We start from the raw sequence: 110036 nt of genomic DNA, 5'->3' as shown, positions 1-110036 counted from the left end.
CAAAGGAAGCGCTGAAAGGCGTTGATATTCTGGTCAAGCGCGGCTCGATTTTCGGACTGCTGGGTCCGAATGGCGCCGGCAAGTCGACATTCATCAATATTCTGGCCGGGCTGGTGCGCAAAAGCGCCGGTGAGATTTCTGTATGGGGTTTCGATATTGACCGCAATCCGCGTCAGGCGCGCGCGGCGCTCGGCATCGTGCCGCAGGAAGTCAATATGGAAGTCTTCTTCACGCCGCTTGAAGGCATGGAGATTCAGGCCGGTCTGTATGGCGTGCCGAAATCGCAGCGCCGGTCCATGGAGATTTTGAAAGCGCTGGGTCTTGAGGACAAGGCAAGCGCCTATGTGCGCATGTTGTCCGGCGGCATGAAACGGCGCCTGCTGGTGGCGAAAGCGATGGTGCATTCCCCGCCGGTCCTTATCCTCGATGAGCCGACGGCGGGCGTTGATATCGAATTGCGCAAACAGCTTTGGGAATATGTCGTAAAGCTGAACGAGCAGGGTGTAACGATTGTTCTGACTACGCATTATCTCGAAGAAGCGCAGGAATTATGCGAAGAGATCGCCATCATCAATCATGGCGAAGTGGTCGCCTGCGAGCCGACGGAAAAGCTGATTTCCTCGCTCGACCGCAAGATGCTGATGGTGACGCCGAATGAGGATGTGGCCGTCGCGCCGGATCTTGGCGGTTTCGATGTGGACCTCAAAGCCGATGGCAGTCTCGCCATTTCCTACCAGCCGAGCGAATGCCAGGTGGCGGAGATTCTCGAACGGTTGAACAGCGCGGGCGTCACGGTCAAGGACATCTCCACCGTGGAAGCCGATCTTGAAGATGTCTTCCTTGAGCTGACCTATCACAGCAAAGCGTAATCTTCTTCCCGGCCCTTAAGCTGGCATGCAAGCTTCCGTTCAGCAGCGGCGACCGCTAGAGTGCGCGCGACGACGCCATTGAAAGGGGAGTTCCATGGGTCTGCGCGCGCTTTCTGTATTTATTTCTGCGATATTTTTGGGTCTTGCGACACCGGCGACCGCCGCCGATGGCGACTCGGTTCTTGTGCTCGATGGGTCCGGCTCCATGTGGGGGCAGATCGAAGGCGAGGCGAAAATCACCATCGCCAAGCAGGTGCTGGGGGATTTGCTGAAAGACCTGCCGGCTGAGCGCCGCCTCGGCCTTGTCGCTTATGGTCACCGCCGCACCGGCGATTGCGCAGACATTGAAGAACTCGCCGCCATCGGCGCTGACCGCGCGGCGATTGCGGGCGCGGTGCAAAAGCTCAATCCCAAGGGCAAGACGCCCATGGCGGATCTCGATCAAGCTCGCAGCGGAAAAACTAAAGTATACAGAGCAAAAAGCGACGGTCATTCTCGTCAGCGACGGGATTGAAACCTGTGTGCCGGACCCGTGCGGTGTTGCTTCCGCGCTCGAAGCCGCTGGCGCTGATTTCACCGTGCATGTGGTCGGCTTCGACGTGTCGGAAGAAAACGCCCAGGCGCAATTGCGCTGCATCGCTGAAAACACTGGCGGCATGTATGTGTCGGCGGAAGATGCGTCGACGCTTGGCGCGGCGCTTAACGAGACCGTGATCAAGGCCGCAGAGGCGCCGCCGCCTGCGTCCAATCTCTATTTGCGCGCCACCGAACTTGAAGGCGGCTTGCTGATTGAAGAAGGGTTGAACTGGCGCGTGGTTCCCGCCGGCGGCGGCGACGCGGCGTTTGCCGAAGACGGCGCTGGCGATGTGGAAGCGACGCTGGCGGCGGGCGCCTATGATGTGTTTGTGACGCGCCCTTCCGATGGTTTGAAGGGCGAAGCGAAAAATGTCGCTGTGCGTGAGGGGACGCAGAAAACCGTGACGGTTGCGCTGACCTTCCCGGTGGAGGCGACGGTGCGCATCGAGCCCGCAGACGCCGCCATGGCGGGGACCAACATCAAGGTTTTCTGGACCGGACCCGAACGTCAGGGCGACTACATTCAAATCGCTGAACAAGGCGAAGATGGCTGGAAAACCTATGCTTATGTGCGTTTGGGCAATCCGGCGGAACTGCGCATGCCGGTGGAGCCGGGCGAGTATGAAGTGAGCTATATGCTGGGCCGTCCCTTGCGCAAGCTCGCAACCGCCTCAGTGACGGCGACACCGGCGACCGCCACGCTTGACGCGCCGGCGGAGGCGTTGGCGGGGTCGACGGTTTCGGTCGCGTTCACCGGTCCGCCGGCGGGCGCAGGCGATTGGGTCACGGTCATCGCGCCGGATGCGCCGGATAATAAGTATACGTCCTATGCATATTCACGAAATGGAAGCCCGGCGGAAATCCGCATGCCGCTAGAAGCCGGCGACTATGAGCTGCGTTTCGTGCAGAACAACACCAAGGTTCTGGCTCGCCGCCCCATCAAAGTGACTGCCGCATTGGCGACCGTGTCGGGGCCGGCGACGGCGATGACTGGAGAAACGGTCAAAATAGACTTCACCGGGCCGCCAGCGGGCGCCGGCGATTGGATCACGGTGATTGCGCCGGACGCGCCTGAAAACAAATATCTGGACTACGCCTATACGCGCAATGGCAGTCCGGCAGAGGTTCGCATGCCCTTGGAGCCCGGCGATTATGAAATCCGTTATGTTCAGGGCAACCAAAAGATCATTGCGCGACAGCCTATCCGCGTGGACCAGGCGACCGCGAGCCTGACAGCGCCGGATACGGCGATTGCCGGCGAGTCGGTCGAGGTTGCGTTTGAAGGGCCAACGCCGGGAAGCGGCGACTGGATTACGGTGATTGCGCCGGATGAGCCGGAGCACAAATACACGGACTATAAATATACGCGCAACGGCAGCCCGGCGGAAATTCGCATGCCGCTGGAAGCTGGCGAATACGAGTTGCGGTTCGTGCAAGCCAATAAAAAAGTCCTCGCGCGGCGGAAGATCATTGTAACCGAAGCCGCGGCGACTTTGGCGGCGAAGGATACGGCGATCGCCGGCGAGACTGTGAATGTCGAATTCACCGGCCCGGCGCCGGGCAGTGGCGACTGGATCACCGTGACGACGCCTGACGCGCCGGAAAACAAATTCACCGATTACAAATACACCAGGAATGGAAGCCCGGCGGCAGTGCGAATGCCGCTTGATGCAGGCCAGTATGAAATCCGGTTTGTGCAAGCCAACAAGAAAGTGTTGGCGCGCAAGCCCATCACCGTGACAGCGGCGAGCGCAACATTGAACGGGCCCTCATCGGCGAAAGTCGGCGAGCTTGTGGAGGTCGAATTTACCGGCCCGCCGCCGGGATCGGGAGATTATGTGGTGGTCGCGAAAATGGGATCGGAAGACCTGAAATATGAAAGCTACGGCTACACAAAGGGCGGCAGCCCTGTGCGCGTGCGCATGCCGAAGGAGCCCGGCGACTATGAGCTGCGGTTTGTTCACGGCAACAAGAAGGTGCTTGCGCGCGCGCCGATAACGTTGACGCCGTAACCATCAACCGATTGGCCGCCAGTCCTGCGGGGCGTCGCGCAGCGCCATGGCGTGCGTGCGCAATGCCGCGGCGACCGCTTTCGGGTCGCCCTTAAGGTCGCCGGGGCCGATCGCCGATCCGAATTTGATGCGATAGGTTTTCTTCTTCTTGTTCAACAGCTCATGGAACAAGGTGATGTCGCGCAATTCCGTGTTCAGTTTCCAGAACCAGTAATAGAGCCATGAATTGCGCATTTCGATATGCGCAGGGATAACCGGGCAGTCATATTTGCGGGCGAAACTCGCGACCGAAGCGAGCCATTCCTGTTCGTTGAGGCGTTTGCCGTCATCCATGAAGGCGAGCCGGCCGGAGGGGAACAAAACCACGCATTTTTCGGCCTGAAAGGCTTGCTTGGCGCTGGAAAGCGTTTCGCGCGAGCGCGCGGCGGTGCGCTTCTCGGCGACCCATTCGACCGGGATGATCATGTCATCGAGGCCCGGCGCCGCGCGCAGCGCATCGCGATTGGCGAAAAAGGTCATGTCCGGGCGGTGGTGCTTGATTGCGTCAAACATGGCGACGCCGTCCGGTATGCCTGTCGGGTGCGTCGAGGCGATCAGTACGCGTCCCTTTTTCGGCAGATGCTCAAGCCCCGTGACGTCGAGATCAAGCGACAGCAAATTGCTGATATGATCGAAGACGCCGCGCGCCGGCAATGTCGCAACCGCGTCCGCCATTTTGACGGCGGGCTTATAGAGCAGCAGCGGATAGAGCGCGGCCTTGTAAAGCGGCCACAATGACGAAGCGCGCAAATGGCTGGCGCGCTCCTCGATCAATCTGTCGACAATATGCAAATCACCTTCGTCTGCGCCGGGGCCAGCGACGGAAGATGGATGGGCGGGGTTTTCTGCGTCCATGGCGAAGTCGCGGCGTCAGCTTGCGGCGCCGGTGCGGCGCGCGCGGGAGCGCATCCTTACCGGGATTTGAGATGTCGCGAAATGGGGCGGGCAGGCAGCGCGGGGTTAGTGATTTTCTTCCGGATCTTCCCGGTAAGGCTGGCTGGCGAGATGGAGGGTCAGAAAGGCCGCCGCGACAAGCAGCGCGACCGCTGCGGCGCCGCCGCCATGATTGCCGAGCCAGTTGCCGACTGCGCAGACCAGGGCGATCACCAAATAGGGCGCGAGCGGCGGGTCCTCGTGACGCACGCGCACCATGAACAGTCCTGCCGTTGCGATGAAGAGCATCACCGATAAAAGATCGAATGTAGACGCCACTCAATATTCTCCCTTCGGTGAATCTCCCGCAACTGCGTTAACAAGCCTGTAAGCAGCGTGGTTAACGGAAGCGGTTCTGCCCCGGGGGGAATCTATCAAGGAATCCAGCCCCCAGATTGTGGCCAGACGGGTTTTTTGGGGCTAAGAGCGAGATTGTGTCCGGCACGACAGCTGCATGACGGGTCTGGCGCGCCTCATAGCGTGAGGTTCCTTGGGAGGACTAAATGAGCTTATCCGTAACGGCGGCGCATGGCGCGCGCTGCTTTGAAGACTGTGCGCCGACATCATTAGAGAATTTGACAGCCGCTGCGCTGTATCAGCTGGCGGTGAGCCGCGGCGAGGGTGAAATCGCCAAAGACGGCCCGCTGGTCGTGAAAACCGGCGAACATACGGGCCGTTCGGCGCAGGACAAATTTATTGTCCGCCATCCGGAAACCGAAAAGACGATCTGGTGGGACGCGAACAAGGCGATGAGCGCCGAGCAGTTCGACCGCCTCCATGCGGACATGCTCGATTATGCGAGCAAGCGCGAGCTGATCAAGCAGGATCTCGCCGGCGGCGCAGACAAGACCTACGGCATCAAGGTTCGTGTGTTCACCGAATATGCCTGGCACGGCCTGTTCATCCAGCATTTGCTGGTGCGCCCGCCGCTTGATGAGCGCGGCGCCGATCCCGATTTCACGATTGTTGATCTTCCCGGTTTCTCCGCTGACCCGGCTGTGCATGGCTGCGGATCGAAGACCGTGATCGCCGTCGACTTTGTTCGCCGTCTCGTGCTGATTGGCGGCACGTCCTATGCGGGCGAGATGAAGAAATCCGTCTTCACCATCCTCAACTATTTGCTGCCCGAACAAAACGTCATGCCGATGCATTGCTCGGTCAATGTGGGCGAAGGCGACGATCCGGCGATTTTCTTTGGCTTGTCCGGCACCGGTAAAACCACGCTCTCCGCTGATCCGAACCGCACGCTGATTGGCGATGACGAACATGGCTGGGGCCCGAATGGCCTGTTCAATTTCGAAGGCGGCTGCTACGCGAAAATGATCCGTCTGTCGCCGACGGCGGAACCGGAAATCTTCGCCACGACAAAGCGCTTCGGCACCGTGCTTGAAAATGTGGTGATGGACCCGAAGACCCGCGAGCTTGATCTCGATGATGCGAGCCTTGCGGAAAACTCCCGCGGCGCCTATCCGATTGACTTCATCCCGAACGCCAGCCTTGAAGGCGTCACCACCCATCCCAAAAACATCATCATGCTCACCTGCGACGCGTTTGGCGTCATGCCGCCGATCGCGCGGCTGTCCCCGGCGCAGGCGATGTATATGTTCCTGTCGGGCTACACGGCGAAAGTCGCCGGCACTGAAAAGGGCCTTGGCAAAGACCCGGAAGCGACATTCTCCACCTGTTTCGGCGCGCCTTTCATGCCCCGCCATCCGTCTGAATATGGCGCGCTGCTGGGCAAGCTGATCGACCAGCACGGGGTTTCCTGCTGGCTCGTCTCCACCGGCTGGACCGGCGGCCCGCATGGGCAAGGCAAACGCATGCCGATCAAGGAAACCCGCGCTCTGCTGACGGCGGCGCTTAACGGATCTTTGAACGCAGCCCCGATGCGCAAGGACGAGATCTTCGGTTTTGACGTGCCGACCGATGTGGCCGGCGTCGACAAGGCGATCCTCAATCCGCGCGACACCTGGGAAGACGCCGGCGCCTATGACGCGCAGGCGCAGAAGCTGGCGAAAATGTTCGTCGAGAATTTCAAGATTTTCGAAGCCTATGTCAGCGATGACGTGAAGGCGGCGAGCCCGAAAGCCTAGGCGGCGCACTGATCCCCCTGTCATCCGAGGCTTCGCCTCGCATGACACTCCCCTTTTCAAGGGGGAGATAAGCTCTGCAATTCTGTGAACTGGTTCCTCCCCTTAAAAAGGGGAGGTGGCCGGACCGTAAGGTCCGGACGGAGGGGATCAGACTCTCAGACTTTCGTATCGAGGCGCTCACCCGGTTCGCCGCCCTCGTCATTTGGCGGCGGCGTGGCGCCGGGGCCTGAAGAGACCGTCACCATGGCGGCGCGCAGGACGCGGTCGCCGATCGTGAAGCCCTGCTGGGCGACATCGACAACATGGTTGGGGGGAATGTCCGCATGCGGAACTTGTGCGACCGCCTGATGCAGATTCGGATCGAATTTTTCGCGCTCGGCGGCGACCCGGCGAATGCCATGGCGGTCGAGCACGGAGAGCAATTCCTTCTCCGTCATTTTGAGGCCGTCAATCAGCGCGGTTGCGGAGGCGGCGTCATCAGAGCCGGTTTCGGCGACGCGGAATGCGCGCTCGAAATTGTCGGCCACGCCGATCAGGTCGCGCGCAAAATTGGCGATCGCATAGCGGCCGGCGTCAGTCTTCTCGCGCTCGCCCCGGCGGCGGGTATTCTCAACCTCTGCGGCGAGCCGCAGCACTTTTTCATTCAGCGCGGCGATTTCCGCCTGGGCCGCTTCCAGCGCCTCGGATGGAGTGTCCTCCGCAAGGTCATCTTCACCCAGCATTTCAGGGTCTTCCGGGTCGTCTAGGAAAGGGTCGTTGTGATCACTCATGAGACTGCTTTGGTTTTGGGGAAACGATGGAGCGGATTTACGTGTCCGTGAGGATTATTTCAACATCCGCGAGAGCACTTCGGCAGTATAGTCCACGATCGGCACAACCCGGGCGTAATTTAGCCGGGTCGGGCCAATTACCCCCAATACCCCAACGATTTTACGGTTTTCATCTCGATAGGGGGCGGTGATGACCGAGGAGCCGGATAGCGAGAACAGCCGATTTTCCGAACCGATGAAGACTTTCACGCCCTCGCCGTCACGGGCGGCGGTCAGGAGATCGACCACATCGCGCTTCTTTTCGAGGTCGTCGAGCAGCATTCTGACGCGCTCAATATCCTGCGCTGCTTCGTCCAGCAGGTGGCCGCGTCCGCGCACGATGAGCTGCCAATTATCTTCGCCGGCGATATCGGCGACGCCGTCCCGAACCAGCCGGGCGGTAAGCTCATCCAGTTCAGCGCGGTTCGATTCGACCTCGGCGAGAATGCTGGCGCGGGTCTCGTTGAGATTGCGCCCGCGCAGCCGCGCATTGAGATAATTCCCGGCGGAGATCAGCGCCGAAGCGGGCAGGTCGCTCGGAGCGTTGATGACGCGGTTTTCAACCCTGCCGTCTTCGAACACCATAACGACCAGCGCCTTGCCGGGGCCGGTTCGCACAAATTCAATCTGGCGCAAGGGCGCATCGGATTTTTGCGCAATGATCAGGCTTGCCGTCTGGGTCAGGCCAGACAGCCGGGCGGCGGCGACTTCGAGCAGGCTGTCGGCGCTGTCGGCTTGCGCCTCGGATTCGATGGCCCGGCGTTCATCCTCGGTCAGATTGCCGACCTGCATCAGCCCGTCGACAAACAGGCGCAATCCGAGATCGGTCGGCAGGCGCCCGGCGGAAATATGCGGCGCATGGAGCAGGCCCATATCGGTGAGATCGGCCATGACATTGCGCACGGTCGCCGCCGAGACGGCGATTTTCGAATCATGGCTAAGGGTCCGCGAGCCGACCGGCTCGCCGGAAGCGAGATAGGTTTCCACCAGCCGGCGGAAAATCTCCCGCGAGCGCTCGTCAATATCGTTTAGCCCGGTCATTCTTTTACAATGGCGCTATTCGTTTCATTCAAAAGGAAAAATAAGCGCTATGCCGGCAAGAGCAAGGGTTCTTGCGACGGTCCGGCGGGTCGACAGGGCCCCGCCCTTAGGTCTAGGAAGGCCAGCCCTTAAATTCACGGAGACATTCATGAGACCTTCCGGTCGCGCTTTTAACGAGCTTCGCGCTGTATCTTTCGAACTCGGCGTCGCCAAACATGCGGAAGGCTCGTGTCTCGTGAAATTCGGCGACACCCATGTCCTGTGCACCGCGAGCTGGGATGAAACCACGCCGCCCTGGCTTCGCGGCGGCGGCCGCGGCTGGGTGACGGCGGAATATGGCATGCTGCCGCGCTCCACCGGCGAGCGCATGCGCCGGGAGGCCAAAAACGGCCAATCGGGACGGACTCAGGAAATCCAGCGCCTGATCGGGCGCAGCCTGCGCGCCGTGGTCGATCTCAAGGCCCTGGGCGAGCGCCAGATCCTGATCGACTGCGATGTCATTCAGGCCGATGGCGGCACCCGCACCGCGTCGATCACCGGCGCCTGGATCGCCATGAACCAGGCCTGCAAATGGGCGACCAGCCAGGGCATCATCAAGGCCAATCCGGTGCGCGACCGCGTCGCCGCGATCTCTTGCGGCCTGGTCGGCGGCGCGCCGGCGCTTGATCTCGATTATGATGAAGATTCCACGGCGCAGGCGGATGCGAATTTCGTCATCACCGGTTCCGGCGGTCTGGTTGAATTGCAGGCGACCGCCGAAGGCGATCCGTTCACGGATGAGCAGTTTCAGGCGTTGCTCGCACTCGCAAAATCAGGCTGCACGGAACTGTCGGCGCGGCAGGCGGAACTCGCCTGACCGATAGGGCTTTCGCGAACGCCAACAGCATTGCGCCCGGCGTCGCCCGCCGGGGCGCTGCTTGCGCGGAAATCCGAAACTGATAGAAGCTGTCAGCCTTCGCGTTTTGCTGAAAGTTCGCATGCAGGATTCTCAATCGCCACAAGACACGCCGCAACCGGAACAAGCCGCGCCTGCGCAGGATCCTTCGCCCGGCGATATTGCGCCCGCTGAATCGGTGATTGAAGACAGCGTCGAAACCTTGCGCGATCAACTGGCGACGATCTGGGACGGTCTGCAAAGCCAGATGTTGACGCTCGGCGTCGCCATTGAAGGCGTCATCTTGTTCGCGGCGATCCTGCCGGCGGCGTTTTTCGGACCGCGGCTCAGGAAAGTCATTCAAAGCCAGGTCGCGCCGCGCGCGCCTTACGGCATGTTGCGCCGCGCCGCCAACGCTTTTGCCCATCTTGCAACGCCGATTGCGCTCTATCTCGTGTTGCAGGCGGCGGTGGTTGCATTGCAGGCCGCCGGCAGTTCAACGGGGCTGATCTCGGCGGCGGTGAGCCTGCTCGCGGCGTGGATCGTCATCCGGCTTGTGACGCTGGTCATCCGTTCGCCCTTCTGGTCGCGGGTGGCGTTTTACGTGATCTGGCCGCTTGCGGCGCTCGATGCATTCGGCGTGCTTGACGATGTCATCAGGCAGCTCGAGGCGTTTTCATTTCCCCTTGGCACGGATGAAAACGGCGTCTTGCAAACCTTCTCCGCGCTTGACCTTTTCCGCACGCTCGCCGTGTTCGGCGTGTTGTTCTGGGGCGCGCGGGTGCTCAGCCATCTGATCACCGGCCGCATCAACGCCATCGACGAACTCACGATTTCCTTCAAGGCGCTGCTGTCGAAAATTCTCAACGTGTTGTTGCCGATCGTCGCGCTGATCGCGGCGTTGCAGATTGTCGGATTTCCGTTTGGCACGCTGGCGATTTTCGGCGGCGCCATCGGTCTCGGCATCGGTCTTGGCATGCAACGCACCGTGTCGAATTTCTTCGCCGGCTTCACCTTGATCGCCGACAAATCCATCAAGCCCGGCGACGTCATTGAAGTGGCCGGAACCTATGGCTGGGTGACGGCGATGAACTCGCGCTATGTGACATTGCGAACCCGCGACGGGATGGCGCATTTGGTGCCGAACGATAAATTTATCGAAGACGGCGTCGTCAACTGGTCCCATGACGACCGGGTGGTGCGTTTGCATGCGCCTTTCGGGGTGTCTTACGGCACGCAGGATCTGCGCGCGCTTGCAAGGCGCTGCGAAGAGACGGCGCTGACCGTCAACCGCGTGCTGAAAAGCCCGGCGCCGCGCTGCAACCTGATGGAATTCGGCGACAATTCGATCAATTTCGATTTGCGCTTCTGGATCAACGATCCGGCCAACGGTTCCGCCAATGTGCGCTCGGACGTGTTTATGGCGATCTGGGATTTGCTCAATGAAATGAATATCGAAGTGCCGTTCCCGCAGCGCGATCTGCATATCAAATCCGCGCCTGAGGGTTTCAAAATGGTCTCCGAAACCAGGGCTGAGGCCCTGTCAAACTCTCGTGAGGACTGATTTCGCCGGGTCCGCGCCGTTGCGGCGGGCCGGTCCGAGCGGCTATATTCCGCATGGGGGCGAGAGTTTCGCCAAGGGGCATAATGTCAGGGAGTTACGCTATGTTACGTTTGATCACGCTTGGGGGAGCAGCCCTCCTTCTCGCCGCCTGCGCCACCTCGACGCCCTACGGCCCGGCTGAGAATGGCAGAGGCTATGGGTTTTCCGATCAGCGGATTGAATCCAACCGCTATCGCGTCACCTTTCGCGGCAATTCCTCAACCTCGCGCGAAACCGTGGAGAACGCGCTGCTCTATCGTTCGGCTGAGCTGACGGTGCAGCTCGGGTTCGACTATTTCGTCGCGCTTGAGAACGAAACTGAGGCGAACCGGACTTATTCCACGACCTCTACCGAGCCCGCCTTTTACGGCCGTTACGGTTATGGCCGCTCGTTCTACCGGCCCTATTACGGCTTCCCCTATTACGCTTATGGCTTTGGCTGGGGATATCCATATTCCGACACCTATACGCGAGAGATCACCCGCTATTCCGCAGTTGCCTTTATCTCCATGTATAAAGGCCAAAAGCCCGCGGATAATCCGCAGGCTTTCGATGCGCGTGAGGTGATGGCCAATCTTCGTCCTTACGTGCTCGGCGACGCCGCCGGCCAATAGGACGCTTTCTAGCTAGTTGACGGCGCGAAGCACCGGCGTGGTCGGTGCTTCCGCTGTTTCCTGTCCTGCATCGGCCTGTGTGGTTTCATACACCACGACAAAGCCGCGCGGCGTATGGCGCACAATCACGCCGCGGCGCCGGCCCACATGGATGGATGATCCGATCGACGGGCGTCTGCGCGCATCCACAGAGACCCCGTTCACCGACGTGTCGACAATCGTCACCATCAGCGAAGACCCGTCCGCCAGGCGGCAGATCGTGCGCGATCCGCCATCGCGGTGACGCAAGGTCGTGCGCCGGTCGGCGAGCCCGTCGGCGAAGTCCGGATTGGCGCGCAGCATGAGCTGTTCCGTCAACAGATTGCGGCGGCGCTTGGAAAGCAGGAAGGATACGGCAAAGCCGTCGGGGAACGTGCGCGCGATCGTGCTTTCGATCACGTCCAGATCTTCGATGTGAACAACCGCCGCATCTCCGACCATGACCTTGGCGTCTGTAATCAGCGCCATGTCGCCCGGTGAGATATTGAGAAGGCGGCCTTCATATTCATCGACGGCGTTAATCACGATGCGCACAGGAAGATTGAGGCTGATCCTCCGGTAGCGCCGTCCGTCACTCTTAAACATCGTATGGTTGTCCCGATTTGCCTATTTGCGCCGCCGCGTTGCAGTTAGCGGCCAGCCGCAAAACCTTTTCTAACAGGTAAGGTTCAATTTTATTGAACGGCATGAAAGCGTTGGCGCTGGCGCCAGTGCTTTGCAGCGCGCGCAAGGGCTTGTATGGTTAAAAAAATGATTTTCCCCATTAACGCACTGCAAAATCGGAGGCTTTTTCTGATGATGAAGCAGGTAGTTTTCGCCATCGCCGCATTGTTTGTTTCGTTTTCCGCCGCTCGCGCCGGCGATGACCCCTTTCAATGGCTGGAAGAGGTTGAGGACGAGAAGGCGCTCGACTGGGTGCGCGCTCAGAACGCCCGGTCGCAGGCGGAACTCGAAGCGGACCCCCGTTTTGAGGCGATGCGCGAAGAGGCGTTATCCGTGCTGACGTCTAAGGCGCGGCTGCCGCTTGGATCTATCCATAATGGTCACGTCTACAATTTCTGGCAGGACGATGCGCATGTTCGCGGGCTTTGGCGCCGGGCAAGCGTTGCAAGTTATCGCGCGGGAACCCCCGAATGGGAAACGCTGCTTGATATGGATGCGCTGGCCGCAACGGAGGGGCGCAACTGGGTGCATGGGGATATTGTTTGTCTGTCCCCTGATTATGTGCGCTGCATGATCGAGCTGTCTGACGGCGGCAAGGACGCGGCTTACTGGCGCGAGTTCGACACCGAGGCGAAAGCCTTTGTTGAAGACGGCTTTTATTTGCCTGAAGCGAAGTCCAATATTGACTGGTTTGATGCGGACACGCTGCTGGTCGGCACGGATCTGGGAGAGGGCTCGCTGACCAGTTCGGGCTATCCGCGCAAGCTGCTGGCGCTGAAGCGCGGCGTGGCGCTAAAGGATGCGCCGGTCCTGTTTGAAGGCGAGGAGGATGATGTCTGGGTTGCGCCCTCGGTTTTCCATGAGGCCGGTGTTGATCGCATCATCATCCAGCGCGCCCGGTCGTTTTTTGAGTATGACTATTTTTATGCGCGCAACCCCTTTGGAAAGACGGTCAAGCTCGACATGCCGAGTCGTGCGAATATTCACGGGGTTCTGAACGGGCGGCTTATCGTGTCCCTGCAAGAAGAATGGGATGATCATGGCCATGTGTCGCCGCAAGGCGCCGTGGTCGCCTATGACCTTGCGCAAGCCGACATGAAACTCGAGATCGCCGAACGCGAGGGGCGCTACAAGGGCGCGTCAGGCGATGTTGCGATGTCGGAGATTGTTTTCGCGCCGGCGGAAAACCAGTCGGTAGAGCAGATTGAAGTCGGTCAATCCAATCTCGTCGTGCAGTATCTTGACGATGTGTCGGGCAAGGCTGCGCGCTTCACCCGGCGGAAAAAAGGCGGCTGGAAATCCGCCGCGATCGACTTGCCGGAAAATGGCGTGATTGAAATCATTTCGGCGGGCGGCGGCACAGACGACGCGATGCTGTCTTTCGAAAGCATGACGCATCCCGAAGCGCTGTATTATGTGAGCGCGCGCGGCAAGGTCAAAAAGATCCTTGAAACCCCCGCATATTTTGACGCGGCAGGAGTTGTCGTAAAGCAGCGTTTTGCAACATCCGCAGACGGAACAAAAATTCCTTACTACATCATGGGGCTCGATTCCGTTCTGAAACAGGGCGACGCGCCGACCGTGCAATATGGCTATGGCGGCTTCCTCGTCCCGATCCTGCCGTTTTATTATGATGACCCGTCGCGCCCGCAACATGGCGCGCTTGCCGGATTGATGTGGGTGAAGCGCGGCGGCGTGCTTGTGCTGTCCAACATTCGCGGCGGTTCGGAATATGGCCCGCGCTGGCATCAGGCGGCGTTGAAAGAAAACCGCCAGCGCGCCTTTGACGACTTTATCGCCATTTCAGAAGACCTGATCGCGACCGGCGTCACCAGTCCTGAAAAGCTCGGCGCTATCGGCCGCTCCAATGGCGGGCTGTTGATGGGCGCCATGCTGACCCAGCGCCCGGACCTTTATGCGGCGATCGATATCGGCGTGCCGCTGTTTGACATGAAGCGTTACAACAAGCTGCTGGCCGGCGCGTCATGGATGGGCGAATACGGAAACCCCGATATTCCCGAGGAATGGGCCTATATCTCCGAATATTCTCCCTATCAAAAGCTTGAACGCGGCCAGCCCTATCCCAAAGTATTGTTTTATACGTCGACCAAGGATGATCGCGTTCATCCCGGGCATGCGCGCAAGGCGGCGGCGAAAATGGCTGATCTCGGATATGACTTCTTTTACTATGAAAATATCGAGGGCGGGCATGGCGGCACGGCGAACCAGGATCAGCTCGCTTACCGCACGGCGCTCGAATATGTGTATTTCGCAAAAATGCTGATGGGAGAGGCCGAGTGAACGAGATCTCCGCATCGGTGCTTCAGCGGGCATGGCGCAAGGTCGATATCAAGCTGTCGATCGGCGGCCAGATGCATATTTTGCGGTGGCGTCGCGGCTGGTTTGTGGACGAGGTGCTGTTTGACGATCGCCGGGTCGCGACTTCGCGAGGCTTGTTCGGGCGCGAGAGCGTTTACGGCCTCAACATCAAAGGCGAAGACGAGCGCGAAACCCGTCTTGTGCTGATGGTCGATACGGAGTCAGGCTGGGACGATTGGAGCGGCGAGATGAAGCCTCGCGGCGTGCGCCTTGAAACGGCGGATACCGCGCTGGTTGCGTTTGGCTCGCTCGGGCCCGACCGCATTGAGCCTTTTCGGCAACTCTATGACCGGGCCATCAAAGCGCTGGGTCTGTATTAGTCGGGAAGCGGCTGTCACTTCCGGCGCCCCGTTCCCTTTTTGCGTGAAACTGGCTTACACTTACCTCTTTTGTGATGAAGGGGGCCCGGCATGTCCTGGTGGTTTGGCGTCAAGCTTTGGAAGCGGGTTTTTCTGGGGCTCCTGCTCGGCGTGATTTTCGGTCTCGCCGTGTCGCAGACCATGTCGCCCGAAGCCGGTGAAAGCCTTTTGTCTCAGATAAAGATTGTCGGCGACATTTTCATCGCCGCCATCCGGCTCGTCATTATACCGCTGATTTTTTTCACGCTTATCGCCGGCGTGCTGGCGCTTGGCGATCCGAAAAAGCTCGGCACCATCGGCCTGAAAACCCTTGTGCTGTATTTGCTGACGACATTCTTCGCCAATATTATCGGCCTGCTGATGGGAACGATTTTCCGCCCCGGCGCGGGCGTCGAGCTTGGCTCCGCCCAGCCTCAGGTGATCAGCGCCGATGCTGGCGGGTTTCTCGAACGCGTCGTCGGCATGGCGACAAAGAACCCGTTTGAAAAAATTATGGCGGGCGAGCCGATGACGCTCATCATCGCCGCCGTGCTCATTCTTGCGGCGATCCTGCTGACCCGCCGGGTCGCAGATGGCGGCGTCAAGCGTCCGGTTGTGGCGATGATTTTCATCGGGCTGTTTGCGCTCGGGATCGCCATGGCGTCGATGGATATTCTTTTCCTGATCTTCGTGTCGCTGGTGATCGGCATCGCCTTCCTGTTCGAGCCCGGCGATGACGGCCCGGCGATGCGGTTTTTCACCTATGCCTCCGACAAGGTTTTGGGGGTGACACATCTCATCATGGAGATCGCGCCCTTTGGGGTTTTCGCGCTGATCGCCTGGGTTGCGGGCACGCGCGGACTTGAAACTTTCACCGCGATCTTCTGGCTCGTGATCGCCGTATATCTTGGCTGCTTCCTTCACATGGCGGTGGTCTATGGCGGCATCATCAAGTTCGGGCTCAAACTTCCTTTCATCAATTTCTTCCGCGGCATTCTTGATGCGCAGATGGTGGCCTATTCGACATCATCGTCCTCCGCGACGCTGCCGGTGACGATTTCCAACGTCACCGAAAATCTCGGCGTCAAGAAGTCCATTGCGGGTTCGGTGCTGCCGCTCGGCGCGACGATCAATATGGACGGGACCGCGCTTTATCTCGGCATTGTGGCGCTCTTCACGGCTCAGGCGTTCGGCTATAGTCTGGAGCTGCATCATTACGGGCTGATCGCCTTGACGGCCGCGCTGGTTTCCATCGGCACCGCCGGAATCCCTTCCGCGTCGCTGTTTCTGCTGGCGACGGTGCTGCAAGTGTTTGACGTGACGCCCGAACATACGGCGATAATCGTCGGGTTCATATTTCCCTTCGACCGGCTGTTGGACATGATGCGTACGGTCGTGAATGTGACCGGCGACGCAACCGTCTCGGTCACGGTCGCGAAATGGGAGGGCGAGCTTGATGAGGACGTGTTTCGTGCGAAACCGCTAAGTTGATGGGAGGCCCTATTGGCGTATTCCGTGGCATGACGGCGAACAATATAAAAGAACTGAGATTGTCATTCCTCTTAACCCCTGGCGATTTTGCCTGTCGCCTCGGCATATACCCGGAATATATTGTCAGGCTGGAAAGCGGCGTCCGCCCGCTCAGCGATTTGTGGGCAGACGCGGTTGCGCGCGCGCTTGGCGTTCCGCGCGAGATGGTGACAGAGCCGGGCGCCGCCGCCGGATTTCGCGGGGGAAAACTGCCGGACGCCGTGGCGCCGGTCTTGTGCCCATTGGGCGCGCGCTACGCCATTCTTGCGCTAATCGCAAAACTCGCCGGGCTAAAAACCGCAACCAGCCTCGATGAAGACGATCTGGCGGACGCCGTGCAAAGTCTGGTTTCCTATGTGGGCAGAGATGCGGCGAATGAAGGCGCTGCTAATCGTCTTTCGCAAGGTCTTCAAATAACCGTCTTAACAATCCTTCAATCCCGCTCGCCCGACCTTCCCGAAGAGTTTCAGGAAAATCTTGGCTCCGCCCTTCCAGGGGCGCTAAAGCTGCTTGAGGTGTTTTCGGATTTTGACGCGCCCGGGCAGGGAACATGACGACATTGTCGGAACGGCTTTTCGGGAATACCCCCAAAAGCCGGTGATACAGCGCTTCAGCGCGCTTGCGCTCCTCAACACTCAATGTGGCCTCCCCGCCTGATAGCCGGTCCGAAGATCAGCTTCAGCATTGTTAACCTATTATCGCAGTCTTTTGAAGCAGGTTTTCGTCCATAATTATGGGGAAAACAAGCATTTAGATCAGGTTTCGCCAACTGGACTTCGTTTCGGGGGCGTACCAAGTCGCGCCGCCGGGGCTTGGCCGCCTTGCCCGCGCGAATGGCTGCGATGTGGTCTTCCTCGCCGCGGCGATGACGGGGCGTCCCGGTGAATTAGTTAATATACTGACTATTTATCGGTTCAGTTAACCATCGCCGATTTCCGTTTAACCGGCAATTAAAAGCTTGAGCGTTTGATAGCGTGTTCTGGACGGCAAAAGGCTGTCCTTGCGTGCCGGAGGACGCCCATGACATCGCCCGTCAATCAGAAAGATCTTCGTGCGGAACAAATCAAGCTGCTGCGTTTTGAAAAATCGCTGGCAGCCGCATGCCGCGACGTCGTCGCGGGCAAGCCGCTCGACAAAGCGCCGGTGCTCGCCAGCCTGTCCGTCCTCGCCGCATCTGCGGGCGCGGCGTCTGCAAAGCTCGGCACTGACGCCCCATTGCAGTTTGTTGCAGCAGCGAAGGCCGTTGCAGCTCAACCCGGCGAGGGGGCGTCCTGGCTCGTCAATCTTGCCGAAGCGGCGTCAACGAGTCATGCTCTCCTCGAAAACCTTGCGCAGGAAGGGGCCTTTTGCATCCTTCAGGCCGGCGGCGGCACGCCGAAGCGCAGTTCGACGGAGACGATCCTATCTCTGCTTACGAGTGGACCCTTCTAACCCGCTACGGAACATTCCTCGCCATCGGAATAGTCCTCGCGGTTCTGTCCGGCTCCAAGAATATGCGCCTCGCCGCGGCGGTTATCGCCGTGGACTGGCTGCTCAGCAATCTGTTGTTCCAACAAATGGGCGCGGCGTCGGTGAATATTATTGCGCCGATGAACATCATTGTGCTCGGCCTGTTTGCAACCTTCTGGCGCATGAAAAGCTTGAACGGCGCCTTCATTCACAAGATTTTCTTTTTCTATTACGGGCTCTATTTGCTGGTGAATGGCTGGCATTTGCTTGGCCGGTTTTTCTTTCCGGAGACATTGAGCGCGACCTATTATTTCTCGCTCGCCGCCTCGAATGTCGTCTTTATCCTGATCGTCATTACGCTGTGGTTGTTTTCCAGCCTTAAATTCGTCGACCGTTATGCCGAGGGCGGCCTGATGGGCGTTTTTGAACGCAATATCGAAAAATGGCGGAAATGGATGGGCGGCGGTCACTAGGCCGCGTCGCCGGAAGGCAGTCGCCTCAACTGCGACCGTTTTGTTTTGTGCCGGTTGGCGAACAGCTCATCGTCTTGCGCCTCGCCGATGACCGGCGTCACGCAGCATCCCCTCAGGCCGAGGCCGATGAGATTGCGGATCGCTGCAGAGCGTGATTCCATGCGATGTTCGAAACGCCAGGCGTCGATCGCCTCGACTTCCAGATCGTTCAAACACAATTGGAACTTTTGAGTGCGTTTTTGCATTTGGCGTTCCAGCCCCCGCGGTTGTCGATGCAGGCGCTGGGTTACCACATAGCGTGTCCAGTTACGCAATCATATGATGGTTTGGAGCAGGTTGCATTGACATATGATGGTTTGGCTAGCGCGGCTAAACAGGGAATATATTGTCATGGCGAAACCATCATCGGCTTGCGCCAACTGCCGGTTGCGCAAGATGGAATGTTTTGAGCCAGTCAGCCGCGATGCGCTGAATTATATAAACGACTTTCGCCTTGGGGAGTTACGCGTCGATGCGGGCTCCGACATTTTGCGGCAATCCGCCAGCTCGGCGCATTTCTACACGCTTTATGAAGGCTGGGCTGCGCGGCGACTCACGCTTGAGGATGGTCAGTCGCAAATCACGAATTTCGCCCTGCCGGGCGCCATTCTGGGCATTCAGGCCGGACTTGAGCAAGAAATGGATCACTCGGTTGAGGCGCTGACATCTGTCGTTCTTTGTGTCTTTCCACGCAGCGAATTCCGCACGCTGCTGGCTGAGCAGGCTGAGCTGACCTATCGCGTGGTCTGGCAGGCGGCGCGGGAGGAGCATTTCCTCGGCGCCAATATTACGGCCGTCGGCCGCAAACAGGGCCCGGCGCGGGTCGCCTATCTTTTTGCGTCGTTGCATGCGCGAGCGGTGGAGAGCGCCATCGCGCAGCATGGGCGGCCGCTGGACATCCCGATCACCCAGCAGCATGTGGCGGACGCCATGGGCTTGTCGATCGCCCACACCCATCGCATCTTGCGCGACCTCGCCAGGCAAGGGCTGATCGCGCCGAACAGGAAGAAAATCAGGGTCCTGGCCCCGGATGCGCTGGCGGAGATGGGCGGCTTTGACCGTGATGCGATGGTCCCCATGGCCTTGCTATAGGGCGCGGCGGCCCGCGCCTTGCCATCCCCCGCTTGATCCCCTATATCCCCCGCAATCTCGGGAAAATAAGCCTTTCCCGCGTCCGCCGGCACGACCCCCAGCATTTAAATGGGACGAGGCCGGGGATGTACCGCCGCCGGAGTAACGCTCCCGCGGTGGTGATTTTGCGTTGCGCGCTTGGGTTTGCATGCTTGCGGGTGCGTTTGGAAATTGAGGATTTTGCGGTTTGGATTATCGCGTCGTCTTTGCGGATCAGGAATGGGAGCCGGCCTTTGGCGGCACGGCCCGGCTGAAACGCGTGGCGCGAGGCGGCAAGATCTTCCGGCTGGTCGAAATGACCCCGGCGTCGAGCCATCCGGGCTGGTGCGAGGTTGGCCATCTCGGCCTTGTGGTCGAAGGCGAGATTGAAATCGAATTTGCAGCGGAGACGCTTCGTTTCGCCGCCGGCGACGCGCTGGTGATTCCGACGGGCGAGGCCGACCGCCACCGGCCGCGCGCGCTCACCGAGCGGGCGAGCCTGTTCCTCATCGAAGACGACGTGAACTGAAGAAAGCGAATAAATGTTTGACTCACTTAGCGATCGGTTAGGCGCAATCTTTGAGGGCCTTCGCGGCCCGAGCGCAAATGCGCTCAGAACTAAGATTTACCGCGAAGGCGCTAGTTTCGCGGTGTTGGGATAATTCATGTTTGAATCACTGAGCGACCGTTTAAGTACAATCTTTGAAGGCCTTCGCGGTAGGGGCGCCCTTGAGGAAAAAGACGTCAATGAAGCCTTGCGGGAAGTGCGCGTTGCACTGCTCGAGGCTGACGTTGCATTGCCCGTCGCCAAGGATTTCATCGCGAAGGTGCGCGACCGCGCCGTCGGTGCGGAAGTGCTGCGCTCGGTGACGCCGGGCCAGCAGGTCGTGAAGATCGTTCATGACGCGCTGATCGACATGCTGGGCGGTGAAGAATCCGAAAGCGCGCTGTCTTTCGCGACGACGCCCCCCGCCGTGATTATGATGGTCGGCCTGCAGGGCTCGGGCAAAACCACCTCGACCGCGAAGATCGCGCTGCGTTTGCAAAAGCGCGACAAGAAAAAAGTCCTGATGGCTTCGCTCGATACGCGCCGCCCGGCGGCGCAGGAGCAGTTGGCGATTCTCGGCGAGCAGGCGGATGTGAAAACGCTCCCGATCATCGCCGGACAAAGCCCGCGCGACATCGCCAAACGCGCCATCGAAGCGGGCCGGCTCGGCGGTTTTGATGCGGTGATGCTCGACACGGCGGGACGCCTTTCCATCGACGAACAGTTGATGAGCGAGATCGCCGACATTCACGCCGACGCCAAGCCGATTGAAACGCTGCTGGTGGTCGATGCGCTGACCGGTCAGGACGCGGTTTCAACGGCGGAGAAGTTCAAGGCCCGCGTTGACGTCACCGGCGTTGTCATGACCCGCATTGACGGCGATGCGCGCGGCGGTGCGGCGCTTTCCATGCGCGCGGTCACCGGCGCGCCGATCAAATTTGTCGGCATTGGCGAAAAGCTCGATGCGCTCGACGCGTTTGAGCCCAAGCGCATGGCCGGCCGCATTCTCGGCATGGGCGACATTGTTTCGCTGGTCGAGAAAGCCTCCGAGGAAATGGACGCGGCCAAGGCGGAAAAAGCCGCCAAGAAAATGGCCAAGGGCGAGTTCGACATGGACGATCTCGCCGATCAGTTCAAACAGATGCGCAAGATGGGCGGCATGGGCGCGATCCTCGGCATGATGCCGGGCATGGGCAAGATGAAGAAGATGGTCGATCAGGCCGGCGGCCTCGACGACAAGGAAATCATTCATCAGGAAGCGATCATCTCGTCGATGACGAAGCAAGAGCGCAAAAAACCTGCGCTGATGAACGCCAAACGCAAGAAACGCGTCGCCGCCGGCTCCGGCACCTCGGTGCAGGAAGTGAACAAGCTGTTGAAAGCCCACCGCCAGATGGCGGACATGATGAAGAAGATGGGCAAGGGCGGCATGAAAGGCATGGCCAAACAGCTCGCCGGCATGGGCGGCGGAGGCGGTTTAGGCGGCATGCTTGGCGGCGGTGGCGGCCCCGATGCGGCGGCGCTTCTGGAACAGGCCAAGGGCGCAAAAGGCGCTCCGGGTGCTGACGATCTTGACTTCGACGCCATCGAACAGGCGCTGTCCGGCAAAGGCGCGATGCCGCCGGGCATGGGCGGCCTGCCGGGGAAGAAGAAATGAGCAAGTTTGTACGACCTCTCTCCCCGCTCTTTCCGGCGAATGCCGGAATCCAGTCAACAAAGAATGACGGGCTTCGCCCGGCTTTATTCTTTTGCTGGGTCCCGGCTTGCGCCGGGATGGGCGGAATTTGAATTCACCACTCAACTGAAACCAAGACTGAAGGACCAAAACAATGTCACTAAAAATCAGACTGGCCCGCGGCGGCGCGAAAAAGCGTCCGTTCTACTCAATCGTCGTCACCGATCTCGCGCAACCCGCGCGACGGCCGCTTCATTGAAAAGATCGGCACTTACAATCCGCTGCTCGCCAGAACCGATGAAAAACGCGTTCAGTATAATGACGAACGCGCAAAATACTGGCTCTCCAAAGGCGCCAAGCCGACGGATCGCGTCGCCCGTTTCTTCGCGGTGAACGACCTCGTCAAATGGGAGCACGGCACAAACCCGAACAAGGGCAAGCCGGGCCAGAAGGCGCAGGAACGCGCTGCTGAAAAGGCTGAAAAAGAAGCCGCCGCCAATGCGCCGGCTGAAGCCCCTGCGGAAGAAGCCGCTGCAGAAGAAGCTGCTGAATAAGCAGGCTTTTCGGCGGCCTTCATCGCCGCTCTTTTTGCGCGGGAACCATATCGCCCTTCGCCTGTTGGCGGGGCGTGGTTCTTGATCGCCGGCGCGCGCCCGTAAGCGTTTGCGCGCGCTGGCACAGCAAAGGAGTTCGATGATGAATAGCTCTGTAAAAATGTTCGCGACTATGTTGGCGTTGCTCGGCATGAGCATGTCCTTGTCCGGCTGCCTCCTCGGCGCGGCGGCTGGCGCCGGCTATATCGCCCATGATGAGGCGACCGAAGGCGACGGCGAATTCGACCCGCTTGAAGAAGCCTATGACGGCGACCCGGAAACGGCGGGCCCGCTCGACAGGGAAGATGACTAGTCTCCGGGCGGTGACGCTTCGCGACAGAACAAAAGGCGCGCCTTCGGGCGCGCTTTTTTTGTGCGCGCCGCAAATTCGCCACGGGGTTTCCTATGGTAAGCTGCCTTGAAGCTGTTCAGAGGCGAAATCATGACCCTGCGATTGCCGGCGAAATTTTCAAAATCCTTGATGGCCGGCGCGGCGTCGCTGGCGCTTGCGGCCTGTGATGGCGGCGGCGGGTCTCGCGACGCCTATGCGCCGTCCCCGGCTCCGACCCAGGGCATGGTGTCCATGGACCGCGCCGAAAGCGCGGCGGCGGGCGATATGGCGCCCAGCGAGCCGTCGCCCAATCCGGCGCCGGGGGAAACCGCCGGGCTGATGCTCGCCTATTCCTATTCCATGGGCGTCGAGGCGCCGAAGGCCGCCGTCTCCGTCTTGAAATCCGCTCATGAGAAAGCCTGTATGGAGGCGGGGCCGAAACTTTGTCAGGTGCTTGGCTCTTCGGTGAATTCATGGGGCGAGGACAATATCAACGCCTATCTCAATCTGCGCGCGGCGCCGGACTGGCTGGCATCGTTCCGCGCGGAAATCGTGGCGGATGCGGGCAAGGCGGGCGGCCGGATCACCTCCGATAATGTGAATACGGAGGATTTGACGACCTACCTTGTCGATATCGAGGCGCGGCTGGCGGCGAAGCTCGCTCTGCGCGACCGCATAAAGCAATTGCTCGAAACCCGCGACGGAACCTTGTCCGACATTCTTGCGGCTGAACGCGCGCTCGCCGATGTGCAGGGCGAGATCGATTCCATGACGGCGCAGCGCGCTGCGGCGCGGGCGCGGGTCGACATGTCGGCGCTGTCTATTTCCTATCAAAGCGATCCGAAGACTTCGACCGGCGTATTCAAGCCGTTGGCGGAAGCCTTTAAGGGATTCTTCCGCACCTCGATTGCGTCGCTGGCGGCGGCGGTTGATTTCATTGCGCGCGCCTGGCCGTTCTTCCTGATCGGATTGGGCGTGTTGTTCATCTTGCGCGCCTGGTGGCGGGGCCGCCGCTCTAAAGCCTAGCCGCCATTCGCCCAAAAAGATCGGCCCCGAAGGCGGCGCGTGTTACGCAGCGCAAACCTTCAGGGCCGTGTTGTGCAGTTCGGGACCGGTTGCTTGGGGCGATCCATCCCGTCCTGCTCCCCCAGTTGGCTCCCCAGCCATTTGCCAGAGGTCTCCCCCGAAATCTCTGGCGTAACTTGCCGTGCTTTTCAGCCTCGGCTCTCTCCCCCTGGGCATGCGCTTAGCCCGTACTTTCGCCAAGCCGCCGCCTGGCGCATCGCCGGGAGGAGAGAGACCCGGCTTAAAATTCCCCGCCGTCGAAAGCGACGATGGCCGGCGGCATCGGCAGGCGCGGATTGAAGGGGCTTGCGATATTCGCGGCGTCTTTGCCGATTTCAAATTCGGCGCTGGCGGTGACGATGCTGTCGAGCTTGGCGCCAGTGTCGATCGCCGTCGTTTTGATGGTTTCGGCGGTGGCTTCCGGCGACGCGGCGACCAGCGGTCCGAAGACATTGTCGATTTTCGCCATGCGGGCGTTGATTTTGCGGCCGGTCTGTTCCGTGAGCGCCAGAGTGAACTCGGCTTGCTTGGCGTCCAGATCTTCGTGGATCAGTTCCATCAAGGTCGCGTGGCCGGCGGTCTCGGCTTTTGCTGAAGTGTTGGCGCTGACAGCGGCGACTGCGGCGAAGGCCATCATGCTGATGTAAAAAGTGCGGTTGGTCATTTTCTCTCTCCCGTTTGGTGAAGCGCCTCATCAGCGCCTCGATGAATTAACCATAATCGGGGTCCGTCAAATTGAATGTGATGGGCGTCACAGCTTTGTTTCGGTTCATAAAATCGCCTCAATGGCGGCCATTTCCGCCATATTCTCACCGGTCGCGACATCGATGCGGAGAATGCGGGGGCGCCGGCGGCGCAATGGTAGTGCCGGACTTATGTCCTTGGCGCGCTGGCGGTTTTGGAGCTTTCCCTTGCCCGAAAGGGGCGGCCCCGCCTAATGTCCCGCCTTTATATCTGATCAGCAGCAGAGGGGCGTTTCGTGATTTCAGATCTCATCGGTTCAGTGAATGGGGTTGTGTGGGGTCCGCCCATGCTCCTGCTGCTGCTTGGCACCGGCCTTTACCTGACCATCGGGCTCGGTTTCATGCCGATCCTGCGCATTCCCTACGCCTTCGGACAGTTGTTCCGCGGCGGCCGGCGCCATGCCGGCGAGGATGGCGACGTCTCCCCGTTCGGCGCCTTGATGACGGCGCTGTCTTCTACCGTCGGCACCGGCAATATCGCGGGCGTCGCGGTGGCGATTGCGATTGGCGGTCCGGGCGCCTTGTTCTGGATGTGGATGACGGCGCTGGTCGGCATGGCGACGAAATACGCCGAAGGCGTGCTCGCCGTTAAATTCAGAGAGATTGACCATGACGGACGCCATGTGGGCGGGCCGATGTATTACATCAAAAACGGTCTCGGAAAAAACTGGATATGGCTTGGCGGGCTGTTCGCGATCTTCGGCATGTTCGCCGCTTTCGGCACCGGCAATTACATTCAGGCGGTGTCGGTCGCCGATGCGCTGAACTCAAGCTATGACGTGCCGATCTGGCTTACCGGCGTCGTGATGATGACGCTTGCGGGCGCCGTTATCCTTGGCGGCATCAAACGCATCGCCAGCGTCGCCGAAAAGCTTGTGCCGACCATGGCGGCGTTTTATTTCATCGGCGGCGTGGTGGTTATCGGCCTCAATATTGGCGGCGTGCCGGATGCGTTCATGCTGGTGATCAAGCGCGCCTTTGGTTTTGATGCGGCGCTGGGCGGCTTTTCCGGCGCTTTGTTGATGCTGGCGATGCAACGCGGCGTTGCGCGCGGCATTTTCTCAAACGAAGCGGGGCAGGGTTCTGCGCCGATCGCCCATGCGGCGGCGAAAAACAAGGACCCGGTCAATCAGGGCGTCATCGCCATGTTGGGCACCTTTATCGACACGATCGTGATCTGTTCGATCACCGGCATCGCGATTTTGGTGACCGGCGTCATTCCGCCGGAATGCAATGCCGTGTCGATCCTGACCAATGATGTGATGCCGGCGATCTGCGATACGGGTCCGCCCATCACCATTTCCGCCTTCGAGTCGGCGCTGCCGGGCATTGGCGGTCACATCGTCACGATTTCGCTCGCGCTGTTCGCCTTCACCACCATTCTCGGCTGGAGCTATTACGGCGAACGCTGCGCGGAATATCTGTTCAGCGAAAAGGCGGTCCTGCCTTACCGTATCGTTTATGTCCTGATCGTGTTCGCCGCGACCATGGTGCTGTATGCGGGCGATGATGTGGATGCGGTGATCAACACGGTCTGGCTCGCCACCGATACGCTCACCGGCATGATGGCGGCGCCGAACCTCGTTGCGCTGCTGATTTTGTCACCGCTTGTGTTCCGCATGACAAACGAATATTTCGCGCGGGAAAAAGCGGAAAAAGCCAAAGGCTGACCTTGCGACGGGACGGGCCCTCAAGACAGTGTGAGGCCCGTCCCGCTTGCGGTTTCCCGCCGGGCGCGGCTATTCTGGCGACGAAACCTCAAGGAGTTCTGGCGGTGAAATTCTGTATTGCGTTTGCAGCGGCGGGACTGACGGCGTTTGCATCAGGCGCCGCTTGCGCCCAGGACGACGTCGCCCAGGGCAGCGTCTATGCGCGCGTCGGCGCCGGCGTCAGTTTCGTCAGCAACTGGGATCAGGATTTCAACTACAACCCGGATGCGGTCTTCATCTCAGCGCCGCCCACCGGTCAGTCCGTTGACACCGGCACGGGCTATACGGGCGTGTTCGCTCTCGGCTTCGACTATGCCGACGGCATCCGCACGGAGCTTGAATATAAATACGCGTCTGCGGATATCGATGCGGTCCTCGTCAACGACACCCTAACGGGGCCGACCCCGGCGGCGACGGTCAATGACAAAATCGTCGGCCATCTGCTGATGGCGAATTTCTATTTCGACTTCGCCAATTCCAGCGCGCTGACGCCTTATATTGGCGGCGGCGTGGGCGGCGCCTTTATCGAAAATGAAAACGCCCAGCGCGACGCCGCGCTCGCCCTGCAGGGCCGGGCGGGGGTGTCGCTGGCCATGGGCGGCGGTTTTTCGACCGACCTTGAATATGTTTATCTGCGCACCAACGAACTAGGCTTTGGTCCGTCGATTGACGATTTCGAACCGGAAGGCCCTTTCGACACCGCGATCACCGGCGAGCGCTATCAGGCGTCTTCGGTGATGGTCTCGGTGCGCAAGTCCTTTTAACGGGTCATGACTCCCGAACTTTATCTCGCCTTTGTCGCCGCGACCGTGTTGTTGATCATCACGCCGGGGCCGGTGGTGGCGCTTGTTGTGGCGACCAGCCTGCGCTGGGGCGCGAAGAACGCGTTCTGGATCATCGCGGGAACGGCGTCATCTTGCGTCCTGCATATGGTGCTGGTGTGTTTCGGCTTGTCGGCGCTGCTGGCGCAGATGGGCGCGGCGCTGTTCTGGATCAAATGGCTTGGCGCGGCCTATCTGTTTTATCTCGGCGTGAAGGCCTTGCGCGAGCGCGCGACGCTGTCGCCTGACGATCTGACGGAAGTGTCCGCGAAATCGCCGCGCCGGCTTTTCGCCGAAGGGTTTTTCGTCGCCTTGTTCAATCCGAAGCCGCTGATTTTTTACGCGGCGTTTTTCCCATTATTTGTTTCCGCCGATGCGCCGGCGCTGCCCCAGCTTGCCTTGCTGGCCGCGACGTTTTTTGTCGTCAGCGTCTTGATCGATTCCGGCTGGGCGCTCACGGCGGCCCGCGCCCGCCCGCTCTTCGCCCGCATCGGGCGCTGGGGCAATCGCGTCACCGGCGGGGTGTTGATCCTGGCGGCGGCCGGCCTCGCCCTGTCGCGGAAGTAGTTTTCCCCCAATCCGACGGCGAAAAGAAAAGCGCTGATGAGCGCATCCGCCGCCTTCAAAACCGGCCCGCCTTGCGCTAGACCACGCGCCGACGATCTCATTCCGCGCGGCACTCGCGCCTGTTCCCAAGGAGATAACCCATGGCCCGCAAGAAAATCGCCCTCATTGGCGCTGGCATGATCGGCGGCACGCTCGCCCATATCGCCGCCCAGAAAGAACTCGGCGATGTTGTTCTGTTCGACATCGCAGAAGGCATCCCCGAAGGCAAAGGCCTCGACATCGCCGAAAGCGCGCCGATTGACGGCTATGACTGCCGCCTCAAAGGCACGCAGGACTATAAAGACATCGCCGGCGCGGATGTGTGCATCGTCACCGCCGGTGTCGCGCGCAAGCCCGGTATGAGCCGCGACGACCTGCTCGGCATCAACCTCAAAGTCATGAAGTCCGTCGGCGAAGGCATCAAGGCGCACGCCCCGAACGCGCTGGTTATCTGCATCACCAACCCGCTCGACGCCATGGTCTGGGCGCTGCAGAAATTTTCCGGCTTGCCCGCGAACAAGGTTGTCGGCATGGCCGGCATTCTCGATTCGGCGCGCTTCCGTTTCTTCCTCGCCGAAGAGTTCAACGTTTCAGTGGAAAGCGTCACCGCCTTCGTGCTCGGCGGCCATGGCGATACTATGGTGCCGCTGGTGCGCTATTCGACCGTCGCCGGCATTCCCTTGCCGGACCTGATTGAGATGGGCTGGACCACGCAAGCCAAGATCGACGCCATTGTCGATCGCACCCGCAAGGGCGGCGGCGAGATTGTCGCGCTCTTGAAGACCGGCTCTGCTTACTACGCCCCGGCGGCGTCGGCGATCCAGATGGCGGAATGCTACATCAAGGACAAGAAACTGGTTGTTCCGTGTGCGGCGCAGTTGAACGGCCAATATGGCCTGAAAGACCTTTATGTGGGCGTGCCGATCGTGCTGGGCGAAGGCGGATGCGAGCGCATCGTCGAGGTCAAGCTGAATGCTGAAGAAAAAGCGATGTTCGACAGCTCCGTCGCGGCCGTCCATGAATTGATGGAAGCCTGCGTCAAGCTCGATCCGAGCCTCGGCTGATATAGCGGCAATACCCCCATATGGGGGTAGTCGGTCGGTGGTGTCGTTACCCCCATATGGGGGGTGTCTTCGGACGCCCCCTTTTCTTTTGCCTGTATTTGCTTGGTTTTTTGCCGCAGAATCATTTTTGCGTTGCGACATTTGTTTTCGGCGGAAACGATTCAAAAACAGTCCGTGCACGGGCGAAATGCGATTCATGCTTAACGCTTTGGTGATTGGCGCGCGCTAATATCAAAATCGTCGCCGAAGCTTTTCCTGGAAAAATTTCAGCCGACATGAGTCATCCGCGAGGGCGTGCAGAAGCAGTCCGTTGAGCGGCGCAAGAATTTTCCGCGAGAAGTCCCCAGAAATCCATCGAAGCATGAGGGTGTGCGTTGATGCCGTTACGACGAAGTCTATTGTCTTTTGGTTTTGCGTCAGCAGCCCTGTGCGCCGCGAATAGCGCGATTGCGCAAACCAGCGGCGACGTGATCTTCAACGGAAGCCTGCTCGATATCTGTATTGTTGCAGTCTCGACGCCGGGAACCATCACGCCAAATGCGAGCTACACGTCGATGTCGAGTGAAAACCCTGGCGGCGGCCGTGGTCTTGCGCTTGTCACCACCACGAGCCTCAATTTCGATCTCGCCATAGATGCGCCAACCACTTTCACATCAATGCCTGTCGGGGGCGATAGCGGTGTTTCCTATGACGCGCTGGTCAGCGCCACCGGCGTCACATCGCTGACGGATGTGGTCGCGGGCGCGCTGTCTTCGCTCGGTCTTGGCGTGACGAACCTGCAAGTCGGCGTGACGGCGACAAAAGGGGCGGGGGTTTTTCCCGCCGGCGCTTATCAAATTCCGGTGACGATCAGATGCGAAGCTTCATAGTCGGTTTCATCGCCCTGTTCGCGGCGGCGCCGGCATGCGCCCAGGCGCTGTCGCCGATGACCGGCGAAGTGAAGACGCACACCAACCGTTTCGCCATGCAGCTCAAGGCGTTCAATCCATATGAAACGGCGCAGCGGTTTCGCCTCGCCATCTATGATGAGCACGGTGAGGTGGCGGGCGATGTGCGCAGCGGCGCGCCGGTGATTTATGTGCCGCCGGGAGAAACGGTTGCGTTTTATGTGTGGGGCGCCGCGCCGGCGCGGCGCCGTCTCAATATCTGTGTGACATCGCCTTATTTTCTGAACGGTGTCGGCGCGCAAATGCGAGGAGAAGTATGCGGAAGATACGACATCGTCCGGGTCGGGCGCTGACGGCGGCGATATTGTGTGTCGCTTCGCCTGCCTTCGGGCAGGAGGCGCCCTATTATTATCCCCCTTATGCGCCGCCTTCGCAAAGCTCGGTGTACAACCAGAACAGCGTCTATCTTCCGACCGCGCCATCGGTCAGCGGCCAGGACATGGTGCGCGGCGCCGGCGGGGTGACCTGTCAGAGCGCGGTGGCGAGCGGCGGCGCTTATGTGGATGTCGGCCTGATCGGCGCGCAGGATGTGTTCAACCGCGACACCGCAGCTCTTTACGGGCGGGTTGTTGTCCCTCTTGGCAAGCGGCCTGACCGGCCCGATTGCACTAAGCTTTACGAGATGGAGCTGGCGCGGATGCAGATGGAGCTCGATCTGATGCGGATGGGCCTGCCGGATTTTGGCGGGCCGCCGTCGCCGCCGTCGCCGGTGAGCGCTGAAGAAGACAAGCCGCTGGGAACACCGACGATCATCGGCCCTGCCGGCGCCGGCATAGATGCAAAGGGGGCGGAGGAAGCGGCGTCCCCGGCTGAGCCGCAATCAATGCCTGCCTCGCCTGCGCCGCGGATAAAACCGGAACGCGAAGGCGCGAACATATCTTATCTCAGCATGCTCCGCCCGTAAGCGCGTTAGCGGCGCCCGCTGTAAAAGCCTTGGGTATAGCGCCGCGACGGATAGGGAACGCCGGAATAAAAGCCCTGGGTGCGCAGATGGCGAATTCGCCGCCAGGGGCGCTGCTTGATGATCACCACCACATCCTGACTGACCGCAGCCGGTTCGCCGCCCAGCAACGCGCTGTCGTCAAAGGCGGGCGCTTTTTGCGCCGGGCCCTTGAACAGATGTACGCCGTTGATCTCTTCAAAGCTGACGCCCGGGCCCATCGCCCCCTGTTCTGACTTGCTGTCCAGCGTCAGCAGACGTGCGCCGGGATGCGCCATGGCGCCGGTGCTGACGGCGAGGGCCGCCAGGCCTGCAACAATTGCTGAAACCCGCATCGCATACTCCACCTAAACTACATGAGTCATGCTGCGCTTCAGGCTGCGCCGGTGCAAGCGGCTGCTCGGGTTGAAGCGAGCATTTGATCGCCGGGCGGCGCCTTCTGCGTGTGTCATGCGGCGGGCCTTCGCCTCAAAAGCGAACGGCAGGCGTGGCGAAGCCGCCCCGCATCAGGCTAGAAGGCTGGCGATGAAGTTTCTCTACTCACACCGCACCCGCGCCGCCGACGGCCAATGGGTTCATATTTCGGCGCTGACGGCGGCGCTCGGCGCACGCGGCCATGATGTGGTTTTGTGCGGGCCGGGTGATCTGCGCGAGAAAAAACTCGATGCCGAAGACCGGCGCGGGCTGAAGGCGCTGCTGCCTGCGGCGCTCTATGAATGTGCGGAGTTTGGTTATTCCATTCCCGCCTATCGGCGCCTGATGGTCGCCGCGCGCGCGAGCGCGCCGGAGATACTCTATGAGCGCTACAATCTTTTTTCACGCCGGGGTCTGGGCCAAGCGCAAGCTTGGCTTGCCGATGCTGCTTGAGGTGAATGCGCCGCTGGCGCGCGAGCGCGCCGCGCACGGAAAGCTCGCGCTCAAAAAACTGGCGCGCGACGATGAAGCGGCGATCTGGCGCGCCGCCGACATGGTGCTGCCCGTCAGCGAGGCGCTGGCGGAGCAGGTCCGGGCGGCGGGCGTGGCGCCGGAACGGATCGAAGTCATTCACAATGGCGTCGATGAGGCGTTTCTGGCGCCGGCAGACCCGGAAACAGTGCGGGCGCGCCATGGGCTTGAAGGAAAGCTGGTGCTTGGTTTCACCGGCTTTGTCCGCGAGTGGCACGGGCTCGACCGGGCTGTACGATTTTTGGCGAGCGAACCGGGCGACCACCTGCATTTGCTGATCGTCGGCGACGGGCCGGCGCGCGCCGGGCTGGAAGCGCTGGCGAGCGAGTTGGGCGTCCGCGATCGCATGCACCTCACCGGCGTCGTGCAGCGCGCCGCCATGCCCGCTTATGTGGCGGCCTTCGACATCGCCCTGCAGCCTGCTGTGGTCGACTACGCCTCGCCATTGAAGCTGTTTGAATATATGGCGCAGGGCAAAGCCGTCATTGCGCCGGATCAGGGCAATATCAGGGAAGTGCTGACGGATGGCGCCGATGCGCTGCTGTTTGCGGCGGACGGATTTGAAAAAGCGTTGCGCGCCCTTGCGGCGGATGCGGCCTTGCGCGACAGGTTGGGCGCCGCTGCGCGAGAAACGCTTGTCGCCCGCGACTTCACCTGGGCCGGCAATGCAAGGCGCGTGGAAGCGATCGCCGAGAAGTTGAAAGGAGCGCGCCCATGAGCATCCGCATCGAAACCGAACGACTTGTCTTGCGGCCGCTCGCGCCGGGCGACTGCGACGCGCATATCGCCATGATGCAGGAGCCTCTGGTTGCGGCGAGCCTGGCGCCGGAAGGCAAGCCGCAGCCGCGCCCGGATCTGTGGCGTCAGTTCGCCTCTTATCTGGGGCACTGGGAGATTCTGCGGCTTCGGCTGGTTCTCGGTCGAGGAAAAGGCGAGCGGCGACTGGATCGGCCGCGTCGGTCCCTGGATGCCCGAAGGCTGGCCCGGTCTTGAATGCGGCTGGACCATCCACCCCGCCTATTGGGGGCAGGGCTACGCGCCCGAAGCCGCGATCGGCGCGATCAACTGGACCTTTCATCAGTTCCCGGAGCTTCCGCGCATCATTTCCAGCATCGACCCCTCCAACGCCAACAGCCAGGCGGTCGCCGCCAAAATCGGCGAGACGAAAACAGGCGAGGTCTTCGAGTTCGCGGGCTACAAGCTCGACATCTGGGCGGCGGAGCGCCAGGCCTGGTTGTCCCGGTTCGGATGAATTTTCCGGCAGCGCGAAATTTTCACTTGAAATCCCCCGCATTTTGACGATTTGATTTCCTCGCCGTCGAGCCGTTCGAACGCGCCGGTCGCAATCGCGGCCGATCTGGAGATTGCGTGCTGTCGCACGCGGGGCTGCCGTCCCATTTGTCCGGCTTGGAGACCATCTTGAGATGATGCTTGTTCCGACATACGTCGCCCCGAGCGACGTCGAAGGCGTTGGCGTTTTTACGAGCGAACCGATCAAAAAAGGCGCCTTGATCTGGCGGTACGAACCAGACTTCGACCGTCTTGTCCCGGCGTCGTGGCTTAGCGAGCAGACGCCCATGATGCAGGAGTTCCTGTGCAAATACGCCTATCCGGCGCATGACCAGCCGGACATGCTGGTCATCGAAATCGACAATGGCCGGTTCATGAACCACACCCTTGAGCCCAACACGAATTTCACAAAAGTGATCGAGGGCTACGCCACCCGCGACATCGCTGCGGGCGAGGAGCTGTTGTGCAACTATAACGAATTCGATCCGGAATTCGCGCTGTTGCCGTCAATGGTCGCAGCCTTCGCGCAGGCGAAAACAAACTCTCTGGCAAACGGTCACGCCGACCACTAGGGAAGTTACCGGTTGACCTTCGCGCGCTAACGCCGATCATGATCGGTGAACGCCAGCGAGGGGACTACCCATGACAAACAAAAACGTCGCCATCCTGGCGACGGCGGGAATTCTTTTTTCACGGCCGCGGCGGCGCAGGATGCGCCGCCGCCGGCTCCTTCCCTAACCGCGACACAGGCCCGCACTGTCGATCAGTTGATCGATGCAGGCCTGAAAGACGATCTCGCATGGGAGATCGTTGAAAGCGTGACGACGGAGGTCGGGCCGCGCCTTGCGGGTTCGGCGCAGGAGGCGCGGGCGCGCCAATGGGCGCCGCCAAGCTGAAAAGCCTCGGCTTTAAAAATGTCCGCATCGAAACCTACCAGATGCCCTATTGGGCGCGGGTGTCGGAGGCGGCGGAGATTGTCTCGCCTTTCGCGCAACCGCTGGCGGTGACGGCGCTGGGCGGCTCCAGCGCAACGCCGGAAGGCGGCGTGACAGCGGAAATCGTGCGCTTCGGCACGCTGCCGGAGTTGCAGGCGGCGCCGGAAACCGGATTTGAAGGCAAGATCATTTTTGTCGACGAGCCGATGGCGCGCACCCAGGACGGGTCGGGCTATGGAACGGCGGTCCGCAAGCGCGGGGCGGCGGCGGGCGAAGCGGAAAAGCGCGGCGCCGTGGCGGTGCTGATCCGTTCGGTCGGCACGGATAGTCACCGCAACCCTCATACGGGCGGCGCGATGCGCGCCCCGGCGCTGACTCCGGTTCCGATCGCTGCGCTCTCCAACCCGGATGCGGATCAGTTGGCGCGGGCGATGGAGCGCGCTGACGTTCCGGTCACCGTCCGCCTTGATGTGCAGGTGGAGACGGCTGCAAGCGTTGAGTCCGGCAATGTGATTGGCGAGATCCCCGGCAAGACCGATGAATTGATCGTGATTGGCGGCCATCTCGACAGTTGGGATCTTGGCACCGGCGCGATTGACGACGGCGCCGGGATCGCCATCACCATGGCGGCGGCGAAGCTTGTCGATGAGCTTAAGGGCAAGCCGACGCGCACCATTCGCGTCGTCATGTGGGGCGCGGAAGAGGTCGGCATTTTTGGCGGCGCGGCCTACGCCAAAGCCCATGCGGACGAGATCGACAAACACATCATCGCGGCGGAGTCCGATTTCGGCGCCGGTCCGGTCTATCGCTTCGACACTGCTTTTGCGGACGAAGCCTTGCCCAAGGCGGATGCGTTTGAACGCGCGCTGCGGCGGCTGGCGATTATCCCCGGCGACAACAACGCCTTTGGCGGCGCCGACATCACCCCGATCCGGCGCATGGGCGTGCCCGTGGTTTCGCTGCGCCAGGACGGGACCGACTATTTCGATCTCCATCACACGCCGGACGATACGCTCGACAAAATTGATCCGGAGGCGCTTCGCCAGAATGTTGCCGCCTGGGCGGCTTTCATCTATATGGCGTCGGAGATGGAAGGCGATTTCGGCCGCCTGCCGGTCGCCGGGCAATGATTATTTAACCGGCGTGGCTGGCTGCTTCGGCGACGCGTTTCAATTCGGCGAGGCTTTGCTCGGATGCGGGGCCAAGCGCCGGCTCGGCGAAATAGCTCGCATAGGTCCAGAACGGCTTTAGGAGAAACGGCGCCTCGTCGCGCAGGTTGGAATCGAAAGACCAGACCACCCGCACCGCGCCATCGGGTTCAGGCAGCAAGGTGAACGCGCTGTCGGCTTCACCGAGATCCGCGAGATTGGTGCGCGTCACCAGTCGCGCCGGCTCGGCGATGGCGACAATCTCCTGCGTCATGCGGGCGGGCGGGAGATACGCGGCTTTCACTTCCAGCATTTGCCCGACGCCTTCGCCGCTGGTGTGGTAATCCGCCTGCGGACCAATTTGCGCAAGCGGCGTCCAGTCTTTCCAGCTTTTGAAATCGCTGAGCAGGGCGAAGATTGTTTCGGCCGGGGCGTCGATGATGATTTCGCGCTCAACATAGGCGCGGTCGGGCAAAACATAGCCAAGGGCGAACAGGGCGGCGAATGTCGCGCCTGCGCCTTGTAGAATGCGCTTGAGAATGCGTCCCGCCATCGCCTCACCTCCCCATGTGTGAGCCCCAACTGAGCGATGAAAAGGTTAACAGGGCGGGCCGGGCGAGTCACCGGTTTCCGCATCGCAGGCCGGCTCGTCGGATTCTCACAAGGAGAAGAAGGGCTTGCGGGGCGCAGGGCGCGCCAATAAAAAACGGGACCCGACGGGTCCCGTTCTGAATTTCGCAATTAGGCGGCGCTTAGGCTTTTTTGGCTTTCGCGCCTTTGCCTTTGCCCTTGGCGCGGTGATCGACCTTTTCGGTGATCCGGGCCGACTTGCCGCGACGGTCGCGCAAATAATACAGCTTGGCGCGGCGCACTTTACCGCGGCGCACGACGTCGATGGAATCGACCAGCGGCGAATAGACCGGAAAGACGCGCTCGACGCCTTCGCCGAAGGAAATCTTGCGGACGGTGAAGCTCTCATTGAGGCCGCCGCCGGTGCGCGCAATGCAGACGCCTTCAAAGGCCTGAATGCGTTCGCGTTCGCCTTCCTTGACCTTGACGTTCACTTTGACAGTGTCGCCCGGCGCAAATTCGGGAATGGTTTTGCCGAGTTCGGCGATATGCTCTTGCTCGAGCTGCTCGATGATGTTCATCGCTTCGGTTCCTTGTTGTTGTCGCGCCGGATAGGACCGTTAGATGAAAACCTCTCCCAGAGGTCCGGTCGTCGCGTCCGCGTTATTGCTTCGGCCTGCTTGCGCCGCCAGTCAGCGATTTTCTGATGATCGCCTGACAACAGCACATCCGGGATGGCCCGGCCCTCGAATTCTCTCGGGCGGGTATATTGGGGGTATTCCAATAGGCCGCCTTCAAAGCTTTCCTCCCCGAGGGAGGAAGCCGAGCCCAATACCCCCGGAATGAGCCGGACGCAAGCCTCAGTCAGGGCCATGGCGGCGATTTCGCCCCCGGCGAGCACGAAATCCCCGATTGAGACCTCTTCGACGTCTCTGGCCTCGAAAATCCGCTCATCCAGGCCCTCAAACCGGCCGCACAGCGCGATCAGGCCGGGCCCCTCGGACAGGGCCTGCGCCCGGGCCTGGGTCAGCGGGGCGCCTCTGGGCGAAAGGCAGAGAATTGGCCGGTCGTTTCGGGGCACGCTGTCGATCGCGGCGGCCAGCAAATCCGCCCGCATGACGAGCCCGGGCCCGCCGCCGGCCGGGGTGTCGTCCACCGAGCCGTATTTATTGTCGGAAAAATCCCGGATATTGACCGTATCCAGCGCCCACATGCCCTCCGCCGCCGCCCGTCCGAGGATCGAGGCGTCGAGCGGGCCCGGAAACAGCTCCGGATAAAGGGTGAGGATGGTCGCCTGCCACATAATGGGCGTCAGATGGCATGCGGGCGGGAGCGAGGCAAGCGCGGCCGCGCCGTTCGGCGCGCAAGCTAGGAGGCGAGCGCCGGTTCTGCGCGGGCACGCTCAGATACGCGCGAGGAGAGTTCCGCAACCAGCGCCGGGATCGCCGCGAACGCGGCTTCCTTCGACGCGCGGTGGCGCTCGTCGCGGAACTCCTGATATTCGATGCCGATATGGCGGATGTGATCGACGCCAAGATATTTCGCGCAAGTCCGGATATGCGGCACAAGGTGCCCGGCGCTTTCGTTAAGCCCGCCCGGCGCGAAGCCGAATTCTCCGCTCGACGTCAGCACCGCAAGCATTTTGCCGTTTAAAATGGGTTCGAGCGGCCGGTCGCCGCGCGCGAGGTCGAATGTGAATGTCTTGTTGATGCGGATCACCTGATCGAACCACGCCTTCAGGGCGGCGGGCATGCCGTAATTATACATCGGCGTTGCGATGATAATGATGTCGGCGGCTTCAAGCTCACTGATCAACTCGTCCGATAGTTTCAGCGCGGCTTTTTGGTCCTCGCTGCGCTCGCCCTTTTCGAACGCGGCGGCGAGGAAGGTTTCCGACAGCGCCGGCGGAGGTGCGACGCCGACATCGCGGACGATCAGCCGGTCTTGAGGTCGCTGGGCGCTCCATTCATCGACAAAGCGGTCGGCGAGGGCGCGGGTCAGGGAGGATGATGTGTTGGCGCTGGCGTCCAGTCTCAAAAGCGTGGGCATGTAGCGGCTCCTGTCTTCAGCCGGGGCGGCGCCCGGTTCTGTATGATGGTTCGAAAATCTCTTTTCATCTGGTGAAACCAATAATTGTTATTAAAATCAGCGCACTACAAAGGAAAAATAATCATCGATAGATGAATAAAAATCATCTATAAATTGGCCATGTTCGGGAAAATGCCATCGCCGTCGGCGCTGCGCACATTTGAGGCGGCGGCGCGCCTTGGCAGCTTCAAAGTCGCCGCTGAGGAATTGGGGGTGACGCCGACAGCGGTGTCGCATCAGGTGCGCGGGCTTGAAGAGGCGCTGGGGATTGCGCTGTTTGCGCGCCGCCCGCGCGCGGTCGCTCTGACCCAGTCCGGCGAGGTTTTGGCGGCCGCCGTCGGCAGCGGCCTGTTGCAGATCAGGCAGGCGCTGGAGCGCATCGCGGCGGCGCAGACCACGCTTACGGTGACAACGACGCCGGCCTTCGCCGCGTTGCGGCTCGCGCCGCATCTGCCGGCGTTTTATGCGCGCCATCCGGAGATCAGCGTGCAATTGCTCACCGGCGCCGAGCCGGTGGATTTGCGCCGGGAGCGGCAGGTCGACATTGCGATCCGCTACGGAGGCGGTCCGTATCCGGATCTTCATGCGGCTGCGTTGCTGGGCGAGACGTTCGGCGTTTACGGCGCGCCCGGATTGATTGAAACGATTCGTTCTTTCCAGGACGCGCTGCTGCTGGCTACGCGCTGGCGGCGGCCGGTTTTGAAACATGTCTCCTGGGAGCATTGGCTTGCCGCCGCTGGCGAAGTGGCGCCGACGCCGGACTTGAACGTCATGATGTTTGACGAGGAATATTACGCGCTTCAGGCCGCCATCGCCGGACAGGGGCTGGTGCTGGCGAGCTCCGCGCTGGCCGGCGACATGGTGGCGCGAAGGCTGCTTGCGCCATATCGCTCGGAAATCCGCCTTCAAGGCGCGGAATATGTCGCTCTATGCCTGCCGGAGCGTTTTGAGGTGAAACGCGTTCGCGATTTTATGCGCTGGCTGCAGGCGCATTTGAATAAGGCTGAATAGCGCGTCGGCGGGCTCTTGTCGTTTCCCGAAAGGTCGACGGCCGGAATGTCGCCGCGCCAGTGGGTTGGCTTAGCTGTCTTCCTGGCGCATGGCGTCGAGATCCACATCGATATCGTCGCTGACGATCTGGCCGGTCTCATCGCTGATCGACGGCGTCTCGCTGGCTTCGAGATAATCGCGCGCGACGGCGACCGTGCCCGTTTCCAGATCAACCGCCGGAACAGCCGCCTTGGTGAAGGGGATCAGCCGCACGCCTTTGACGCCCGGAATATTCGCCACCTCGAGCAAGTCGCCGGCGCCGAAATTATAGACCGCCTTCACCTTGCCCATGGCCGCGCCGGCTTCATCGAAAACTGCAAGTCCCACAAGATCGTCGAGATAAAACTCGTCTTCTTCCGGTTCGGGCAGGGCGGCGCGGTCAACATAGAGCCGCACGCCTTTAAGGCTTTCGGCGTCTTCGCGGCTTTTGATCTCCGGCGCGCTGGCGATGATGAAATCGCCTTTCAGCGCCCGCACGAATTTCAGCGTAAAGCGCCGCGCGCCGTCTTCGGTTTCAAGCACGCCGTAATCGGCGATGTTTTCCGGCGCCTCGGTGAAGGTTTTGACCTTGGTCTCGCCCTTCACCCCATGGGCTCCGGCGAAGGCGCCGAGACAAGCGCGCGCCTTGGCGCGCTGCTTTGGTGGTGTCGCCGCCGCGCTCATTCCGCCGGCTCCGGCGCATGTTCGCCGACGCCGAACAATTTGCCCTTTTCCGTCCACAGAACGACGATGAGCGACAACACGCCAAGCGCGATAAAGCCGATCACCATGGGCGTTGTGGTGCCGTCATAGCGGCCGCCGATCACGCCGCCGAAAAATCCGGCAATGGTGGTGCCGGCGAAACCGTTCAGCGCGGCGCCCGCGCCGGCATTGTGGCCCATGGGCTCCATGGCGAGGGCGGTGGCGTTCGGTCCGATCAGGCCGAGCGCCAGAAACGACGCCATCATGCAAATGACAAAGACCGTCAGGTTTTCGCCGACCGTCGCGATCGCCAGCAGGTGGAGACAGTTCGCCGCGATCAGCACAAACAGCGCAGTATGGGAAAGCCGCCGCATGCCGAAGCGCGACACCATGCGCGAATTCATCAGCGATGAAACTGCAAATGCGCTGGCGATGCAGGCGAAGACCAATGCAAACGCGTCGCCCAATTCGAATATCTCCAAGAATATCTGTTCGGCGGAACTGATATAGCTGAAAACCGCGCCGAACACGCATGACGAGGCCAGCGTATAGCCGAGGGAGATGCGGTTGCGCACAAACACCATATAGGACGCGGCGATGGTCTGGACCTGAAGCGGCTTTCTGTCTTCCGGCGCCATGGTCTCCGGCATTCTGAAGGCAGCCCAGATGGCGAAGATCGCGCCATAGGCGAGCAGGCCGAGAAAGATCCAGCGCCATGGCGCGAAGAAGAGGAAGATCTGGCCAATGCCCGGCGCTAGGATCGGCGCCGCCATAAAGATCGTGATGGCGAGGGACATGACTTCCGCCATTCGCCGGCCCGAACATTGATCGCGCACGACCGCGACGGCGGAGACGCGCGTTGCGGCTGTCGCAATACCCTGAAAGGCGCGCGCCGCCAGCAGCAGCATGAAGGACGGCGCGACAACGCAAAGCAGCGAGCCGACCGTATAACCCGCCAGCGACCACATCAAAACGCGCTTGCGTCCAAAGCGGTCGACAATCGGGCCGAAGAATAATTGCGCGATCCCGTTAGCGAGAACATAGACGATGATGATCAACTGACGGTCATTCGGATGCGCCGCGCCCAGCTCGTCGCCGATGATGCCTAATGCGGGCAGCATCATGTCGACGGCGAGCGCGTTCAACGCCATCGCCGCCGCGACGATGGCGACGAGTTCGACGAAAGGCAGGTGGGGCTGGGGGCGGCTGGCTTGTGTCATAGGGCGGACCTACGCGCGCGAGGGAGATTTGGCAATAAGAGGGGGATAGGACTTCACCGGAAACGCCGTTAGGGTTCCGATCCTGAAAAAGGGCGCGAAACAGCGCCCGAAAAAGTCCCGCATGGGAGGGAGCAACATGAACAAAGATGAACCGGCGACGTCCGGCGACCGCGCTGCGCTTTATTGGCGCGAAAATGTAAGACTGCTCTGCACGCTGCTTGCGATCTGGTTCGCCGTCTCCTTCGGCGCCGGCGTGCTGTTTGTCGATGCGCTCAACACGATCCGCATTGGCGGCTTCAAGCTCGGTTTCTGGTTCGCCCAGCAAGGCTCGATCATCATCTTTGTAATCTTGATCTTTGTGTACGCCGCACGAATGAGCGCGCTCGAAAAGCGCCTTGGCGTCAGCGACGAATAGGCGGCATGGCATGAACGCGCAGACCCTCACCTTCATCTTTGTCGGACTTTCCTTCGCGCTTTATATCGGCATCGCGATCTGGTCGCGGGCGCGCTCGACCTCCGAGTTTTATGTTGCGGGCGGGCATATTCACCCGGTCGCGAATGGCATGGCGACAGCCGCGGACTGGATGAGCGCGGCGTCCTTCATCTCCATGGCGGGGATCATCGCTTTCGCCGGTTATGATGCGAGCGTCTATTTGATGGGCTGGACCGGCGGCTATGTGTTGCTGGCGCTGTTGCTCGCGCCATATCTGCGCAAATTCGGACAGTTCACTGTGCCGGACTTCATTGGCGAGCGTTATTATTCAAAAGCGGCGCGGGTTGTCGCAGTCATCTGCCTGATCGTTGTTTCCTTCACCTATATCGCCGGACAGATGCGCGGCGTCGGCGTTGTCTTCTCCCGGTTCCTAGAAATGCCGATTGAATGGGGCGTCGTCACCGGCATGTGCGTCGTCTTCTTTTACGCCGTGCTCGGCGGGATGAAGGGCATCACCTATACGCAGGTGGCGCAATATTGCGTGTTGATGTTCGCCTATCTGGTCCCGGCGATTTTTATCTCGATGCTGATGACCGGCAATCCCGTCCCGCAGCTTGGGCTCGGCTCGAATGTGGCGGGTGAAACGATTTCGGTGCTCGACAAGCTCGATGCGTCTTTGGTCGATCTCGGCTTTGCGGCCTTTACCGAAGGGACCAAATCAAAGATCGATATATTCGCCATCACGCTGGCGCTAATGGTCGGCACGGCCGGCCTGCCCCATGTGATTGTGCGGTTTTTCACCGTGCCGAAAATGTCTGACGCGCGCAAATCCGCCGGTTATGCGCTGGTTTTCATCGCGCTGCTTTATCTGACGGCGCCGGCGGTGGGCGCTTTTGCGCGCCTCAATTTCATCGATAGCGTCAACGAGAAATCCTATGCGGAAGCGCCGCAATGGGTGAAAAGCTGGGAGGGCATCGGCCTGATCGCCTGGCTCGATAAAAACGGCGATGGCGTCATTCAATATGGCCCCGGCGAGCCTTTTGAGGGCCGCACAGAATTCACCGGCGAGACCGGCAAGCATGGCGAACGGCTGGTCGCCAATGCGCCAAGCGCGAACAGCAATGAAATTCTGGTGGATCGCGACATCATGGTGCTCGCCAATCCGGAGATCGCGGGATTGCCCGGCTGGGTGATTGCGCTGGTCGCGGCTGGCGGCGTGGCGGCGGCGCTGTCGACGGCGGCGGGGTTGTTGCTGGTCATCTCCACCTCGATCAGTCACGACCTGCTGAAGAAAACATTCCGCCCACAGATTACCGATAAAACCGAATTGCTGGCGGCGCGCGGGGCGGCGGCTGCGGCGATCCTGGTGGCTGGCTATCTGGGCATCAATCCGCCCGGTTTCGTGGCGCAGGTGGTGGCGCTTGCGTTCGGGCTGGCGGCGTCTTCGCTCTTCCCGGCGATTCTGATGGGCATCTTCTTCAAAGGCGTCAATCGCGAAGGGGCGATTGCGGGGATGGTCGCGGGGCTGGTCTTCACGCTCTCTTACATCATCTATTTCAAGTCGCCCTGGTTCGGCGCGGTGAATGAGGCGCAGCACTGGCTGTTCGGCATATCGCCGGAAGGGATCGGCGCGGTGGGCATGCTGGTGAATTTCGCCATCGCCATCGCCGTCTCCAGCTTTACGAAGCCGACGCCGCAATCGGTGCGCGCCATGGTGGACGGCATCAGGATGCCGGCGTCAGCGAAAAGCTAATGCGTTAGTCTTCAAGACCGGCGGCTTTAAGCGCGCGCTCGCGGTCAGCGCTTGATGAAATGTCGCGCGCGGCGCGCTCATAAGCGGCAAGCAGCGCCGGCGCCGTCTTGGCGCGGTCTGCAAGGCCTTCCAGCGCAAGGCGGCGATCATTGTCCGAGCTGATTTGCTGTGTCGCATCGATCAGTGCGAGCGCGATGGCGTCGGGGACGCCGTCCTTGTCCGCCGCGTCGGAAATCACCAGACGAAGATCGTGATCTGAGTCGATGGAAGACAAGGCTTCGATCCAGGCGGTCGCCGCCGGGCTTTCATCTGTCAGGAACGGCGATGTTTCATTCAGCAGAAGACGCAAATCGTGATCGCTGTCGATGCGCGTGGCCGCGAGGGTGATCAATTGCGCCGCGGTTTGCGCCGTCATGGTCTTTTGATCGAGCAAGGCTTCCGCCGCCCGGCGCAAATCATGGTCGCTTTCAATGCGATCCATCAGGCCAATCGCCAGGCTGATCGATGCGGCGTTCATGGGTTTTTCGGCGACATTCTCAATCAGGCGCCGCAAATCATAGGCGCTCTCGATCCGGCCCGCCGCTTCCAGGATCATCGGCGCGTCTTGCGGCGTGATGGTTTCATTGTCGAGAATGGCGCTGAGCGCCTGGCGCAAATCATCATCGCTTTCGATGGATTTGAGGGCGTCCAGCAGCGCGCGCAATTCATCGGAATTCAAATCGGTCTGGGCGGTCAGTTCCGCGGCGTAGCGCTCGCGCGCATGGTCGCCATAAACGGCGCTGATTTTTTCAATGACGGCGAGGGGGCCTCCCTGACGCAGCAAAATCTCCACGCGCGCCGGCGCTTTTACACCGCTGGCGCCGAGAAAGGCGTCCAGCAGCGCCTTGGCGGCGGCGTCGGTTTCCGCGTTGTTGTCCTGCTTTTGGCCGTCGCGAAAATAGGTTCGCTTAACGCCGTCATTTTCGCGCTCAAACAGGATGCGCTCGGTGTGTTCATGTTGCGTGCGGGTGATCTCCAGCTTGCGGTCAAGACTGGCGATGTCGTCGCCCTCTTCGCTCAGCGCATAATCGCCGCGCCAGCTTGCCTTGATTTTCAGGCCATCCTGATTGAGCGAGAACTCGCCGCGATCGCCGCTGACCACATGGCGCACGCCTTCGCTGTCGTCGGTTGCAATCCCGACGGGCGTTTGCTGATCGCCAATCGCAGCGCTGTAAAAAGCCGCCAGCAAGATGGCGCCGACTACCAGGGCGCCCAATGTTCTCAGGCTGTTCATGCGCCATTCCTTCACTGAAAATCGCAGCCCATGCTAGTGCGGCCGGGCGCGAAAATCCATCGCCTCACCGCTTATTCCGGGCGATCCTCCGGCGCGGCGGCGCCGGCGGCGAGATAGTCCGCCGTACGCATTTCCATCAGCCGCGACGCGGTGCGTTCGAATTCGAAGGCGCCATGCCCTTGCGGGTATAGGTCGTCAGGTTCGCCCGCCGCGGAGCAGACCAGCTTCACCCGGGCATCGTAAAGCGCATCGATGAGCGTTGAAAAACGTTGCGCTTCGTTACGCTGCTCCGGCCCCATGACCGGAATATGATCGAGAAACAGCGCTCCATAGCGCCGCGTGAGCGCCAGATAATCCGATGCGCCCAGTGGGGTTTCGCATAGCTCGGCAAAGGTGAATCGCGCCGCGCCGCGCGCCGCGCGCGGGACGGTCAGTATGCGTCCCTTTACCTGTAGCTTCTCGGGATGCGCCCGCCCGCCGCTCAACATGCGCGCCCAAGCGGCGTCCATGGCGCGGTCGGCAGGCTCGCCGAGCGGGGTGTAATAAACCGGCGCGGCTGTCAGTTTGGCCAGCCGGTAATCCTGCGCCGATTGTAACTCCAGAATATCGAGCGTTGACTTTAGCGTCTCGATGAAGGGCGTAAAAAGCTGCCGGTTCAGCCCGTCGCGATAGAGGTCGTCCGGCGCGCGGTTCGAGGTGGCGACGACCACGGCGCCGCGCGCAAACAGCGCCGAAAACAAGCGGCCGAGGATCATTGCATCGGCGATGTCGGTGACGTGAAACTCATCGAAGCACAACAGCAGGGCGTCCTGCGCCAGATCATAGGCGACCGGCGGCATGGGATCATCGGGGGAGGCGCGGTTATGAGCTTTGTGCCGGCGCTTTTCGCTCTCGGGGAGGGCGCGCCAGGCGGCGATGCGGTCATGGGTTTCGGCCATGAATTCATGGAAATGCACGCGGCGCTTGCGGGCGAAATGCGTGTTGTTGAAGAACAGGTCCATGAGCAGCGTTTTGCCGCGCCCGACGCCGCCCCACAGATAGACGCCCTTTGGCGGGTCTTTTCGCGCGCTGAGCCAACCAAGCAGGCTCCCGCTCGCGGGGCCTTTGTAATGTTTGAGATCGTCATGCAGCACTTGCAGCCGGTCCGCCGCAGCTTCCTGCGCCGGATCGTTCGCCAGTTCGCCCGCTTCGACGAGCGCGTCATATCGCGGGCGCGGCCCCTTCATCATGCTTGCGCTATAAGCTGCTTGGGCGCCGCCGTCACGCCTTATGACATCAGTCCTGCGGCGTCGGAGAGTCTCCGGCGGGGAAATGCCGCTGCGTGGCGTTGGCGAAAGCCACCAGCGAGAGCATGACCGGGACTTCGACCAGCACCCCGACTACGGTCGCAAGGGCGGCGCCGGAGTCGAGTCCGAACAGGGAGATTGCGACCGCAACCGCCAGTTCAAAAAAGTTCGACGTGCCGATCAGCGCGCAGGGGGCGGCGATATTGAACGGGATGCGCCAGATCCAGGCGGCGCCATAGGCGACGGCGAACACTCCATAGGACTGAATCAGCAGCGGGACGGCGATCAAGGCGATGACCAGCGGCCGGTCGAGAATGACCTGACCCTGAAAACCGAACAACAGCACGACCGTGGCGAGCAGGCCGACAATGGAATAGGGCTTGAGGCGCGCGGTAAAGGCGGTGATCGCCGCTTCGCCGCCATGCCGGTCAAGCATGCTGCGCGCGCCCGCGCCTGCAATCAGCGGGATCACCACGTAAAGCGCGACGGAAAGGATCAGCGTTTGCCAGGGCACGGAGATTTCCACCACGCCCAGCAGGAAGGCGACAATCGGCGCGAAGGCGAAGACCATGATCGCGTCATTCACGCTGACTTGCGCAAGCGTATAGGTCGGGTCGCCGCGTGTCAGTTGCGACCAGACAAACACCATCGCGGTGCAGGGCGCGGCGCCGAGCAGGATCAAGCCGGCGATATAGCCTTCCGCATCCTCCGGCGGGATCAGCCCGGCGAAGACATGCTTGAAAAAGACGACCCCAAGCGCCGCCATGGTGAAGGGCTTGATCAGCCAGTTCACGATGAGGGTCACGACCAGCCCCTTGGGCCGCTCGCCAATCCGTTTCAGGCTGGCGAAGTCGACGCCGATCATCATCGGAAAGACCATCGCCCAGATCAGGATGGCGACCGCGAAATTGACATTGGCCGCCTGCCATGACGCCAGCAATTGGAACAGGCCGGGCGTCAGCTTGCCCAGCGCAATCCCGGCGGCGATGCACAGCGCGACCCATAGGGATAAATATCGTTCGAATACGGACAAAGCAGGCGCTCCCCGGTCTATGCGTTGTCGTGCTGCAAAAAGGCGTCAATCTGTGCGCGAATATCGGCGAAGACGCTTGCAAAGGCGGCGCGTTTGTCTTCGTCGCTTCCCTCCACGGCGGCGGGGTCGGGGAACGACCAGTGTAGCTTGCGCGGAGGCGCGCCATTTTGCATCGGCCAGATCGGGCAGACCTCTCCGGCGGCGTTGTCGCAAACGGTGACGACCACATTCATGACCGGCGCGTCGGGTCTGGCGAAGTCATTCCAGCTTTTGGATCGCGCGTCATCGTCTGCGATGGCGATGTCGTTTGCGCGCAATGTTTCTAGCGCGAACGGGTTGACCTTGCCGGTCGGCGTCGAGCCGGCGGAGAAGGCGCGCCAGCGCCCGCTCCCCGCGTGATTCATATAGGCTTCCGCCATGATCGAGCGCGCGGAATTGCCGGTGCATAAAAAGAGGATGTTGCGCATGGCGCGTCACGCGCCGCAGCAGGCGCCGGAACTCGCCGCTGTGGGGTCGGGGCGGGCTTCCTCGCCAAAGGTCTCGCTGTCGCCATGGGTGTGGAACAGTTCCCAGACGGCGCCTTGCGGATCGTGGCTCCAATATTTGTCGCTCTTCGCGTAGCAGCAGGTCGCGTTATCTTCGGCCGCGACCGGGGCCGCCGCCTCGCGCAGGCGTGCGGCGATGGCTTCCAGCCCTTCATTGTCGTCGAGGCTGACGCCGAGATGGTCGACCCCGCTTTTGGCGCCGGGCGCGCCGCGGCTCGACACGGCGAGATTGACCGCCGGATCGTCGACGAGCCAGCGCGCATAGTCGTCTTTGCGCTTTTCCGGCTCTGCGCCGAAGAGCGCGGAGTAATAGCGGATCGACTGTTCGAGGTCGTCGGTGCTGACATGGATATGCAGGCGTTTCATCAGGCGCTCTCCTTGATTACCACATAGGGGCCGCAGAGGCGGCGGTCGCCGCCGCAGCAATCGGCCAGCAGGAAGTCGATCAATTCGCGGATGCCGCCATAATCGGCGGCGTAGATCACCCGGCGTCCATCCTTGCGGGCATGGACGAGGCCGGACCTTTCGAGTTCTTTCAAATGAAAAGACATGGTCGGTGGCGGCACGCCGAGGGTTTCGGCGATTTCGCCCGCCGCCGCCCCGCTCGGGCCGGCTTTGACGAGCATCCTCAGTGTTTCCAGGCGCGCGGATTGGGAAATAGCCGAAAAGGCCTGGACTGCATGTTCAATTTCCATATTTCTATAATTATAGAATAATCAAATTTATGCAACAGAAAAATTGCATGGGGGCGGAATATTCGCTCTTAGCGTTCGGGAAAGGCGCGGCTGCTAGAAGGATGACGAGAAAGCAGAGCCGCGCCGGGGGAGCTCATCCTTGCCATATCGCACACTCGATCCTCAATGCGTGATCGATACGATCGGCGCCTTGCGTCGGCGGATCGGCGAGCGGTTTCCCGATTCCGGGCTGGAGCGGGTGGCGCAGGAGCTGTCCGAAGTGGCGATGCGCTGCGCGCAGGAATCGGAGCGCCTGCGTGATCCGGTGATCCCGATCCGCCTGTCGGTCTATTCGATCTGGGCGCTTGGCGCGGCGGCGGTCGCCTGGATTGCGCTGACGCTGCATTACGACGCCATGGAGTTTGAGGCGGCGAGCCTGGTCCAGGTGCTTGAGCCGGCGATGAACATCGCGGTGCTGGGCGGGCTCGGCGTGCTGACGCTGGGCCGGTTTGAAGAGCGCTGGAAGCGATCAAAGGCGCTCGACTATTTGCATGAGCTGCGCTCGATCGCGCATGTGGTCGACATGCATCAGCTCACCAAGGATCCGTATCGGCGCGCTTTGCCGGCGACGTCCTCGTCGCCTGATGTCAGCATTCAGGGTCCGTTGCTCGAGCGCTATCTCGATTATTGCTCCGAGATGCTGTCGCTGACGGGCAAGCTTGCGGCGTTGTTTGCGCAAAGCTGCCGCGATCCGGAAGTTGTCGCCGGCGCCGGCGACATTGAGCAACTGACCACGGCCTTGTCGCGCAAGATCTGGCAGAAAATCATGGCCTTCTCGCGCTATGACGATGCCGCTGCAAATATCGCCGCAGCCACGCGCGCAGCGCCCGCCCATACTGACTGACGCGCACTCAGGAGTGCGGGCGACAAAAAACCCGGCGACTGTCATCGCCGGGTTTCGTGGGGCTTGCAGGCCCGTTTTGCGAACGACGCTTACTCCGCAGGCTGCAAGGGTCTTGGGTTTTCGCCAGAGAAGTCTGGCCATGCCGGCGATCCGATTTCCGAATCGTCGAGACCTTTGTCTTCTTCGTCAGCGCTGGCTCGAATGCCCACGATCACTTTCAGAAGGATCCAGAGCGCCATGCTGGTGAAGAACACGAAGACAGCGTTTGCACCGATGCCGACCGCCTGGCCGATAAAGCTCGCATCGCTATTGGTGAACGGCACCGCAATCGTGCCCCACATGCCGCAGAAGAGGTGTGCGGGGATGGCGCCGACCACATCGTCGATGCGCGCATATTCAAGCATCGGCGTCACGACGAAGATGATGCCGCCGCCAACCGCGCCGATCATCGCCGCCTGCCAGACAGCAGGCATCAACGGTTCGGCGGTGATAGAGACGAGGCCGCCAATCGCGCCGTTCAGCGCCATGGACAGATCGATCTTCTTTTTCAGGAAGGTGCACAAGATCACCACGGTGAGGACGCCGGTGGCGGCCGCCATATTGGTGTTGACGAAGATGTTCGAGATCGCAATCGAATCGTCAAGCGAGCCGAGCGCAAGCTGCGAACCGCCGTTAAAGCCGAACCAGCCGAGCCAGAGAATGAAGACGCCAAGCGTCGCCAGCGGCAAAGAAGAGCCGCGAATGGTGTTGATCTGACCGTTCGGGCCGTATTTGCCGCGCCGCGGGCCAAGCGCGATCGCGCCGGCCAAAGCCGCCCAGCCGCCAGTGGCGTGCACCAGTGTCGAGCCGGCGAAATCGGAGAAGCCGTAGCGGGCGTCGAGCCAGCCGCCGCCCCATTCCCATGAAGCCTGGATCGGATAGATCAGGCCGGTCAGGACTGCGGTGAACAGGAAGAACGGCCACAGGCGCACGCGTTCAGCGACCGTGCCGGAAACGATGGACGCCGCCGTGGCGACGAACACCATCTGGAAGAACCAGTCCGATGACGCCGAATAGCCGGTGTCGAGCGCTGCGGAATCATCCGCCGACCAGATCGACAGCGTGCCGATATAGCCGCCCGGTTCTCCGCCATAAATGACATTATACCCGATCAGCCAGACCATGACGGTGGCAATGGCGTAGAGCGTGATGTTTTTCAGGCAGATGGTTGCGGCGTTTTTCGACCGCACGAGCCCCGCCTCGAGCATGCAGAAACCGGCCGCCATGAACATGACGACCATGCCCATGATCAGGAAAGAAAGCGTGTTGAAGATAAAGGTTGTGTCCGGCGCCGCCGCTGTAGAGGCCGCAGCCTCCGTTGCGGCTTCAACGGCCTCGACAACTTCGGCTGTCGCCGCCTCGGCGACGGCGGGTTCTTGCGCAAATGCTACGCTCGCAAGTGCGACCGCCGCGAACCCCGCGCTTATTACTAGTTTTATTTTTGACATATGAGCCCCTCACTAAGGAAATTCGGGCGCAAAAAATCATCTGTACAGAGACAATTCCCCACGACCTGAAAGTCATCCGTGCCGTGATGATGCTGAATATACTTTCGCAACGCAACATAAGCGGAGGGGAATATGCGCGATTGTCGCGAAAATAGCCAAATTATGCGAAACATGCGCGATAAACATCCAACTTATTGGTGGTTAATTCCTTTTCGCCTTGGCGCAATGTTGTGCTGCAACAAAGCGGTTGCGGAGCGGGAGTTGCGGCGTATAGACTTTGGCTTGTGCAATGAGTTCGTCCGGCTGGTTTGGGGACCAAGCGGGCGCGCGCATTGCCGTGGGGTTTGCTGTCGGTTTGCCGTGACGAGGGGCGTATGGAAAATCAGGAAGTGGCGACGCTTTTGATGCAGGACATCGAAGCGAACATGACCTATCTGCAAATTGGGGTTCTTGCGGCGGCGTTTATGCTTGCGCTGGTCGGTCTTGTGCTCGCCATGCGCGCTTATGCGGTGCTTAGCGAAGCGCGCCAGCTTTACTGGCAGGCGAGCGCTGCGGGGGCGCTCATTGCAACCGGCGGCGGCGCCCGAACGGCGCGCGCGGAAGCGATCAAGGCGGCAAGTACGAAAAAGAAACTCAAGTCAAACCGCATTCGCGGCACGATCTGACGATCCGTAGACTGATGGTCTGCGCGCTGGCGCTGCAAGAGCGACCGCGAAAGCAGTAAGAATGACATTCCAAAGCACGGTGAGCGTAAGTGCGCTCAGGTGATAATTGGCTACATTCAGCCATGGCTGCCGCGACGGCGCGGCGCGATCTTCAAAAAAGAAAAGCCACTGCAAAACCTGCGTGAGCAGGACAAAGCCCGCAATCGCTCGGATGGTTGAGGCGGCGATTCTTCCGTTAAGGCGCGGGTTGAAAAGTCTTGCGCCAAGGAGGGAGAAAAGGCAGCCATAGATCAGCGCGCTGCCAATGATGGCGAGCATTGGGGTGTCTTCGAACGCTGATGCGCCAAATACGATATTGTAAGGAGTCACGGCGCCGGTAAAAGCCTCACATCCGAAGATGCAGAGGAAAAGTCCAGCGACACGGCGGAAGGGGCGAAATTTGGCGGCTTCTTGATAGCTCGCTCCAGCGGCCGCTTGAAAAGCCAGCCAGCAAAACAATGCATACCCAAAAATGCGCAACACTCCCAATGCTGTTGAAGCCGAGAAGATCATGGCGCGCAGTTGCCCCCACGTATCGTAGTGATAGTTGGGGTGAAGATTGTAAGTCTCGACTATGAAGTTCGAGTGCCAGGTGGTGAAGTAGTCGAATGCCGTCAGAGCGAGAACGATCAGAATAAGATCCCTCCGCTCTCGAAAGAGCATGTGGAAGGCGCTGCTCCAGCTTTGGTAAAAGCCGCTCCGGCGCTCAAGCGTGCGATGGCCGCCGGCGCAAAGCGATGCGAAGGCGCGCCCGCGCGCGGCGGCGAAACGTCTGACGTCCGGATGCATCAATAAAAGAACAGTCAGGCCGATCAGCCCGATCAGGAATTCGCCGGACCTTCCGAAATGCTCCGAAAGGTCCGCTTCCATACCGGCTTACTCCGCTGCTGGCGCGGGCTCGCGCGCGGGGGCCGGTTGACCATCAGCTTCTTGATCTCGGCGATGGCTTTCGCCGGATTCAAATGCTTCGGGCAAACCTGCGCGCAGTTCATGATCGTGTGGCAGCGATACAGCTTGAACTCGTCTTCCAGCTTGTCGAGGCGCTCATTGTCGAGCTGGTCGCGGCTGTCGGCGAGCCAGCGATAGGCCTGCAGCAACGCCGCCGGGCCGAGATATTCATTCTTGTGATCGTCGGTCTCGCCGTTCCACCAGTAAGACGGGCAGGAAGTCGAGCAGCAGGCGCAGAGGATGCACTCATAAAGCCCGTCAAGCTTGGTGCGGTCTTCCGGCGACTGGCGCCATTCCGTATCGGGCTCGGCCGTCTTCGCCTGCAAATAGGGCTCGATATAAGCGTGCTGCTTGTAAAAATTCGACAGGTCGGTGACCAGATCGCGCACCACCGGCTGATGCGGCAGCGGATAGACATGCACATCGCCGTCGCCGCATTCGTCCATGCCCTTGGTGCAGGCGAGCGTGTTGGCGCCGTTGATGTTCATGGCGCAGGACCCGCACACCCCCTCGCGGCAGGAGCGGCGGAAGGACAAGGTCGCGTCGGTTTCGTTCTTAATCTTGATCAGCGCGTCGAGCACCATGGAGACATTCGCGACATCGACTTCATAGCGGTCGACGCTGGGATTGTCCGGCGTTGAAGGGTCGTAGCGATAGACATGGAAGGTGCGGGTCTTCGCCGCCCCGTCCTTGGCTTTCCAGGTCTTGCCTTTTTTGTTGATCTTGGAATTTTTTGGCAGCGTCAGTTCAACCATTGACCTTCAAACCTTGTTCGGGTGGCGTTTCTTATGCCTTATCGCGTCCGCCACACCAATCAAGCTCTTGTGTGAAGCGGATAGACGGCGCATGCGCGCCAGTAGCCGTCACGGGCTCGATCAGATCGGCGTAATCTACTGATTTCACGGGCAGATATAGCACCCCGTCGGCTGATGAAAAGGCCGCGGGCTGTGAAACACCGTCGCAGCGGAAACGAGGCGGGACATTCGGGCGGCGCCATGAAAAAGACCGGAAGAATTCCCGCGCGCGCCGCCTTGGCGCGCCGGTCTCGCCCCAATGATCACGAAAATGAGAGCCTCACCCCAGTTGTGTCAGGGAGAGACCCTCATGTTGCCCCCATATTCCCCCACTATGCCTGCCCCAAGATCGATTTCCGCGATTGCCGTCATCCGCAGTCTTGAGCGGCTTTTCATCGGCCTCGTCATCATCGCCTTGCTGTCGCTGACCGCGGCGCCCTTTGCAAACGCCCAAACTCAGATCCAGACTCAGATCCAGCCCCAGACTCAGGCCCAGGAGCCGCGCCTTGTCCGCCCTGGCGAGGCGACCAGCGGCGTCCTGTTGTTTCCGTCAAATTCCGACGGGCTTTATGTCGAGGCGCCGCTGCTGGCGAGCGATGTCGAGATCACCGTCTCCGGACCGATCGCGCGCACCCGCGTCACCCAGCGTTTCGAGAATGTCAGCGATGGCTGGATCGAAGGCGTCTATGTCTTCCCGATGCCCGATGAAGCGGCGGTCGATACGCTGAAAATGCAGATCGGCGAGCGCTTCATCGAAGGCAAGATTGAAGAAAAACAGAAAGCCAGGGAGATCTACGAAACCGCCAAGCGCGAAGGCAAAAAGGCGAGCCTGCTTGAGCAGGAGCGGCCCAACATCTTCACCAATTCCGTCGCCAATATCGGCCCCGGCGAAACGGTGATCGTGCAAATCGAATATCAGGAAACAGTGAAATATGAGGACGGCCGATTCTCGCTGCGCTTCCCCATGGTTGTCGCGCCGCGTTTCAATCCGCCGGCGCTGATGCATAGTGTGAGCTTTGACGGCGACGCCGGTTGGGGCGCGGTGGACCCGGTTCCTGATCGCGACCGGATCACCCCGCCTGTGCTGCATCCCGATGCGGGTCCGGTTAATCCGGTATCGCTGCGCGTTGACTTGAATGCCGGTTTCCCGCTGGGCGCTGTGACGTCGAGCCATCATCAAATGTCAGAGCATCGCCCGGATGAGAAGAGCGCCATGCTCGTTCTGTCGGAGGAAACCACGCCGGCGGACCGGGATTTCGAACTGGTCTGGTCGCCCAAGCCGGGCGCCGGTCCGAGCGCCGCCCTGTTCACCGAGGAGATTGGCGGCGAGCCTTATTATCTTTTGATGCTGACGCCGCCAAGCGGTGAGGGAAGCGCTGTGCGCAAAGCCCGGGAAGTGACTTTTGTCATCGACATTTCCGGCTCCATGGCGGGCGAGTCGATCCGTCAGGCGCGCGAAAGTCTGCTGCTCGCTTTGCGGCGGCTCCAGCCCGGCGATGCGTTTAATGTCATCGCCTTTAATGACCGTTTCAGCCGCCTGTTCGCAAACCCGCAACCGGTGAATTCGGAAACCATCGGACAGGCGCTGAACTATGTGTCGGCCCTCGACGCCAATGGCGGCACGATGATGCTGCCGGCGCTGGAAGCGGCGCTCACCCAGAACAGCCTTGATGAAAGCCTGTTGCGTCAGGTGGTGTTCCTCACCGATGGCTCAATCGGCAATGAACAGCAATTGTTTGAAGCCATCGGCCGCTTGCGCGGCAAGGCGCGGATTTTCACCGTCGGCATCGGCTCGGCGCCGAACTCCTTTTTCATGTCGCGCGCGGCGGAAATCGGTCAGGGCGCGTTCACCCATATCGGATCAACCTCGCAGGTCGCCGAGCGCATGGGGTCGTTGTTCCAGAAGCTTGAATCCCCGGCGGTCACCAATATCAGGGCGGAATGGCCCGAAGGCGTCGCCGAAATCTGGCCGTCGCCGATCCCCGATCTCTATAAGGGCGAAACCTTGGTCCTCGCTGCGCGCGGATCAGGCGATTTGGGCGTGCTGAAAATCTCCGCTGAAACCGGCGATGCGCCCTGGAGCGTGGAAACGCCCCTGCATGGCGCGAGCACCCGCAAGGGCGTGTCGAAATTATGGGCGCGCAAAAAGATCGCCTCGCTCGAGCTTGACCGGTCCCGGCCCGGCGCGGATAGCGCGGCGCTGGACAAGGCTGTGCTTGAAACGGCGCTGGCGCATCATTTGATCAGCAGGCTGACGAGCCTTGTGGCGGTGGATGTGACGCCGTCGCGTCCGTCGGGCGAAGGCATGGCCAGCGTCGATGTCCCGCTCAACCTGCCCAAAGGCTGGGAGTTCGAAAAAGTGTTCGGCGAGAGCGCGGCGCCGATACAGCGCGAGGCTTTCGCGCCCGGCGTCGTCAGGATGCGGCAAGCGTCGATAGATAATGTCGCAGATGTCGCCTCGCAAACCGGCGCCGAGGCGCCGCTGCCGCAAGGGGCGACGCTCGCCGATGTGAAAATGCTTCGCGGCTTCGTGCTGCTTGTGCTCGCGCTGTTGCTGGCGGCGCTTGCAACAGGCTGGCGGCCGGGGAGCTTGATCGCACGGGGCCGCGCATGAGCGCTTCGCGCCTTGCCGCCCCGACAAATCTGCGGCCGCGAGGCCGCAGATTTCTCCTTTGCATGGCGGCCTTGTTTTTCGCCGGCCTCGGGTCTTCAAGCCTTGCCGACGGGGTGATGATCAAGGGCAAGGCGGTGGTCGCGCAGCTGCTGCTCGACCGCGCCTGGGGCAAAACCCTCTCCGGCGAGGCTGCCGTCAAACCATGGGGATGGGCCGATGTCTGGCCGGTCCTGAAAATCGAGGCGCCTCGGCTGCATAAAAGCGCCATTGTATTGTCCGGCGTCAGCGGCGAGGCGATGGCCTTCGGGCCGGGATTGATGTCCGGCCCGGCGCCCGGCGATCCGGGGCTGGCCATCATCGCCGCCCATCGCGAAACCCATTTCCGTTTTCTCCGCGACATAAGGATCGGCGATGAGGTCGCGGTGACGGATGCGTCAGGCGTGACGCGCATTTTCGCCATCACCGAAACCCGCGTCGTGAAAGCAAATCATTCGGGCCTTGAGGTTGAGGGCGGTCCGGCAAGGATCGCCCTTGTCACCTGCTGGCCGTTTGACGCGCAAAAGCGCGGCGATGACCGGTTTGTCGCAATCGGCGCGTTGCGCGCCGCAAAGCCTTCGAGCTGACCGGCGCGCGCCGCGCATGAGCGCGGGAACCGATGCCCGCCGCCAGTGTTCTTACGCCCATGTTATGGTGGCCAGTGTTCTTTTTGGAATACGGGAGTGTGCATTGGCGGGTTGGAGCGCGTAGGGTGGCGATATGAATAAAAATCAGAAATCTCCGCCTGAGAGTGGGCGGGCGCGCGGCCGGGTGATTGTCACCTATGGTCGCTCGCTCATGTCGCTCGCCATCGCCCGCTCTTTGCATGAGCGCGGGATCGAGGTCATCGGCTGTGACGATGTGGGCCTGACCGCGCTCTCCTTTTCCAAGAATATCAGCGACTATTTCACCCATCCGGTTCGCGCGGAAGATCCCGAAGGCTTTATCGAAACGATGCTGGAAAAGGCGAAGGAATATCGCCCCGATGACGGCAGGCCATATATTTTGATGCCGGCTTTCGAAGGCATGCGGTTCTTCTCGGAACATCGCAGCCGTTTCGAAGGGATCATCGACATCGCCGCCCCTGACTTCGCCGCCATCGACCGCGTCGATCCGAAGGACCATCTGATGAAATGGGCGGCGGAGCAGGACTTGCTCATTCCCCAGACCATCAAGGTGACGTCGCAAGAGGAACTGCGCGCCGCCGCCGGAGAGGTCCGGTTTCCGGTCATGCTGAAAGCGCCGGACAAGGTTGGCGGACGCGGTGTCACCAAGGCGGCGAATGCGGATGAATTGCTGGCGCAATATAAAAAGCTCGTCGCTGACCGGGCGCTGGTGCAGGAATTTGTTTCCGGCGTCGATTATTGCCACACGGTGATTTTCGAACAGGGCGTCCTCAGAAGCTCCATGGCCTATAAAAATCTGCGGCAATGGCCGCGCACCTCCGGCGCCGGGGTGTTGCGCGAGACGGTTGACGACGCGCCTTTCATCGAAACGTCGAAGCGCCTGCTCGGACCGCTCGGTTGGAACGGGATTGCTGAAATCGATTATCGCTGGTCCGAGGAGGAGGGCGATCCGGCCTATCTGATTGAGGTCAATCCGCGTTTCTGGGCGGGACTGTTTCACTCCATTCAGTCGGGCGTGGACTTTCCGTGGTTGCTTTACGAACTCACGGCGACGGGCCGCATCCAGTCGGGCGCCGACATTCATGTGGGCGAGCGCACGCGCATACCGGGCGTCGCCATGTTGTCGGCGGTCAATGATATCGCCCATTCGGAAACCGATTTCAGCCGCCTGCGCGACGCCTGGCGCGAAGCCGGCGCCAGCCTGAAAGAAGGTCATGTGGGCGAAGCGATGAAACGCTTTGCGGGGAATGTGAAAGAAATTGTCGATCGCGATGAAATCGCCTTCGCCCTGCTGGAGGCGGTCCATGAAGTGCGCGGCGCCAAGGGCGAAGTCACCTTCAATGAAGACCGAATGGCCAATCTCGGTTTTCTTTATGTCGTCAGCTCCCTGATGCGTCATGGCGAGCTGCCGCCGGAAATGAAACATTGACGCGTTCGCTATGACGGAAAAGCCGGTTATCGGAATCACCAAGCCCACGCGCGGCGACAATCTCGCTTATGCGGCGATCTGGCTGGCCGTGCGCCGCGCCGGCGGCGAGCCGCTCAGGCTGACCGCGATCCGTCCGCATACCGATAAATGGATCAGCGGACTGGTGCTGGGCGGCGGCAGCGATGTCTTTCCCGAACTCTATGACGGCCAGCCGCACCCTTCCGCGCAATATGACCGTGAACGCGACCGGATGGAGAAATTCTGGGCCCAGCGCGCGCGCGATGAGCGGCTGCCGGTGCTCGGGATATGCCGCGGCGCGCAGCTTTTGAATGTGGTCAATGGCGGCACGCTGCATGCGAATATCGCAGAGGTCTATAAGGATGTGGTCTATCCCAGCACCCTGCCGGGGCACATGTTTTACCGCAAGATGATCGAGATCGCTTCTGGCTCCTTGCTGGGGCGGATCATCGGCGAGCCGACGCGGAAGGTGAATTCAATTCACAAACAGGCGGTGGACCAGGTCGGCGAGGGGCTGGTCGTCACCGCTCGCGAAAAGAATGGTCTCATTCAGGCGATTGAGGACCCGGACTGCGATTATTATCTGGGCGTGCAGTTTCACCCGGAGTTTCTGCTCTATCGCAAAGGCGATCAGGCCATATTTGATGCGCTCGTCGAAGCAGCGTTCGCGCGCGACAAAGTGCGCCGCGACGCTATCGGCGATGCGCGGCCGCCGCATTATACGCCCCCAAGCTTCATTGACGGCAGCGAGGATTTCCGCTCCGATTGACGGACAAGTCCGGAGTCAAATTCAATGAAACGCCTTTCCTCGATTTCGCGCCGGGATTTCCTCGGCGGGGTCTCTCTTCCGATTGTGGCGGGGCTGGCGCCATCGGCGCTGTTCGGCTGCGCAAAGGACGCCGCCCCCGCGGGCTTTTACCCGCCGGGACTGACCGGCATGCGCGGCTCTCATGCGGGATCTTTCGAGACCGCCCATGCGCTCGCCTGGGAAGGCAAAAGCTGGGCGCGCCCGGAAACCCAGACCGATGCAGAGTATGATCTGGTGGTGGTCGGCGGCGGCATTTCAGGGCTTGCCGCCGCGCATTTCTGGCGCCAGCGCAAAGGCGCGGACCAGCGCATTCTCATTCTCGACAATCACGATGATTTCGGCGGCCACGCCAAGCGCAATGAATTCGATGTGGATGGTCAAAAGCTGATCGGCTATGGCGGCAGCCAGTCGCTTGACGGGCCGAGCAGCTGGTCAAAGGTCGCGCAGGACATGGTGCGCGAGATCGGCGTCGATCTGTCGAAGTTCTATAATTATTTCGACCGGGATTTTTATGCGCGCCGCAAGATGGGCTCCGGCATTTATCTCGACAAAACCCATTACGGCGCCGACCAGCTGATCGACGTGCCTTACGCCTTGTGGTCGGACGAGCCGGATCATGATCGCGCGCAGGCGGCGATCGCGGCATTGCCATGGCCGGAAGCGGCCCGTGCGAAATTTGCTGAACTGACGCTGGCGCCGCGCGATTATCTCGATGGCATGAGCGTGCCGGAAAAGATCGACCATTTGCGGAGCGTCAGCTTTGAGCGCTTCCTGATCGATCATGCGGGCGCGGGCGAAGAGATTGCGGTGCTGTTGCGCCGCTCGATCACCGGATTATGGGGCGTTGGCTGGGATGCCTTGTCCGCGCTGGAAGGCGCGCGGATCGGCATGCCAGGTACGGCGGGGCTGGGGATCGAAGGCGCGATCCCCGATCCGTATGAGCATGACGATCCTTACATTTTCCATTTCCCCGACGGCAATGCGAGCATTGCGCGGTTGCTGGTGCGGGCGTTGCGGCCCGATGTGTTGCCCGGCTCCACAATGGAGGACGCGGTTAAAGCGCAAGCGCGATACGACCTTCTGGACGCGCCGGATGCGGATGTGCGGATACGGTTGAGCGCGACGGCGGTGAATGCGCGCAATGGTGATGGCGGCGCTGAGATCACCTATGTGAAAGACGGCGAGGTTTTCCGGGTGCGCGGCAAGAACGCCGTGCTCGCCGGTTACATTCACATGCTGCCTTTCCTCTGCCCGGAGATGGGAACCGTGCAGCGCGAGGCGGTGGAGGTGCTTGAAAAGATTCCGCTGGTTTACGCCAATGTCGCCTTGCGCAACTGGCGCGCCTTCGACAGAGCGGGCTATCACCGGCTTTATTCGCCCCAGGGCTTGTTTGAATCGATTGCGCTTGATTTTCCGGTCAGTATGGGCGGCGTCAATTTCTCCCGCTCGCCCGGCAAGCCCGTTGTCGCGCATCTTCAATATGTGCCGACCGAGCCGGGACTTACCGAGCGCGAGCAGCACAAGGCCGGCCGCGCGAAACTCTACCAGATGACATTTGAGGATTTTGAAACGGCGATCGTCGAACAGATGACCGGCATGCTCGGCCCCTATGGTTTTGACGCCGAGCGCGACATCGCCGCGATCACCGTCAATCGCTGGCCCCATGGTTACGCCTATGAATATAACGAGCTTTATGACCCGACGACTTGGAGCCAGCGTTACGGGCCCCATGTGACGGCGCGCGCGCCGATCGGGCGCATGGCCATCGCCAATTCCGATTCTAGCGCGCTTGCCTATGTGCATGGCGCCATCGACGCCGCTGACCGCGCGGTGAATGAATTGATCGCCCTATAGGGCTTTCTTCAACGGCGTCAGATCGCTGAAACTGGCGTCGCGCTTTTCCGACTTGGCGATGTAGCTTTCCTTGATATCGTCGGCGCGCAACATGGCCGCGTTCCACAAGGCGATATAATCGAGCGTGTCTTCGGTCGTATGATCGCGGGCGTAATTGATCATCTGTTTGCACCCCGTAACCGCGAGCGGCGAATGTGCGGCGATCTTGCCGGCGATCTCCATCACTCCCGCCAGCAGCGCGTCATGGGTTTCGAAGACTTCATTGATGAGGCCGATCTCTTTGGCCTTGGCGGCGGGCACGCGTTCTGCGGTGTAGGTCATTTGCCGCGCCCAGCCTTCGGGGATAATTTTCGCCAGCCGCGGAAACGTGCCCACATCGGCGGTCATGCCGATGGCGGTTTCCTGCACGCAGAAAAACGCGTCGGCGCTGGCGTAACGGCAATCGCAGGCGCTTGCGAGATCGACGCCGGCGCCGACCGCGCCGCCCTGGATCGCGGCGAGCACGGGCTGGCGCGCTTTTTCAAGCGCAGAGAATGTTCCCTGCAATTCCTTCACTTTGAACCGGAAGGCCTCAGCCGCGACTTCGCGGTTTTCCGGCGGCGCATCCAGCGCGCCCGCCATGAACACGGAAATGTCCATGCCCGCGGTGAAATGTTTGCCTTCCGCAGACAAGACGATGACACGCGCTCGGGCATTGTCGGAGATCTCATTCACCGCATCGGGCAGCTCCCGCCAGAATTCCGGGGTGAAGGAATTGAATTTGTCAGGGCGTGAAAAGCGCAAATGGGCGATGCCGTCGGCGATATCGAGCGTGAAACAGCTATAGCTCATGAGTGGGGCCTTTTGATGCGGATTCTGGAATTCGCAGTTTCCATGATAAACTGGTTAACGCCAAGCAGCGACAGCAGCGCCGCAGCCGCATTATGGCTGTGTGTTTGCGGGCGGCATGCCGGTGGCGCCGATTATGCTTCATCGGTTTGGAATGCGTCTTTCGGGGCGTGAAGTCAGGGCGGGACGTTCCTATTGGGACTTTCCTGTCGGTGCGGCCTCCTCAGCGCCGCTCGCCAGTCCTGACATGATGAAGTTGAAGTGGACGCCGGGGCGACATGGCTCAGGATAAAGTAGCGGAGATCATCAAATTCACCGGCGCGGCGGGCGCGCCGGCGGAGCCCGTGGCGCCGGTTGAAGAAGCGGGCGAGCTAAGCGAAGCAAAACATGCGGGCGCTTATCTCGCCGCCGCGCGCGAGGCAGCCGGGCATTCTCTTGAGAGCGTCAGCGAAGCGATCAAGGTGAAAGCTGAACATCTTGAGGCGATCGAATGGATGCGCATCGACCGCCTTCCCGCGCTCCCTTATGCGGCCGGTTTTGTAAAAAGTTATGCGCGCTATCTGGGGCTGGATGCGGATGCGGTCGCCGCGCGCTTCCGCGCCGAGGCGGTCGGGGCGGCTTCCGCCGCCGGCGCGCAGGAGGCGAAACCCGCATCCTATGACGCGCCGCAAGAGGATGAGGGCGCGCGCATCATCTCTGTATTTGCGATCCTGGCGATTGTGCTTTTCGTGATGTGGGTCGGCTTTCAGGTGCTGTCCGGCGAAGAGGCGCCCCCGGCGGCGCAGCCGAAAATTGTCGTGACGAACCCCGCATCGCCGCGCCCCTTGCGCGCGCCCGCGCCGAGCAGCACGCCAGCAGAGGAGCCGCCGGCGGCAATCGATCAGAATGCGGAAGAAGTCTCCATAGACGCCGGTGCGCTGGAGCGTCAGCCAAGCGGCGAAGAAACGCCCCTGACCGCGCAGCCGCTGGAAAGCGAACCGGCGGCGGCGCCGCCCGCGAATGAGGCAACTATACAATCCGCGCCGCCGGAGCAAGCCGCGCCGGAACAGGCTGCGCCGCGCGAACGTCCCTTGCCGCGCCGTGCGCGCCCGGCGCCGGCGCCTGAGCCGGTGATTGAGCATGCGGAACTGGTGCGGTCGGTCGCGCCCGATTATCCGGAACGCTGCGCCCGCGCCGCCGGGGATGTGGAGGCGGTGACGGTGAATTTCGACATCAGCCAGGCGGGCCGCGCCACCAATATTCGCGTGTCCTCTTCAACCAGCGACTGTTTCGAAGAAGAGGCCTTGCGCGCGGTGGCGCGCTGGCGCTTCACGCCGAGCACGGTCAATGGCGCTGCGGCGGTCGAGACCGGCAAAAGCGCGACGCTGAATTTCCGCAAGTAATCGCTCAGGCGCGGCGTGAAAGCACCGGCGCGATGACCGAGCGCACAAAGCTCCACGAAAATTTATAGGCGAGGAATTTCACCACGCCGGGTCTTTGCTCGTCCCAGACAGGCGTGATCTCGTATTCGCCCGCATCGGGAAAATTCAGCGGCTGCAGGTTTTTCGCCCTGAGGAACGGGCAGACTCGCTGCGCATGGTCGGCGCAATCGCCATGCACCGGGCTTTCCGTCATCAGCCATGATGTGGCGCGCCCGCCCTTGTCATCCGTAAGCCGGAACGGAAAGAACACGCGGTCATCAGGCGGCGCGTGTTCGCCGCAGACCGAACATAAGAGCAGGCGGACGCACATGCGCTGGCGGATATGGTGCTGGGTTTTGAAAACCGGCTTGCCTTGGCCTTGCGCCGATGGTTGCCACGTCGCCAAGGCGCCGCCCGCAAACGCGCACGGCCTGACGCTGATCGCGCGCTCGGCGCTCCACAGCGTGTTCCACGGGACCGTGTCGCCGATGACGTAAGGCGAAGTCGCAAGGGGCGCCCCCGCAGCTTTGCGATGCAAGTGTTCCACGCCTGTCATCTCCCCCGTGATCTGCCCGGCGGGGCGTAGAGACTACGATAACCGGCTATTGACGGTGCTTACAATGGTACGGGAGTCGACCGTCATGCATCCGTAGGGCGGGTTGAGCCCGGCGAATGAATGCCGGGAGATACCCGCCAGCTTGCTTTACGACATCAGTGGAAGAAAGCCGTCGGAAGGCCGGTTTGCGTTCCTCCAGAGGAATGGAAGCCGGCTCACTCGGGAGGGCGATGATGGCGGGTATCGCTGACGCTCAACCCGCCCTACTTTGTTACTGTGGCGATCTTCAAATACTTCACCAAGGAAGCACATGCGTTGGCGCTCATCAAAAAGGGCGAGCTAATGCTGCAACCTCTCTCCCATTTCCGGGGGCGGGAGGCTGATGGCGTTCGGGGTGACCCGCGCGACGGCATTCTGACCTATGCGCCCCAGGGCGGGCTAATCATGAATATGGAGGACGGACGGGTTATCACGCTAGAGGGCGGCAGCTTCAACTCGTCGATCAATCAGAATGACATATTCGTCTATTGCGCCAGCATTCGGCTATCAGCGGAGCTAGCCGAAAAGTTTGGTGAGTTCTGCGTCGAGATACCTGATCCGGACGTGCTTGTGCGACGGCTGAAGCAGCGTGCCCATCCCACCTCTCAATTCGACTATGAGCAGCTTGTCTATGGCAAAGTTGATTATCGAGAGCATAGCAGAGAGCCGGGGATCGATTGGGCGCTTCCCGAAAGGCTCGTCCGCATCAAGTCCGAAGCCTTTGCTTGGCAGGACGAGTTTCGGATTGCTGTCGGTAAAAGGGATACCATGAACGTCGAAAACGTCGGCCTGACCATTCAGACCGGGCCTGCGGCTACCGTTTTCGAGCCGGTGCCTGGTCCAATCTTCCTGAGAGTTGGGAAGCTGACCGACTTTGTAACGCTGCATCGCTTCGAGTAGCAAAGCCTCTGGCGTAGGGTGGCCCCGGCTCTCAATAAACCCGCTTTTTCGGTTCGATATAGCTGATCTCGTCAGTCATGGTGAAGTCATGCACCGGGCGATAGTCGATGGTCGCTTTGCCATTGGCGAACCAGGCGGCGGTGTGCTTCATCCAGTTGGCGTCGTCGCGCTCGGGGAAGTCTTCGCGGGCGTGCGCGCCGCGGCTTTCCTTGCGGTTGGCGGCGCCTTCCATGGTGACGATGGCCTGTCCGATCATATTGTCGAATTCCAGCGTCTCCACGAGATCGGTGTTCCAGACCAGGCTGCGGTCGGTGACGCCGATATTCGGCGACGCGTCATAGACCTCTTTGATCTTTTCGCGGCCTTCCTCCAGCACTTCACCAGTGCGGAAGACGGCGCAATTATTCTGCATCACCGACTGCATGCGCGCGCGCAATACGGCGGTCGGCGTGTCGCCCTTGGCGTGACGGAATTTGTCGAGGCGCGCGAGGGCTTCGTCGGTCGCCCGTTGCGGCAGATCGGGGTTCGCGCCCTGGGCGTTCACCACTTCGCCGCAGCGCAGGCCCGCCGCGCGGCCGAACACCACCAGGTCGATCAGCGAGTTGGAGCCGAGACGGTTGGCGCCATGGACGGAGACGCAGGCCGCTTCGCCAATCGCCATCAGCCCCGGCACGACCGCGTCGGAATCCTCGCCGCGCTTGGTCACCATCTCGCCGTGATAATTGGTCGGGATGCCGCCCATATTGTAATGCACGGTCGGCAGCACCGGGATCGGTTCTTTGGTCACATCGACGCCGGCGAAAATTTTCGCGCTTTCGGAAATCCCCGGCAGGCGGCTCGCCAGAACCTTCGGATCGAGATGGTTGAGATTGAGATGGATATGATCCTTGTTCGGACCAACGCCGCGCCCTTCGCGGATCTCAATCGTCATGGAGCGCGAGACAACATCGCGGCTGGCGAGGTCTTTCGCGCTCGGCGCGTAACGCTCCATGAAGCGCTCGCCTTCTGAGTTGGTCAGGTAGCCGCCTTCGCCGCGCGAGCCCTCGGTGATGAGGACGCCGGCGCCGTAAATGCCGGTCGGGTGGAACTGCACGAACTCCATGTCCTGCAGGGGCAGCCCGGCGCGCAGGACCATGGCGTTGCCGTCGCCGGTGCAGGTATGGGCGGAGGTGCAGGAGAAATAGGTGCGGCCATAGCCGCCTGTGGCGAGGATCACCATCTTCGCGGAGAAGCGGTGAATGATGCCGGTGTCGAGCTCCCAGGAAATCACGCCGCGGCATTCGCCTTCGTCGGACATAATCAGGTCGAGGGCGAAATGCTCGATGAAGAATTTTGCGTTCTGCTTCACCGACTGGCCGTAAAGCGTGTGCAGGATCGCGTGACCCGTGCGGTCGGCGGCGGCGCAAGTGCGCTGGACCTGGCCTTCGCCGTAATTCTTGGTCATGCCGCCAAAAGCGCGCTGATAGATCTTGCCTTCTTCGGTTCGCGAAAACGGCACGCCCCAATGTTCAAGCTCATAAACGGCGGCGGGCGCGTGCTTGCAGAGATATTCAATCGCGTCCTGATCGCCGAGCCAGTCCGACCCTTTGACGGTGTCGTACATGTGCCAGCGCCAGTCGTCTTCCGACATGTTGCCCAGCGCCGCGGAGATGCCGCCTTGCGCCGCGACCGTGTGCGAGCGGGTCGGAAAGACCTTGGTCACGCATGCGGTTTTAAGGCCTGCCTGCGCCGCGCCCAGCGTCGCGCGAAGCCCCGCGCCGCCGGCGCCGACGACAACAACGTCATATTCGTGATCGACAATCTCGTAACTCGAAGTCATTGGAAAATCCCGGCGGCGTCAGCCTGCAAATGAAAGATTGTAGACGGCCCAGACAACGCCCGCGATGACGCTGAGCGATACGAGCCAGTTGAGAAGAGACAGGACGCCCTTGAGGCTCCCGTGAATATAGTCGGCGATGATCTCCGCCATGCCGATGCGCATATGCAATGCGCCAATCGAGATGAAGGCGGCGAGGGCGACCGCGTTGACGGGCTGCGCCGCCCATGCCCGCGCGGCCGCATGGTCAGCGCCGAGATGGGAAACGACGCTGATCAGGAACCAGATCGCGAAGGGGATGATCAGCGCGGCGGTGGCGCGCTGGACGATGAAAGTCGAGGTGCCTTTATGCGCCATTATTACGCTCCCATGCCGGCATAGCCGGTCCACAAGATGATGGCGGCGAGGATGACCGAACCGATATAGATCGCCCAGGCGGTCTTGCTCGCCGTCTTGGGGGCCAGGCCGCGGCCGGAATCCCAATAGAGATGGCGCAGTCCGTTCATCAGATGGAAGCACAGGGCCCAGACATAGCCCGCGACGATGATGAAGCCGATGGGCGAGGTCGCAAAACCCGCGACGCCGGCGAAAAGCGACGGGCTGAAGGCCAGGGCGTAGATCCACACCGCAAGCAGCAGCGAGCCGCCATACAGCACCACGCCGGTCCCACGATGGGTGATCGAAGCGGCCATGGTGACGGTGAACCGCCAAATCTGGAGATGCGGCGATAAAGGCCGCGTGGGTTGGGCGTCAGTGCTCATGAAAACCCCGGAAAGTCAGGTATTGAGAAGTTGCGGGCGAACATAGGCCGCCCCTTTTCCAAGTCAACGGAAACGGGGAGCGACAGATGCGCTTTGCGGCCCCGCCGGATTGCGCCAAGCCATTGCCAAGCCTGCGGTCTTTCGGCCATGCTGGGGCTCAGCGGGTAACAAGAGCGTGGGGTATTGGGGCATGCGAAACTTTCTGATGGCGGCGGCGGTCGCGATGGCGGTGGCGTTGTTGATGGCGCCGGTTGGGGCGGGGGCGCAAACCCTCGGTTCGGTCACTGGCGATCAGCTTGAAAATGCGCTGACCGAGGCGGGGCTCAGCCCTTCCATGATGGAAGATGCGGCGAATGGCGCGCCGGTGGCGCAGGGCAAGGCCGGGGATTTCGGCTTCTATGTTCGCGCGCTGTCCTGTTCAGGCTCGCCGGCGGCCTGCGAGACGCTCGTCTTTTTTGCAAATTTTGAATTGGGCCGCGCGCCGACGCCGGGTGACTATCGCATCGTCAACGGCTTCAACGACAGTCAGGTTTTCGGCCGCGCCTATGTGCTGGAGAACACCAGCGAGGTTGGCGTCGATTACGTCATCGAGTTGAATGGCGGCGTCAGCGAAGAGCACCTGTCGCAGAACATTTCGCGCTGGGCCGATGTGATCTCCGCCTTCGTGTCGAAATTCCAGGAAGGCGAGCCGACAAGTTAGGCGTGGCGCAGCAATGGCGGTCGCAAAAAAAACGGCGCATGAAGCGCCGTTTTTTTGTCGTGTGACGCGGGTCAGGCGTTTTTCTTGCGCCGTATGGCGGCACCGAGGCCAGCCATGCCGAACATCATAAGCGGCAAGGCGGCGGGCAACGGCACTTCGTTGGGATTGCCCGGGTCGATGATCGAACCGCCATCGGCGAAGATGTCGTATTTGTCGATTTTTCCGCCGAAATAGTCCGCCGCATAGACATAGCGGCCGTCAAAAGCGAGGCCTTCATAGCGGGAGTTCGAGAAGGCCTGGCAGCCGATAAGGGTGCCGCCAAGCGTGTGCACGCAAAGTTCGCGCGGGCTCTTTGCGTCGTTGACGACGACGATGTAGTCGATCCCATTCGTCGCCTGAATGCGCTCAACGCCTGAATAACCGCCGCCGCCGCCCAGGAATGGCGACACGCCGATAAAGGTCGAAAGATCACCCGACATGCGATAGACATTGCCGATATCCGGTGAAATCCAGAGCTCTCCATTGTCCCAGTCGAGACCGTCATTGAGGTTCAAAATCCCGGTATAGGGCGAGGCCGTAATTGTTTGCGTCGTCAGGTTGGTCCCGTCGCGGTCAAAGAAATAGACGTCGTTGTTCCGGGTCATGATCAGCTGCGAGCCGTTCCAGGCAAGCTCGGACCATGCCGGGCCGGTAAATGTCACGCCGGTATCGACACCGCCGGTCGTCATCTGGTGCACGATGTGGCTGGGGTCGGACCACCAGATATGCGTGCCGTCAAAGGCCAGGCCGAACGGGTTTGCCCGATTGTAACTGTCGATAAGCTGCAGCGTAATCTCCGCCGCCGACGCAGCGGCGCCAACGCCAAAAACTGCGCACAGGCTCGCGAGTGCCGCGAGCGCGTTTTTCCGTATCATGATTTTCTCCACCCAAAAAAGCCCGCAAGAATGCGGGCGGACACTGATTTAAATGTCGGAACTAGAGGGGAGGGATAGGGTCACGCCTGCCCCGGAAATTGCCGATAGTTGATCAGCATGGGAATAATATCATATTGCAACAGGCCGTCAAAGCAAATAATTGCAATGCTTTAAGTCTTTTTATTGACGTTTGCTTTTGTAAAAGGCTCGCGAAAACGCCAAGGTGGCTTGGTGGGGTTTTGCATTGTTTCCCGGCAGGCCGAGTTTGCGGCGGCGGTAAACATCTCGCGCCGGGCCGACGGCTAATGCGGCGTTTGCTTGCCTTGCGAAGCTGCGGCGCGCGCTTCCAGCCTGCGCTCGCCGGCATAACGAAGCTCACCCCAATAACGCGAAACGGGTCTTTCAAAATACATCCTATGTGATGAATTCTTCGGCCTTATGCATCAAGCGCAGGAAGATAGAGCGGGACTAAATCGCCGCGTTTTCTATGCTGCGTCATGGCTGAATCTCACGTTATTACAGGGTTGAAAGCTAGGCGGGCTTCTATAGCCGCAGAGCTTGATGAAATCGAACGCCAGAGGCGCGCTCTGTTGTCGAGCCTTCGACATGTAGATGCGACGCTCAGGCTTGTAGGCTTTGAAGGCGATCCAGAGGCCCTAGAGATCCGCAGGAAACGCCGCTTTATGTTCAGGCGTGGCCAGCTTCGCCGCTTTGTTTACACCGCAGAGCGTAAGCACGGTCCCGATATATCCAACCGCGCAATTGCCTCCATTATCCTCAAGGAAATGGGGTGGACGGAAGAGCCTGAATTAGTTGCGAAAATCGCCGATAAGGTGCGACATGCACGCAGCGCGATCAAAAGAAGGCCAAATCTACTCCCATAGGGGAGCAACGGACTCCACAATTCAGACGAACCGTGCCTTTAATAAGGCTTGGCGGTTCGAGGGTGTCGCCATTTTTTGAAGCCGCCGCAGGCGGCTACCTTGAACCCTCTTCCCTAACAAAGATTCCGGGTTCTTGGCTGCCGCCTGCGGTCAGACACGAAAGAACTGTAGACATGACTAACATAGAAGTTCCCGTAAAATTCGAGTGCTCAAGCTGCGGACCGACCAAACTCAAAATTGACGATGAGCTTGGCGACGCGAGTCCCGTCCACTGCGTAACGTGTGGGGCCGATTTCCAAACTACTTGGGGTGAGGTTCAAAAGAGCGCTGTTGATAAGCTCGCGGGAGACATTTTCAAAGGCCCGGGCTGGAAGATTTCTTAGTCCGCACTGAAACATGTCGTCAGCGGTGACCATCATTTCGCTGATCTGCATAATAAAAGCCCGGCGCTTGTCGCCGGGCCTCCCTTCTTTGCTTTGCAGTGAAGCGCTGCGCGTCAAAATGCAGTGCTGTGCTTTGATCCGTTAGGCCGCTTGATGGCGCTGCCAGTAGCCTTTCCACTGGCGGCTGACCGGCGCCGTCATGGCGTTGCGGACAATGCGCGACGCCAGAGCGCCATTGCTTTCGCGGCAATGATCAGCGAGCCATGCAGCGTGCGCGGCGTACTGGTGAAGATACTGCGCCGAAACGTGGTGATGCTGACCGCCAACCATGCGGCGAAGGCGTGAGAAGTAGCTTTCCGCCTGATTGGTGCAGGCTCCGTTGAGCGAATAGGCTTCCGAGTGGTTGATGCGCTTCAGCGGGAAGATCGCTTCCAATTCATCCCAATGCGCGGCCTCGTCTGCATTCAGGCGAGCCGTGCGATCAAGGCGCTCCATGGCGAACTCAACGCCTTCCGCTTCACGGCGGGCGACTTTCGTCAGGGTGCGGCCATTACGCTCGCGAAGCGCGATAACAACGCGGCGCTTGCTAGAACGGTTTTCTTTCAGGCGGCGGTCAACGCGCTTGGCTTCGACATTGTGCGGGCGGACGTGACCGCCAAAGTAGGCGCCGTCAATCTCGCATTCGTTAGCAAGCGTTGCGTCTTGTGTTTCCAGCGCCAGCGCTTCGCGGATTTTGTGAGAGAGAACAAAAGCCGTGCGATATTGAACGCCAATGTCACGGCTCAACTGAATCGAAGAAACGCCCTTCGCCGCATTCGCGAGAATGCAGATAGCCGCCAGAATATCCATGAAGGATAGCTTGCGGCTGGCGAAGATCGTTCCGGACGTAACCGAGAACTGATACTTGCAAGCCCGGCATTCGTATTTGCGGCGCGACTTGATCGAATAGGCGTCGCAGCAACCACAGCGCGGGCAAACCGCTTCGCCGTCATTTTCTGGCCAGCGAAGGGCGCAGAACTTGGCGTAGGCCGCATCTTCCCCGCCCTGATAAATATCCTTTAGTTTCAGGGTCTTGGAGGCGGCGGAGAGGAGAAAATGTTGGCTCATTGCATCATGTCCGTTGCTTATGCAACGTATATGATGCTTGTAATTGCTGCGTTCAAGGGTTATTTGCAACATATATGATGTAATAACCGCAGGAATGTTACATGGCCGAGCTAACCCCTTGGGAACAAAAGGCAAAAACCCTTCTCAGAGTAGAGATGACTAAACAGGGCCTTTCCTACAAAGACTTACAAAGTAAACTCGCCGACATTGGGGTGGTCGAGGAAGAACCGGCCATTAGAAACAAGGTCGGGAGGGGCAAATTCTCCGCCGCATTTCTTCTGCAGTGTTTAGCCGCGATGGGTTGCACTACGTTGGTGCTGGAGTAGTTGCCGCACTGCTTATCGCTACGGCGATATATACCCAGCCGCGTGACCTACGCGCTTACAGTGACACTGAGAGCGAACAAAGCTGTCCCTATAAGACATATCACGTATCCAACGATCCTGACGGCGGAATCGAGTTTAGAATCGAACGCGACGCGGAAGCCTGCAAAGAGCATGGCAAGGCCGCCAGGAATGCCGAGGAAGGCCCACACAAACCTAGAACAATCGCCGAAGCAGACCTTCTCGCGCAAAAACAGATGGCGCACTGGACGCTCTGGATCGGCGTATTCACCGCAGTTGGTTTGGCGGTGCTTTATACTACTTTCTACGAAACCCGGCGCGCTGTTGTGGAAACCCGCGAAATTGGGGAGGCGCAAACTAGAGCCTACCTTGCTGCCGTTTCGGCGGAGCACATCGAAGCGCCGCCCCAACGGATCGCCATCAAGTTGGTCGTTAAGAACTTCGGCAATTCCCCGTCGATGGGCGGCGTCCTGAGCCCCACCTATGAGCTTGGGGTTAGACAACCTGCCGCGCCGCACTCCAACTTCGCAGTTATCGAGCACGAGGGTAGCATACACACGCTGCCCGTAATATCTGCCGGGGCAGAAGAAACCTTTGTGGTTTCTCTTGTCAGCAACGGATTCCCAACCACTCCTGACCTGACTCCATTCGCCGATGATATATTTGACGTTCGCGTGGCTGTGGACCTCTGGTGGTTTGATGTGTTTCGAGCGGTCACTCGCGCGACTATTCACATTGACGAGGAGTCGGTACGCGCCACCGGTTTGGACCGAAGCTTGGTTCCGCTGAAAGTCACTACCAGAATGAGCCGCCGCAACCGACCCCAAAAAGAAAAGCGCAGCCCCCGCAAGAAGGCTGACACGTCGCAGCCCGCTCCATAGCCTGCCGTCCCGCTTGGTCGCTACCGCATTAATCACATATCCCGTTCCCCGACCCTAGGCGCAAGGCAGGGAAACCGGATTCCGGCTCCTGCGCTTGATGCATAAGGCCGGAATTCTTTCACCAAACCCGCATTTGGTGCGTAGTTATCCTCATGTTTTCCAGCGGGCTTATACTCACGCTCACTGGTCATCCCTTGTCTGTGCGGCGGCGTTTGAACATGCCTGCGCCTTCGCGGTGATGATCGTTGTGAGTATGGATATTGCTGCGGAGATGCGTTCGCAGCGCGCGCCCGGAGTCCGTCTTGAGTATAACAACGTATACAGATCAATTGTTCCACGTGGAACAGCGCGGCCTGAAAAGGCAAGAAAGGCCCGGCAGGCTTTCGCGATCGGCGGCGAGGTTACGCCGCGCGGTCGAGCAGGGCTTTCAGGCCGTCGGGCAGGTCGTCTTTAAGGTCGCGCAGGCGTTCGATCAGGCGGCGCTCATTGACGTCGAATTCGCCATCCTGGCCGATGCGGCTGGCGAGCCAGTCGGCTTCGGTCTTGGTGAGTTTTTCCGCTTCGCCGATCTCCGCCGCGCGCTTTTCATTATGCTCGCCATATACGGTTTTGTTATCGGCATAGGCGTCTTTGACCGCGCCGAAGCCGCCGGAGACCATGCGTTTGAAAAATCCGCCTACATTGACGGAGGTGTCTTTCGCCCAGGCGTTGCGGCGGAAGGCTTCTTCGCGGCTCGGCGCCTTATAGCCAAGATGCGCCATCAGATGGTTGACGATGCCTTGCACGAAAAGCTCCGTCCACGCCGGATTATTGTGCGCATGTTCAACGGCGTCGTTGATGTCGAACAAAAGCTCCGCCTCGCGGCGGGTCACGGCGACATGGCCGTCGCCGCCGGCGGCGAAGATGTATCGCTTGATCAGCATCGCATCCTGCTTGTCGACCACCGGCCCGTCGGGCTTGGCGCGGATCATTTCCTTGATCTGCTCGCCGGCGAACTCCGCCATCCCTGCGGTGGTCTGGTCTGCGGTTTCCATCAGCTTGACCATCAAAGTGATTTCAAGCGGGTTGGCGTGATCGTTGCGCAGAATGCGCGCTTTCAGGCTGGCGAATTCTTCCGGCGTCAAATAGCCCTGAGGCTCTTCTTCGCGGAGGTAAAAGTCCGCCGCCGCTTCGGCGAAGAACTGGAACCATTCAGGGTCGCCTGCTTGCGCCCGGTCGCCAAGATCGAACAAAGCATCAAGCTCTGCCGGCGAAACCACGCCATCGGCGAACACCGTTTTGCGCAGGAACAACACTTCGTCAGCAGAGACAAAGCCGTCTGCGCCGATGGCGGCAAGGCGGGTCGAAAGCGACGGATTAGACATGGGTAAGGCTCCCCGAGGGTAAAGAGATGGGGGATCATCGCTGTTCGAGGTTAAAATCAGGGAAAGGAAATCGGTTGGGATTGGCGTTTAAGGAAGCATTAACCGGCCGGGAGGGCGCGCCCTTAATGAGGCAAAATTCCGCGTCCGAAGGCGACGGCGAACCCGACAAACAGGGCGAGCCAGAGCGTCTGCAACGCAAGCGCCGCCACCGGCTTCGGGCCGACCTCGAACAGATCCTTGAGCGAGGTCTTCACGCCCAGCGCCGAAACCGCGACGACGAGGCAAAAACGGGCCATGTCCGCGATGGCGCCGCGCGCCGCATCGGGCACGAGGCCAAAGCTGTTGGCAGCCATCAGCGCGGCGAAACCGAACAGAAAGAGCGGGAAGGCGCGCCCTGTCGCTTCTGCTCCGGCCTGACGGGAAAACATCATGGCGATGATGAACACGGCGGGCGCCAGCAAGGTCACGCGCATCAGCTTGACCACGGCGGCGACTGCGCCAGCTTCGTCGGAGACGATGTATCCGGCGCCGATCACTTGCGCCACATCATGGATCGTGGCGCCGAGAAAGACCCCCGCCTGCATGTCGGTGAAGCCGAACAGATGGGTGAGCGACGGGTAGGTGACCATGGCGATGGTGGACAAAGTGGTGACGCCGACCACGGTGAGAATGAGATTGCGTTCGCTCTCTTTGGTCTGCGGCAGGACCGAGGCGATCGCCATCGCCGCCGACGCGCCGCAAATCGCAACCGCCCCGGCGGACAAGGTCGCATGGGGCGCGGAGAGCCCGGCGCTGCGGCCGATGAGGACGCCCGCCGCGATGGTGGTCACCACGGCGGCGATGACAAGCAGCGCCGTCGCCCAGCCAAGCTCGGCGATCTCCGAAAACGTGACCGATGCGCCCAGCAGGATCACCCCGAGCTGCAACACCCGCTTCGATGCGAACTGGACCCCGGCCTGGGTCTTCGGGTCTTCATTGAGGAAGTTGAAGGCGATGCCGAACAGGATCGCATAGAGCATCACCGGGCCGCCATAGCGCGAGGCGATGAACAAGGACGCAAAGGCGACCGTGACCGCGAGCAAAAGTCCGGGCGCGAAGGCGCGGGCTTTGTCGGTCAAGCTTGCAAGGGCGATCACGGTGAAGAATGGCTTTCGGATGCGGCGAGGGGGCCGGTCTTACTCTGCTGCGCGCAGCGCGTCTTCATCCATCTTCATGGCCGGCATGGAATGGGTGCGGCGATCACGATGGCTGACCATGCGGAAATGCAGGTCTTCGATGCATTTGCGGCCGGTGCGCGTGAACAGGAAAGGGAAAATCCCGTGCAGCAGGCAGGCGAGGCCGGAAAACACCATTTTCGCGCCAAAGCCAAAGGCCATGCCCATATGCTCAACATAGCTTTCGCCGACGCTGGCTGGGTGTTCTGTAAAGGCGCGCTTTATCATTGGTTTGAAATTCCCGTCATTCAATGCCGCGAGGATAGGCGAAACAGGCGGAAAATTTATGCTATTTAGGTGTTTAGAAAAACTAATTGTTGCGAGTTTTTTCTAATTTTGGCATATATTTTGGAATGGACTCCACCGACAAAGCTATTTTGAGCATTCTGCAACGCGATTCATCGGTTCCGGTTAGTGATATCGCCGAATCGGTCGGGCTGTCCGCCACGCCCTGCTGGCGGCGGATCAAAAGCTTGAGGAAGATGGCGTGATCCGGGGCCGTGTGGCGCTGGCTGACATGGCGGCGCTGGGGCTCAGCCTGACCGCCTTCATTTCGGTCAAGACCGCCCACCATAATGAAGCCTGGCTGAATAAATTCGCAGAGGTCATCCGGCGCATTCCCGAGATCGTCGAGGTCCACCGGATGAGCGGCGAGATCGATTATCTGATGAAAATCGTGGTGCCTGACATGGTCCATTATGATCGCGTCTATAAACGCCTGATCTCCGCCGCGGAGTTTTCCGACGTCACCTCGACCTTCTCCATGGAAGTGCTGAAGCAGACGACGGAGCTGCCGGTGGACTACGCCTAGGGCTATGCGCGGCCCCTCGCGGCGCGGTGATGCTCCGTCCCCTGATTGAAGCTTTTAGGACACACTTCGCCCGGCCTGCGACAGGCCGTGGCAGTTTCGAATAGACATCGGGAAGTATTTACCATTTCCTCTCCGGCGGGAGAGGCGGCGCAGTCCGATATTTGTCTGCGGGGTTCGTTACTCACACAAAAACTGGCCAGGGCATTCCGGCAGCGCAGCACGCGCCTGCACGGGGGTGTTGCCATTGGCGTTACCCAGCTCCCTGCGTTGCCGGGAGCGGTCAAGGCAAGAAGGAAAATGTTGTAATGACCAAATTCAAAATGATGTTGTTGTCGTCGGCTGCGCCGGCGTTGTTTCTCGCTTCCGGCGCTGCGCTGGCTCAACAGACGCCGCCGGCCGATGAGTCAGACGCCGACGTTATCGTCGTCACCGGCACGAACATTCGCGGCGCCCGCGTCAACGAAGCGCTTCCGGTGACCATTATTGGCGAGGCGGACATGGCCTCCATCGGCGGCATTGACGGGGAAGACCTGATCCGGTCGCTTCCCTCGCAAGGCGCGGTGAGTTTCCGCGACGACAACACCGACACGGTCAATGACGCGCGCGGCGACGTCGCCTCCATCAACCTGCGTTCCATCGGGTCGAGCGGCACGCTGGTCCTGCTCAACGGGCGCCGCGTCGCGCCGCATCCGGGCACCCAGGCCGAGCTGTCAACGCCTGTCGTCACCACCAATGTCAACGCGCTGCCGGTCGGCGCCATCTCCCGCGTCGAAGTCCTCAATGACGGCGCCTCGGCGATCTACGGCACCGACGCGGTCGCCGGCGTGTTCAACACCATTTTGAAAGACAATTACGAAGGCCTGACCTTCGGAGTCCGCCACGGGACTTCGATGGGAACCGAACTGGACGAGCAAGCCTTCACGCTTGAAGCCGGCAAAACCTTCAATGGCGGCAAGACCAATATAACCTTCTCAGGCGAATATTCGCGGCGCGACGGCATGTTCGCCAGCGAGCGGCCCTATTCCGCGACGGAAGACCGGGTTTCCTTCGCTGACGGCACGATCTTCGAAGGCGACGGGTCTTTGAACAATCGCAGCAGCCGCAGCCCGTGGGCGTCCTTCACCACCAACGGAACGCGCGTGCGCCAGAATGGCGATTCCCTGACAACGTCGAGCGGATCATTCCATATTCAGCCGACTTCTTACGATTCAGAAGACACTTGCCGGGGCACGACCGCGACTGACCTTACCGCGCCGGACATCTGCATCGCCGACGGCCGCTCCTCCTCGGATCTTTATTATGACGGCGCCGATGTGCGGTCGATCACTTCCGACCGCAACCGGTTCAACGGCTTTGCATTCCTCAATCACGACATGGACAACGGCGTCCGGCTCTATAGCGAATTCGGCTATTATTACGCCGAGACGACGTCGACGCTGGAAGCCATCACGTCGATTTCCTCCGGCGATATCGTCATTCCGGCGAGCAACTACTGGAACCCGTTCGGCGCGCTGACGCTTCCGGGCGGCGCACCCAATCCAAACCGGCTGGACGGTCTCACAGGAGTGCCGGATGAAGGCCTGCCGATCTTTGTGGACGGCGCCCGTTTCCGGCTTGTGGATGCGGGACCGCGCCACATCAATGTGAAGAACAACACCTGGCGCGCGCTAATCGGCGCCAAGGGTCAGATCCGTGACAGCGGATGGGATTTCGATACGGCGATGCTTTACTCGCGTGCGAAAACCAATGACTGGACGGATAACCGGATTTCCTCGACTCTGTTCCAGGAGAATTTGGCGCTCGCAACGCCTGACGCCTACAATCCGTTCAATGGCGGCGATCCGAACAATATCAATTTCGGCGACTCCACCCTGAACCCGGCAAGCGTCATCGACACTTTCCGCGTCGATGTGCAGCGTCTTAGCCGCAGCGAAATCGGCGTCGCCGACTTCAAGGTTGCGAATGGCGATGTGTTCCAGTTGCCGGGCGGCGGCGTCGGTCTCGCGCTTGGCGTCGAGGGCCGTTACGAAGCCTATATGGAAGATCGTGATCCGCGCCTCGACGGCACGATCACCTTCACCCAGGCGGTGACCGGCGACGTCATTCTCTCTGACGCCGCGGGCTCCAGCCCGACTCCGGACTCCTCCGGGTCCCGCACGGTCTGGGCGGGTTTTGCGGAAACATCCATCCCGCTGGTCAGCCCGGAAATGGGCGTGCCGCTGATCCACACATTCGATGTGCAGGCGGCCGCGCGCTATGAATATTACTCCGACTTCGGCGGTAGCGGAATCAAGCCGCGTGTCGCCGCCGCCTGGAAGCCGTTCGACTTCATCAAGTTCCGCGGCGCCTGGTCGCTCGGGTTCCGCGCGCCAAACCTGCTGGTGGTGAACGAGTCGGTATTCCGCTCGAACAGCCGCGAGGATGACGTGTTCTGTCAGGCGGGCGCGTTGAACGGAACCTTCACTGACTTCGGCGATTGCTCCGGCTACACCGAATCCCGCGAAGAGCGTCGCACGGTGCAAGAAGGCATCGGCCCGGAAGATGATCGCAACATCACTTACGGTCTCGTGTTCGAGCCGACAGGCGTCTTCGATAATCTGACCATCACCGTCGACCGTTGGACCATTCGCCGGGAAGGCGTGGTCGGCGTGTTCGGCGGCGCAAACCATATCGCGCTCGATCTGGTCTTGCGGTCCATGGGTTCATTCAATCCGAACGTTGTTCGCGACGATCCAACCGCTGAGGACATCGCCTTCTTCGCCGGCACCGGCATCACAGCGGCCGGTGATATCCTCTATATCGAAGACACCTATGACAACAACGAAACCATCGATGTGTCGGGCACCGACTTTGCGCTTTATTATTCCTTCGACGAAACGGCGCTGGGCGATTTCGACCTGAAATTCAACGCCTCGAAATTGCGTGAATTCTTTATCGGCATTTCACCGGGCGCGCAGCAAATTCTTGATGCGCGTGAAGCCGGCATCATTCCGGAAGACATTCCGATCGATCAGGAAGGCGACATCATCTTGCAGGACGGGCAACCGATCTGGCGTCTTGGCGCGTCGCTCACCTGGCGTCACGACAGCGGCTTCGGCGGCGGCGCACGGGTCGACTATACGAGCCCGTTCATCGACACTGGCGTGGGCTTGAGCGGCGACGAGGACGGCGATCTGCCGTTTATCGTCGGCGCATTTACGACGATGAACCTCTATGGCCAGTATGAGTTCGAAGACACCGCCGGCATTTTCGCAAATACAAGGCTGCGGGTCGGGGCGAACAACCTCCTCGACAAAGATCCGCCGCTGGCCGACCAGGCGAACGGGTATGACGCGGGCTATCACAGCGCGCGTGGCCGCTATCTTTACATCGATCTGCGTAAAGAGTTTTAATCGCCGGGAAACCGGATTGTGACGCAGTAACGACAGGAGGCCGCATGAGCCAGGCGCATAAACCAATGCAACAGGCGATTGCGGCCTTCTTCTTTTTCATTGGCGTGATGGGTGTGGCGGCGGCCGGGCCTGTCACCATCGAAGGAGCGCATTGCGAATTCGAAACAGTGACAATTGACGCAACATTCGAGGGCGGGCGGCTCGCCGCCTGCCGCGAACGGCGCAAGGGCGACTATGTTCTCGCCATTCGCCCTGAAGGAACGCCGATCAATCCAAGCCCGTGGTATGCTTTTGACATCACCTCGACGGACAAACGCAAAATTACGGTCACGCTGGATTATGGCGATTACAAACATCGCTATGCGCCGGATGTGTGGACCCAGGAAGAGGGTTGGCGCCCCTTTGACGGCAAGGTGCATCTGAAACAAAAGGGCGCGCTCGCCGCGCTCAAGCTGGATCTTGGCGAGGGGAAATCGCTTCGCCTCGCCGCGCAGCCCTTGATCCTGCGCGAGGATACCGAACGCTGGATGCGCGCGATCGCTGATAGCGATGAAGGCGTCGCTTATCGCTTGCTTGGTCCCTCGCAGCAGGGGCGGCCGATCCACATGCTGGAAACCGGCGCGGAACATGGCGACTGGCTTCTGGTGATCGGCCGCCAGCATCCGCCGGAAACAACCGGCGCAATCGCCATGCAGGCGTTCGTCGAACGCATGCTCGGCGATGATGCGAAGACGCGGGCCTTTCGTGAAAAGGTTGGGCTGCTGATTATTCCGATGCTCAATCCGGATGGCGTCGCAGCGGGCAATTGGCGCCTTGAGTCCTCCGGCAAGGATATGAACCGCGACTGGGGGCCGTTTGAAAAGCCTGAGCCTGCTCTGGTCCGCGATGCAATTGAAAAACGAAAGGCCGCCGGCAAGCGGCTGCTCGCCGGGCTTGATTTCCATTCAACCAATAAGGATGTGCTCTACACCCAGCCCGATGACGACACGGAATTGGGGTGGTTTCCCGGCGCATGGCACGCGGCGATCAATGCGCGTATCGAACGTGAAACGCCGGGCGCGCCCGGCATGTCGCGCGACGCGGGTCACAATCCCGGCGCGCCGAATTACAAGACATGGATCAACCTGACTTATGGCGTTCCGGGCGTCACGGTTGAGTTCGGCGATGAAACCGATCCTGCGCGCTTGCGTCAGATCGGGCGCATCGCCGCCGAGGAGTTGATGCGATTACTGGCGCCGGAAGCTGACTAGCGCCGCTTATTTTTTGCGCGGACCGATATAAAGACGCTCTCCGGCGAAATCGAACACTGCGCTGCGTTCGGCGAAAATGTCCGCGCCGACCAGACAGAATGGTTCGTTTTCATAGCCGAGGTCCTTGAATATCTGCGCGTCATAAACCACATAGACTTTGTTGCGCCACACCGCGCCGCCGATTTTTACGCGCCCGATTCTGACGGGTTGTACGCGGTCGGATATGTCGAACACATCATTGATGCGGGAGCCGTCGCGAAGGCCGCGCTGATGCACGGCGTTGCGCAATTGGTCTTCAAGCATCTGCCGCAAAGCCGGCGTGTTGAAAATCGTTCCCGAGGCGCCGAGATCGATGACGCAGGGCATGCTTGTCGGCCCGACTTTCAGGGTGACCATGAACAGTTTCGCCGCCGGGCCGGATGATGGAAACCTCGCCATCTTGACGCGAGTCCAGCGCCGGCGCCGCTCCAGCTCGGTCTCGGGCGCATAGAGCCGGAAGACCTTTGCTTCAATATCAAGATGCACCGCATATCGGGTCAACAGGTCCAGCCCGAGGACGCCTTGCGGCGGCGTATTGGGCGGCGCCCAATCGGGCAGGATGACGCCTACATGGTCTTCAAGTTTGACGCCCGAAAATTCCAGATCGCCAAGAACATAAGCCGGCATGCTTTGCGCGCCGGAAAGTCCGAGCAGTTGGATGGTCCGACCCGGCGACGATGCGAATTCCTGTCGCTCAGCGAGGTTGGCGAAGATGGATGTAATCGTCGCCCCGGAATCAACGATGAAATCATGCGGGCCGGACCCGTTGAGCGAGCCTTCCACCGTGAACCAGCCCTGATAGGCGAGCGTGTAAGGCAATTCGGCGACCGGCGTCGCGCCTTCCACCGGCAAGGCCATCGCCGCCGGAATTGCCGGCGCCAGCCAGGTCAGCGCGCACAAGGCAAGGGCCCGGCTCGCTAGACGATTATACAACGATTTCATCCGCCCTCCCTGTGACCGGAAAATCGCGCTCCCGTCCTCATCCTAAGCCAGCTTTGGGGCGTGTCATCAGCGTTGGGTGTTGGAATGCAGCCCCAGATTGCTTATTCTCCTTAATGTGATGTGTTGGAGGCCTCATGATCCATATTGTTCGCCGCCTGCCGTCTGCGGTTCAAAAAGCGGTTTTCGCCATGTCCGTTCTCGGCTTGCTCGCCGGGGCGCTGCTTTTGCTCGGCTAGCAGGGATTCCGGTGCCGAGAGCCTGAAAAACCTGCCTTTTGGCTCGGTTTGCCCTTGCAAGATGGGGCTCTTGGGCTATAACCCGCGCCTTCTGATCGACCGCCGGGCCATTTGGCATGCCTGGGCGGTTTTGTTGCGCGCCCGAAAGGGCCCTTAAAGGAAAAGCAAAATGCCCAAACTAAAGACCAAATCAGGCGCCAAAAAGCGCTTCAAGATGACCGCCTCCGGCAAGGTCAAAGCTGGCCCGGCCGGCAAACGCCACGGCATGATCAAACGCACTCCGAAGCAAATCCGCCAAAATCGCGGCACCGATCTGCTTTCCGATGCGGATGCGAGAATCGTCAAAAAATACATGCCCTACGCCCGGTAAGGAGGTCTCAACATGTCACGAGTGAAGAGAGGCGTCACCGCCCACGCCCGCCACAAAAAAGTTCTCGGCAAAGCCAAAGGCTATTATGGCCGCCGCAAAAACACCTTCCGCGTCGCCAATCAGGCGGTGGAGAAGGCCGGCCAATATGCCTATCGCGACCGTCGCGTCAGAAAGCGGAATTTCCGCGCGCTCTGGATTCAGCGCATCAACGCTGCATGCCGCGAGCTTGATTTCACCTATGCGCGCTTCATCAACGGCCTGACCAGGGCTGGCATCGAAGTCGACCGCAAAGTGCTCGCCGATATCGCAGTGAAAGAGCCGGAAGCCTTTAAAGCGCTGGCCGACAAGGCGAAAGCCGCCCTCGCGTAAAGCCGCGACAAAGCAACAGCATTAAAAAAACCCGCCAGTAAATGGCGGGTTTTTTGTTGGTGAAGGAAGGCGTTGTTCAGGCGGTTTTCCGCTTCTTCCGCATCGAGCGCATCATGAAAGCGCCGCCAGCAAATAAGAGCGCTGCGGAGGGCAGCGGCACTTCAGAAGGCGCCGCGCTGACCGTGAAATTATCGATGAAGAAGCGGTCGCGCACATTCGGCGAGAACTCGCCATTGCGGATGATGATGCTGGCGATGGCGATATCTGACAGCACGCCGAAAAAGCCGGCATTCGGCGTGACGACCGTGCCGATCAGCGCATTCGCCGCGTCATAGAGTTCGATGGTTTGCGGATTGCCGGAACTTAAGAACTCCAGCGAAAAGGCGAATGCTGGCGCATCGAACACGGCGCTGATAGGGCCGACGCTGTTGTCTGCCGTCGTTGAACCGGCGTCCGTCAAAGCGTCGGATCCGAAAAGGATATTGCCGGGATTGCTCGCCTCCGGCGATCCGAAATCAACCCCTGCGAAATCGCCGTCATTCGCGCCGGGCGTAAGCCCGTCGAAATCGATCACAAAGGTCACCGGTCCGGTGGCGCTTGTGTAGTTTGTCTCGTCCGTGAACGTCATCGTTGCGGCTTGCGCAGAAGCAAATAGCGCCGCGGCGCCCAACATGGGCGCGAACATTTTGTACATTAGAAGGTCTCCCACCTTGTGACGGATGCTAATTCCGCCGTGCAACAAGCGTATGTTTCGCCGCCGGCGCTGTCAAATGAGCGCATAAAGGGGTGAGTGGGCGAGGTGCGGACAATTTCTGCGGGAAAAAAGCGACCCGGCAAGGCGCTTGATAATAAAGCGAATTTCACTTTTCGGCAGATTGAATTTCGCAAAAAAGGTACGCAACACATACAAAAATCTTGACGCGGGCATCGATTCGCGTTGCAATTGTGCGTCGCAGCAATTGCGACCTACGAAAACACAAGGAGACGCCCGGACCTTCGTTAACCTATTGAAAGGAAATCGAAATGATCCGGAAGACAATTTTCGCAACCGCAGCATTCGCCGTCTCTCAAACGGCAGCTTTCGCGGCCGAAACGGTCGTTCAGTTTGACCGCGACCGGCTTGATGACGTCGCCTATGTAGAGGCGCTTTACGCAGAACTCGAAGACGCAGCGACCGCCGTCTGCAAGAAAGAGTTGCTTGGCTCGCCGCTTTATCTATCCATGCTGAGAAGCTGCATTGAAACAACACTTGAAGAGAGCGTCAAAAAGATCGCTTCTCCGACCCTGACCGCCTATGCTGACGATGAAGCCCCGCCAGTGCGGATGGCTTCAAAGCAATAGCAGACCGGGCCTGGCGGCCCGCGCCTTCTCTCACCGGACAGGCGAAATGAGCGGGCCCTCGACAAGAGGGCCCGCTCTTTATATGCAGAGGGCAGGATTTCCAGGAGCCGCCCCGTGACCTTTTTCGAGTTCTTCTTTAGGAGCGCTGTTTGAACGGGTGACCGAAGCGGTATCTGCCGGTAAGCGTCATCCCGAGGATGGCGCTTTTTTTACGTCTTGAAGAATGGAGACCGGACGCGATGTCCGACATTGAACAACTTGAATCCGAGCTGAACGCTAAAATCGCCGCCGCTGAAACGGCTGCGGCGTTAGAAGAAGTGCGCGTCGGCGCAATCGGCAAGAAGGGCGCGGTTTCCGAGCGGATGAAAACCCTCGGCAAGATGAGCCCGGAAGAGCGCAAGGAAATGGGTCCGGCGCTGAACGGGCTGAAAAACCGGATTACTGATGCGATCGAGGCGAAGAAAGCGGCGCTTGAGGATGCGGCGCTGAATGCGCGTCTGGCGTCGGAAAAGGTCGATGTGACGCTGCCTGTCCGGCCGGAGCCGAAAGGCAAAATACACCCCGTCAGTCAGGTTACGGAAGAAATCGTCGCGATCTTTTCCGCCATGGGATTCGATGTCGCCGAAGGGCCCGACATCGAAGACGATTTCCATAATTTCACCGCCTTGAATTTTCCGCCCGATCATCCGGCGCGGGAGATGCATGACACCTTCTTCTTCGAGCCGAAGGAAGACGGCTCGCGCATGCTTTTGAGGACGCATACATCGCCGGTGCAGATCCGCACCATGATGTCGCAAAAGCCGCCGATCCGGATCATCATTCCGGGCCGCACTTTCCGCTGCGATTCAGACCAGACCCATACGCCGATGTTCCATCAGGTCGAAGGGCTGGTGATCGACAAAAACGCCCATATGGGTCACCTCAAGGGAACGCTTGAGGCCTTCGTCAAAACCTTCTTTGAGATTGACGATGTGAAGACGCGCTTCCGCCCGCACTTTTTTCCGTTCACCGAGCCGTCTGCGGAAATGGACATTGGCTATGACCGTGTTGGCCCCAAAGGCAATGAAGAAATTCGGTTCGGACAGGGCGCATCCTGGATGGAAATCCTCGGCTGCGGCATGGTGCATGCGAATGTCTTGAAAAATTGCGGCCTCGATCCGGACGAATATCAGGGTTTCGCCTGGGGCATGGGCGTCGACCGCCTGGCGATGCTGAAATACGGCATTCCCGATCTGCGCGATTTCTTTGCATCGGATGCGCGCTGGCTGGAGCATTACGGATTCGATCCGGTCGATCAGCCAAGCCTGTGGGCGGGGTTGAGCAAATAGGAGCTGTTCATGAGCTACTACATCGCAAAAACTGTTTCCGGCGAGTTTGACGCTGTGATTGAGCGCGTGATCGAGGCCTTGAAAAAAGAAGGTTTCGGCGTTCTCACCGATATCGACGTCGCTGCGACTATGAAGAAAAAACTCGACGTCGATTTCCGGCCCTATCGTATTCTCGGCGCCTGCAATCCGAAAATGGCGCATCAGGCGCTGACGCTTGAAGACAAGATCGGCGTCATGCTGCCCTGCAATGTCATCGTTCAGCAAACGAATAAAGGCGTCGAAGTCGCCGCTGTTGATCCGCAGGCATCGCTCGGGCGCGTCGGTAATCCGGCGCTCGATGAAGCCGCAATGACGGTCAAGGCGGCGCTGACGCGAGTTGTAAACGCACTTTAAGAAAAGAATGCACCCATGAAGTTCACCCTGTCCTGGCTTAAAGAGCATCTCGAAACCGAAGCGAGCCTTGAGACGATCGTCGAGACGATGGTTGCTGTCGGTCTTGAGGTTGAGGAAGTTGACGATCCGGCGGAACGTTTGTCCGCTTTCACTATTGGCGAAGTCATCTCTGCGGAAAAGCACCCTGACGCGGACAAACTGCGCGTGTGCAAAGTGGCGACGAAAGATGGCGAGAAGCAAATCGTCTGCGGCGCGCCGAATGCGCGCGCCGGCATCAAGGTGGCTTTCGCGCCGGTTGGCGCCTATGTGCCGGGCATCGATGTCACATTGTCGAAAGCGAAAATTCGCGGCGTTGAATCCCATGGCATGATGTGTTCCGCGCGCGAACTCGAAATGGGTGACGATCATGACGGCATCATCGAGGCGCCGTCTTCGGCAAAGGTCGGCGATCCTGTCGCGGAAATCATGGGCGTTAATGATCCTGTCATCGATTTTGAGGTGACGCCGAACCGGCCCGACACTAACGGGGTCAATGGCGTTGCGCGGGATCTCGCAGCGGCCGGTCTCGGCAAGCTGGCGACGCCGGAACCAACTGTGATCAAGGGCGCCTATCCGTCGCCGCAGAAGGTCGTGCTGGATTTTCCTGCAGATGCGGCGAACGCCTGCCCGGTCTTCGCTGGGCGCTATGTGCGCGGCGTGAAAAACGGCCCGTCGCCCGAATGGTTGCAGGACAAGCTGCGCGCGATTGGCCTTCGTCCGATCAGCGCGCTGGTCGATATCACCAATTATATGTCTTACGACCGTGCGCGTCCGTTGCATGTGTTCGATGCGGACAAATTGAACGGCGTTGTTCGCGCCCGGCTCGGCAAAAAAGGCGAAAAATTCCTGGCGCTTGACGGCAAGGAATATGAAGTTGACGAGACCATGTGTGTTATCGCCGACGATGCCGCCGTGCTCGGGCTTGGCGGCATTATGGGCGGCGAAGATACGGGTTGCACGGAAGAAACCACAAACGTCTTCATCGAATGCGCCTATTTCGACCCGCTGCGCACGGCGAAGACGGGACGCAAAACCGGCATCGCCTCCGATGCGCGCTATCGCTTCGAGCGCGGCGTTGATCCGGCCTTTATCCTGCCCGGCATGGAAATGGCGACGCAGCTGGTCATGGATATGTGCGGCGGCGACCCTTCCGAGGTCGAGCTTGCTGGCGCAATCCCGCAGGCGGATAACACAATCCTGTTCCCCCCGTCGGAAGTGAAGCGCCTTACCGGCATGGATGTCGCGCCGGAAGACGCCGAACAGATACTGACGGCGCTTGGATTTGCCGTGCGGAAAAGCGATCCATGGCAGGTGGATGCGCCCTCCTGGCGCCCTGACATTGAAGGCAAGGCGGATCTGGTTGAGGAAATTGCGCGGATCACCGGCTTTGACAAATTGCCGGCGGCGCCATTGCCGGCGTTGAAAGCGGTGGAGACGCCGAAGCTGACGCCGGGTCAAATTCGCCGCCGCCTCGCGCGCCGGGTGCTGGCGGAACGCGGCATGCTGGAGGCGGTGACCTGGTCATTTCTTGACCGCAAACACGCAGAACTCTTCCTGAGCGCCGACGAAATCAAGGCAAAGAGCCTTGCGCTCGCCAATCCGATTTCTTCCGATCTTGGGGTCATGCGCTCTTCGCTTTTGCCAAACCTCATCGCGGCGCTTCAGCGCAATGCGGATCGGGGCCGCAGCGACCTTGCGCTGTTTGAGGTGGCGCCGATTTACGCAGGCGATCAGCCTGCGGATCATCAAAACGCCGCGGGCGGCGCCCGTCTTTCCGCCCCGCCGCGCCACTGGCAGGGCGCCAGCGCGCAGGCGGATGTGTTCACCGTGAAGGCGGACGCCATGGCCGCGCTGGAGGCCGCCGGCGCGCCGGTCGCCAGCCTGCAGACAAGCGCCGATGCGCCGTCTTGCTTCCATCCCGGCCGGTCCGGCGTGCTGCGGCTTGGCCCGAAAGCGCTGGCGCATTTCGGGGAAATCCATCCGCGCGTTCTGAAGGCGCTGGATGTTGATGGGCCGGTATTCGGTTTCGAGGCGTTTCTTGACGTTATTCCCGAGCCCAAGAAAAAACCCACCAAGACCCGCCCGGCGCTCGATGCGTCGGAGCTTCTGCCGTTGACCCGTGATTTCGCCTTTGTGGTCGATGAAGGGGTGGAGGCTGAAACCTTGCTGAAGGCGGTGCGCGGCGCGGAGAAGAAGCTGGTCGCCGGGGTTTCCCTGTTTGACGTTTATCAGGGCAAGGGCGTGGCGGAGGGGCGCAAGTCCCTCGCGGTCGAAGTGACCTTGCAGCCGCGGGAGAAGACCCTCACGGATGAGGAAATCGAGGCCGTCTCAGCGCGGATTATCGCCCAGGTGGAAAAGGCGACGGGCGGAACCCTGCGCGGCTAGGCGGCGCGCCGGAAGCGGCCTGCCTGGGGGTGAAATCCGGCTTGCAGATCGCGCGCGCCCGAGCTATGACGCGCCTTCCGCGCGCCTGCTCCGGCGCTCGATTGGGCCGCATTAGCTCAGCTGGTAGAGCACATCATTCGTAATGATGGGGTCAGGTGTTCAAGTCACCTATGCGGCACCATTTTCCATATCTCGCGGCAGTTCGTTTCACTCGCGCCTTCGATGGGGCGGGCTGACCGTCCGGTCGGACGCTTGGAGCAGTGTTCCTACTTTCTCTCTAACCGGGCGCTGCTTTTTCCTCGCATGGCGGACATTTGGGCCTGTGCGGGGCATGGGCTATGACAGGTGATCCCTGCAATTGGAGGCGCCCGTCATCTTACGAGAAACCATCAAAGCCACCCGCCCGCTCGTCTTCTGGCCGCCGGTCATCCTGCTTTTGTCGGCATTGGCGTTCAGTCTTGTGGATTTTGACGGCTTCTACGCAACGATGACCGCCGCCAAAGACTGGATCTTAGAGTATTTCGGCTGGCTGTTCAGCTACGCGTCTTTTGGCGCTGTGGCGCTCATTGTCTGGGTGGTGATCTCGCCACTGGGCTCCGTGCGCATAGGCGGACCGGACGCCAAGCCGATACTCAATCGCTGGAACTGGTTTTCGATCACGCTGTGCACAACTATTGCGACGGGCATCTTGTTCTGGGGCATTGCGGAGCCGATGTTTCACATCAAGGCGCCGCCGGGCTATGCGCATATAGATCCCTATACAGATGAAGCGTCGCGCTTTGCGCTGTCTTCCATGTTCATGCATTGGACGATTACGCCTTATGCGCTTTATACGGTGCCGGCGCTCTGTTTCGCGCTCGCCCATTATAATCTTGGCCGCCCTTATTCCCTCAGCGGACCGCTATCGCTGATCATCGGAAAGGCGGCGACGGGCCGTGTCGGCGCGCTTATTGATGCGGTCGGGCTTTATGCGCTGGTGGCGGGGGTCGCCGCTTCGCTCGGCGCCGGGGTGATGACGCTGGTTGGCGGGCTTGAGGCGACAACGGGATTGTATGACACCGTTGTTTTGCGGGCGATTGTCACATTCGCCATCGTGGTGCTGTTTGTCGTTTCGTCGATCACCGGCCTGCAACGCGGCATCAAATTTCTGTCCGACATCAATACGCGGTTTTTCTTTGTATTGGTGCTGTTTGTTTTTTTTGCAGGGCCGACGCTCGATATTCTGGCGCTGGGAGCGGAAAGCGCCGGGCAATATATTGTGAAATTCATTCCGCGCAGTCTCGCCTTGGGCGAGCGCGCCGGTGCGGACTGGACCCGCGACTGGACGGTGTTTTATTTCGCCAACTGGCTCGCCTGGGCGCCGGTCACGGCGCTGTTTTTGGGGCGCATCGCCATTGGTTACACAGTGCGCGAATTCGTGTTGTTCAACCTTGTGGCGCCGGCGACATTTGGCGGCATTTGGATGATGGTGTTTGGTGGTGCGGCGATTGGCGCCGACGCCGATACGGCGCATGGGCTTGTGGCGGCGCTTGATGCGCGTGGACCGGAAGCCGTCGCCTATGCCTTGTTCAATACGCTGCCGCTTAGTCAGATCGTCATCGCGCTGTTTATCTCGCTGACTTTCATCTCTTTTGTCACGGCGATGGATTCAAACACGCATTCGATCACCAGCGTTTGTTTGAAGAAGATGAGTCCCGGGCAAAAGCGCCCGCGCGCAGAACGCTGGATCAAAATTTTCTGGGGCGCGTTGATCGGCGCTGTCGCGTTCATCATGACTTCGACTACCGGCATTGAGGGCGTGCGAATGCTTTCCAATCTAGGCGGCTTGCCCGGCCTGTTCATTCTGCTTGGCATGGGAGCGGTGATCATCACCATGCGGGTCAATTGGCTCAGTGAAGTGCGCGCCGCCTCGCAGCCTGCCTCAGCGAAAGAGACCGCAGGGGAAGAACTCAGCCAATAGCGCGGCTTTTTTAACAGCGATATCGCGCGCTTCCGCGGCGCTGACATCGCGCAGCCACGCTGTGTCGCCGGGGCGCATCTGGCCGATCAGCCATTGGTCGGCGGCGATAATCTGCGCGATGCGCGGATAGCCGCCGACGGTTTGCGCGTCACAAGCGAGCAAAAACGGATTCCCGTCTGGCGGACACTGAACCGTTCCCGGAAAAACCGGGCTCGACGCCATCGGCGGATTGGTGATTGAGAGCGGCGAGGAGCCATGCAATTGCAATCCCATCCGGTCGGCGCGGCGCCCAATGGTCCAGCATGCTGAAAAGAATTGCGACGCGCTTTCGGATGACAGGGCGCTGACTTCGGGGCCTGTCGTGGCGCGTAGGAAAAATTCATGGGTTAGTTTCGGCCGCAGGTAGGCCGGAATGTCGCGCGGCGCGCCGGTCTCGCCGCCGGCTGATGAAACTACATCCCTCATCTGCAATGCGCGGCCTTTGATGCCGCCAATTGAAGCGGGCGCATAGGTTGAAACGCTGCCAAAGAAATCATCGCCGGCAACGCCGCCTGAAAATGCAATATAGCAGCGCGCGCCTGAAGTCGCCGCGCCCAGCACAAGCCTGTCGCCTCGCTTCGCCATCACCGCCTGACAGAGCGGTGCGGGCGCGCCATTGAGTTGTGCATCCATATCAGCGCCGCCAAGCGCGAAGCTTGTGGGCGCCTGAAACAGCAGCGAAGGTCCCTGTAATGTGCATTCAAGCGCAGGGGCGTCTGGCGCATTGCCAATCGCCGCATTGGCAAGCGCCAATGAGAATGGATCGGCGGCGCCGGAAAGCGGAACGCCAAGATGGCGCAAGGCCGGCCGGCCAAAATCCTGCACGGTTGTGAAAAGCCCCGGCTTTGTGATTTCAGCGAGCACGTTCATGAGACTTGTGTGTCCAGGCGCGCGAAATTAGCTTCACTGACCGGCGTAAAAACAACTTCTGCGCCCGGCGCGAAAACAAAAGGCTGTTCGTTTGTTGCATCGAAAAGTTTTTTCGGCGTGCGCCCGATCAGCATCCAGCCGCCGGGCGAGGCGAGGGGATATATGCCGGTCATCGAGCTTGCGACGCCGATCGATCCGGCGGGAACGCGCGGTCTCGGGGTGGCGAGCCGCGGTACTTGCAGCGCTTTCGGAAGCGGCCCGAGATAAGCGAAGCCGGGCGCAAAGCCGATCGTCAGTACATGATAGGGCTGCGCTGAATGCAGTTTGATCACGTCTGCTTCGCTGAGCCCGGCCGCCTTGGCGAGCGCCGCAAGGTCCGGGCCAAATTCGCCGCCATAGCAAACCGGAATCTCGATGGTCTTCTGGCGCGCGCCATCGGCACGCGTCGTCTCGATTGCACCCTTTAGTTTTTTTGCGCTATATCCGGGCTCAATATTTGCGGGTCGAAGCGCAGGACCACGCTGTCTATGCCGGCGACGGCGTCGATGATCCCGCGAAATTCGCGCAATTTGTCCGCGACCGCATTCGCCGTGCGGGCGAGCGTGACCATGTCGCCGCCTTCAAGGCGCGCCAGCCAGCCAAATTCGCCAAACTCCGTTATGTCGATCAGGCGCGTGTTCATGCGAAGGGCCGAATGGAGAACCCCGCATCGCAGAGCGTGTCGCGCACAGTTTTTGCGGTTTCAGCTGCGCCCGGGGAATCGCTGTGAATGCAGAGCGTTTGCACGGTGAGAGTTAGAGAAACGCCGCCCGCCGCTTTGATCATGTCGCCGCGGGCGATCGCCAGCGCCTGCGCCGCGCGGGCGGTCATGTCATCAATAACAGCGCCCGGCTGCGAGCGCGGGGTCAGTGCGCCGGAGGGGAGATAGGACCGATCCACAAAACCTTCAGCGGCGAAGCACAAGCCCATCCGTATAGCGATGTCTTCCAGCGCCGAGCCGGGCGGTCCCACCAGAACGAAACCCTCTGCAATTTCGGCGATAATGCGCGCGAGCTCTATGTCGTTCGCCGCGTCATTATATAGCGCGCCATGGGGTTTGATATGTGCGAGGGGGATTTGTTCCGCATCAAGAATTTTTCTGAGCGCGGCGATTTGTGAACGCAAAGACGCCGACAATTCTCTCCGGTCTATATTCAGGCTGCGCCGCCCAAACCCTTCCCGGTCCGGATAGGATGGGTGCGCGCCAATGCTGACATTGTGTTGTTTGGCGAGGCTTACAGTGGCGCGCATGGTCTCGTCATCGCCCGCATGGCCGCCGCAGGCGATGGAGCAGGAGGAGATCAGCGGCATGATCGCCGCTTCAACCTTGCGTTGGGCGTCATTTGCGTATTCGCCCATATCGGCGTTGAGGTCGATCGCGCCCATCACATCACTCCGAAGGCGCGCAGGATCCCGCGCAGCCCTAGCATCGCTGCAATCAACGTCACCAGAATGCCTGCGGCGTTCGCCAACAGCCCATTGGCGTGCGCGCCGAGAATTTTTTTGCTGTTCGCCGCATAGAGCAAAAACACCGCAATGACGGGCAGGAGAACGCCATTGGCGATCTGTGCAAACAAGATGATTTCGACGGGCTTCGCGCCGGTGATGGCGACGACCGCGCCGACCAACAAAACGGTTCCGGCGACCAGGCGGAATTTTGGCGAAGCAGGATCGCTTTCAAAGCCGAACAATTCAGCCGCGGCAAAGCCGGTGGCCAATGGCGCGGTGATGGCGGAGGAAAGGCCCGCCGCGAACAGTCCGCAGGCGATCAGCCAGGTGGCGCCGGCGCCGAAGGCGGGCTCCAGCTGGCGCGCCATGTCGCCGGCGCTAGTGATCACCGTGCTGGTTCCAAACAGGCTTGCGGCGGCGGTGGAGAGGACGAGAATTGACACAACGCCGCCAACGCCAATGGAAAGGCGCGCATCGAATTGCGCTTCACCCAGATATTGCGCGCCCGACCACCGTTTGCGTGCGGCGGCGGCGTGGAGAAACAGATTATAGGGAACGATGGTGGTGCCGATCAGCCCGAGCACTAACGGGAAAGCGCCTAGCGGAATATTGGGAATGATCGCGCCGCGAAACAGGGCGCCCCAATCCGGTCCGATGATGAACAGCGCGGAGGCGAAGGCCAGCGTCATCGCCAAAACGGCGATGATCAGAACTTTTTCAATGATGCGGTAGCCGCCGAATAAAAGAATGGCGCCGGCGAGTAATGCAATGATCGCGGCAAGGGCCGCACGCGAAAAGGTTTCCGGCGCCGCCGCCTCAAGCCCGAGCGCTGCCCCGGCGATGTTGCCGCCCTCATAGGCGGCGTTGCCGACGAACAAGGCGGCGATGATGAGCGCGCCGGCTGTCCATTTAAAAACCGGCGCCTCGCCGAGGCGTTGCATGATCGCCTCACCAAGCCCGAGGCGCGACACAACACCGAGCCGCGCGGCGGTTTCCTGCAGCACGATGGCGGCGATGGTTGCGAAGACCAGGGTCCAGACAAGCGCGTATCCATATTCCGCGCCGGCCAGCGTTGCGGTCGTGACCGTGCCCGGTCCGATAAAGGCGGCGGCGGTCAGCGCGCCGGGGCCGATTGCGCGAAATCGTTTCAACATGCGATGAGATTAGCCTGCAAGCGCGCGAAAAGCGAACGCGCAACATGCGGCTGCTGGCGCTAAATGCGAAAAACCGCCCCGGACCCTGCCCGAAGCGGCTTTGCGCAACTTGCGCTTATACGCAGCGCAAAAGTTGGCCCCCTGAGCCAACTATTCGTGGTCTGGTTTCAACTCGAAAGATGTGTCGTCGGTCATCGACGCATTGGTCACCGGCGCAACTTCAATCAGCGCAACCGGAGCGCCCGTGGATTTTTCTTCCTCAGGCGCTTTTTCTTCCTGCAGTTGCGGCTTCGGTGATGGCGACAGCGAAGGCGACAAGGGCGCCGCCGGCACGTCGTCGAAATTCGGCGTGTCTACGCTGGTCGCGGCATATTGATCCCAATAAGCGGGCTGGTTCATCAACTGGCGATAGACATCGATATTGTTGTCAGCGACCATTGGCGGCAGGTCGGAACGGGCAAGCCGTTCTGCTTCGCGCATCTCGCCGGAAAGGGCGAGCACCAGGGCGAGGTTCTGACGAATGCGCGAGTCCGAGCCGGCATTGGACGCCGCCTGGCGCAGCGTTGCGCGGGCCAGCGACAGCTTGCCGTCAAGCGCAAAGGAAAGACCTTTGTTGTTGAGCAGCAGGGTTTCCCCCGGCGCCATGGCAAGCGCGCGATCATATTTTGCGCGGGCCGCTTCGTGTTCGCCGATCTGATCGAGCGCGACGCCATAAGCTGAAAGGGCGCGCCAGTCGGTCGGCGCCTTGGCGACGGCGGTCTCGAGATAGCGCACCGCCTCAAAAGCGCGGCCGCTTTCAACGAGCACTTTGCCATATTCAAGGCTCACAGCGCCATCGTCAGGTTGCTGGCTTGCAATTTTCTGCATCACGCCGACGGCTTCTTCGTTCGAGCCGATCCGGCGCAGTGCTTTTGAAAAGCCGATAGCTGATTGCGGGTTTGCCTGATCTGTATTGTACCGTGTGCCCCAGAATGCGGCGGCGGCGATCGGGTCCATGCCTTCATCGCCAATGGGATCGGAATAAACGCCGATCGCGTCGCGATAATCATTATGGCCAACTGCATTCGCCGATGATGATTGCGGCGAGGATGCGCAGGCAGGCAGCAGAATCGCCGCGCTAGCGGCAAGAATGTATTTCGTTGCAAGCTTGGATGCGTTAAGCATGGGTCGCGCCTCAATGAATTCCATGTAGATTTTCCGCGCCATGGTGGCGTAAGGAATTCAATAAAGGCTTAACTGTATGGCTAATGTGCAATCTAACCGGAGTGTAATTGTGCCGGTGGTCCGATTAACAAGTTAACGGAATATTCATGGCCCAGGATCTGTTAAGCGACTATGAACAAAGCGCCGTCAATGCGGCGATAAAAATCTATTCGGTGCGCGATGGCGGGCTGGATGAATGCGACGCGCCGGAAGACTTGAAACGGCTCGCGCGCGCCAACGGATTTAGCGGCGAGGCGGGCGGAGTCTTTTCTGATGGCGATGCGGCGCTATTGGGAATTGGCGACGAAAGCGATCCGTTCATCTACGCCGCAGCGGCGGAAAAATTACCCAAGGGCGTTTATGCGCTCGCCGCGCCGTTGGAAAACCAGGCCGCGACGCTGGCGGTGCTGGGCTGGCTGATGGGTGGATACCGCTTTGACCGATACAAGCAGCAAAAGCCGGCGGAGGCGCAGTTGATCGCGCCGCAACCCGCTGACGTCACGGCGGCGCGGCGCGCTGCTGGGGCGATGTTTCTGGTGCGCGACCTCGTCAACACGCCGGCGGGCGACATGACGCCCGCGGCGCTGGAGCAAGCCGCCCGCAATATCGCGTCGGAAGAGGGCGCGCAGGTTGACGTCATTGTCGGCGACGCGCTGCTCGCGGAAAATTTTCCGATGGTGCATGCGGTTGGCCGCGCAGCGGACGCGGAGCCTCGCCTCATCGATCTGCATTGGGGCGATCCGGATGCGCCGAAGCTGACGCTGGTCGGCAAAGGCGTGACCTTTGATAGCGGCGGGCTCAACATTAAAGGCGCGTCAGGCATGGCGATCATGAAAAAAGACATGGGCGGCGCGGCGCATGTTTTGGCCCTGTCGAAAATGATCATGAGCGCGGGGCTTAATGTCCGCCTGCGCGCGCTCATTCCGGCGGTGGAGAACGCGATTTCCGGCAACGCCTTCAGGCCTGGCGACATTTTGAAAAGCCGCAAGGGGCTGACCGTGGAAATCGGCAATACGGACGCCGAGGGCCGTCTCATTCTCGCCGATGCGCTCGCCTGTGGCGGCGAGGAGACGCCGGATTTGATGATTTCGCTGGCGACGCTCACCGGCGCGGCGCGGGTCGCGCTGGGGCCGGAACTCGCGCCATTTTACAGCGACGATGAGGAGCTGGTCAGCGCGCTCGAGGCGGAAGCGGCCAGCAGCGCCGATCCGGTCTGGCGGATGCCGCTCTGGCGCGGTTACGAATCGATGCTGGCCTCCCAAATCGCTGATGTGAACCACATTTCCGGCGGCAGTTTCGCCGGATCGGTGACGGCGGCGTTGTTTTTGAAGAAGTTTGCGGGCGAGGCGGCCAGCTGGATGCATTTTGATATTTACGCCTGGCGTCCAAAAGCCGCGCCCGGCCGGCCGGCCGGCGGGGAAGCCCAGGCGATTCGCGCGCTATTTGAGGTGCTCTCAAGACGTTATCCCGCGCGATAAGCTCTTGCCCTTTGCTGGCGAACGGTTGCAAGCATAAGGCTTGTTTGAAAAGGCAGGGCGTAAGGCCGGACGATGGCGGCGACGGATATTCTTACAAGTTGGCGGGAAGTGATGTGTGACGCCGTGCGCGCAGACAGTCCCGACTTGTCTATGCGCCAGTGGTCCATTCTGCTGACCGTTTATCTGAAGCCCGGCCCGCATACGGTGCGTGCGCTGGCGCGTGATCTCAATGTCCCGAAACCGGCGATTTCCCGGGCGCTTGACGCGCTCTCGATTCTTGGTTTCATCAAGCGCGTGCGCGACATGAATGACAAGCGGATCGTGATCGTTCAAAAAACCGCCGAGGGCGCAATCTATCTCGATAACTTTGCGCGCCTTGTCGAGAATCATACGGAAGAGCCCGCGCTCGGCGCGATGTACGGCTAGTCCTTCAACTCAATAATTTTGACGCCTGACAAATGCGCGGCGCCATTCGAGAATTCGATGGGCGCCGTAATTTTTCCGCCGCCGGCGATGGCCACAAGCGACAACGCCGCCGCTGCGCTTTGCGCTTCCTGCTCGCTCATGATGCCAAGTTGCGCCAACGCCTCTGCGAACGGTCCCGGCGCGGTTATCTCGGTGTTGAGCGCGCCGACCGGGTAATGGGATGCGTCGAGGGACAGGGCGCCGTTGACGGACAGCTTTGCTTCGTCGAGCCGCGCATTGAGCCCGTTGATCTTGAGCTCACCGCCTGCTTGGCGCCACAGCGATGCATGGCTGTGGGCTTGCATTTGCGTCGCCGCCATCAGCGTTTCCACGCTGTCCAGACGTGCTGAGCGCTCCGCATCCTCGACGGCGAATCCGTTAGCGGCGAGACTCAGCACCAGCGTGGTCTTATCGGCGGGCGACGGTGCGAGATCGAACACCAGTCGGTTAAGGGATGCGCTTGCCGGGCCAGTTCCGCGCAGTGCGGTCGCGCCATCGACATTCATCGAAAACGCCCAGTCGCGTGTTTTGTCATTGGCGATGGAAAATCGAAAAGTCTCCGCGTTGATGCGCCAGTAGCCATATTCCGCCAGGTCCAATTGTTGCTCACTGCGCACGGAGAAAATGAGTCGCGTCAGATCATAGGGCAGCGTATCGAGCGTCAGCCGGTCTGTGCGCCAATGCAATTGGCCGGGCGCGATGATCTCAGGTTTCTCTACGTGAACGCGCAAGAAAAATGGAAAACCATCGGCCTTCAGGTCGCTGTAGGAAACATCAAGCCCGGCGGCGCGCTGATCCTCCGCCCAAAGAGCAATGGCTTTCTTCATCTCCCCGGCGCCGGCGCGCCATAAGAGCGCATAACCGCCCATGACAAAAGCGGCGACGACGAATGGCAGATAGAGCCAGCGGCGTTTCAGTCTTGCGTCAGTCGCCATGAGTGTTTCCTCCCGGCGCGGCGGGGTCGCCCTCCGCAAGGTCAGGGCGCGCCTTCTCGATCGCCGATTGCAGTTCCGCCAGAAAAAGTTTGCGGTCAAGGCCCGGTGCGATTGCCGGAAGAAAGCGCAAGGTGATGGCGCCCGGATTTTTTGGGCCGCCCGGATGGCGCCAGAAACGCCCGCTATCATGGGCGGCGGGAACGCAGGGCGCGCCCGTCGCTTTGAAAATGCCGGCGACGCCCGGCTGGTATTTGGTGCGTGCGCCAGGCTGGGTGCGCGTGCCTTCGGGGAAAATGATAATCTGGTCGCCGGCGTCCGTATGGTCTTTTGCTGCGCGGGTCATGGCGCGCAGGGCGCGTGCGCCGCCTTTGCGGTCCACCATGATATTGCCCGCCGCGCGCGCCCACCATCCATAGACTGGTATGCGCCCGAGTTCGCGTTTCAAGATGATTACGGGGCGCGGCGCGATTGCGTAAAGTGCGATCGTCTCCCACATGGACTGATGGTTGGCGGCGATCAATGCGCCGTCTTGAGGGATGTTTTGCGCGCCCTCAATGCGGTAGGAAACGCCGGCGATCCATTTCAGGCCGAATAGTGCGAAATGCGACCACGCCTTGACGGTTCGGCGCGACGCATCGCGGCCAAGCAGCATGATTGGCATGCAGATGATTCCCATGACCGCAACGCTGCATGGGAGGAATACCGCGAAGAGTGCGGACCGGATTTGTCTCAACATGTTTTAGCGGCCGTTCGCCGGGAGAAGCGCTTTGGTCCGCGCGAGAAGGTATTTGATATATTCGCCGGCAAGCTTCACGGCCGCGCCGGACGAAGCGGGCATGCCTTTCGGCGTGAGGTAGCCCGACGAAACTGGATAGGGTGTAATGACGGTGTCTTTCATGCGCGCGCGGGTCACCGCGATTGCGCGCGGCATGTGATAGTCGGACGTCACCAGTATAACGCTTTTGTAATGATGGGTTTCGGCCCAGGCTTGCAACTCGCCGGCATTGCCTTCGGTGGTGAGCGCCTCGCGGCCCAAATCGACGCAGCAGTCGAAGCGGTCTTGAGGGCCTGCCCAGAATGCGGAGAGCCGCGCCGCTGTTGTGTCCGGATGGACTCCGGAAATCAGCAGCCGCTGCCCCGCGCCCTCGGCGAAAATCGCCATGGCTGAGGTGATCCTGGCGCCGCCGCCGCCCGTATAGACAACAACGCCATCGGTTGGGCCGAACTCACTCGCCGTCGGCGGCTGCGTGCCGGGCTTCGGCAGCGCGGCGATGAAGATCACGAATCCGAAGCCCCATAACAGCGCCAGTCCGACGAGTGCTGAAAATAGTTTTTTCACACGAATTCCATCAAAGCCGCCAATTGCGATGAGATTAGCCGATTGTCCCGCGCCTTGCCAGCGCGCGGCGAATCCGCGCGTCGCCTAATATTGCTGTCTGAGGGTCTTGAGCACGGTCAGGCGCGCGGTGACAGCGGTGACAAGACATGTGGCGATTGGCGCGGCGGCGAGCCACAGGATTATCCAGCCGCCAAGCTGGAACGCCGGCAGAAAATTATCCGCCGCGCCGCCGGCGCGCACCGCAAGGCCGGCCAATAACAATGCGGCGAGTGCGGCGGCGAGCCCGATAAGCGCGCCTCTTAGTCCAAGCACGAAGAACCGCCTTTGGACTTCGGCTGCGATAAAGCCATCCGTCGCGCCGACAAGATGCAACACGGAAACGATTTCGTGATTGGCGGCAAGGCCAGCCCGCGCGGCGAAAATCGAGATCGCGCAGGCCGCGGCCATGACCAGCAGAAAGACCCCGAAGGCGAGCGCCTGGCCGGAGCGCGCGGCGCCGGAAAGGCGGTCATGCCAGCGCGCGTGATCGTCAAGTCCCGCGCCGGGCGCCGCAGCGGCCAGACGGTTGCGCAAGAGATCGAGATTGTCGCGCAGTGACGGCTCGGCTTTCACTTCGATGATCGCCGGTATGTTGAGGAACGCCTCCACATTGCCCTGTCCCAGCCAGGGCTCGAGCAAGGCTGCGCTGTCTTCCCGGCTGCGGGCGTTGGCTTCGATGACGCCGTCCGTCTCCCGGAGCACGCGCAAGGCGGATTCCACCCCGCGCGCGATTTCATCAGCGTTTTCACCTTTGACCTGCACGGTTATTTCCGAGCGCAAAGCAGAGGTCCATTCGCTCGCCGCGCGATTGACCATCAGCAGCGACGCCATGGCGAGCACGGCGAGAAAGGACATGACGGCGATAACGGCGGTCAGCGGCGCGCCAGCGGCGCCCGCCTCGGGAAGCAAGGGCGCCGTGCCGGAACGGAACAGGCCGCGCCGCGCAGGCTTTTCTTCCGTCATTTCGTTTTCTGTTTCGTCCGCCTGCGTCATACTCACCCGGCGCCTCCGGCGCCCGCGCTGCGCGTGACTTTACCGTTTGCGATGCGCAAGACAGGTTTGCCGATCGACTGCACGAGATGCAGATCATGCGTCGCCACGATCACCGCCGCGCCCAATTTGTTAAGCTCTACGAACAATTTCATAATCCGCTCGCCCATCGCCGGATCAACATTGCCTGTCGGCTCGTCCGCAAGGATGAGGTCCGGCTTCGAAACAAGCGAGCGCGCCAGCGCGACGCGTTGCTTCTCGCCACCGGAAAGCGTCGGTGGTTTGGCGTGCATCCGGTCTCCCAAACCCACCCAATTTAAGAGTTCGCTTACGTCTTCCCGGTATTGGTTTTGGTTAACGCCCGCGACTTTCATGGGCAGCGCGACATTTTCATAGGCCGTGAGATGATCGAGGAGTCGGAATTCCTGGAAGACAACGCCGATGCGCCTGCGCAGCGCAGGCAGCGCCTCGCGCGGGGCTTCCATGGCGTCTTCCCCGAACAGCCGAAACCGCCCGCGCGTCGGCTTGTGCGCGAGGTAAATCATTTTGAGCAGCGAGGTTTTTCCTGCGCCGGACGGACCGGTGAGGAAACGAAACTCGCCTTCGCCGAGCGACATGGTGATGTCGCTGAGCGTTTCCGGCGCGTCTTCATAAGCAAGACCCGCGCGCTCGAACTGGACGATTTCTTTCCCGGCTTCCATTGCATTCCCGGCTGTATTTCTGGCCGGCGCGCCGTCATGCGCGCGCCTGTCGCCAGCGAACCCTTAAACGATTCTGGTCCGACATGATAATTACCTGTCCCGATTGCACTACGCGATATGACGTCGATGATGAACGGTTTTCCCCAAATGGCCGTTCGGTGCGCTGCTCGTCCTGCGGAGAAAGCTGGTTTGTGCCGGCGCCGGAGCTGATCGACGTCGAGCCGCTTGAGGAAAAATCCCCAACTCGGCGGAAAAACAAGGGTGAAGACGAAGACGGCGACGCGCGCCCCCGGATCAAGGTCGGCTTTGCCGATGACGACGCCGAGCGCCGCCCGGCGCGCAAGTCTCGCCGTGGTGATGACGACCGGGGCTATGACGCCCAAGATTATGACGATCGCGAGGATGAACGGCGCCAGAAGCGCGCCGGCCCCTCCCGGCGCAACCGCCAGGCTGACTATGCCGACGATGACGATGATGACGATGATGATTCGCTCTTTGACGCGCCTTCGGGGCGGGATGACCGTGAGGAGGAACCCCGCAGCGGCAAGCGTCAGGACGATAGACGCCGCGCCGATATGGACGACGAGGATGAAGCGCCTGCTGACCGAGGCTGGCGCAAAGGCCGTCAGTTCATCGTTGAAGATGACGAGGACGATGAAGCTGAGCGTCGCCCGTTTTTCGCCCGCAAGCGCAAAGACAAGGACGATAGCAGGGATGGGGGCAAGGACACCCGGGAATCGCTGCGTTTCGCTGATGAAGACAGCGACCGCCGCCATGACGACCGCGCGGATGAGCGCTTCGCGGAAGACCGCGATTTTGATGAGGATGATGAAGAGGCGGGCGATTCGGACGCTTATAACGGCGCCTATGTGGTCGACGCTGACTGGGAAGATGTAGACGACGCGCAGGGTGAGCGCGGGCGCGGCTTCGGCCGCAAGGTGCGCGCAGAACGCCGCCGCGCGACGGCGCTGGCGCGCATGGAAGACGTCCGGCCGCTGGACCCCTCATCGCTGGATGACGAATTTTTCGCCTCGTTGCGCGTCACCCCGCGCGAGCTTGAGCGGGCCATCCGCAAGGCGCGCCGCCGCGCTGAATCGCGAGAAAAGAACCGCCTGACCCCATTGCGCGTCATCGGCTGGACCGCTTGGCTCGCCGTCGTTGCTGGCGCCGCCTATGCGTTGTTCTTTTATCGTGATGCGATTGTCAAAGCGGCGCCGAAAGCCGCCGACGCCTATGCCGTGATCGGCATTGAAGCCAATCCCTATGGCCTGGCTATCGAAAATGTCCGTCATCGCCTCGCCATGTCGACCGGCGGGCCGACCATCGAGATCACCGGCAATTTATATAACCAGACGAGCGCTGCGATGGTTGCGCCGCTTTTGCAGGCCGAGGCGCTTGGCGCAAAAGGTGAATTGCTGGCGCGCTGGACGTTTTCGGCCAGCGAGGTCGAGGTTGGCGAGGGCGGCAGCGTCGACTTCGTCACGCGCGCGCCTGCGCCCGAGGGCGTGGCGGAGGTTGCGTTGTCTTTCGCACCGGAAAAAAGCGTGCTTGAATCGCTTCTGCCTAGCGATCGCTAGGCTTTGTCCACCAGGCCTTCAAGGTGACGGACTGCGCGCGTTCGCGCATCTCGCGCAATTTGGGCGCAACGATGTTCCATGTATACAGCGTTGAGTCTGAGTTTGAGGCGTGCCAGCCGCGAAAGCATGCGTCCCCGTCAATGGCGGCAGGCTCTTTCAGTTTAAGGCCCGCTTTTTCTGCGGCGTTCAAATAAAGCGGCAGACGCGGCCGGCTATATTGATGTTCCGGCGCATCCTTGTCGAGCGCATCAGGCAGGTAAAGGTCTATCGCCTGCACGAGGTGGCCGCCGGGTTTCAGGATGCGCGCGCAATCCGCGAAGATCCCATCGAGCATCGGCGTCGGCGCGTGTTCGAGCACAGAAACAGAGAGCACATAGTCGAAATACCCGTCCGGCAGTTCCGTGTTGAAATCGCCGAGAAATGTTTTCACGATTTTTATGCCGCGACGGCGAATGAAGCGTTTGGGGCCGCCATCCGCGCCTTCGAATTTGTCCGCATTCCAGCATTCATTGGTTTTTGCCAGACGCTCCAGCACGCGCGACTGCCCGCCGCCGAACTCAAGAATTTTGCATCCCTTTTCACCCTTGAGCGCGTCAAGAACGAATGTGTCCTGGATGTGTTTCAAAAGCCCGGGCCCGCCCGGCGTCGGCTCGTTCGTCTTTTCTTCAAGCCATCGCCAGTATTCGGCCTTGGTGACGATGTCATACATGCGTGCGCAGACCCTCAAAAACGGATTGGGCGTTTTGTCTGGCATGCGCCGCAGGCGCCGTCAAATCGGGCTTGCGCTGGCGTCCTGCGGGAAAAGACTCTATGAGTCCTGGCTTCAGGAAAACCAATGAGAACGCCCATGCGAACGCTATTTACCGAAGAACAAATCGCCAAACGGATCGACGAGATGGCGGCGGAGATGGCGCGGGACCTGCCGTCGGAATTTTTGCTGGCGCCGGTGCTGACGGGCGCCTTTATTTTCGCCGCGGATCTGCTGCGCGCGCTTTATCGCCATGGCGCCGACCCGCATGTGGATTTCGTCCAGCTTTCCTCCTATGGCGGCGCGCGCGCGTCGTCCGGCGTGGTGACCTTGCTCAAGGATTTTTCCGTCGACATCAAAGGCAAGACGGTGCTGCTTGTGGATGATGTACTCGACACCGGGCGGTCTTTGCATTTCGGCAAGGGCATGATCGAAGATCGCGGCGCCGTTGCGGTGAAAACATGCGTCTTTGTGAAAAAACTCACCGGCCATGCGGAAGATCTGAAATGCGACTATATCGGATTTGAGGCGCATGCGGACGATTTCCTCGTCGGCTATGGCATGGATGACGAAGGCCGCAAGCGCGGCGTGCCGCTGCTTGGGGCGGCGAACTAAAACCGCTTCAGCAGCCGTTCCAGATATTCGATTTCTTCTTCGGTGCGACCCGGCTCGCCAAGCCGCCGGCGCAATTCCTCGATCACTGCGCGTGTGCGGCCGGCGTCGCCTTCGCCGGGCACCTCGACGCCTTCGCCATTGGCTTCGCCTGCTGGGCGGCCGAGCGGGTCGACGCCGCGATTGCGCCGTCCATCCTGTCCCTGACCGTCGCCTTGCGCCTGACGCATCTGCTCGCGCGCCAATGCTTCGGCGCCGTCGCGCAGATTGGCGATAGCCCGCTCCATGGCGTCATTGGCGGCGGCGAAATCATCACCCGCGAGCGCGCCTTCCGCCTCGCGCATGGCGCTTCTGGCGCGGCCCAAAGCCTTGCCTGCTTCGCCGGTCGGGTCTGCGTCCTGATCGCCTTCCAGCGCGTCCATCAGCGCGTCGAGATCGCCGCCCAGCTCGCCTTCGCGCGCGGCGAGGTCATCGCCATTAATCTCGCCCTCGCGCCGGCGCTCAAAGGCTTCATCGGAGAGCTCGCGCTGGCGTCCGATCAGATCGCCGGCCTGGCCTGCTGCGCCGCCGCTTTGGCCCTGACCTTGTCCGCCCTGGCCCTGACCGCCGCTTTGTCCTTGACCGTTCTGGCCTTGTCCGCCTTGGGACAGGCGCAAATTGTCGAGCATGTTTTCAAGGTCGGACAGCATTTGCCGCGCAGCGTTATTGGCGCCTTGCTGGGAGAGGTCGCGAATAGAGTCGAGCATCTGGTCCAGATCGGACTGCTCTAGCTGCTGGGCGCCTTGCGCGCTTTGCCCGTCCATCGGCTGCCCGGATTGCTCAAGCGCCGTGAGGTAATCATTCATCGCCTGACGCAACTCTTCCACCAGCCGTTCAATTTCTTCGTCGCTGGCGCCGCGCTCAAGCGCCTGCCGCAGGGCTTCGCGCGCGGCTTCAAGGCGCTGGCGGGCGAGTTCAAGCGCTTCATCTTCAAGCTGCAGGGCGAGCGGCCAGAATTTTTCAACCGCATCGTCATAGCTGTCGCCATTCTGGCGCATGACCCGCCAGAAGGCGGTCCGCAACAGCAGAAAATTTGTCGGCTTGTCAGCGTAGAAAATATCCGGCGCCAGCGTCATCGCGTCAAAAGACCGTCCGGCGCGCCGCCAGTCTTCGGCGGCGACCGCAAGGGTCTGGCGCTGTTCGATAACGGCTTTGGCGATGGGATTGAAAAACATCCGTGTGGGAAGGATCGCCGCAATTTCGTCGGTGGCGCCTTCCTGTCCGGCGCCGTCGCGCGCGATGACTTTCGCGATCACGTTAAGACCGGCCCACGGGTCTTCCTGCAGATCGAGCGTGGCGGCGCGTTCGCCTTGCCGCCCTGAAAATCCCGGCAGCGGGATGGTTCGCGTTTCTGCTAGCGCTTTTGCATCGAGCGCCGGCGCGTCCAGCGGGCGTTCCTGTGCGGGGTCGAGGCGCAGGAGGAGAAAGCCTTCGGTGACGCCGTAATCGTCTTCGATCTGTGCGCTGAAATGCAATCTGGCGTCATCTGTGCGTGTGGGCGGCGTGATGAAACTGACGCGCGGCGCCGCATCGCCAATGACGCCGATGGGCCAGCGCCCCTCTCGTCCGCCGAGTGACAAGCGTAAAAGTCCGCTTTGCCCGATGGCGATGTTGGCGCGCCCGGCTCTGCCGTCGCGTTCAAAGACGCCGCGCAGGGTTTCGCTCGGGGTTTGATAGGTGAGCGCGGCGCGGCCGCCGCCATTGACCTGCGCCACCAGCACAGAGCCTTCCGGCGCATCGATTTGCGCCGCGTCTACGGGAAGCGGCTGGCCGGCGCGCAGCAGATAAATCGGGGCGCGGCCGGAATAGGCGGGGGGCTCAATCCATAAATCAGCGACCAGCCGGCCGGCGCCTGCATGAGCTGATGGGTCGAAGCCTAACGCCAGACGGTTGAACGAGTCCCGCCCGCCCGCGACAAAGGCGATGGCGATGAGGCCGAGTGCGATGTAGCGCAAGCCCCATGGGTCGCGCGCATCGGCGCTGGCGCGCGCGGGCTTCAGGCGTGCGGCGCGCGCGCGTTCGCGCATCGCCTCTTGATGGGCGCGCCAAAGTGGCGACGCGGCGTCATCGGTTTCAAATGGCGCATCGTCGAGCGCCTGCAGCGCCGCATGTAATACGCCGCCATCTTCTTCGAGTCGTTTCTGTGCTTCACGCCATGTCGGTAATGCCAGCCTGCGCAAGTCGCGAAACGCCAATCCGAAAAAGCCGACGCCGCCAAGGGTTAACGCCAGCCAGTGCGCCCATGGCGGCGTCAGTTTCCACAGATCGAAAAGGCTGACGAAAATGTAAGCCGCCGGGATCGCGAGCGCGGGCAGGATGGCGGGCCAGATCCGTTCCCAAAACAGCACAAGTCGCGCGGCGAATATCACCGCGGCGCCGGGAATGGCCTTCCGCTTTGGGTTTGGCTGTGTCACTGCAGTGGTCATGCTTCTTGCACTTTACCCGTCAGGACGGCTCGCGTCGACGCCGCTCCACCTTACGCGGACACCAATCTGGCTCATTGCCGGCGAAAACAGGTTAACGAATAGGAGATCAGGGCTTGGTTTTCTCGCTCACCTCATCGAAACGCCGCCAGAAACTCGGAGAAGACGCGCGCGAGTCTCGGGCCTCCGCCGTCCGCCGGGCGGTGGGGTGGTCGCTGGTGATCATCTACAACATGGTGGGCGCGGCGGACATTGCCTCAACGGTGATCGCCATCGATAGCGGCGCAGGCGTTGAAGCCAATCCGATTGTCGGCGCGATGATGATGCATGCGGGCGATAGCTGGATTTTCGCCAAGCTCGCCCTTCAAGGGTTGATCAGTTTCATGGTGCTTTGGTTTCCGCATTGGATCGTGCTGACCTTCTTTGCGGTGGCGACAGCGGGCAATGCGTGGATCGTCGCCAATAATTTCGCCATCGCCGGCGTGTTCTGATCAGCTTTTTTTCGATAGCCAGTCCGGGGCAGTTTCGAGCGCGATCATTTCCTCAAAACTCGGTCGGCGGCGAATGACGGCGTGTTGCGCGCCATTCACCAACACTTCCGGCACAAGCGGGCGAGTATTATATTGCGACGCTTGAACTGCGCCATAGGCGCCGGCGGACATGATCGCGGCGTAATCGCCCGCCGCGAATTCCGGCAAGGTCCGCTGCTTGGCGAAGAAGTCACTCGACTCGCAAACCGGTCCGACGACATCGTAGACAGTCTCTGGCGCGGATGCCTGCAGATGCACCGGCTTGATATCATGATGCGCGTCATAAAGCGCCGGGCGAATGAGATCGTTCATCGCAGCATCGACGATCAGGAATTTTCTCGCTTCGCCTTCCTTCACATAGATGACGCGCGTCACAAGGATCCCTGCATTGCCGGCGATCATGCGGCCGGGTTCGAAAACAAGGCGCACGCCAAGCGGTGTGGTCAGTTTTTTGATCAGGCCAGCATAGTCATCCGGGTGCGGCGGGGGCGCTGTGTTCCCATAAGGAATGCCAAGTCCGCCGCCCACATCGAGCCGGTCGATTGCGCAGCCATCGGCGCGCAGATCGGCGATCAATTGTGCAGCCTTCATGAAGGCGGCTTCAAAAGGCGCAAGGTTGGAAATTTGCGAGCCGATATGAAAATCGACGCCGACAATCTCGATGCCTTTTAAGTCGCGCGCATGGGCGTAAAGCGCGCGCGTTTCATTCCAGGCGACGCCGAACTTGTCTTCCTTGCGGCCGGTTGAGATTTTGTCATGCCCGCCTGCCGCGACATCGGGGTTGACGCGCAGGGCGACCGGGGCGCGTTCGCCCATGGATAGCGCAACTGCGTTCAAAGCTTCGAGTTCCGGCGCGGATTCCACATTGAACTGATAGATCCCGGCGGTGAGCGCGGCCTGCATTTCCTCGGCGGTTTTGCCGACGCCGGAAAAGACGATTTTCTCCGGCGCAATGCCGGCCCTCAGCGCGCGTTGCAATTCGCCGGCGGAAACAACGTCTGCACCCGCGCCTTCGCTCGCCAGAATGCGCAGCACTGCAAGGTTGGAATTGGCTTTGACTGAAAAAGCGACCAGCGGATCAGCGCCGGCGAAGGCGTTTGCAAAAACCTGCATATGCCGGCGCAAGGTCGCTTCAGAATAGACATAGAAAGGCGTGCCGACTGTCTCAGCAAGCGCTGCGACATCGACGTTCTCCGCAAACAGGCGGCCGTTCCGATAGTCGAAATGATGCACGAGTCTGTTACCGAGCCAGGGATAGTTGCAGTTGGGATTGTTCCTCGGGCTTGTCCGGCGCGCGCAAGGGCGCTTTTTTCCGCAAGCGGAAAGAGCGAACAACAAGGTGGCGGCGATCAAAATTGCGCGCATCGGTTTAGTCCTTTTCCAGAGCGGCGATCCAGCGTTGCGCTTCTCGCTTAACATTTTCCGGCGCAGTTCCGCCATAGGCTTTGCGCGAGGCGACGGACGCCTCGACGGAAAGCACATTGAAAATGTCGTCATTGATTTTCGGTTCGACGGTTTGCATGTCGGCGAGGGCGAGCTGGTCCAGGCGTTTGCCGGATTTTTCCGCAAGCGCCACGATCCGCCCCGTGACGTGATGGGCGTCGCGGAAGGGCATGCCGAGTTCGCGCACCAGCCAGTCCGCAATGTCGGTGGCGGTGGAAAACCCCCGCGCCGCCGCTTCTTTCATGGCCTCCCGGTTGGGGGTGAGGTCGCGCACCATGCCTGTCATCGCCGAAAGCGCCAGCGCCAGCGCATCCACGGCCTCAAAGGTCGCGGCCTTGTCTTCCTGCAAATCCTTGGCATAGGCGAGAGGCAACGCTTTCATCACCGTCAGCAGCGAATTGAGCGAACCATTGATGCGGCCGGTCTTCGCGCGCACCAGTTCCGCCGCATCGGGATTGCGTTTTTGCGGCATGATGGATGAGCCGGTGGAAAACGCGTCCGACAGCGACGCGAAGCCGAATTGCGGCGATGTCCACAAAACGATCTCATCGGCGATGCGCGACAGATGCACCGCGCAGATCGCCGCCGCAGACAAAAGCTCAAGCGCGAAATCGCGTGACGAGACGCCGTCGAGAGAGTTGGCGCAGGGGCGATCAAAGCCGAGCGTTTTGGCGGTGGCTTTGCGGTCGATCGGAAACGGCGTGCCCGCCAGTGCGGCCGAGCCAAGCGGGCATTCATTCATGCGCTCGCGCGCATCCATGAAGCGGCCGGCGTCGCGCGAGAACATTTCTACATAAGCGAGCAAATGATGACCGAAGGTCACCGGTTGCGCGGTTTGCAGATGCGTGAAGCCGGGCATCACGGCGTCGGCGTTTTCGGATGCGCGCTCGGCCAGCGCCGCCATCAGATCGCCGAGCCCGGCGGCGGCATCCTCGCAGGCGCCGCGGCACCAGAGGCGAAAATCGGTCGCCACCTGGTCATTGCGCGAGCGCGCGGTGTGCAGCCGCCCGGCAGGCTCGCCGACGATCTCTTTCAGGCGCGCCTCGACATTCATGTGAATATCTTCAAGCGCCGCAGAGAATTTGAAGCTGCCGCCCTCGATTTCGCTGGCGACCTGATCCAACCCCTTGGTGATGGCGGCGGCGTCGGCGCGGGAGATGATTCCCGCCTCCGCCAGCATCGCCGCATGGGCTTTTGACCCCTGGATGTCTTCGCGCCATAAACGCTTGTCGATATCGATGGAGGCGTTGATCGCCTCCATGATTTCAGCGGGCCCTTGGGAAAAACGGCCCCCCCACATTTGGTTTTCGGCTGGTTCGGATTTATCTGACATCAAGCAAGCAATTCGGTTGGAGCGACACACAGTGGATTTCATCAAACAGCCGCGCTTCTGGCTCCTCCTTTGGGGCGGGGCCGGCGCGGCGTTTCTCCTCTACGTCATCGTGAGCGCGAGCGTAAGCCCAAAGCCGGGTTCCGACGCCTCGAGCGCCGGGCCTTCGGCGCTGAATCACGACCAGGTGCTGCTTGAAGGGGAAATGGCGGATTTCACCTACGCCTTTCCGCCGCGCGGCGCGCCGCAGATTGCTTTCTCGCATGAGGGAGGGGACGTGACGCTCGCTGACTTCAAAGGCAAAGCCGTGCTGGTCAATTTCTGGGCGACCTGGTGCGCGCCCTGCCTGAAGGAGTTGCCGTCGCTAGACGCGTTGGAGCGGGATCTGGGTGGGGAAAACTTCGAGGTTGTGGCCATCGCCGCCGATCCGCGCGGTCCCGAAGTCGCGCAGGAATTTCTTGATCGCCTGAAAATTGAGCATTTAAAGCTCTATGCGGACCCGAATCTGCGTTTCACTTCGGCGATTGGCGGGGCGGATGTGCTGCCGGTGAGCATCCTTTTCGACGCCCAGGGCCAGGAAGTCGGCCGTCTCGTCGGTGAAGCGGACTGGTCGTCGCCTGAGGCGCGCCGACTTGTTGGTTCAGCGCTTCCCCGCAATTAGCTCAAACGCCTGATTGCTCACGGATTCTAGCCGGTTCATCGCAACAGACGCTCTACGCGGCGTACTGGGCGCGGCCTAGGCTTGTTCCGCCAATGCCGATATACCAAATGCAATGCATCTGGCCGCCAGAACCGCTCAATGCAGGGCGGATCGCGGCCAATCACTCAGGGGAACTGATCTTATGAAATTGTCGAATGTCTTGCTGGCGGGTGTCGCCGCGTTGGCGCTGGTGTCTTGCGGTAAAAAAGATGGGGCTGAAGGCCCGAAATCCGAGACCAGCGCCGCAGCGGCCAAGGCCGATGCGAAGTCACCGCTCGACAAGCGCTTCAGCCTGAAGGACGCCGGTCCGGTCGACCTTGACGCCTTGCTGGCGTTGCTGCCGGAAGGGTCGCGCCCGACCTACGAGACCGCCCGCTTTGATGATGCGCTCGGCGCCACTGTCGTCGAAAACCTGCGCTTTTCAGACGCCGATGACGGCGAAGGCGTATTGGTCAAGCGCGCTGAATTTTACGGCGTCGACATGGATGCAATAGAACGCGTGCGCGGCGCAGAAAAGGCGGGCCCCGATGCGCCGTTTGAAACCGTGTTTCAGAAAGTTCGTTTGCTCGACGTTGCTTCCGAGGGACTCGAGGAGGACGGCGAGGCTGTGCAGATGAACATTGGCGGCGTCGAGTTTGACAAACTGCAAGTCCGTCAAGGCGGCGCGGAAGGCGATGGCGTCGGTGAAGATGCGGCGCGGTTCATTAATGCGGTCAATCTTGCGGGGCTTTACTTCAAAGACATTTCCTTTGCGACGGAGTCGGCGGAATCGCCATCTGTGCAGATGGCGGCGCCGGACCTTCGCTTTGTCGGCATCGGCGGCGGCAAACTGAACGCCATTATCGCCAACAATCTTGAATATGAAATTTTGCAAAGCGCGGAGTCGCTGGCCGCTCTGCGTCAGTCAATGGGACCGCAAGGCGCGATTTTGTTTAACGGGCCGTTGGCGGCGCTGTTCGCGCCGGAAAATCAGCGGGTCAAGACTGAAACGCTGGAGTGGCGGGCAATCGACTTTTCCGGCCTCGTCGCCTGGGGACTGAAAGGCGAAAAGCCGCCGGTTTCGGAGACCGACCTCATCGACCTCGGGACGATGAAAGCCACCAAGATGGAATCCTATATTAATGGCAAGCGCGCCGCCACGGTTGGCGAAGCCAATATGACCGCGGGCGAATTCACTTGGCTTGCGCCATCCAATATCAAAGTGGATTCAAAAAACGCCGTCTATGATTTCACAGCCTATCTTCCGGCTACGGAGGAAGAAGCGCTGAAAGTGCTGAAGGACCATGGCCTGGACAAGGTCACGGGCGATGGCGCAGC

General features: G+C 60.6%; 113 protein-coding genes, 1 tRNA gene and 3 pseudogenes (2 of these 117 running past the window's edge). 66 read left to right on the top strand and 51 right to left on the bottom strand.

All coding sequences use genetic code 11. The features are described 5' to 3' along the window. The 3 genes from AC0L8G_RS01695 to AC0L8G_RS01685 all read left to right on the top strand — a co-directional run. Positions 1–869: the 3' portion of an ABC transporter ATP-binding protein gene (locus AC0L8G_RS01695; protein WP_473386253.1), read on the top strand. Its footprint begins 94 nt before the window's first position; only the last 869 of its 963 coding nucleotides appear in the window; its start codon lies off the left edge, out of view; the stop codon is at positions 867–869. Between the two features lie 94 nt (positions 870–963). Continuing rightward, positions 964–1383 (top strand): vWA domain-containing protein, encoded by a 420-nt coding sequence (locus tag AC0L8G_RS01690; protein WP_473386252.1) that lies wholly within the window; start codon positions 964–966, stop codon positions 1381–1383. A gap of 7 nt (positions 1384–1390) precedes the next feature. After that, on the top strand, positions 1391–3457 hold the full coding sequence (locus AC0L8G_RS01685; RefSeq protein WP_473386251.1) for a hypothetical protein: 2067 nt from the start codon (positions 1391–1393) through the stop codon (positions 3455–3457). Positions 3458–3460: 3 nt separating this feature from the next. Here AC0L8G_RS01685 and AC0L8G_RS01680 read toward each other — a convergent pair whose 3' ends face one another. Both AC0L8G_RS01680 and AC0L8G_RS01675 read right to left on the bottom strand, forming a co-directional pair. Further along, entirely contained in the window at positions 3461–4351 is an 891-nt protein-coding gene (locus AC0L8G_RS01680; protein ID WP_473386250.1) for a 1-acyl-sn-glycerol-3-phosphate acyltransferase, read from the bottom strand. A 105-nt stretch (positions 4352–4456) separates the two neighbouring features. Further along, on the bottom strand, positions 4457–4708 hold the full coding sequence (locus AC0L8G_RS01675; protein ID WP_473386249.1) for an XrtV sorting system accessory protein: 252 nt from the start codon (positions 4706–4708) through the stop codon (positions 4457–4459). Positions 4709–4932: 224 nt separating this feature from the next. Here AC0L8G_RS01675 and AC0L8G_RS01670 point away from each other — a divergent pair, with 224 nt between their 5' ends. Next, positions 4933–6522: a phosphoenolpyruvate carboxykinase gene (locus AC0L8G_RS01670; RefSeq protein ID WP_473386248.1), complete on the top strand. Its 1590-nt coding sequence runs from the start codon at positions 4933–4935 to the stop codon at positions 6520–6522. A gap of 155 nt (positions 6523–6677) precedes the next feature. On the opposite strand, the gene grpE is transcribed toward AC0L8G_RS01670, so the two are convergent. Next, the gene (gene grpE / locus AC0L8G_RS01665; RefSeq protein ID WP_473386247.1) at positions 6678–7292 is read right to left on the bottom strand and encodes a nucleotide exchange factor GrpE; all 615 of its coding nucleotides are present in this window, start codon (positions 7290–7292) and stop codon (positions 6678–6680) included. Positions 7293–7346: 54 nt separating this feature from the next. Continuing rightward, positions 7347–8372: a heat-inducible transcriptional repressor HrcA gene (gene hrcA, locus AC0L8G_RS01660; RefSeq protein ID WP_473386246.1), complete on the bottom strand. Its 1026-nt coding sequence runs from the start codon at positions 8370–8372 to the stop codon at positions 7347–7349. A 148-nt stretch (positions 8373–8520) separates the two neighbouring features. Between hrcA and rph the strand changes: the two genes are divergently transcribed. From rph to AC0L8G_RS01645, 3 genes are all read left to right on the top strand, one after another. After that, positions 8521–9228 carry a ribonuclease PH gene (rph, locus tag AC0L8G_RS01655; protein ID WP_473386245.1) on the top strand — a complete coding sequence of 236 codons (708 nt, stop codon included), beginning with the start codon at positions 8521–8523 and terminating at the stop codon, positions 9226–9228. Between the two features lie 121 nt (positions 9229–9349). After that, positions 9350–10810 carry a mechanosensitive ion channel family protein gene (locus AC0L8G_RS01650; RefSeq protein WP_473386244.1) on the top strand — a complete coding sequence of 487 codons (1461 nt, stop codon included), beginning with the start codon at positions 9350–9352 and terminating at the stop codon, positions 10808–10810. A gap of 101 nt (positions 10811–10911) precedes the next feature. Next, positions 10912–11463, top strand: a complete 552-nt coding sequence (locus AC0L8G_RS01645; RefSeq protein WP_473386243.1) for a CC0125/CC1285 family lipoprotein — start codon at positions 10912–10914, stop codon at positions 11461–11463. 12 nt (positions 11464–11475) lie between these two features. Here AC0L8G_RS01645 and AC0L8G_RS01640 read toward each other — a convergent pair whose 3' ends face one another. After that, on the bottom strand, positions 11476–12087 hold the full coding sequence (locus tag AC0L8G_RS01640) for a PilZ domain-containing protein (RefSeq protein ID WP_473386242.1): 612 nt from the start codon (positions 12085–12087) through the stop codon (positions 11476–11478). 210 nt (positions 12088–12297) lie between these two features. Between AC0L8G_RS01640 and AC0L8G_RS01635 the strand changes: the two genes are divergently transcribed. From AC0L8G_RS01635 to AC0L8G_RS01610, 6 genes are all read left to right on the top strand, one after another. Continuing rightward, positions 12298–14466, top strand: coding sequence for a prolyl oligopeptidase family serine peptidase (locus AC0L8G_RS01635; RefSeq protein ID WP_473386241.1), 2169 nt, complete (start codon positions 12298–12300; stop codon positions 14464–14466). Then, positions 14463–14864 (top strand): hypothetical protein, encoded by a 402-nt coding sequence (locus AC0L8G_RS01630; protein ID WP_473386240.1) that lies wholly within the window; start codon positions 14463–14465, stop codon positions 14862–14864. Before AC0L8G_RS01635 ends, AC0L8G_RS01630 begins: the two co-directional genes overlap by 4 nt. 90 nt (positions 14865–14954) lie before the next feature. After that, positions 14955–16373: a dicarboxylate/amino acid:cation symporter gene (locus AC0L8G_RS01625; RefSeq protein ID WP_473386239.1), complete on the top strand. Its 1419-nt coding sequence runs from the start codon at positions 14955–14957 to the stop codon at positions 16371–16373. Positions 16374–16432: 59 nt separating this feature from the next. Then, positions 16433–16966: a helix-turn-helix domain-containing protein gene (locus tag AC0L8G_RS01620; RefSeq protein ID WP_473386238.1), complete on the top strand. Its 534-nt coding sequence runs from the start codon at positions 16433–16435 to the stop codon at positions 16964–16966. A gap of 466 nt (positions 16967–17432) precedes the next feature. Beyond that, on the top strand, positions 17433–17843 hold the full coding sequence (locus AC0L8G_RS01615; protein ID WP_473386237.1) for a hypothetical protein: 411 nt from the start codon (positions 17433–17435) through the stop codon (positions 17841–17843). After that, positions 17759–18334 (top strand): hypothetical protein, encoded by a 576-nt coding sequence (locus AC0L8G_RS01610; RefSeq protein WP_473386236.1) that lies wholly within the window; start codon positions 17759–17761, stop codon positions 18332–18334. Before AC0L8G_RS01615 ends, AC0L8G_RS01610 begins: the two co-directional genes overlap by 85 nt. On the opposite strand, the gene AC0L8G_RS01605 is transcribed toward AC0L8G_RS01610, so the two are convergent. Continuing rightward, positions 18331–18579 carry a hypothetical protein gene (locus tag AC0L8G_RS01605; RefSeq protein WP_473386235.1) on the bottom strand — a complete coding sequence of 83 codons (249 nt, stop codon included), beginning with the start codon at positions 18577–18579 and terminating at the stop codon, positions 18331–18333. The two genes, AC0L8G_RS01610 and AC0L8G_RS01605, sit on opposite strands and share 4 nt — an antisense overlap. Positions 18580–18724: 145 nt before the next feature. On the opposite strand from AC0L8G_RS01605, the gene AC0L8G_RS01600 reads away from it, so the two are divergent. The 6 genes and pseudogenes from AC0L8G_RS01600 (at position 18725) to AC0L8G_RS01575 (ending at position 23655) form a co-directional block, all read left to right on the top strand. Continuing rightward, a complete protein-coding gene (locus AC0L8G_RS01600; protein WP_473386234.1) occupies positions 18725–19465 on the top strand; it encodes a Crp/Fnr family transcriptional regulator in 741 nt (246 codons plus the stop codon). Positions 19466–19691: 226 nt separating this feature from the next. Next, positions 19692–20012, top strand: coding sequence for a cupin domain-containing protein (locus tag AC0L8G_RS01595; RefSeq protein WP_473386233.1), 321 nt, complete (start codon positions 19692–19694; stop codon positions 20010–20012). A 136-nt stretch (positions 20013–20148) separates the two neighbouring features. Next, positions 20149–21687, top strand: a complete 1539-nt coding sequence (gene ffh, locus AC0L8G_RS01590; RefSeq protein ID WP_473386232.1) for a signal recognition particle protein — start codon at positions 20149–20151, stop codon at positions 21685–21687. Between the two features lie 172 nt (positions 21688–21859). Next, a pseudogene (rpsP, locus tag AC0L8G_RS01585) lies at positions 21860–22259 on the top strand (30S ribosomal protein S16). Positions 22260–22398: 139 nt separating this feature from the next. After that, positions 22399–22611: a hypothetical protein gene (locus AC0L8G_RS01580; RefSeq protein ID WP_473386231.1), complete on the top strand. Its 213-nt coding sequence runs from the start codon at positions 22399–22401 to the stop codon at positions 22609–22611. A 129-nt stretch (positions 22612–22740) separates the two neighbouring features. After that, positions 22741–23655 carry a DUF4349 domain-containing protein gene (locus tag AC0L8G_RS01575; protein WP_473386230.1) on the top strand — a complete coding sequence of 305 codons (915 nt, stop codon included), beginning with the start codon at positions 22741–22743 and terminating at the stop codon, positions 23653–23655. A 280-nt stretch (positions 23656–23935) separates the two neighbouring features. Here the strand turns inward: AC0L8G_RS01575 and AC0L8G_RS01570 are convergent, their stop codons facing one another. Further along, positions 23936–24358 carry a hypothetical protein gene (locus AC0L8G_RS01570; RefSeq protein WP_473386229.1) on the bottom strand — a complete coding sequence of 141 codons (423 nt, stop codon included), beginning with the start codon at positions 24356–24358 and terminating at the stop codon, positions 23936–23938. Positions 24359–24724: 366 nt separating this feature from the next. On the opposite strand from AC0L8G_RS01570, the gene AC0L8G_RS01565 reads away from it, so the two are divergent. The 7 genes from AC0L8G_RS01565 (at position 24725) to AC0L8G_RS01535 (ending at position 30488) form a co-directional block, all read left to right on the top strand. After that, positions 24725–26107: an alanine/glycine:cation symporter family protein gene (locus AC0L8G_RS01565; RefSeq protein WP_473388933.1), complete on the top strand. Its 1383-nt coding sequence runs from the start codon at positions 24725–24727 to the stop codon at positions 26105–26107. A gap of 104 nt (positions 26108–26211) precedes the next feature. Next, a complete protein-coding gene (locus tag AC0L8G_RS01560; protein WP_473386228.1) occupies positions 26212–26910 on the top strand; it encodes an outer membrane protein in 699 nt (232 codons plus the stop codon). 6 nt (positions 26911–26916) lie between these two features. Beyond that, positions 26917–27534: a LysE family translocator gene (locus tag AC0L8G_RS01555; protein ID WP_473386227.1), complete on the top strand. Its 618-nt coding sequence runs from the start codon at positions 26917–26919 to the stop codon at positions 27532–27534. A 140-nt stretch (positions 27535–27674) separates the two neighbouring features. Then, on the top strand, positions 27675–28637 hold the full coding sequence (mdh, locus tag AC0L8G_RS01550) for a malate dehydrogenase (RefSeq protein WP_473386226.1): 963 nt from the start codon (positions 27675–27677) through the stop codon (positions 28635–28637). A 377-nt stretch (positions 28638–29014) separates the two neighbouring features. Continuing rightward, complete coding sequence (locus AC0L8G_RS01545; RefSeq protein ID WP_473386225.1) at positions 29015–29506, top strand: hypothetical protein; 492 nt, start codon at positions 29015–29017, stop codon at positions 29504–29506. After that, a complete protein-coding gene (locus AC0L8G_RS01540) occupies positions 29491–29877 on the top strand; it encodes a hypothetical protein (RefSeq protein ID WP_473386224.1) in 387 nt (128 codons plus the stop codon). Before AC0L8G_RS01545 ends, AC0L8G_RS01540 begins: the two co-directional genes overlap by 16 nt. Next, positions 29841–30488, top strand: coding sequence for a hypothetical protein (locus tag AC0L8G_RS01535; protein ID WP_473386223.1), 648 nt, complete (start codon positions 29841–29843; stop codon positions 30486–30488). Before AC0L8G_RS01540 ends, AC0L8G_RS01535 begins: the two co-directional genes overlap by 37 nt. A gap of 5 nt (positions 30489–30493) precedes the next feature. Here AC0L8G_RS01535 and AC0L8G_RS01530 read toward each other — a convergent pair whose 3' ends face one another. Then, positions 30494–30859 (bottom strand): hypothetical protein, encoded by a 366-nt coding sequence (locus AC0L8G_RS01530; protein ID WP_473386222.1) that lies wholly within the window; start codon positions 30857–30859, stop codon positions 30494–30496. 190 nt (positions 30860–31049) lie between these two features. On the opposite strand from AC0L8G_RS01530, the gene AC0L8G_RS01525 reads away from it, so the two are divergent. The 6 genes and pseudogenes from AC0L8G_RS01525 (at position 31050) to AC0L8G_RS01500 (ending at position 34824) form a co-directional block, all read left to right on the top strand. After that, positions 31050–31391: a hypothetical protein gene (locus tag AC0L8G_RS01525; RefSeq protein ID WP_473386221.1), complete on the top strand. Its 342-nt coding sequence runs from the start codon at positions 31050–31052 to the stop codon at positions 31389–31391. Next, entirely contained in the window at positions 31321–32187 is an 867-nt protein-coding gene (locus AC0L8G_RS01520; protein WP_473386220.1) for a glycosyltransferase family 4 protein, read from the top strand. The genes AC0L8G_RS01525 and AC0L8G_RS01520 overlap by 71 nt, the downstream gene beginning before the upstream one ends. Beyond that, positions 32184–32462: a GNAT family N-acetyltransferase gene (locus tag AC0L8G_RS01515; protein ID WP_473388949.1), complete on the top strand. Its 279-nt coding sequence runs from the start codon at positions 32184–32186 to the stop codon at positions 32460–32462. The genes AC0L8G_RS01520 and AC0L8G_RS01515 overlap by 4 nt, the downstream gene beginning before the upstream one ends. Beyond that, positions 32347–32721, top strand: a complete 375-nt coding sequence (locus AC0L8G_RS01510; RefSeq protein ID WP_473388931.1) for a GNAT family N-acetyltransferase — start codon at positions 32347–32349, stop codon at positions 32719–32721. Before AC0L8G_RS01515 ends, AC0L8G_RS01510 begins: the two co-directional genes overlap by 116 nt. 172 nt (positions 32722–32893) lie before the next feature. Then, a complete protein-coding gene (locus tag AC0L8G_RS01505; protein ID WP_473386219.1) occupies positions 32894–33331 on the top strand; it encodes an SET domain-containing protein in 438 nt (145 codons plus the stop codon). Between the two features lie 195 nt (positions 33332–33526). Beyond that, positions 33527–34824, top strand: a pseudogene (locus AC0L8G_RS01500) (M20/M25/M40 family metallo-hydrolase). Positions 34825–34828: 4 nt separating this feature from the next. On the opposite strand, the gene AC0L8G_RS01495 reads toward AC0L8G_RS01500, so the two are convergent. The 4 genes from AC0L8G_RS01495 to AC0L8G_RS01480 form a co-directional block, all read right to left on the bottom strand. Next, positions 34829–35395 (bottom strand): SRPBCC family protein, encoded by a 567-nt coding sequence (locus AC0L8G_RS01495; protein WP_473386218.1) that lies wholly within the window; start codon positions 35393–35395, stop codon positions 34829–34831. A 199-nt stretch (positions 35396–35594) separates the two neighbouring features. Further along, entirely contained in the window at positions 35595–35993 is a 399-nt protein-coding gene (gene rplS, locus AC0L8G_RS01490; RefSeq protein ID WP_473386217.1) for a 50S ribosomal protein L19, read from the bottom strand. After that, positions 35990–36715 carry a tRNA (guanosine(37)-N1)-methyltransferase TrmD gene (gene trmD / locus AC0L8G_RS01485; RefSeq protein ID WP_473386216.1) on the bottom strand — a complete coding sequence of 242 codons (726 nt, stop codon included), beginning with the start codon at positions 36713–36715 and terminating at the stop codon, positions 35990–35992. Before trmD ends, rplS begins: the two co-directional genes overlap by 4 nt. A gap of 65 nt (positions 36716–36780) precedes the next feature. After that, positions 36781–37461: an FMN-dependent NADH-azoreductase gene (locus tag AC0L8G_RS01480; protein ID WP_473386215.1), complete on the bottom strand. Its 681-nt coding sequence runs from the start codon at positions 37459–37461 to the stop codon at positions 36781–36783. Between the two features lie 159 nt (positions 37462–37620). Between AC0L8G_RS01480 and AC0L8G_RS01475 the strand changes: the two genes are divergently transcribed. Continuing rightward, on the top strand, positions 37621–38511 hold the full coding sequence (locus tag AC0L8G_RS01475) for a LysR substrate-binding domain-containing protein (RefSeq protein WP_473386214.1): 891 nt from the start codon (positions 37621–37623) through the stop codon (positions 38509–38511). Between the two features lie 69 nt (positions 38512–38580). Here AC0L8G_RS01475 and rimM read toward each other — a convergent pair whose 3' ends face one another. Both rimM and AC0L8G_RS01465 read right to left on the bottom strand, forming a co-directional pair. Beyond that, on the bottom strand, positions 38581–39213 hold the full coding sequence (gene rimM / locus AC0L8G_RS01470; protein ID WP_473386213.1) for a ribosome maturation factor RimM: 633 nt from the start codon (positions 39211–39213) through the stop codon (positions 38581–38583). Then, on the bottom strand, positions 39210–40451 hold the full coding sequence (locus AC0L8G_RS01465) for a multidrug effflux MFS transporter (RefSeq protein ID WP_473386212.1): 1242 nt from the start codon (positions 40449–40451) through the stop codon (positions 39210–39212). The genes rimM and AC0L8G_RS01465 overlap by 4 nt, the downstream gene beginning before the upstream one ends. 136 nt (positions 40452–40587) lie before the next feature. On the opposite strand from AC0L8G_RS01465, the gene AC0L8G_RS01460 reads away from it, so the two are divergent. Together AC0L8G_RS01460 and AC0L8G_RS01455 are read left to right on the top strand one after the other, a co-directional pair. Continuing rightward, the gene (locus AC0L8G_RS01460; RefSeq protein ID WP_473386211.1) at positions 40588–40866 is read left to right on the top strand and encodes a DUF4212 domain-containing protein; all 279 of its coding nucleotides are present in this window, start codon (positions 40588–40590) and stop codon (positions 40864–40866) included. Between the two features lie 10 nt (positions 40867–40876). Then, the gene (locus AC0L8G_RS01455; RefSeq protein ID WP_473386210.1) at positions 40877–42637 is read left to right on the top strand and encodes a sodium:solute symporter family protein; all 1761 of its coding nucleotides are present in this window, start codon (positions 40877–40879) and stop codon (positions 42635–42637) included. Positions 42638–42641: 4 nt separating this feature from the next. Here AC0L8G_RS01455 and AC0L8G_RS01450 read toward each other — a convergent pair whose 3' ends face one another. The 6 genes from AC0L8G_RS01450 to AC0L8G_RS01425 form a co-directional block, all read right to left on the bottom strand. Next, positions 42642–43910 carry a hypothetical protein gene (locus AC0L8G_RS01450; protein ID WP_473386209.1) on the bottom strand — a complete coding sequence of 423 codons (1269 nt, stop codon included), beginning with the start codon at positions 43908–43910 and terminating at the stop codon, positions 42642–42644. Between the two features lie 71 nt (positions 43911–43981). Further along, positions 43982–45139 (bottom strand): cell division protein ZapE, encoded by a 1158-nt coding sequence (zapE, locus tag AC0L8G_RS01445; protein WP_473386208.1) that lies wholly within the window; start codon positions 45137–45139, stop codon positions 43982–43984. A gap of 46 nt (positions 45140–45185) precedes the next feature. Continuing rightward, complete coding sequence (gene arsB / locus AC0L8G_RS01440) at positions 45186–46229, bottom strand: ACR3 family arsenite efflux transporter (protein ID WP_473386207.1); 1044 nt, start codon at positions 46227–46229, stop codon at positions 45186–45188. A 17-nt stretch (positions 46230–46246) separates the two neighbouring features. Next, entirely contained in the window at positions 46247–46696 is a 450-nt protein-coding gene (locus tag AC0L8G_RS01435; protein ID WP_473386206.1) for an arsenate reductase ArsC, read from the bottom strand. A gap of 6 nt (positions 46697–46702) precedes the next feature. Beyond that, positions 46703–47140, bottom strand: coding sequence for an ArsI/CadI family heavy metal resistance metalloenzyme (locus tag AC0L8G_RS01430; protein ID WP_473386205.1), 438 nt, complete (start codon positions 47138–47140; stop codon positions 46703–46705). Then, positions 47140–47400, bottom strand: a complete 261-nt coding sequence (locus AC0L8G_RS01425) for an ArsR/SmtB family transcription factor (protein ID WP_473386204.1) — start codon at positions 47398–47400, stop codon at positions 47140–47142. Before AC0L8G_RS01425 ends, AC0L8G_RS01430 begins: the two co-directional genes overlap by 1 nt. A gap of 208 nt (positions 47401–47608) precedes the next feature. Here AC0L8G_RS01425 and AC0L8G_RS01420 point away from each other — a divergent pair, with 208 nt between their 5' ends. Further along, positions 47609–48352 (top strand): hypothetical protein, encoded by a 744-nt coding sequence (locus AC0L8G_RS01420; RefSeq protein WP_473386203.1) that lies wholly within the window; start codon positions 47609–47611, stop codon positions 48350–48352. 89 nt (positions 48353–48441) lie between these two features. Here the strand turns inward: AC0L8G_RS01420 and AC0L8G_RS01415 are convergent, their stop codons facing one another. Continuing rightward, positions 48442–49839, bottom strand: a complete 1398-nt coding sequence (locus AC0L8G_RS01415) for an ammonium transporter family protein (protein ID WP_473386202.1) — start codon at positions 49837–49839, stop codon at positions 48442–48444. Between the two features lie 374 nt (positions 49840–50213). Here AC0L8G_RS01415 and AC0L8G_RS01410 point away from each other — a divergent pair, with 374 nt between their 5' ends. Further along, positions 50214–50504 (top strand): hypothetical protein, encoded by a 291-nt coding sequence (locus tag AC0L8G_RS01410; RefSeq protein ID WP_473386201.1) that lies wholly within the window; start codon positions 50214–50216, stop codon positions 50502–50504. Here AC0L8G_RS01410 and AC0L8G_RS01405 read toward each other — a convergent pair. Next, entirely contained in the window at positions 50478–51206 is a 729-nt protein-coding gene (locus AC0L8G_RS01405) for a hypothetical protein (RefSeq protein WP_473386200.1), read from the bottom strand. The genes AC0L8G_RS01410 and AC0L8G_RS01405 overlap by 27 nt on opposite strands. A gap of 158 nt (positions 51207–51364) precedes the next feature. Continuing rightward, positions 51365–52246: a succinate dehydrogenase iron-sulfur subunit gene (locus AC0L8G_RS01400; RefSeq protein WP_473386199.1), complete on the bottom strand. Its 882-nt coding sequence runs from the start codon at positions 52244–52246 to the stop codon at positions 51365–51367. Between the two features lie 349 nt (positions 52247–52595). Between AC0L8G_RS01400 and AC0L8G_RS01395 the strand changes: the two genes are divergently transcribed. From AC0L8G_RS01395 to AC0L8G_RS01375, 5 genes are all read left to right on the top strand, one after another. Further along, positions 52596–54899: a marine proteobacterial sortase target protein gene (locus AC0L8G_RS01395; RefSeq protein WP_473386198.1), complete on the top strand. Its 2304-nt coding sequence runs from the start codon at positions 52596–52598 to the stop codon at positions 54897–54899. A gap of 62 nt (positions 54900–54961) precedes the next feature. Next, on the top strand, positions 54962–55522 hold the full coding sequence (locus AC0L8G_RS01390) for a class GN sortase (RefSeq protein WP_473386197.1): 561 nt from the start codon (positions 54962–54964) through the stop codon (positions 55520–55522). 133 nt (positions 55523–55655) lie between these two features. Then, positions 55656–56990, top strand: coding sequence for a carboxylate--amine ligase (locus AC0L8G_RS01385; RefSeq protein ID WP_473386196.1), 1335 nt, complete (start codon positions 55656–55658; stop codon positions 56988–56990). A gap of 10 nt (positions 56991–57000) precedes the next feature. Then, a complete protein-coding gene (locus AC0L8G_RS01380; RefSeq protein ID WP_473386195.1) occupies positions 57001–57777 on the top strand; it encodes a gamma-glutamyl-gamma-aminobutyrate hydrolase family protein in 777 nt (258 codons plus the stop codon). 24 nt (positions 57778–57801) lie between these two features. Continuing rightward, a complete protein-coding gene (locus AC0L8G_RS01375; RefSeq protein WP_473386194.1) occupies positions 57802–59670 on the top strand; it encodes an NAD(P)-binding protein in 1869 nt (622 codons plus the stop codon). On the opposite strand, the gene AC0L8G_RS01370 is transcribed toward AC0L8G_RS01375, so the two are convergent. Next, positions 59665–60501 carry a crotonase/enoyl-CoA hydratase family protein gene (locus tag AC0L8G_RS01370; RefSeq protein WP_473386193.1) on the bottom strand — a complete coding sequence of 279 codons (837 nt, stop codon included), beginning with the start codon at positions 60499–60501 and terminating at the stop codon, positions 59665–59667. The genes AC0L8G_RS01375 and AC0L8G_RS01370 overlap by 6 nt on opposite strands. A gap of 275 nt (positions 60502–60776) precedes the next feature. On the opposite strand from AC0L8G_RS01370, the gene AC0L8G_RS01365 reads away from it, so the two are divergent. Further along, positions 60777–61880, top strand: coding sequence for a TonB family protein (locus AC0L8G_RS01365; protein WP_473386192.1), 1104 nt, complete (start codon positions 60777–60779; stop codon positions 61878–61880). A gap of 4 nt (positions 61881–61884) precedes the next feature. On the opposite strand, the gene AC0L8G_RS01360 is transcribed toward AC0L8G_RS01365, so the two are convergent. After that, positions 61885–62445 (bottom strand): hypothetical protein, encoded by a 561-nt coding sequence (locus tag AC0L8G_RS01360; RefSeq protein ID WP_473386191.1) that lies wholly within the window; start codon positions 62443–62445, stop codon positions 61885–61887. 324 nt (positions 62446–62769) lie between these two features. On the opposite strand from AC0L8G_RS01360, the gene AC0L8G_RS01355 reads away from it, so the two are divergent. Further along, complete coding sequence (locus AC0L8G_RS01355; RefSeq protein ID WP_473386190.1) at positions 62770–63393, top strand: hypothetical protein; 624 nt, start codon at positions 62770–62772, stop codon at positions 63391–63393. 31 nt (positions 63394–63424) lie between these two features. On the opposite strand, the gene sdhA is transcribed toward AC0L8G_RS01355, so the two are convergent. From sdhA to sdhC, 3 genes are read right to left on the bottom strand one after another with little or no spacing between them, the layout of a single operon-like run. Further along, positions 63425–65212 carry a succinate dehydrogenase flavoprotein subunit gene (gene sdhA / locus AC0L8G_RS01350; protein ID WP_473386189.1) on the bottom strand — a complete coding sequence of 596 codons (1788 nt, stop codon included), beginning with the start codon at positions 65210–65212 and terminating at the stop codon, positions 63425–63427. Positions 65213–65230: 18 nt separating this feature from the next. Next, positions 65231–65566, bottom strand: coding sequence for a succinate dehydrogenase, hydrophobic membrane anchor protein (gene sdhD, locus AC0L8G_RS01345; protein WP_473386188.1), 336 nt, complete (start codon positions 65564–65566; stop codon positions 65231–65233). Between the two features lie 2 nt (positions 65567–65568). Then, entirely contained in the window at positions 65569–65970 is a 402-nt protein-coding gene (sdhC, locus tag AC0L8G_RS01340) for a succinate dehydrogenase, cytochrome b556 subunit (RefSeq protein WP_473386187.1), read from the bottom strand. A gap of 190 nt (positions 65971–66160) precedes the next feature. On the opposite strand from sdhC, the gene AC0L8G_RS01335 reads away from it, so the two are divergent. Beyond that, positions 66161–66670, top strand: coding sequence for a type III secretion system chaperone family protein (locus tag AC0L8G_RS01335; protein WP_473386186.1), 510 nt, complete (start codon positions 66161–66163; stop codon positions 66668–66670). Positions 66671–66741: 71 nt separating this feature from the next. Here the strand turns inward: AC0L8G_RS01335 and AC0L8G_RS01330 are convergent, their stop codons facing one another. Beyond that, a complete protein-coding gene (locus tag AC0L8G_RS01330) occupies positions 66742–67584 on the bottom strand; it encodes a VPLPA-CTERM sorting domain-containing protein (protein ID WP_473386185.1) in 843 nt (280 codons plus the stop codon). 497 nt (positions 67585–68081) lie between these two features. Here AC0L8G_RS01330 and AC0L8G_RS01325 point away from each other — a divergent pair, with 497 nt between their 5' ends. Beyond that, on the top strand, positions 68082–68468 hold the full coding sequence (locus AC0L8G_RS01325; protein ID WP_473386184.1) for a hypothetical protein: 387 nt from the start codon (positions 68082–68084) through the stop codon (positions 68466–68468). 209 nt (positions 68469–68677) lie between these two features. Here the strand turns inward: AC0L8G_RS01325 and AC0L8G_RS01320 are convergent, their stop codons facing one another. Continuing rightward, positions 68678–68902, bottom strand: coding sequence for a hypothetical protein (locus tag AC0L8G_RS01320; protein WP_473386183.1), 225 nt, complete (start codon positions 68900–68902; stop codon positions 68678–68680). A gap of 90 nt (positions 68903–68992) precedes the next feature. Beyond that, a complete protein-coding gene (locus tag AC0L8G_RS01315) occupies positions 68993–69958 on the bottom strand; it encodes an IS1595 family transposase (RefSeq protein ID WP_473386182.1) in 966 nt (321 codons plus the stop codon). Positions 69959–70059: 101 nt separating this feature from the next. Here AC0L8G_RS01315 and AC0L8G_RS01310 point away from each other — a divergent pair, with 101 nt between their 5' ends. Beyond that, positions 70060–70284 carry a DUF6471 domain-containing protein gene (locus AC0L8G_RS01310; protein WP_473386181.1) on the top strand — a complete coding sequence of 75 codons (225 nt, stop codon included), beginning with the start codon at positions 70060–70062 and terminating at the stop codon, positions 70282–70284. Continuing rightward, entirely contained in the window at positions 70260–71183 is a 924-nt protein-coding gene (locus AC0L8G_RS01305) for a hypothetical protein (RefSeq protein WP_473386180.1), read from the top strand. The genes AC0L8G_RS01310 and AC0L8G_RS01305 overlap by 25 nt, the downstream gene beginning before the upstream one ends. Before the next feature lie 401 nt (positions 71184–71584). Here AC0L8G_RS01305 and AC0L8G_RS01300 read toward each other — a convergent pair whose 3' ends face one another. The 3 genes from AC0L8G_RS01300 to AC0L8G_RS01290 form a co-directional block, all read right to left on the bottom strand. After that, positions 71585–72547 (bottom strand): hypothetical protein, encoded by a 963-nt coding sequence (locus AC0L8G_RS01300; RefSeq protein WP_473386179.1) that lies wholly within the window; start codon positions 72545–72547, stop codon positions 71585–71587. A gap of 122 nt (positions 72548–72669) precedes the next feature. Further along, positions 72670–73683, bottom strand: coding sequence for a YeiH family protein (locus AC0L8G_RS01295; protein ID WP_473386178.1), 1014 nt, complete (start codon positions 73681–73683; stop codon positions 72670–72672). A 39-nt stretch (positions 73684–73722) separates the two neighbouring features. Beyond that, a complete protein-coding gene (locus tag AC0L8G_RS01290; RefSeq protein ID WP_473386177.1) occupies positions 73723–73989 on the bottom strand; it encodes a DUF6356 family protein in 267 nt (88 codons plus the stop codon). A gap of 125 nt (positions 73990–74114) precedes the next feature. Here AC0L8G_RS01290 and AC0L8G_RS01285 point away from each other — a divergent pair. The 3 genes and pseudogenes from AC0L8G_RS01285 to AC0L8G_RS01275 all read left to right on the top strand — a co-directional run bounded on the left by AC0L8G_RS01285 (position 74115) and on the right by AC0L8G_RS01275 (position 79214). Next, positions 74115–74572 (top strand): annotated as a pseudogene (locus AC0L8G_RS01285) (Lrp/AsnC family transcriptional regulator). A gap of 305 nt (positions 74573–74877) precedes the next feature. Then, complete coding sequence (locus AC0L8G_RS01280) at positions 74878–77964, top strand: TonB-dependent receptor domain-containing protein (RefSeq protein ID WP_473386176.1); 3087 nt, start codon at positions 74878–74880, stop codon at positions 77962–77964. A gap of 44 nt (positions 77965–78008) precedes the next feature. Beyond that, positions 78009–79214 carry a M14 family metallopeptidase gene (locus AC0L8G_RS01275; protein ID WP_473386175.1) on the top strand — a complete coding sequence of 402 codons (1206 nt, stop codon included), beginning with the start codon at positions 78009–78011 and terminating at the stop codon, positions 79212–79214. A 6-nt stretch (positions 79215–79220) separates the two neighbouring features. Here AC0L8G_RS01275 and AC0L8G_RS01270 read toward each other — a convergent pair whose 3' ends face one another. After that, on the bottom strand, positions 79221–80195 hold the full coding sequence (locus tag AC0L8G_RS01270; protein WP_473386174.1) for an aspartyl protease family protein: 975 nt from the start codon (positions 80193–80195) through the stop codon (positions 79221–79223). Positions 80196–80600: 405 nt separating this feature from the next. On the opposite strand from AC0L8G_RS01270, the gene rpmI reads away from it, so the two are divergent. Both rpmI and rplT read left to right on the top strand, forming a co-directional pair. Then, positions 80601–80801 (top strand): 50S ribosomal protein L35, encoded by a 201-nt coding sequence (rpmI, locus tag AC0L8G_RS01265; protein ID WP_473386173.1) that lies wholly within the window; start codon positions 80601–80603, stop codon positions 80799–80801. Between the two features lie 12 nt (positions 80802–80813). After that, complete coding sequence (gene rplT, locus AC0L8G_RS01260; RefSeq protein WP_473386172.1) at positions 80814–81170, top strand: 50S ribosomal protein L20; 357 nt, start codon at positions 80814–80816, stop codon at positions 81168–81170. 76 nt (positions 81171–81246) lie between these two features. On the opposite strand, the gene AC0L8G_RS01255 is transcribed toward rplT, so the two are convergent. Further along, positions 81247–81864, bottom strand: a complete 618-nt coding sequence (locus AC0L8G_RS01255) for a hypothetical protein (RefSeq protein ID WP_473386171.1) — start codon at positions 81862–81864, stop codon at positions 81247–81249. Positions 81865–82193: 329 nt separating this feature from the next. Between AC0L8G_RS01255 and AC0L8G_RS01250 the strand changes: the two genes are divergently transcribed. From AC0L8G_RS01250 to AC0L8G_RS01225, 6 genes are all read left to right on the top strand, one after another. Beyond that, on the top strand, positions 82194–82511 hold the full coding sequence (locus AC0L8G_RS01250) for a UrcA family protein (RefSeq protein WP_473386170.1): 318 nt from the start codon (positions 82194–82196) through the stop codon (positions 82509–82511). Between the two features lie 239 nt (positions 82512–82750). Continuing rightward, positions 82751–83839, top strand: coding sequence for a phenylalanine--tRNA ligase subunit alpha (gene pheS, locus AC0L8G_RS01245; RefSeq protein WP_473386169.1), 1089 nt, complete (start codon positions 82751–82753; stop codon positions 83837–83839). Positions 83840–83848: 9 nt separating this feature from the next. Further along, on the top strand, positions 83849–84232 hold the full coding sequence (locus AC0L8G_RS01240) for a DUF302 domain-containing protein (protein ID WP_473386168.1): 384 nt from the start codon (positions 83849–83851) through the stop codon (positions 84230–84232). Between the two features lie 15 nt (positions 84233–84247). Next, entirely contained in the window at positions 84248–86656 is a 2409-nt protein-coding gene (gene pheT, locus AC0L8G_RS01235; RefSeq protein WP_473386167.1) for a phenylalanine--tRNA ligase subunit beta, read from the top strand. 105 nt (positions 86657–86761) lie between these two features. Continuing rightward, positions 86762–86837: transfer RNA gene (locus AC0L8G_RS01230), tRNA-Thr, on the top strand. A gap of 177 nt (positions 86838–87014) precedes the next feature. After that, on the top strand, positions 87015–88616 hold the full coding sequence (locus tag AC0L8G_RS01225; protein WP_473386166.1) for a BCCT family transporter: 1602 nt from the start codon (positions 87015–87017) through the stop codon (positions 88614–88616). On the opposite strand, the gene AC0L8G_RS01220 is transcribed toward AC0L8G_RS01225, so the two are convergent. The 6 genes from AC0L8G_RS01220 to AC0L8G_RS01195 all read right to left on the bottom strand — a co-directional run bounded on the left by AC0L8G_RS01220 (position 88578) and on the right by AC0L8G_RS01195 (position 93331). Continuing rightward, on the bottom strand, positions 88578–89525 hold the full coding sequence (locus tag AC0L8G_RS01220) for a 5-oxoprolinase subunit C family protein (protein ID WP_473386165.1): 948 nt from the start codon (positions 89523–89525) through the stop codon (positions 88578–88580). The genes AC0L8G_RS01225 and AC0L8G_RS01220 overlap by 39 nt on opposite strands. Continuing rightward, entirely contained in the window at positions 89522–89980 is a 459-nt protein-coding gene (gene pxpB / locus AC0L8G_RS01215; RefSeq protein WP_473388930.1) for a 5-oxoprolinase subunit PxpB, read from the bottom strand. The genes AC0L8G_RS01220 and pxpB overlap by 4 nt, the downstream gene beginning before the upstream one ends. Before the next feature lie 8 nt (positions 89981–89988). Continuing rightward, complete coding sequence (locus AC0L8G_RS01210; RefSeq protein WP_473386164.1) at positions 89989–90207, bottom strand: hypothetical protein; 219 nt, start codon at positions 90205–90207, stop codon at positions 89989–89991. Continuing rightward, entirely contained in the window at positions 90204–90950 is a 747-nt protein-coding gene (gene pxpA / locus AC0L8G_RS01205) for a 5-oxoprolinase subunit PxpA (protein ID WP_473386163.1), read from the bottom strand. Before pxpA ends, AC0L8G_RS01210 begins: the two co-directional genes overlap by 4 nt. Next, the gene (locus AC0L8G_RS01200; RefSeq protein WP_473386162.1) at positions 90950–92167 is read right to left on the bottom strand and encodes an Nramp family divalent metal transporter; all 1218 of its coding nucleotides are present in this window, start codon (positions 92165–92167) and stop codon (positions 90950–90952) included. The genes pxpA and AC0L8G_RS01200 overlap by 1 nt, the downstream gene beginning before the upstream one ends. A 150-nt stretch (positions 92168–92317) precedes the next feature. Beyond that, positions 92318–93331 (bottom strand): tetratricopeptide repeat protein, encoded by a 1014-nt coding sequence (locus tag AC0L8G_RS01195; protein WP_473386161.1) that lies wholly within the window; start codon positions 93329–93331, stop codon positions 92318–92320. Between the two features lie 146 nt (positions 93332–93477). Here AC0L8G_RS01195 and AC0L8G_RS01190 point away from each other — a divergent pair, with 146 nt between their 5' ends. Together AC0L8G_RS01190 and AC0L8G_RS01185 are read left to right on the top strand one after the other, a co-directional pair. After that, positions 93478–94848 carry a leucyl aminopeptidase family protein gene (locus AC0L8G_RS01190; protein ID WP_473386160.1) on the top strand — a complete coding sequence of 457 codons (1371 nt, stop codon included), beginning with the start codon at positions 93478–93480 and terminating at the stop codon, positions 94846–94848. Between the two features lie 72 nt (positions 94849–94920). Then, complete coding sequence (locus tag AC0L8G_RS01185) at positions 94921–95274, top strand: MarR family transcriptional regulator (protein ID WP_473386159.1); 354 nt, start codon at positions 94921–94923, stop codon at positions 95272–95274. Here the strand turns inward: AC0L8G_RS01185 and AC0L8G_RS01180 are convergent. The 5 genes from AC0L8G_RS01180 to ftsE form a co-directional block, all read right to left on the bottom strand. Then, positions 95271–96248: a DUF2125 domain-containing protein gene (locus AC0L8G_RS01180; protein ID WP_473386158.1), complete on the bottom strand. Its 978-nt coding sequence runs from the start codon at positions 96246–96248 to the stop codon at positions 95271–95273. The two genes, AC0L8G_RS01185 and AC0L8G_RS01180, sit on opposite strands and share 4 nt — an antisense overlap. Beyond that, complete coding sequence (locus tag AC0L8G_RS01175) at positions 96238–96909, bottom strand: lysophospholipid acyltransferase family protein (protein ID WP_473386157.1); 672 nt, start codon at positions 96907–96909, stop codon at positions 96238–96240. The genes AC0L8G_RS01180 and AC0L8G_RS01175 overlap by 11 nt, the downstream gene beginning before the upstream one ends. Before the next feature lie 78 nt (positions 96910–96987). After that, positions 96988–97587, bottom strand: coding sequence for a YdcF family protein (locus tag AC0L8G_RS01170; RefSeq protein WP_473386156.1), 600 nt, complete (start codon positions 97585–97587; stop codon positions 96988–96990). An 84-nt stretch (positions 97588–97671) separates the two neighbouring features. Beyond that, complete coding sequence (locus tag AC0L8G_RS01165) at positions 97672–98625, bottom strand: cell division protein FtsX (protein ID WP_473386155.1); 954 nt, start codon at positions 98623–98625, stop codon at positions 97672–97674. Further along, positions 98622–99317: a cell division ATP-binding protein FtsE gene (ftsE, locus tag AC0L8G_RS01160; RefSeq protein WP_473386154.1), complete on the bottom strand. Its 696-nt coding sequence runs from the start codon at positions 99315–99317 to the stop codon at positions 98622–98624. The genes AC0L8G_RS01165 and ftsE overlap by 4 nt, the downstream gene beginning before the upstream one ends. A gap of 83 nt (positions 99318–99400) precedes the next feature. Here ftsE and AC0L8G_RS01155 point away from each other — a divergent pair, with 83 nt between their 5' ends. Beyond that, positions 99401–100894: a zinc-ribbon domain-containing protein gene (locus AC0L8G_RS01155; protein ID WP_473386153.1), complete on the top strand. Its 1494-nt coding sequence runs from the start codon at positions 99401–99403 to the stop codon at positions 100892–100894. Here the strand turns inward: AC0L8G_RS01155 and AC0L8G_RS01150 are convergent. Next, the gene (locus AC0L8G_RS01150) at positions 100881–101648 is read right to left on the bottom strand and encodes a class I SAM-dependent methyltransferase (RefSeq protein WP_473386152.1); all 768 of its coding nucleotides are present in this window, start codon (positions 101646–101648) and stop codon (positions 100881–100883) included. The two genes, AC0L8G_RS01155 and AC0L8G_RS01150, sit on opposite strands and share 14 nt — an antisense overlap. A gap of 93 nt (positions 101649–101741) precedes the next feature. Between AC0L8G_RS01150 and AC0L8G_RS01145 the strand changes: the two genes are divergently transcribed. After that, complete coding sequence (locus AC0L8G_RS01145; protein WP_473386151.1) at positions 101742–102257, top strand: phosphoribosyltransferase; 516 nt, start codon at positions 101742–101744, stop codon at positions 102255–102257. Here the strand turns inward: AC0L8G_RS01145 and AC0L8G_RS01140 are convergent. Beyond that, positions 102254–104719, bottom strand: a complete 2466-nt coding sequence (locus AC0L8G_RS01140) for a DUF4175 domain-containing protein (RefSeq protein WP_473386150.1) — start codon at positions 104717–104719, stop codon at positions 102254–102256. The genes AC0L8G_RS01145 and AC0L8G_RS01140 overlap by 4 nt on opposite strands. Before the next feature lie 113 nt (positions 104720–104832). Here AC0L8G_RS01140 and AC0L8G_RS01135 point away from each other — a divergent pair, with 113 nt between their 5' ends. Further along, a complete protein-coding gene (locus AC0L8G_RS01135) occupies positions 104833–105207 on the top strand; it encodes a hypothetical protein (protein WP_473386149.1) in 375 nt (124 codons plus the stop codon). Here AC0L8G_RS01135 and lysA read toward each other — a convergent pair whose 3' ends face one another. Both lysA and argH read right to left on the bottom strand, forming a co-directional pair. After that, positions 105208–106479 carry a diaminopimelate decarboxylase gene (gene lysA, locus AC0L8G_RS01130; protein ID WP_473388929.1) on the bottom strand — a complete coding sequence of 424 codons (1272 nt, stop codon included), beginning with the start codon at positions 106477–106479 and terminating at the stop codon, positions 105208–105210. It lies immediately after the preceding gene. A gap of 136 nt (positions 106480–106615) precedes the next feature. Continuing rightward, complete coding sequence (argH, locus tag AC0L8G_RS01125) at positions 106616–108022, bottom strand: argininosuccinate lyase (RefSeq protein ID WP_473386148.1); 1407 nt, start codon at positions 108020–108022, stop codon at positions 106616–106618. A gap of 31 nt (positions 108023–108053) precedes the next feature. Between argH and AC0L8G_RS01120 the strand changes: the two genes are divergently transcribed. Both AC0L8G_RS01120 and AC0L8G_RS01115 read left to right on the top strand, forming a co-directional pair. Further along, the gene (locus AC0L8G_RS01120; RefSeq protein WP_473386147.1) at positions 108054–108680 is read left to right on the top strand and encodes a TlpA family protein disulfide reductase; all 627 of its coding nucleotides are present in this window, start codon (positions 108054–108056) and stop codon (positions 108678–108680) included. Between the two features lie 181 nt (positions 108681–108861). After that, a protein-coding gene (locus AC0L8G_RS01115; protein ID WP_473386146.1) for a hypothetical protein crosses the window boundary here: on the top strand, positions 108862–110036 show its 5' portion. It continues 499 nt past the right edge of the window; the window shows 1175 of its 1674 coding nt (coding positions 1–1175); its start codon is at positions 108862–108864; its stop codon lies off the right edge, out of view.

This window comes from Hyphococcus sp. D3-15 (genome assembly GCF_055809375.1).
The sequence above is the reverse complement of the archived record's forward strand: the minus strand, read 5'-3'. Positions and strand labels throughout refer to the sequence as shown.

What these genes read in the sequence shown, in the direction of transcription:
- AC0L8G_RS01690 (WP_473386252.1), top strand. Translation starts at nt 964, where the DNA reads ATGGGTCTGCGCGCGCTTTCTGTATTTATTTCTGCGATATTTTTGGGT.
- AC0L8G_RS01680 (WP_473386250.1), bottom strand. Translation starts at nt 4,351, where the DNA reads ATGGACGCAGAAAACCCCGCCCATCCATCTTCCGTCGCTGGCCCCGGC.
- AC0L8G_RS01670 (WP_473386248.1), top strand. Translation starts at nt 4,933, where the DNA reads ATGAGCTTATCCGTAACGGCGGCGCATGGCGCGCGCTGCTTTGAAGAC.
- grpE (WP_473386247.1), bottom strand. Translation starts at nt 7,292, where the DNA reads ATGAGTGATCACAACGACCCTTTCCTAGACGACCCGGAAGACCCTGAA.
- hrcA (WP_473386246.1), bottom strand. Translation starts at nt 8,372, where the DNA reads ATGACCGGGCTAAACGATATTGACGAGCGCTCGCGGGAGATTTTCCGC.
- rph (WP_473386245.1), top strand. Translation starts at nt 8,521, where the DNA reads ATGAGACCTTCCGGTCGCGCTTTTAACGAGCTTCGCGCTGTATCTTTC.
- AC0L8G_RS01650 (WP_473386244.1), top strand. Translation starts at nt 9,350, where the DNA reads ATGCAGGATTCTCAATCGCCACAAGACACGCCGCAACCGGAACAAGCC.
- AC0L8G_RS01645 (WP_473386243.1), top strand. Translation starts at nt 10,912, where the DNA reads ATGTTACGTTTGATCACGCTTGGGGGAGCAGCCCTCCTTCTCGCCGCC.
- AC0L8G_RS01640 (WP_473386242.1), bottom strand. Translation starts at nt 12,087, where the DNA reads ATGTTTAAGAGTGACGGACGGCGCTACCGGAGGATCAGCCTCAATCTT.
- AC0L8G_RS01635 (WP_473386241.1), top strand. Translation starts at nt 12,298, where the DNA reads ATGATGAAGCAGGTAGTTTTCGCCATCGCCGCATTGTTTGTTTCGTTT.
- AC0L8G_RS01625 (WP_473386239.1), top strand. Translation starts at nt 14,955, where the DNA reads ATGTCCTGGTGGTTTGGCGTCAAGCTTTGGAAGCGGGTTTTTCTGGGG.
- AC0L8G_RS01615 (WP_473386237.1), top strand. Translation starts at nt 17,433, where the DNA reads ATGACATCGCCCGTCAATCAGAAAGATCTTCGTGCGGAACAAATCAAG.
- AC0L8G_RS01605 (WP_473386235.1), bottom strand. Translation starts at nt 18,579, where the DNA reads ATGCAAAAACGCACTCAAAAGTTCCAATTGTGTTTGAACGATCTGGAA.
- AC0L8G_RS01600 (WP_473386234.1), top strand. Translation starts at nt 18,725, where the DNA reads ATGGCGAAACCATCATCGGCTTGCGCCAACTGCCGGTTGCGCAAGATG.
- ffh (WP_473386232.1), top strand. Translation starts at nt 20,149, where the DNA reads ATGTTTGAATCACTGAGCGACCGTTTAAGTACAATCTTTGAAGGCCTT.
- AC0L8G_RS01580 (WP_473386231.1), top strand. Translation starts at nt 22,399, where the DNA reads ATGATGAATAGCTCTGTAAAAATGTTCGCGACTATGTTGGCGTTGCTC.
- AC0L8G_RS01575 (WP_473386230.1), top strand. Translation starts at nt 22,741, where the DNA reads ATGACCCTGCGATTGCCGGCGAAATTTTCAAAATCCTTGATGGCCGGC.
- AC0L8G_RS01570 (WP_473386229.1), bottom strand. Translation starts at nt 24,358, where the DNA reads ATGACCAACCGCACTTTTTACATCAGCATGATGGCCTTCGCCGCAGTC.
- AC0L8G_RS01565 (WP_473388933.1), top strand. Translation starts at nt 24,725, where the DNA reads ATGCTCCTGCTGCTGCTTGGCACCGGCCTTTACCTGACCATCGGGCTC.
- AC0L8G_RS01555 (WP_473386227.1), top strand. Translation starts at nt 26,917, where the DNA reads ATGACTCCCGAACTTTATCTCGCCTTTGTCGCCGCGACCGTGTTGTTG.
- mdh (WP_473386226.1), top strand. Translation starts at nt 27,675, where the DNA reads ATGGCCCGCAAGAAAATCGCCCTCATTGGCGCTGGCATGATCGGCGGC.
- AC0L8G_RS01545 (WP_473386225.1), top strand. Translation starts at nt 29,015, where the DNA reads ATGCCGTTACGACGAAGTCTATTGTCTTTTGGTTTTGCGTCAGCAGCC.
- AC0L8G_RS01540 (WP_473386224.1), top strand. Translation starts at nt 29,491, where the DNA reads ATGCGAAGCTTCATAGTCGGTTTCATCGCCCTGTTCGCGGCGGCGCCG.
- AC0L8G_RS01535 (WP_473386223.1), top strand. Translation starts at nt 29,841, where the DNA reads ATGCGGAAGATACGACATCGTCCGGGTCGGGCGCTGACGGCGGCGATA.
- AC0L8G_RS01530 (WP_473386222.1), bottom strand. Translation starts at nt 30,859, where the DNA reads ATGCGGGTTTCAGCAATTGTTGCAGGCCTGGCGGCCCTCGCCGTCAGC.
- AC0L8G_RS01525 (WP_473386221.1), top strand. Translation starts at nt 31,050, where the DNA reads ATGAAGTTTCTCTACTCACACCGCACCCGCGCCGCCGACGGCCAATGG.
- AC0L8G_RS01520 (WP_473386220.1), top strand. Translation starts at nt 31,321, where the DNA reads ATGAGCGCTACAATCTTTTTTCACGCCGGGGTCTGGGCCAAGCGCAAG.
- AC0L8G_RS01515 (WP_473388949.1), top strand. Translation starts at nt 32,184, where the DNA reads ATGAGCATCCGCATCGAAACCGAACGACTTGTCTTGCGGCCGCTCGCG.
- AC0L8G_RS01505 (WP_473386219.1), top strand. Translation starts at nt 32,894, where the DNA reads ATGATGCTTGTTCCGACATACGTCGCCCCGAGCGACGTCGAAGGCGTT.
- AC0L8G_RS01495 (WP_473386218.1), bottom strand. Translation starts at nt 35,395, where the DNA reads ATGGCGGGACGCATTCTCAAGCGCATTCTACAAGGCGCAGGCGCGACA.
- rplS (WP_473386217.1), bottom strand. Translation starts at nt 35,993, where the DNA reads ATGAACATCATCGAGCAGCTCGAGCAAGAGCATATCGCCGAACTCGGC.
- trmD (WP_473386216.1), bottom strand. Translation starts at nt 36,715, where the DNA reads ATGTGGCAGGCGACCATCCTCACCCTTTATCCGGAGCTGTTTCCGGGC.
- AC0L8G_RS01480 (WP_473386215.1), bottom strand. Translation starts at nt 37,461, where the DNA reads ATGCCCACGCTTTTGAGACTGGACGCCAGCGCCAACACATCATCCTCC.
- AC0L8G_RS01475 (WP_473386214.1), top strand. Translation starts at nt 37,621, where the DNA reads ATGTTCGGGAAAATGCCATCGCCGTCGGCGCTGCGCACATTTGAGGCG.
- rimM (WP_473386213.1), bottom strand. Translation starts at nt 39,213, where the DNA reads ATGAGCGCGGCGGCGACACCACCAAAGCAGCGCGCCAAGGCGCGCGCT.
- AC0L8G_RS01465 (WP_473386212.1), bottom strand. Translation starts at nt 40,451, where the DNA reads ATGACACAAGCCAGCCGCCCCCAGCCCCACCTGCCTTTCGTCGAACTC.
- AC0L8G_RS01460 (WP_473386211.1), top strand. Translation starts at nt 40,588, where the DNA reads ATGAACAAAGATGAACCGGCGACGTCCGGCGACCGCGCTGCGCTTTAT.
- AC0L8G_RS01455 (WP_473386210.1), top strand. Translation starts at nt 40,877, where the DNA reads ATGAACGCGCAGACCCTCACCTTCATCTTTGTCGGACTTTCCTTCGCG.
- AC0L8G_RS01450 (WP_473386209.1), bottom strand. Translation starts at nt 43,910, where the DNA reads ATGAACAGCCTGAGAACATTGGGCGCCCTGGTAGTCGGCGCCATCTTG.
- zapE (WP_473386208.1), bottom strand. Translation starts at nt 45,139, where the DNA reads ATGATGAAGGGGCCGCGCCCGCGATATGACGCGCTCGTCGAAGCGGGC.
- AC0L8G_RS01435 (WP_473386206.1), bottom strand. Translation starts at nt 46,696, where the DNA reads ATGCGCAACATCCTCTTTTTATGCACCGGCAATTCCGCGCGCTCGATC.
- AC0L8G_RS01430 (WP_473386205.1), bottom strand. Translation starts at nt 47,140, where the DNA reads ATGAAACGCCTGCATATCCATGTCAGCACCGACGACCTCGAACAGTCG.
- AC0L8G_RS01425 (WP_473386204.1), bottom strand. Translation starts at nt 47,400, where the DNA reads ATGCTCGTCAAAGCCGGCCCGAGCGGGGCGGCGGCGGGCGAAATCGCC.
- AC0L8G_RS01415 (WP_473386202.1), bottom strand. Translation starts at nt 49,839, where the DNA reads ATGTCAAAAATAAAACTAGTAATAAGCGCGGGGTTCGCGGCGGTCGCA.
- AC0L8G_RS01410 (WP_473386201.1), top strand. Translation starts at nt 50,214, where the DNA reads ATGGAAAATCAGGAAGTGGCGACGCTTTTGATGCAGGACATCGAAGCG.
- AC0L8G_RS01405 (WP_473386200.1), bottom strand. Translation starts at nt 51,206, where the DNA reads ATGCTCTTTCGAGAGCGGAGGGATCTTATTCTGATCGTTCTCGCTCTG.
- AC0L8G_RS01400 (WP_473386199.1), bottom strand. Translation starts at nt 52,246, where the DNA reads ATGGTTGAACTGACGCTGCCAAAAAATTCCAAGATCAACAAAAAAGGC.
- AC0L8G_RS01395 (WP_473386198.1), top strand. Translation starts at nt 52,596, where the DNA reads ATGTTGCCCCCATATTCCCCCACTATGCCTGCCCCAAGATCGATTTCC.
- AC0L8G_RS01390 (WP_473386197.1), top strand. Translation starts at nt 54,962, where the DNA reads ATGGCGGCCTTGTTTTTCGCCGGCCTCGGGTCTTCAAGCCTTGCCGAC.
- AC0L8G_RS01385 (WP_473386196.1), top strand. Translation starts at nt 55,656, where the DNA reads ATGAATAAAAATCAGAAATCTCCGCCTGAGAGTGGGCGGGCGCGCGGC.
- AC0L8G_RS01380 (WP_473386195.1), top strand. Translation starts at nt 57,001, where the DNA reads ATGACGGAAAAGCCGGTTATCGGAATCACCAAGCCCACGCGCGGCGAC.
- AC0L8G_RS01375 (WP_473386194.1), top strand. Translation starts at nt 57,802, where the DNA reads ATGAAACGCCTTTCCTCGATTTCGCGCCGGGATTTCCTCGGCGGGGTC.
- AC0L8G_RS01370 (WP_473386193.1), bottom strand. Translation starts at nt 60,501, where the DNA reads ATGAGCTATAGCTGTTTCACGCTCGATATCGCCGACGGCATCGCCCAT.
- AC0L8G_RS01365 (WP_473386192.1), top strand. Translation starts at nt 60,777, where the DNA reads ATGGCTCAGGATAAAGTAGCGGAGATCATCAAATTCACCGGCGCGGCG.
- sdhA (WP_473386189.1), bottom strand. Translation starts at nt 65,212, where the DNA reads ATGACTTCGAGTTACGAGATTGTCGATCACGAATATGACGTTGTTGTC.
- sdhD (WP_473386188.1), bottom strand. Translation starts at nt 65,566, where the DNA reads ATGGCGCATAAAGGCACCTCGACTTTCATCGTCCAGCGCGCCACCGCC.
- sdhC (WP_473386187.1), bottom strand. Translation starts at nt 65,970, where the DNA reads ATGAGCACTGACGCCCAACCCACGCGGCCTTTATCGCCGCATCTCCAG.
- AC0L8G_RS01335 (WP_473386186.1), top strand. Translation starts at nt 66,161, where the DNA reads ATGCGAAACTTTCTGATGGCGGCGGCGGTCGCGATGGCGGTGGCGTTG.
- AC0L8G_RS01330 (WP_473386185.1), bottom strand. Translation starts at nt 67,584, where the DNA reads ATGATACGGAAAAACGCGCTCGCGGCACTCGCGAGCCTGTGCGCAGTT.
- AC0L8G_RS01325 (WP_473386184.1), top strand. Translation starts at nt 68,082, where the DNA reads ATGGCTGAATCTCACGTTATTACAGGGTTGAAAGCTAGGCGGGCTTCT.
- AC0L8G_RS01320 (WP_473386183.1), bottom strand. Translation starts at nt 68,902, where the DNA reads ATGCAGATCAGCGAAATGATGGTCACCGCTGACGACATGTTTCAGTGC.
- AC0L8G_RS01315 (WP_473386182.1), bottom strand. Translation starts at nt 69,958, where the DNA reads ATGAGCCAACATTTTCTCCTCTCCGCCGCCTCCAAGACCCTGAAACTA.
- AC0L8G_RS01310 (WP_473386181.1), top strand. Translation starts at nt 70,060, where the DNA reads ATGGCCGAGCTAACCCCTTGGGAACAAAAGGCAAAAACCCTTCTCAGA.
- AC0L8G_RS01300 (WP_473386179.1), bottom strand. Translation starts at nt 72,547, where the DNA reads ATGTCTAATCCGTCGCTTTCGACCCGCCTTGCCGCCATCGGCGCAGAC.
- AC0L8G_RS01290 (WP_473386177.1), bottom strand. Translation starts at nt 73,989, where the DNA reads ATGATAAAGCGCGCCTTTACAGAACACCCAGCCAGCGTCGGCGAAAGC.
- AC0L8G_RS01280 (WP_473386176.1), top strand. Translation starts at nt 74,878, where the DNA reads ATGACCAAATTCAAAATGATGTTGTTGTCGTCGGCTGCGCCGGCGTTG.
- AC0L8G_RS01275 (WP_473386175.1), top strand. Translation starts at nt 78,009, where the DNA reads ATGAGCCAGGCGCATAAACCAATGCAACAGGCGATTGCGGCCTTCTTC.
- AC0L8G_RS01270 (WP_473386174.1), bottom strand. Translation starts at nt 80,195, where the DNA reads ATGAAATCGTTGTATAATCGTCTAGCGAGCCGGGCCCTTGCCTTGTGC.
- rpmI (WP_473386173.1), top strand. Translation starts at nt 80,601, where the DNA reads ATGCCCAAACTAAAGACCAAATCAGGCGCCAAAAAGCGCTTCAAGATG.
- rplT (WP_473386172.1), top strand. Translation starts at nt 80,814, where the DNA reads ATGTCACGAGTGAAGAGAGGCGTCACCGCCCACGCCCGCCACAAAAAA.
- AC0L8G_RS01255 (WP_473386171.1), bottom strand. Translation starts at nt 81,864, where the DNA reads ATGTACAAAATGTTCGCGCCCATGTTGGGCGCCGCGGCGCTATTTGCT.
- AC0L8G_RS01250 (WP_473386170.1), top strand. Translation starts at nt 82,194, where the DNA reads ATGATCCGGAAGACAATTTTCGCAACCGCAGCATTCGCCGTCTCTCAA.
- pheS (WP_473386169.1), top strand. Translation starts at nt 82,751, where the DNA reads ATGTCCGACATTGAACAACTTGAATCCGAGCTGAACGCTAAAATCGCC.
- AC0L8G_RS01240 (WP_473386168.1), top strand. Translation starts at nt 83,849, where the DNA reads ATGAGCTACTACATCGCAAAAACTGTTTCCGGCGAGTTTGACGCTGTG.
- pheT (WP_473386167.1), top strand. Translation starts at nt 84,248, where the DNA reads ATGAAGTTCACCCTGTCCTGGCTTAAAGAGCATCTCGAAACCGAAGCG.
- AC0L8G_RS01220 (WP_473386165.1), bottom strand. Translation starts at nt 89,525, where the DNA reads ATGAACGTGCTCGCTGAAATCACAAAGCCGGGGCTTTTCACAACCGTG.
- AC0L8G_RS01210 (WP_473386164.1), bottom strand. Translation starts at nt 90,207, where the DNA reads ATGAACACGCGCCTGATCGACATAACGGAGTTTGGCGAATTTGGCTGG.
- pxpA (WP_473386163.1), bottom strand. Translation starts at nt 90,950, where the DNA reads ATGGGCGCGATCGACCTCAACGCCGATATGGGCGAATACGCAAATGAC.
- AC0L8G_RS01200 (WP_473386162.1), bottom strand. Translation starts at nt 92,167, where the DNA reads ATGTTGAAACGATTTCGCGCAATCGGCCCCGGCGCGCTGACCGCCGCC.
- AC0L8G_RS01195 (WP_473386161.1), bottom strand. Translation starts at nt 93,331, where the DNA reads ATGCTTAACGCATCCAAGCTTGCAACGAAATACATTCTTGCCGCTAGC.
- AC0L8G_RS01190 (WP_473386160.1), top strand. Translation starts at nt 93,478, where the DNA reads ATGGCCCAGGATCTGTTAAGCGACTATGAACAAAGCGCCGTCAATGCG.
- AC0L8G_RS01185 (WP_473386159.1), top strand. Translation starts at nt 94,921, where the DNA reads ATGGCGGCGACGGATATTCTTACAAGTTGGCGGGAAGTGATGTGTGAC.
- AC0L8G_RS01180 (WP_473386158.1), bottom strand. Translation starts at nt 96,248, where the DNA reads ATGGCGACTGACGCAAGACTGAAACGCCGCTGGCTCTATCTGCCATTC.
- AC0L8G_RS01175 (WP_473386157.1), bottom strand. Translation starts at nt 96,909, where the DNA reads ATGCCAATCATGCTGCTTGGCCGCGATGCGTCGCGCCGAACCGTCAAG.
- ftsE (WP_473386154.1), bottom strand. Translation starts at nt 99,317, where the DNA reads ATGGAAGCCGGGAAAGAAATCGTCCAGTTCGAGCGCGCGGGTCTTGCT.
- AC0L8G_RS01155 (WP_473386153.1), top strand. Translation starts at nt 99,401, where the DNA reads ATGATAATTACCTGTCCCGATTGCACTACGCGATATGACGTCGATGAT.
- AC0L8G_RS01150 (WP_473386152.1), bottom strand. Translation starts at nt 101,648, where the DNA reads ATGCCAGACAAAACGCCCAATCCGTTTTTGAGGGTCTGCGCACGCATG.
- AC0L8G_RS01145 (WP_473386151.1), top strand. Translation starts at nt 101,742, where the DNA reads ATGCGAACGCTATTTACCGAAGAACAAATCGCCAAACGGATCGACGAG.
- AC0L8G_RS01140 (WP_473386150.1), bottom strand. Translation starts at nt 104,719, where the DNA reads ATGACCACTGCAGTGACACAGCCAAACCCAAAGCGGAAGGCCATTCCC.
- argH (WP_473386148.1), bottom strand. Translation starts at nt 108,022, where the DNA reads ATGTCAGATAAATCCGAACCAGCCGAAAACCAAATGTGGGGGGGCCGT.